The sequence below is a fragment of the Luteimonas soli genome, from assembly GCF_042648865.1.
Taxonomy (GTDB): domain Bacteria; phylum Pseudomonadota; class Gammaproteobacteria; order Xanthomonadales; family Xanthomonadaceae; genus Luteimonas; species Luteimonas soli.
This window is the reverse complement of sequence record NZ_JBHRYA010000001.1, coordinates 212,261-327,603: the sequence shown is the minus strand read 5'-3', so window position 1 is coordinate 327,603 and position 115,343 is coordinate 212,261. Positions and strand designations below refer to the sequence as shown.

Annotated in this window: 102 protein-coding genes, 1 tRNA gene and 1 pseudogene (1 of these 104 cut by a window edge); 26 read left to right on the top strand and 78 right to left on the bottom strand. The window is 66.0% G+C overall.

Features of this window, described 5'->3' with window-relative positions; translation table 11 throughout:
- On the top strand, positions 1-798 hold the 3' end of the coding sequence (locus ACFONC_RS01540) for an amidohydrolase (protein WP_386741803.1). Its footprint begins 819 nt before the window's first position; 798 of the gene's 1,617 nt are visible here — the last part of the coding sequence; its start codon lies beyond the left edge, outside the window; the stop codon is at positions 796-798.
- Here ACFONC_RS01540 and rimI read toward each other — a convergent pair.
- The 3 genes from rimI to pssA all read right to left on the bottom strand — a co-directional run bounded on the left by rimI (position 795) and on the right by pssA (position 2,347).
- Positions 795-1,226 (bottom strand): ribosomal protein S18-alanine N-acetyltransferase, encoded by a 432-nt coding sequence (gene rimI, locus ACFONC_RS01535; RefSeq protein WP_386742206.1) that lies wholly within the window; start codon positions 1,224-1,226, stop codon positions 795-797. The two genes, ACFONC_RS01540 and rimI, sit on opposite strands and share 4 nt — an antisense overlap.
- 81 nt (positions 1,227-1,307) lie before the next feature.
- Positions 1,308-1,571 (bottom strand): hypothetical protein, encoded by a 264-nt coding sequence (locus tag ACFONC_RS01530; protein WP_386741801.1) that lies wholly within the window; start codon positions 1,569-1,571, stop codon positions 1,308-1,310.
- Entirely contained in the window at positions 1,568-2,347 is a 780-nt protein-coding gene (gene pssA, locus ACFONC_RS01525) for a CDP-diacylglycerol--serine O-phosphatidyltransferase (protein ID WP_386741799.1), read from the bottom strand. Before pssA ends, ACFONC_RS01530 begins: the two co-directional genes overlap by 4 nt.
- A 133-nt stretch (positions 2,348-2,480) precedes the next feature.
- Between pssA and ACFONC_RS01520 the strand changes: the two genes are divergently transcribed.
- From ACFONC_RS01520 to ACFONC_RS01505, 4 genes and pseudogenes are all read left to right on the top strand, one after another.
- A complete protein-coding gene (locus ACFONC_RS01520; RefSeq protein ID WP_386741798.1) occupies positions 2,481-2,885 on the top strand; it encodes a DUF4124 domain-containing protein in 405 nt (134 codons plus the stop codon).
- Positions 2,886-2,909: 24 nt separating this feature from the next.
- The gene (locus tag ACFONC_RS01515; protein WP_386741797.1) at positions 2,910-3,197 is read left to right on the top strand and encodes a DUF4124 domain-containing protein; all 288 of its coding nucleotides are present in this window, start codon (positions 2,910-2,912) and stop codon (positions 3,195-3,197) included.
- Positions 3,198-3,299: 102 nt separating this feature from the next.
- Entirely contained in the window at positions 3,300-5,018 is a 1,719-nt protein-coding gene (locus ACFONC_RS01510) for a proline--tRNA ligase (RefSeq protein WP_386742205.1), read from the top strand.
- Between the two features lie 300 nt (positions 5,019-5,318).
- A pseudogene (locus tag ACFONC_RS01505) lies at positions 5,319-5,678 on the top strand (H-NS histone family protein); the annotation flags it as partial.
- A 191-nt stretch (positions 5,679-5,869) separates the two neighbouring features.
- On the opposite strand, the gene ACFONC_RS01500 reads toward ACFONC_RS01505, so the two are convergent.
- On the bottom strand, positions 5,870-7,114 hold the full coding sequence (locus ACFONC_RS01500; protein ID WP_386741796.1) for a threonine/serine exporter family protein: 1,245 nt from the start codon (positions 7,112-7,114) through the stop codon (positions 5,870-5,872).
- Between the two features lie 147 nt (positions 7,115-7,261).
- Between ACFONC_RS01500 and ACFONC_RS01495 the strand changes: the two genes are divergently transcribed.
- The 5 genes from ACFONC_RS01495 (at position 7,262) to ACFONC_RS01475 (ending at position 12,584) form a co-directional block, all read left to right on the top strand.
- Positions 7,262-8,380: an ABC transporter permease gene (locus ACFONC_RS01495; RefSeq protein ID WP_386741795.1), complete on the top strand. Its 1,119-nt coding sequence runs from the start codon at positions 7,262-7,264 to the stop codon at positions 8,378-8,380.
- Positions 8,380-9,183: an ABC transporter ATP-binding protein gene (locus tag ACFONC_RS01490; RefSeq protein ID WP_386741793.1), complete on the top strand. Its 804-nt coding sequence runs from the start codon at positions 8,380-8,382 to the stop codon at positions 9,181-9,183. The genes ACFONC_RS01495 and ACFONC_RS01490 overlap by 1 nt, the downstream gene beginning before the upstream one ends.
- 3 nt (positions 9,184-9,186) lie before the next feature.
- Entirely contained in the window at positions 9,187-10,113 is a 927-nt protein-coding gene (locus tag ACFONC_RS01485) for an MlaD family protein (RefSeq protein WP_386741792.1), read from the top strand.
- The gene (locus tag ACFONC_RS01480) at positions 10,110-10,808 is read left to right on the top strand and encodes an ABC-type transport auxiliary lipoprotein family protein (protein WP_386741791.1); all 699 of its coding nucleotides are present in this window, start codon (positions 10,110-10,112) and stop codon (positions 10,806-10,808) included. Before ACFONC_RS01485 ends, ACFONC_RS01480 begins: the two co-directional genes overlap by 4 nt.
- Before the next feature lie 126 nt (positions 10,809-10,934).
- Positions 10,935-12,584: an electron transfer flavoprotein-ubiquinone oxidoreductase gene (locus ACFONC_RS01475; protein WP_386741790.1), complete on the top strand. Its 1,650-nt coding sequence runs from the start codon at positions 10,935-10,937 to the stop codon at positions 12,582-12,584.
- A gap of 129 nt (positions 12,585-12,713) precedes the next feature.
- On the opposite strand, the gene ACFONC_RS01470 is transcribed toward ACFONC_RS01475, so the two are convergent.
- The 5 genes from ACFONC_RS01470 to cysD form a co-directional block, all read right to left on the bottom strand.
- A complete protein-coding gene (locus tag ACFONC_RS01470; protein ID WP_386741789.1) occupies positions 12,714-15,032 on the bottom strand; it encodes an FG-GAP-like repeat-containing protein in 2,319 nt (772 codons plus the stop codon).
- Positions 15,033-15,158: 126 nt separating this feature from the next.
- A complete protein-coding gene (locus ACFONC_RS01465; RefSeq protein WP_386741788.1) occupies positions 15,159-15,791 on the bottom strand; it encodes a CoA transferase subunit B in 633 nt (210 codons plus the stop codon).
- A complete protein-coding gene (locus tag ACFONC_RS01460) occupies positions 15,791-16,528 on the bottom strand; it encodes a CoA transferase subunit A (protein WP_386741786.1) in 738 nt (245 codons plus the stop codon). The genes ACFONC_RS01465 and ACFONC_RS01460 overlap by 1 nt, the downstream gene beginning before the upstream one ends.
- A 163-nt stretch (positions 16,529-16,691) precedes the next feature.
- Positions 16,692-18,596: a sulfate adenylyltransferase subunit CysN gene (gene cysN / locus ACFONC_RS01455; RefSeq protein WP_386741784.1), complete on the bottom strand. Its 1,905-nt coding sequence runs from the start codon at positions 18,594-18,596 to the stop codon at positions 16,692-16,694.
- Positions 18,596-19,507 carry a sulfate adenylyltransferase subunit CysD gene (gene cysD / locus ACFONC_RS01450; RefSeq protein WP_386741783.1) on the bottom strand — a complete coding sequence of 304 codons (912 nt, stop codon included), beginning with the start codon at positions 19,505-19,507 and terminating at the stop codon, positions 18,596-18,598. The genes cysN and cysD overlap by 1 nt, the downstream gene beginning before the upstream one ends.
- A gap of 150 nt (positions 19,508-19,657) precedes the next feature.
- Between cysD and ACFONC_RS01445 the strand changes: the two genes are divergently transcribed.
- On the top strand, positions 19,658-20,404 hold the full coding sequence (locus ACFONC_RS01445) for an electron transfer flavoprotein subunit beta/FixA family protein (RefSeq protein ID WP_386741782.1): 747 nt from the start codon (positions 19,658-19,660) through the stop codon (positions 20,402-20,404).
- A gap of 77 nt (positions 20,405-20,481) precedes the next feature.
- Positions 20,482-21,420 (top strand): electron transfer flavoprotein subunit alpha/FixB family protein, encoded by a 939-nt coding sequence (locus ACFONC_RS01440; RefSeq protein ID WP_386741781.1) that lies wholly within the window; start codon positions 20,482-20,484, stop codon positions 21,418-21,420.
- 76 nt (positions 21,421-21,496) lie between these two features.
- On the opposite strand, the gene ACFONC_RS01435 is transcribed toward ACFONC_RS01440, so the two are convergent.
- From ACFONC_RS01435 to ACFONC_RS01275, 33 genes are all read right to left on the bottom strand, one after another.
- Positions 21,497-22,462, bottom strand: a complete 966-nt coding sequence (locus ACFONC_RS01435; protein ID WP_386741780.1) for a GSCFA domain-containing protein — start codon at positions 22,460-22,462, stop codon at positions 21,497-21,499.
- A 10-nt stretch (positions 22,463-22,472) separates the two neighbouring features.
- Positions 22,473-22,988 carry a hypothetical protein gene (locus ACFONC_RS01430; RefSeq protein WP_386741779.1) on the bottom strand — a complete coding sequence of 172 codons (516 nt, stop codon included), beginning with the start codon at positions 22,986-22,988 and terminating at the stop codon, positions 22,473-22,475.
- Between the two features lie 38 nt (positions 22,989-23,026).
- Positions 23,027-23,671: a hypothetical protein gene (locus ACFONC_RS01425; RefSeq protein ID WP_386741777.1), complete on the bottom strand. Its 645-nt coding sequence runs from the start codon at positions 23,669-23,671 to the stop codon at positions 23,027-23,029.
- Complete coding sequence (gene fcl / locus ACFONC_RS01420) at positions 23,668-24,642, bottom strand: GDP-L-fucose synthase (protein ID WP_386741776.1); 975 nt, start codon at positions 24,640-24,642, stop codon at positions 23,668-23,670. Before fcl ends, ACFONC_RS01425 begins: the two co-directional genes overlap by 4 nt.
- A gap of 2 nt (positions 24,643-24,644) precedes the next feature.
- Complete coding sequence (gene gmd / locus ACFONC_RS01415; protein WP_386741774.1) at positions 24,645-25,769, bottom strand: GDP-mannose 4,6-dehydratase; 1,125 nt, start codon at positions 25,767-25,769, stop codon at positions 24,645-24,647.
- Complete coding sequence (locus ACFONC_RS01410) at positions 25,766-30,559, bottom strand: FkbM family methyltransferase (protein ID WP_386741773.1); 4,794 nt, start codon at positions 30,557-30,559, stop codon at positions 25,766-25,768. Before ACFONC_RS01410 ends, gmd begins: the two co-directional genes overlap by 4 nt.
- Positions 30,559-31,269 carry a class I SAM-dependent methyltransferase gene (locus ACFONC_RS01405; protein WP_386741772.1) on the bottom strand — a complete coding sequence of 237 codons (711 nt, stop codon included), beginning with the start codon at positions 31,267-31,269 and terminating at the stop codon, positions 30,559-30,561. The genes ACFONC_RS01410 and ACFONC_RS01405 overlap by 1 nt, the downstream gene beginning before the upstream one ends.
- 30 nt (positions 31,270-31,299) lie before the next feature.
- Entirely contained in the window at positions 31,300-31,923 is a 624-nt protein-coding gene (locus tag ACFONC_RS01400) for a class I SAM-dependent methyltransferase (protein WP_386741771.1), read from the bottom strand.
- 682 nt (positions 31,924-32,605) lie between these two features.
- Positions 32,606-33,970, bottom strand: a complete 1,365-nt coding sequence (locus ACFONC_RS01395; RefSeq protein WP_386741770.1) for a hypothetical protein — start codon at positions 33,968-33,970, stop codon at positions 32,606-32,608.
- A gap of 195 nt (positions 33,971-34,165) precedes the next feature.
- Positions 34,166-34,699 carry a hypothetical protein gene (locus tag ACFONC_RS01390; protein WP_386741769.1) on the bottom strand — a complete coding sequence of 178 codons (534 nt, stop codon included), beginning with the start codon at positions 34,697-34,699 and terminating at the stop codon, positions 34,166-34,168.
- Between the two features lie 197 nt (positions 34,700-34,896).
- Positions 34,897-35,916, bottom strand: a complete 1,020-nt coding sequence (galE, locus tag ACFONC_RS01385; RefSeq protein WP_386741768.1) for a UDP-glucose 4-epimerase GalE — start codon at positions 35,914-35,916, stop codon at positions 34,897-34,899.
- Between the two features lie 104 nt (positions 35,917-36,020).
- The gene (locus ACFONC_RS01380; protein ID WP_386741766.1) at positions 36,021-36,692 is read right to left on the bottom strand and encodes a class I SAM-dependent methyltransferase; all 672 of its coding nucleotides are present in this window, start codon (positions 36,690-36,692) and stop codon (positions 36,021-36,023) included.
- A 70-nt stretch (positions 36,693-36,762) separates the two neighbouring features.
- Positions 36,763-39,738 (bottom strand): hypothetical protein, encoded by a 2,976-nt coding sequence (locus ACFONC_RS01375; protein ID WP_386741765.1) that lies wholly within the window; start codon positions 39,736-39,738, stop codon positions 36,763-36,765.
- A gap of 13 nt (positions 39,739-39,751) precedes the next feature.
- Positions 39,752-40,471, bottom strand: a complete 720-nt coding sequence (locus tag ACFONC_RS01370; protein ID WP_386741763.1) for a 6-hydroxymethylpterin diphosphokinase MptE-like protein — start codon at positions 40,469-40,471, stop codon at positions 39,752-39,754.
- A gap of 30 nt (positions 40,472-40,501) precedes the next feature.
- A complete protein-coding gene (locus ACFONC_RS01365) occupies positions 40,502-41,245 on the bottom strand; it encodes an SDR family NAD(P)-dependent oxidoreductase (RefSeq protein WP_386741761.1) in 744 nt (247 codons plus the stop codon).
- Positions 41,242-42,174 (bottom strand): phosphoglycerate dehydrogenase, encoded by a 933-nt coding sequence (locus ACFONC_RS01360; protein WP_386741760.1) that lies wholly within the window; start codon positions 42,172-42,174, stop codon positions 41,242-41,244. Before ACFONC_RS01360 ends, ACFONC_RS01365 begins: the two co-directional genes overlap by 4 nt.
- On the bottom strand, positions 42,171-42,878 hold the full coding sequence (locus ACFONC_RS01355; protein ID WP_386741758.1) for an acylneuraminate cytidylyltransferase family protein: 708 nt from the start codon (positions 42,876-42,878) through the stop codon (positions 42,171-42,173). Before ACFONC_RS01355 ends, ACFONC_RS01360 begins: the two co-directional genes overlap by 4 nt.
- A gap of 8 nt (positions 42,879-42,886) precedes the next feature.
- The gene (locus tag ACFONC_RS01350; protein WP_386741757.1) at positions 42,887-43,768 is read right to left on the bottom strand and encodes a glycosyltransferase; all 882 of its coding nucleotides are present in this window, start codon (positions 43,766-43,768) and stop codon (positions 42,887-42,889) included.
- A gap of 10 nt (positions 43,769-43,778) precedes the next feature.
- Positions 43,779-44,567: an MBL fold metallo-hydrolase gene (locus ACFONC_RS01345; RefSeq protein ID WP_386741756.1), complete on the bottom strand. Its 789-nt coding sequence runs from the start codon at positions 44,565-44,567 to the stop codon at positions 43,779-43,781.
- Complete coding sequence (locus ACFONC_RS01340; protein ID WP_386741755.1) at positions 44,564-45,247, bottom strand: 6-hydroxymethylpterin diphosphokinase MptE-like protein; 684 nt, start codon at positions 45,245-45,247, stop codon at positions 44,564-44,566. Before ACFONC_RS01340 ends, ACFONC_RS01345 begins: the two co-directional genes overlap by 4 nt.
- Positions 45,244-46,731: a hypothetical protein gene (locus tag ACFONC_RS01335; RefSeq protein ID WP_386741754.1), complete on the bottom strand. Its 1,488-nt coding sequence runs from the start codon at positions 46,729-46,731 to the stop codon at positions 45,244-45,246. The genes ACFONC_RS01340 and ACFONC_RS01335 overlap by 4 nt, the downstream gene beginning before the upstream one ends.
- 49 nt (positions 46,732-46,780) lie before the next feature.
- Entirely contained in the window at positions 46,781-48,334 is a 1,554-nt protein-coding gene (locus tag ACFONC_RS01330; protein WP_386741753.1) for a hypothetical protein, read from the bottom strand.
- A 60-nt stretch (positions 48,335-48,394) separates the two neighbouring features.
- Entirely contained in the window at positions 48,395-51,247 is a 2,853-nt protein-coding gene (locus ACFONC_RS01325; protein WP_386741752.1) for a glycosyltransferase, read from the bottom strand.
- A 4-nt stretch (positions 51,248-51,251) separates the two neighbouring features.
- Positions 51,252-53,786 (bottom strand): glycosyltransferase, encoded by a 2,535-nt coding sequence (locus ACFONC_RS01320; protein WP_386741751.1) that lies wholly within the window; start codon positions 53,784-53,786, stop codon positions 51,252-51,254.
- The gene (locus tag ACFONC_RS01315) at positions 53,787-56,624 is read right to left on the bottom strand and encodes a glycosyltransferase family 2 protein (RefSeq protein ID WP_386741750.1); all 2,838 of its coding nucleotides are present in this window, start codon (positions 56,622-56,624) and stop codon (positions 53,787-53,789) included.
- Between the two features lie 72 nt (positions 56,625-56,696).
- Positions 56,697-58,085, bottom strand: a complete 1,389-nt coding sequence (locus ACFONC_RS01310; RefSeq protein WP_386741748.1) for a methyltransferase domain-containing protein — start codon at positions 58,083-58,085, stop codon at positions 56,697-56,699.
- Positions 58,086-58,127: 42 nt separating this feature from the next.
- Positions 58,128-59,276 (bottom strand): ABC transporter ATP-binding protein, encoded by a 1,149-nt coding sequence (locus ACFONC_RS01305; RefSeq protein WP_386741747.1) that lies wholly within the window; start codon positions 59,274-59,276, stop codon positions 58,128-58,130.
- 4 nt (positions 59,277-59,280) lie between these two features.
- Complete coding sequence (locus ACFONC_RS01300; protein ID WP_386741746.1) at positions 59,281-60,129, bottom strand: ABC transporter permease; 849 nt, start codon at positions 60,127-60,129, stop codon at positions 59,281-59,283.
- A complete protein-coding gene (locus tag ACFONC_RS01295; RefSeq protein ID WP_386741745.1) occupies positions 60,126-61,310 on the bottom strand; it encodes a cystathionine gamma-synthase in 1,185 nt (394 codons plus the stop codon). Before ACFONC_RS01295 ends, ACFONC_RS01300 begins: the two co-directional genes overlap by 4 nt.
- A gap of 86 nt (positions 61,311-61,396) precedes the next feature.
- A complete protein-coding gene (locus ACFONC_RS01290) occupies positions 61,397-62,773 on the bottom strand; it encodes a pyridoxal-phosphate dependent enzyme (RefSeq protein WP_386741744.1) in 1,377 nt (458 codons plus the stop codon).
- A 141-nt stretch (positions 62,774-62,914) separates the two neighbouring features.
- Positions 62,915-63,133: a YdcH family protein gene (locus ACFONC_RS01285; protein WP_386741743.1), complete on the bottom strand. Its 219-nt coding sequence runs from the start codon at positions 63,131-63,133 to the stop codon at positions 62,915-62,917.
- Between the two features lie 395 nt (positions 63,134-63,528).
- Positions 63,529-64,128, bottom strand: a complete 600-nt coding sequence (locus ACFONC_RS01280) for a hypothetical protein (RefSeq protein WP_386741742.1) — start codon at positions 64,126-64,128, stop codon at positions 63,529-63,531.
- Positions 64,125-64,511, bottom strand: a complete 387-nt coding sequence (locus ACFONC_RS01275) for a DUF4398 domain-containing protein (RefSeq protein ID WP_386741741.1) — start codon at positions 64,509-64,511, stop codon at positions 64,125-64,127. Before ACFONC_RS01275 ends, ACFONC_RS01280 begins: the two co-directional genes overlap by 4 nt.
- A gap of 91 nt (positions 64,512-64,602) precedes the next feature.
- On the opposite strand from ACFONC_RS01275, the gene ACFONC_RS01270 reads away from it, so the two are divergent.
- Positions 64,603-65,718 carry a PilT/PilU family type 4a pilus ATPase gene (locus ACFONC_RS01270; RefSeq protein WP_386742204.1) on the top strand — a complete coding sequence of 372 codons (1,116 nt, stop codon included), beginning with the start codon at positions 64,603-64,605 and terminating at the stop codon, positions 65,716-65,718.
- A gap of 220 nt (positions 65,719-65,938) precedes the next feature.
- Here the strand turns inward: ACFONC_RS01270 and maiA are convergent, their stop codons facing one another.
- The 6 genes from maiA to rplM all read right to left on the bottom strand — a co-directional run bounded on the left by maiA (position 65,939) and on the right by rplM (position 69,727).
- Positions 65,939-66,610 carry a maleylacetoacetate isomerase gene (maiA, locus tag ACFONC_RS01265; RefSeq protein WP_386741740.1) on the bottom strand — a complete coding sequence of 224 codons (672 nt, stop codon included), beginning with the start codon at positions 66,608-66,610 and terminating at the stop codon, positions 65,939-65,941.
- Between the two features lie 119 nt (positions 66,611-66,729).
- Positions 66,730-67,725, bottom strand: a complete 996-nt coding sequence (locus ACFONC_RS01260; protein WP_386741739.1) for a fumarylacetoacetate hydrolase family protein — start codon at positions 67,723-67,725, stop codon at positions 66,730-66,732.
- Positions 67,726-67,840: 115 nt separating this feature from the next.
- The gene (locus ACFONC_RS01255) at positions 67,841-68,581 is read right to left on the bottom strand and encodes a 2OG-Fe dioxygenase family protein (RefSeq protein ID WP_386741737.1); all 741 of its coding nucleotides are present in this window, start codon (positions 68,579-68,581) and stop codon (positions 67,841-67,843) included.
- Positions 68,582-68,716: 135 nt separating this feature from the next.
- Positions 68,717-68,791 (bottom strand) — tRNA-Gln (locus ACFONC_RS01250).
- A gap of 111 nt (positions 68,792-68,902) precedes the next feature.
- Entirely contained in the window at positions 68,903-69,295 is a 393-nt protein-coding gene (gene rpsI / locus ACFONC_RS01245; protein WP_386741735.1) for a 30S ribosomal protein S9, read from the bottom strand.
- 3 nt (positions 69,296-69,298) lie between these two features.
- On the bottom strand, positions 69,299-69,727 hold the full coding sequence (gene rplM, locus ACFONC_RS01240) for a 50S ribosomal protein L13 (RefSeq protein WP_386741733.1): 429 nt from the start codon (positions 69,725-69,727) through the stop codon (positions 69,299-69,301).
- Positions 69,728-70,002: 275 nt separating this feature from the next.
- On the opposite strand from rplM, the gene coq7 reads away from it, so the two are divergent.
- Complete coding sequence (coq7, locus tag ACFONC_RS01235; protein WP_386741732.1) at positions 70,003-70,647, top strand: 2-polyprenyl-3-methyl-6-methoxy-1,4-benzoquinone monooxygenase; 645 nt, start codon at positions 70,003-70,005, stop codon at positions 70,645-70,647.
- A 120-nt stretch (positions 70,648-70,767) separates the two neighbouring features.
- Here coq7 and sugE read toward each other — a convergent pair whose 3' ends face one another.
- Together sugE and speD are read right to left on the bottom strand one after the other, a co-directional pair.
- Complete coding sequence (gene sugE, locus ACFONC_RS01230) at positions 70,768-71,085, bottom strand: quaternary ammonium compound efflux SMR transporter SugE (protein WP_386741731.1); 318 nt, start codon at positions 71,083-71,085, stop codon at positions 70,768-70,770.
- Between the two features lie 161 nt (positions 71,086-71,246).
- Positions 71,247-72,038, bottom strand: a complete 792-nt coding sequence (gene speD / locus ACFONC_RS01225) for an adenosylmethionine decarboxylase (RefSeq protein ID WP_386742203.1) — start codon at positions 72,036-72,038, stop codon at positions 71,247-71,249.
- Positions 72,039-72,171: 133 nt separating this feature from the next.
- On the opposite strand from speD, the gene crp reads away from it, so the two are divergent.
- Both crp and ACFONC_RS01215 read left to right on the top strand, forming a co-directional pair.
- A complete protein-coding gene (crp, locus tag ACFONC_RS01220; RefSeq protein WP_386741729.1) occupies positions 72,172-72,864 on the top strand; it encodes a cAMP-activated global transcriptional regulator CRP in 693 nt (230 codons plus the stop codon).
- 25 nt (positions 72,865-72,889) lie between these two features.
- Positions 72,890-73,360, top strand: a complete 471-nt coding sequence (locus tag ACFONC_RS01215) for a GNAT family N-acetyltransferase (protein WP_386741728.1) — start codon at positions 72,890-72,892, stop codon at positions 73,358-73,360.
- A gap of 134 nt (positions 73,361-73,494) precedes the next feature.
- Here ACFONC_RS01215 and ACFONC_RS01210 read toward each other — a convergent pair whose 3' ends face one another.
- The 13 genes from ACFONC_RS01210 to ACFONC_RS01150 all read right to left on the bottom strand — a co-directional run bounded on the left by ACFONC_RS01210 (position 73,495) and on the right by ACFONC_RS01150 (position 87,836).
- Positions 73,495-74,259 carry a haloacid dehalogenase-like hydrolase gene (locus ACFONC_RS01210; RefSeq protein ID WP_386741727.1) on the bottom strand — a complete coding sequence of 255 codons (765 nt, stop codon included), beginning with the start codon at positions 74,257-74,259 and terminating at the stop codon, positions 73,495-73,497.
- Positions 74,256-75,083 carry an indole-3-glycerol phosphate synthase TrpC gene (gene trpC / locus ACFONC_RS01205; RefSeq protein ID WP_386741726.1) on the bottom strand — a complete coding sequence of 276 codons (828 nt, stop codon included), beginning with the start codon at positions 75,081-75,083 and terminating at the stop codon, positions 74,256-74,258. Before trpC ends, ACFONC_RS01210 begins: the two co-directional genes overlap by 4 nt.
- Complete coding sequence (locus tag ACFONC_RS01200) at positions 75,080-77,047, bottom strand: Mur ligase family protein (RefSeq protein ID WP_386741724.1); 1,968 nt, start codon at positions 77,045-77,047, stop codon at positions 75,080-75,082. The genes trpC and ACFONC_RS01200 overlap by 4 nt, the downstream gene beginning before the upstream one ends.
- 9 nt (positions 77,048-77,056) lie before the next feature.
- A complete protein-coding gene (gene cphA / locus ACFONC_RS01195; protein WP_386741723.1) occupies positions 77,057-79,846 on the bottom strand; it encodes a cyanophycin synthetase in 2,790 nt (929 codons plus the stop codon).
- A gap of 20 nt (positions 79,847-79,866) precedes the next feature.
- Positions 79,867-80,709, bottom strand: a complete 843-nt coding sequence (locus ACFONC_RS01190; protein ID WP_386741721.1) for a cyanophycinase — start codon at positions 80,707-80,709, stop codon at positions 79,867-79,869.
- Positions 80,710-80,820: 111 nt separating this feature from the next.
- The gene (locus ACFONC_RS01185) at positions 80,821-81,177 is read right to left on the bottom strand and encodes an antibiotic biosynthesis monooxygenase family protein (protein WP_386741720.1); all 357 of its coding nucleotides are present in this window, start codon (positions 81,175-81,177) and stop codon (positions 80,821-80,823) included.
- Positions 81,178-81,245: 68 nt separating this feature from the next.
- Positions 81,246-82,271: an anthranilate phosphoribosyltransferase gene (gene trpD, locus ACFONC_RS01180; RefSeq protein WP_386741719.1), complete on the bottom strand. Its 1,026-nt coding sequence runs from the start codon at positions 82,269-82,271 to the stop codon at positions 81,246-81,248.
- 190 nt (positions 82,272-82,461) lie between these two features.
- Positions 82,462-83,073 (bottom strand): anthranilate synthase component II, encoded by a 612-nt coding sequence (locus ACFONC_RS01175; RefSeq protein ID WP_386741718.1) that lies wholly within the window; start codon positions 83,071-83,073, stop codon positions 82,462-82,464.
- Positions 83,070-83,846: a hypothetical protein gene (locus ACFONC_RS01170; RefSeq protein ID WP_386741717.1), complete on the bottom strand. Its 777-nt coding sequence runs from the start codon at positions 83,844-83,846 to the stop codon at positions 83,070-83,072. Before ACFONC_RS01170 ends, ACFONC_RS01175 begins: the two co-directional genes overlap by 4 nt.
- Before the next feature lie 22 nt (positions 83,847-83,868).
- Positions 83,869-85,308 (bottom strand): anthranilate synthase component I, encoded by a 1,440-nt coding sequence (trpE, locus tag ACFONC_RS01165; protein WP_386742201.1) that lies wholly within the window; start codon positions 85,306-85,308, stop codon positions 83,869-83,871.
- A gap of 237 nt (positions 85,309-85,545) precedes the next feature.
- Positions 85,546-86,478: a lipid kinase YegS gene (gene yegS, locus ACFONC_RS01160; RefSeq protein WP_386741715.1), complete on the bottom strand. Its 933-nt coding sequence runs from the start codon at positions 86,476-86,478 to the stop codon at positions 85,546-85,548.
- A 287-nt stretch (positions 86,479-86,765) separates the two neighbouring features.
- Positions 86,766-87,437 (bottom strand): ribulose-phosphate 3-epimerase, encoded by a 672-nt coding sequence (gene rpe, locus ACFONC_RS01155; RefSeq protein WP_386741714.1) that lies wholly within the window; start codon positions 87,435-87,437, stop codon positions 86,766-86,768.
- A 69-nt stretch (positions 87,438-87,506) separates the two neighbouring features.
- Positions 87,507-87,836: a J domain-containing protein gene (locus ACFONC_RS01150; RefSeq protein WP_386741713.1), complete on the bottom strand. Its 330-nt coding sequence runs from the start codon at positions 87,834-87,836 to the stop codon at positions 87,507-87,509.
- A gap of 195 nt (positions 87,837-88,031) precedes the next feature.
- Here ACFONC_RS01150 and ACFONC_RS01145 point away from each other — a divergent pair, with 195 nt between their 5' ends.
- Together ACFONC_RS01145 and ACFONC_RS01140 are read left to right on the top strand one after the other, a co-directional pair.
- Positions 88,032-88,934, top strand: a complete 903-nt coding sequence (locus ACFONC_RS01145) for a phosphoribosylaminoimidazolesuccinocarboxamide synthase (RefSeq protein ID WP_386741712.1) — start codon at positions 88,032-88,034, stop codon at positions 88,932-88,934.
- A gap of 142 nt (positions 88,935-89,076) precedes the next feature.
- On the top strand, positions 89,077-89,571 hold the full coding sequence (locus ACFONC_RS01140) for an Mpo1 family 2-hydroxy fatty acid dioxygenase (protein WP_386741711.1): 495 nt from the start codon (positions 89,077-89,079) through the stop codon (positions 89,569-89,571).
- A 413-nt stretch (positions 89,572-89,984) separates the two neighbouring features.
- Here the strand turns inward: ACFONC_RS01140 and ACFONC_RS01135 are convergent, their stop codons facing one another.
- From ACFONC_RS01135 to hppD, 7 genes are all read right to left on the bottom strand, one after another.
- A complete protein-coding gene (locus ACFONC_RS01135; protein WP_386741709.1) occupies positions 89,985-90,851 on the bottom strand; it encodes an NAD-dependent epimerase/dehydratase family protein in 867 nt (288 codons plus the stop codon).
- 1 nt (position 90,852) lies between these two features.
- The gene (gene nhaA / locus ACFONC_RS01130; protein ID WP_386741708.1) at positions 90,853-92,073 is read right to left on the bottom strand and encodes a Na+/H+ antiporter NhaA; all 1,221 of its coding nucleotides are present in this window, start codon (positions 92,071-92,073) and stop codon (positions 90,853-90,855) included.
- Between the two features lie 5 nt (positions 92,074-92,078).
- Positions 92,079-93,035 (bottom strand): calcium/sodium antiporter, encoded by a 957-nt coding sequence (locus ACFONC_RS01125; protein WP_386741707.1) that lies wholly within the window; start codon positions 93,033-93,035, stop codon positions 92,079-92,081.
- 203 nt (positions 93,036-93,238) lie between these two features.
- Positions 93,239-93,898 carry a lectin gene (locus ACFONC_RS01120; RefSeq protein ID WP_386741706.1) on the bottom strand — a complete coding sequence of 220 codons (660 nt, stop codon included), beginning with the start codon at positions 93,896-93,898 and terminating at the stop codon, positions 93,239-93,241.
- A gap of 103 nt (positions 93,899-94,001) precedes the next feature.
- Positions 94,002-95,303, bottom strand: coding sequence for a homogentisate 1,2-dioxygenase (gene hmgA / locus ACFONC_RS01115; protein ID WP_386741705.1), 1,302 nt, complete (start codon positions 95,301-95,303; stop codon positions 94,002-94,004).
- Positions 95,304-95,319: 16 nt separating this feature from the next.
- Positions 95,320-95,712, bottom strand: coding sequence for an endonuclease domain-containing protein (locus ACFONC_RS01110; RefSeq protein WP_386741704.1), 393 nt, complete (start codon positions 95,710-95,712; stop codon positions 95,320-95,322).
- Positions 95,713-95,785: 73 nt separating this feature from the next.
- Positions 95,786-96,895, bottom strand: a complete 1,110-nt coding sequence (gene hppD / locus ACFONC_RS01105; RefSeq protein WP_386741703.1) for a 4-hydroxyphenylpyruvate dioxygenase — start codon at positions 96,893-96,895, stop codon at positions 95,786-95,788.
- 112 nt (positions 96,896-97,007) lie between these two features.
- Between hppD and ACFONC_RS01100 the strand changes: the two genes are divergently transcribed.
- Complete coding sequence (locus ACFONC_RS01100) at positions 97,008-97,508, top strand: MarR family winged helix-turn-helix transcriptional regulator (protein WP_386741702.1); 501 nt, start codon at positions 97,008-97,010, stop codon at positions 97,506-97,508.
- Between the two features lie 64 nt (positions 97,509-97,572).
- Here the strand turns inward: ACFONC_RS01100 and ACFONC_RS01095 are convergent, their stop codons facing one another.
- Positions 97,573-98,037 carry a DUF6265 family protein gene (locus ACFONC_RS01095; protein WP_386741700.1) on the bottom strand — a complete coding sequence of 155 codons (465 nt, stop codon included), beginning with the start codon at positions 98,035-98,037 and terminating at the stop codon, positions 97,573-97,575.
- A gap of 93 nt (positions 98,038-98,130) precedes the next feature.
- Between ACFONC_RS01095 and ACFONC_RS01090 the strand changes: the two genes are divergently transcribed.
- Positions 98,131-99,009: a helix-turn-helix domain-containing protein gene (locus ACFONC_RS01090; RefSeq protein WP_386741699.1), complete on the top strand. Its 879-nt coding sequence runs from the start codon at positions 98,131-98,133 to the stop codon at positions 99,007-99,009.
- A 25-nt stretch (positions 99,010-99,034) separates the two neighbouring features.
- Here the strand turns inward: ACFONC_RS01090 and ACFONC_RS01085 are convergent, their stop codons facing one another.
- Positions 99,035-100,636 (bottom strand): peptide MFS transporter, encoded by a 1,602-nt coding sequence (locus ACFONC_RS01085; protein ID WP_386741698.1) that lies wholly within the window; start codon positions 100,634-100,636, stop codon positions 99,035-99,037.
- A 482-nt stretch (positions 100,637-101,118) separates the two neighbouring features.
- Positions 101,119-101,979, bottom strand: a complete 861-nt coding sequence (locus tag ACFONC_RS01080) for a tryptophan 2,3-dioxygenase (protein WP_386741697.1) — start codon at positions 101,977-101,979, stop codon at positions 101,119-101,121.
- 135 nt (positions 101,980-102,114) lie between these two features.
- On the opposite strand from ACFONC_RS01080, the gene ACFONC_RS01075 reads away from it, so the two are divergent.
- From ACFONC_RS01075 to ACFONC_RS01055, 5 genes are all read left to right on the top strand, one after another.
- The gene (locus ACFONC_RS01075) at positions 102,115-105,675 is read left to right on the top strand and encodes a lamin tail domain-containing protein (protein WP_386741696.1); all 3,561 of its coding nucleotides are present in this window, start codon (positions 102,115-102,117) and stop codon (positions 105,673-105,675) included.
- 811 nt (positions 105,676-106,486) lie between these two features.
- Positions 106,487-107,560, top strand: a complete 1,074-nt coding sequence (pdhA, locus tag ACFONC_RS01070; RefSeq protein WP_386741695.1) for a pyruvate dehydrogenase (acetyl-transferring) E1 component subunit alpha — start codon at positions 106,487-106,489, stop codon at positions 107,558-107,560.
- Positions 107,557-108,582, top strand: a complete 1,026-nt coding sequence (locus tag ACFONC_RS01065) for an alpha-ketoacid dehydrogenase subunit beta (RefSeq protein ID WP_386741694.1) — start codon at positions 107,557-107,559, stop codon at positions 108,580-108,582. Before pdhA ends, ACFONC_RS01065 begins: the two co-directional genes overlap by 4 nt.
- Positions 108,583-108,680: 98 nt before the next feature.
- Positions 108,681-110,069 (top strand): dihydrolipoamide acetyltransferase family protein, encoded by a 1,389-nt coding sequence (locus ACFONC_RS01060; RefSeq protein WP_386741693.1) that lies wholly within the window; start codon positions 108,681-108,683, stop codon positions 110,067-110,069.
- A 94-nt stretch (positions 110,070-110,163) separates the two neighbouring features.
- Positions 110,164-110,547, top strand: coding sequence for a VOC family protein (locus ACFONC_RS01055; RefSeq protein ID WP_386741692.1), 384 nt, complete (start codon positions 110,164-110,166; stop codon positions 110,545-110,547).
- A gap of 15 nt (positions 110,548-110,562) precedes the next feature.
- Here ACFONC_RS01055 and ACFONC_RS01050 read toward each other — a convergent pair whose 3' ends face one another.
- The 3 genes from ACFONC_RS01050 to ACFONC_RS01040 form a co-directional block, all read right to left on the bottom strand.
- Positions 110,563-111,498 (bottom strand): MBL fold metallo-hydrolase, encoded by a 936-nt coding sequence (locus ACFONC_RS01050; protein ID WP_386742199.1) that lies wholly within the window; start codon positions 111,496-111,498, stop codon positions 110,563-110,565.
- A gap of 83 nt (positions 111,499-111,581) precedes the next feature.
- On the bottom strand, positions 111,582-111,902 hold the full coding sequence (locus tag ACFONC_RS01045; protein ID WP_386741690.1) for a hypothetical protein: 321 nt from the start codon (positions 111,900-111,902) through the stop codon (positions 111,582-111,584).
- Positions 111,899-113,251, bottom strand: a complete 1,353-nt coding sequence (locus ACFONC_RS01040) for a tryptophan--tRNA ligase (protein WP_386741689.1) — start codon at positions 113,249-113,251, stop codon at positions 111,899-111,901. Before ACFONC_RS01040 ends, ACFONC_RS01045 begins: the two co-directional genes overlap by 4 nt.
- A 132-nt stretch (positions 113,252-113,383) precedes the next feature.
- Here ACFONC_RS01040 and ACFONC_RS01035 point away from each other — a divergent pair, with 132 nt between their 5' ends.
- Positions 113,384-114,211 (top strand): hypothetical protein, encoded by an 828-nt coding sequence (locus ACFONC_RS01035; protein WP_386741688.1) that lies wholly within the window; start codon positions 113,384-113,386, stop codon positions 114,209-114,211.
- A 65-nt stretch (positions 114,212-114,276) separates the two neighbouring features.
- Here ACFONC_RS01035 and ACFONC_RS01030 read toward each other — a convergent pair whose 3' ends face one another.
- Both ACFONC_RS01030 and ACFONC_RS01025 read right to left on the bottom strand, forming a co-directional pair.
- Entirely contained in the window at positions 114,277-114,477 is a 201-nt protein-coding gene (locus tag ACFONC_RS01030; RefSeq protein ID WP_386741687.1) for a CsbD family protein, read from the bottom strand.
- A gap of 476 nt (positions 114,478-114,953) precedes the next feature.
- Entirely contained in the window at positions 114,954-115,109 is a 156-nt protein-coding gene (locus ACFONC_RS01025) for an entericidin A/B family lipoprotein (protein ID WP_386741686.1), read from the bottom strand.
- Positions 115,110-115,343: the final 234 nt, after the last annotated feature.

The window sequence follows — 115,343 nt, the reverse complement described above, 5'->3', positions numbered from 1 at the left end:
GATGGCGCCGGACTGCCGCGCGAAGTCGCCGGATCGCCGCGCATCCGCGTGTCCGGCACCAAGTGGATCCTCGACGGCACGCCGCTGGAACACGGCGCCGCGCTGCGCAGCCCCTATCCGGGCACCAACACGAGCGGGCACCTGAACTTCGACGAGCCCCAGATCGAACAACTGCTGCGCGAGATCATCGCCCGGGACGACCAGCCCCTGCTGCACGTCAGCGGCGACGCCACGGCCGCGGCCGTGCTGGACGCGATGGCCGCGGTCGCGCCGGCAGAAGCGTGGCGCAAGCGCCGCCTGCGCATGGAGCATGGCGACGGCCTGCGCGGCGACCTGGTGGCGCGTGCGCGCGACTACGGCGTGGTGGTCGTGCAGAACCCGTCGCATTTCGCGTTGGCACCGAACGCATTCATCGCCGGCAACCTGCTTTCCGGTTTCCTGGACGCCGGCATCCCGCTGGCGCTGGGCAGCGACGGCCCGCCCAATCCCTGGCTCAACATGATGTGGGCCGTGCAGGTCCCGTACGGCTCGCCCCGGCAGGCACTGGACCGGGAACAGGTTCTGCGCGCCTACACGGCCGGCAGCGCCTATGCCGAATTCGCCGAAGACACGAAGGGCAGGCTCGCGCCAGGCTACGTGGCCGACCTGGCGGTGCTGTCGCAGGACGTTCTCGACGACGCGGTTCCCGTCGAAGCACTGCCGGCCACGACCAGCCTGCTGACGGTGATCGACGGCGAGATCGCCTGGCGCGACCCCGCGTTTGGAACGGAAACGGCGGAAACCGCGGCCGCCCGCTAGGGACCCAGCAGCTCGATCGCCATCACGATCGCATCCTCGCGCCCGACGTGCGCGGGGTAGTAGCGCGGGCGGCGGCCGATCTCGTTGAAGCCCTCGTCGTGGTACAGCGCGATCGCGTGCGGGTTCGACGGCCGCACTTCGAGGAACACGCGCCGGGCGCCGTGCCCGCCGGCCAGCTTGAGCAGCGCGCGCAGCAGGCGCCGGCCGAGCCCTTGGCCCTGCACTTGCGGATCGATGCAGATGTTGAGCACGTGTGATTCATCGGCGGCGATGCTGAGCACGCCGTAGCCGAGGATCCGATCATCCTCGTGCAGGATCCATGCCGGATAGTCGGCGCGCAGGCAGTCGCGGAAGATGCCGTGGGTCCACGGGAACGGATACGCGCGGCGCTCGATCTCCATCACCGCTTCGAGGTCGTCTTCGCGCATCGGCCGCAGCCGGCCTTTTTCCCTGTCGGCCCCGTTGGCCCGGTCGGTGGCGATCGCGCTCACGGCCCTCGCGCCTCCTGCTCAGCGCGGCCGCGCGGAGGCACGCAGTGCGCGCAGCCGCGGCCACAGCGCCCGCTTGGCGGCCGGGTCGCGCAGGCGCGCGGTCGGGATCCAGTCGCGGCACAGCGCCGCGGCGTCCGCGGCATCGGCATCGCGTCCGGCCGCGCGCAGCAGCGCGTGCAGCAGGGGGTCGTCGGGCAGCGCCGCCGGCTCGGGCCCGACGGCCCGGTAGACCGTGTGGCCGAGCGCCTCCAGGACTTCCTGCTGCAGCGGATCCCAGCTCACGCGGGAGGCCCCGCCTCGCCCTCGGCCGGCAGCTTGCGGCGCTTGAACCACAGCACCGGCCCGGACAGCGCGTACAGCGTGCCAGCGATGAGCAGCGTCTCGGCCGGGGCGATCACCAGCGCGATGATCACCGCAACCGCGATCAGCAGGGCGAAGAACGGCACCCGGTCGCCCTTCGGCCCGCGCCCGCCCTTGAAGCTGTTGTAGCGCAGGCCGCTGACCATCAGCAGGCCGGTGACCACGGTGACCGCCAGTGCGGCGTAGCGCAGGTCGTCGCCGCTCAGGTCCAGCCCGTGGCAGGTCCAGACGAAGCTGGCCATCAGCCCTGCCGCCGCCGGACTGGCCAGGCCGATGAACCAGCGCTTGTCGACCTTGGCCACCTGGCTGTTGAAGCGCGCCAGCCGCAACGCGGCGCATGCGGCGTAAAGGAACGCCGCCAGCCAGCCGATCTTGCCCAGCGTGCCGCCATCGAGCTTCAGCGCCACCAGCGACCAGTGGTACATCACCAGCGCCGGCGCCATGCCGAAGCTGATCAGGTCGGCCAGCGAGTCGTACTGCACGCCGAATTCGCTCTGCGTATTGGTCAGCCGCGCCACGCGCCCGTCGAGGCCGTCGAGGATGGCGGCGATGAAGATCGCCACGCAGGCGGCCTCGAACCGTCCCTGCGAAGCGGCGATGATCGCGAAAAAGCCGCCGAACAGGCCGCCGGTGGTGAACAGGTTGGGCAGCAGGTAGATGCCGCGGCCGCGCGGGCGTTGCTGGGGCTGGTCGTCCATGGGCGCGAGTGTATCCGCCCCGGCGGCCTCGCGGCAGGGCGTCGGGCGGTCACGATTCGACGCACCGCGGCTTGCGCAAGCGCGCCGGCGGTGCTGCAATCGCCGGGCTGACCGCTTCCCGCAGGATCCCGCCATGCCCCGCCACGCGCTGCCCACCCTGATCGGCCTGTCCCTGCTGCTCGCCACCGGCGCCGCCTGCGCGCAGGATCTCTACCAGTGGAAGGATTCCAACGGCGTCACCCATTATTCGCAAACACCACCCGCCAGCGGCAGCTACACCGAACGCACCGAAAGCGGTCGCAGCCCGGCCAGGCCGGTCGAAACGGCGTCCACCGAACCCGCCGAGTCGTCGCAGTGCGCCACCTCGCGCGCGAACATCGCCCTGCTCGAAAGCGAAAGCCCGGTCCAGCAGGACACCGACGGCGACGGCAAGCCCGACAAGACCCTCGATGACACCGAGCGCGCCAACCAGCTCAACCTCGCGCGCGCACTGCTCAAGGCGAACTGCCCCGGCGACGACGCGCCCGCCGGCAAGTAGCGCCACGGCACCCCGGGGCGGCCGATGCAACTGCGCTGGGCACTGCTGCTGGGACTCGTCGCCGGCGTGGCGGCGGCCTGGTGGCTGTCGCGCGACACCCCGGAACAGGCACGCGAAAAGCAGGCCCGCGCCGAACAGGCCGCCGCCGCCGACTACGAAGACTCGCGCCCGGTCCTGTATCGCTGGCGCGACGACAGCGGCTCCCTGCACGTGACCGACACCGCGCCCAAGGGGCGCAAGTACGAGCGCATCCCGATCGAACCCGACCCCGCGATCGAAGTGCACGGCGATCGCCCGCCGGGCCCGCGCTGAGCCACGGCCGAGCGGGCCCGCGCCCGGCCAGGTCCTCGCATTGGCAGGGAAACCGGAAGGCCGCATGGCAGAATGTCCAACCCTTCGCCAACCGCCGCCCACATGCGCCTGTCGCAATTCCACCTGCACACCGAAAAGGAAACGCCCGCCGAAGCCGAGATCGCCAGCCACCGGCTGATGCTCAAGGCCGGCATGCTGCGCCGGCTCGCCGCCGGCCTGTACACCTGGTCGCCGCTGGGACTGCGGGTGCTGCGCAAGGTCGAGGCGATCGTGCGCGAGGAAATGGACCGCGCCGGCGCGCTCGAGCTGCTGATGCCGACCATCCAGCCGAAGGAATTGTGGGAAGAGACCGGACGCTGGCAGAAGTTCGGCGGCCAGCTGCTGAAGATCCGCGACCGCAAGGACGCCGAATACTGCTACGCACCGACCGCCGAGGAAGTCATCACCGACTTCGCCCGCAACGAGCTGGCCAGCTACAAGCAGCTGCCGCTGAACTTCTACCAGGTGCAGACCAAGTTCCGCGACGAGATCCGCCCGCGCTTCGGGGTGATGCGCGCGCGCGAGTTCCTGATGAAGGACGCCTATTCGTTCGACATCGACGCGGCCGGCATGCAGCGCTCCTACGAGGCGATGCACGCGGCCTACGTGCGCATCTTCACCCGCCTCGGGCTGCGCTTCCGCGCTGTGCAGGCCGACAGCGGCGCGATCGGCGGCGATGCCTCGCAGGAGTTCCACGTGCTGGCCGATTCGGGCGAGGACGCGATCGCGTTTTCCACCGGCTCCGACTACGCCGCCAACATCGAGGCCGCGCAGGCCGCCCAGCCCGGCCCGCGCCCGGCCGCGGCCGAAGAACTGCGCAAGGTCGACACGCCGACGCAGAAGACCTGCGCAGACGTGGCCGCGCTGATGGGCATCGACCTTTCGCGCACGGCCAAGTCGATCGCGCTGGTCGGCGCCGACGCGGACGGCAACGACCAGTTCGTGCTCGCGCTGGTGCGCGGCGACCACGACGCCAACGAGATCAAGCTCGCCAAGGTCGAAGGCCTGGCCGGCTACCGCATGGCCACCGAGGCGGAGATCCTCGCGCATCTTGGCAGCGAGCCCGGGTTCCTGGGCCCCGTCGCACCGAAGCAGCCGATCCGCGTGCTCGCCGACCGCGAGGTCGCGGCGATGGCCGACTTCGTGGTCGGCGCCAACGAGCCCGGCTTCCACCTGGCCGGCGTCAACTGGGGCCGCGACCTGCCCGAACCCGACCACGTCGCCGACATCCGCGACGTGGTCGAAGGCGACCGCGCAGCCGACGGCGGTGAACTGCGCATCGTGCGCGGCATCGAGGTCGGCCACGTGTTCCAGCTCGGCAGCAAGTACGCCGAAGCGATGGGCTGCACGGTGCTCGACGAACAGGGCAAGCCGCGCGTGCTGCAGATGGGCTGCTACGGCATCGGCATCTCGCGCATCGTTGCAGCGGCGATCGAGCAGAACTTCGATGCCAACGGCATCCTCTGGCCCGACGCGATGGCGCCGTGGCGCGTCGCGGTGTGCGTGATCAACCCCAAGCGCGACGACGCCGTGTCCGCCGCGGCCGAAGCGCTGTATCGCGAACTGTCCGACGCCGGCATCGAAACCGTGCTCGACGACCGCGGCCTGCGCCCCGGCCAGATGTTCGCCGACATCGAACTGATCGGCATCCCGCATCGCGTTGTGGTTTCGGGGCGCGGCCTGGAAGCGGGCACGTTCGAATACCGTGCGCGCAACGCGGAAGAATCGGAAAACCTCGATCGCGAAACGCTGCTCGCGCGCCTGCGCCAACCCAAATCCTGAGAACCCTCCCGCCGTAGGTCGGGGCTACGCCCCCGACGGCTTTCCGGCCACGCGGGTGTCGGGCACGCGGGTGTCGGGCACGTAGGCCCGACCTACGGTGCATGTCGTGCGTTGGCCAGGGCTGCGCCGCCGACGATGCGAAGAACCTGAAGACGTCATGACCTCGGCGGATTACGCAGAATCACGTGATATTCCCCGCCCGCGCGCCGACCTGAATTTTGGATAGCCACGCAATTACGATTACCATCGCGAAACTGCCACGGAATGGCTTCATCCCCCCGAGATAATCCGGAGATATTGATGGCAATCGATCTGAACGGCCTGTCGGCCAAAGAGCTGGATACGCTGATCACCAAGGCCAAGGCCCGCAAGACCACGCTCAAGAAGCGCAAGCCCGTCGCCACGGTGCGCAGCAAGCTGCGCCAGCTGGCCGAGGCCGAGGGTTACACCATCGCCGAACTGTTCGGTGGCCGCGCCACGAAGTCGGCGGCGGCGCCGCGCAAGGCGGCCAAGAAGGGCCGCAAGCTGGGCAAGGTCGCGCCGAAGTACCGCAACCCGGCCAACCCCAAGGAAACCTGGACCGGCCGCGGCAAGCAGCCGCGCTGGATGGCCGCACTGACGAAGAAGGGCAAGAAGGTCGAGGATTTCCTGATCAAGAAGTGATCGGGAGCGACATCAGGGAAAACGCCGGCTCACGCCGGCGTTTTTCTTTCCAGGAACCAAGCGCTGTTGTGGGAGCGGCTTCAGCCGCGAGCCGTTGATCTCTCGACGGATGCCGGAAAAGCCCGCGGCTCCCGCCGCTCCTGCGAAAACCCCTGCTTTTCCGAATCCCGAATCCCCAATCCCGGCCTTCAAAGATTCCGCCGCGTCGGCATCAGCAGGTTGCCGAACAGCAGCCCGGCGATCAGCGCGAGCAGGATGTTGACCACCGCCAGCGCCGCCTGCTGGCCTGCGGCGAGATCCTGCTGCTGGATCAGCGTCAGCACGCTGCGCACGCTGGCGCTGCCGGGCACCATCAGGATGATGCCGGGCACGCGCACCAGGGCGCCGGGCCGCTGCGCCCAGCGCGCGTAGGCATTGCCGGCAGCGGTCAGCACCAGCGCCGAAATGAAGATGCCGGCGGTGCTGCCCCAGGAGTCCCCGACCAGCCGCGGGATGAGATACCCGACCATCGCCGCCGCCATCACCAGGGGATAATCGCGGCGGGCCGCGCGGAACAGCACCGCGAACGCCAGCACGCCGGTCAGCAGCGCGCCCCACTCCACCCAGTCCGGCTGCGGCCGCAGCGCGCGCACCTGCGGGTCGACGCCCAGCACCTGCGCCGCGGTCAGCGCGATCATGGTGCCGACGGTGAGCTTGAGCATCGTGCTGATCGCGCCGGCGAAGCGCGCGGTGCCCGAGATCAGGTTCTGGCTGGTCAGCTCGTTGACCGCGTTGGTCAGCGACATGCCCGGCATCAGCACGATCAGCGCCGCGATCACCACCGTGTTGAGGTTGAGCGGGCCGACGAACTTCGCCACCAGGATCGCGACGGTCGCCGCCAGCATCGCCGAGATCGCCTCGCTGGCCTCGCGCAGGCGCGGGCGTGATGCGGACACCCAGTCGACCACGCCGACCAGCAGGCCGATCAGGCCGGCGGTGCCGATGTCCAGCCAGGGCAGGCGCAGCAGCCCGGCCACGCTCGCCGAGGCCAGCCCGAACGCCAGCGCCAGCATGATCTTCTCGCGCGGCAGCGGCGGGCGGTCGAGCGCGCGAAGCGCGGCGTAGCCTTCGGCCAACCCGACCCGTCCGGCGACGACGTCCTCCGCGATGCGGTCGGCCTCGCAGAGCTTGGCCAGGTCGTTGTCGCCCGGCGGCACCCGGATCACGCGGGTGGTGTCGCTGTCGCCCGGCGGCCGCGCAGGATCGCTGAACGAGAGCACCATGCCGGTCGGGTTGGCGATCGGCTCGCAGTCCAGCCCCAGCTTCTGCGATACCAGGATCAGCGCGCCCTCCAGGCGCTGCGCGGTGGTGCCGTAGGTGTGCAGGCGCTCGGCCAGCTCCACCACGAAGGCGATGCGGGCGGCGTAGCCGATGGTCTGGAAGCCTTCTGACATCGGCGAAGCATCGCATGCGCACGCGACCGCTGTAACCTGCCGCCGATCGCCGTTCTCGTCGCCGATCGCCGGGCTTGGTAGCCTGTATGCTCGCCGCCATCGCCTTACCGCGGGGCGGCCCGCCGGACACGGAGAACCCGACAGCGCATGGGCGCCACCCGCGGCAACGTACCGTCCATCGACACCGACCCCGCGAACAGCGGCCGGCTGCGCCTGCGCGGCCAGTGGACGCTGGACCACGCGCTCGCGGTGGGCAAGATGCTGCGCGGCGACCACGGACGCGTGCGGTCGGTCGATGTCACCGGCGTCGAACGGCTGGATTCGGCGGGCGTGCTGCAGCTGCTGCGCTTTGCGCGTCGCCAGGGCATCGACTACGACGTGTTCTCGTTCCGCGAGGACCACCTGGCGCTGGTGGCGGCGATCGAGGACGTAGCCGACGAGCGCCCGAAGAAGAAACGCGACTACGGCTTCCAGGCAGCGCTCGCGCGCCTGGGCTACGCGGTGCAGGACAACTGGAACGAAGTCGTCGCGCTGATGAGTTTCCTCGGCGAGAACCTGGTCAAGCTCGGCCGCACCGTCGTCCAGCCGCGCCGCCTGCGCATCACCGCCACCGTGCACCACATGGAACAGGTGGGCCTGGACGCGGTGCCGCTGGTGACGCTGCTGTCGTTCCTGGTCGGCGCGGTGATCGCATTCCTCGGTTCCACGATCCTGGCCGACTTCGGCGCCACGATCCTCGTGGTGGAACTGGTCAACATCGCCTTCCTGCGCGAGTTCGGCGTGCTGCTGACCGCGATCCTGCTGGCCGGCCGCACCGCCAGCGCGTTCACCGCGCAGATCGGTGCGATGGTCAGCCGCGAGGAGGTCGACGCGATCCGCACGCTCGGCCTGGACCCGATCGACCTGCTGGTGATCCCGCGCGTGCTGGCGCTGCTGGTGATGCTGCCGCTGCTGACCTTCATCGCCATGATCGCCGGCCTGCTCGGCGGCATGTCGGTGGGCGCGTTCAGCCTCGACATCCCGCCACAGGCCTACTACGCGCGCATGCACGACACCATCGAGCTGCGGCATTTCCTGGTGGGCATGTCGAAGGCGCCGCTGTTCGCGATCGTGATCGGCCTGATCGGCTGCCTGGAGGGCCTGCAGGTGAAGGGCACCGCGCAGTCGGTGGGCGAACGCACCACCTCGAGCGTGGTGCAGACGATCTCGCTGGTGATCATCATCGACGCGCTGGCGGCGATCTGGTTCATGCACGTGGGGTGGTGATGGCGGATTCCGACGATCACGACGCAATCATCTCCGTGCGCGGGCTGGTCAACCGCTTCGGCGAACAGGTCGTGCACGAAGGCCTCGACCTGGACGTGCGCCGCGGCGAGATCCTGGGCGTGGTCGGCGGTTCGGGCACCGGCAAGTCGGTGCTGATGCGCTCGATCCTCGGCCTGCGCAGGCCGAACGCGGGCAGCATCGAGGTGCTCGGCGTGGACGCACGCGCGGACGACGCCGACAGCCGCCTGCACATCGAACGCAACACCGGCGTGCTGTTCCAGGACGGCGCCCTGTTTTCCTCGCTCACGGTCGGCGAGAACGTGCAGGTGCCGCTGAAGGAGCACAGCCCGGAGCTGCCCGACAGCTGGCGCTACGAACTGGCGCTGCTGAAGGTCAAGCTCGCCGGCCTGCCGGCCGAGGCGATCGACAAGCTGCCCTCGCAGCTGTCTGGCGGGATGCGCAAGCGCGCCGGCCTGGCGCGCGCGCTGGCGCTGGATCCGCCGCTGCTGTTCCTCGACGAACCCACCGCCGGCCTGGACCCGATCGGCGCCAGCGCCTTCGACCACCTGATCCGCACGCTGCAGCAGGCGCTGGGCCTGACCGTGTTCCTCATCACCCACGACCTCGACACCCTGTACGCTATCTGCGACCGCGTGGCGGTGCTGGCCGACAGGAAGGTGGTGGCGGTCGGCCCGCTGGCCGAAATCGAGCGGCTCGACCACCCCTGGGTCCACGAGTATTTCAACGGACCGCGCGGACGGGCCGCCCGTGATGCCAAGGCCGGCACCGCAGAGGAAACCTGATCGATGGAAACAAAAGCCAACTACGTCCTGATCGGCGCGTTCACCATCCTGGTGTCGCTGTTCCTGCTCGGCTTCGGCCTGTGGGCGGCGAAATACTCCTCGGACAAGAGCTGGCGCGAGTACGACGTGGTTTTCCGCGAACCGGTCACCGGCCTGACCAACGGCAGCAGCGTGCAGTACAACGGCATCGCGATCGGCACCATCGAGAGCCTGAAGCTGGCGCCCAACGACCCGCGCGCGGTGATCGCGCGGCTCAAGCTGCAGGCCGATGCGCCGGTCAGGACGGACACCCGCGCCAAGCTGTCGATGACCAGCCTGACCGGCAGCCCGATCATCCAGCTCACCGGCGGCGACCCGGCCAGCCCGCGCCTGACCGAGACGCCGGGCAACGAGGTCCCGATCATCCTCACCGAACCTTCTGCGCTGCAGAACATCGCCGACACCGCCAACCGGCTGGTCGAGCGCCTGGACAAGGTGCTGAGCCAGGAGAACGTCGAACGCATCGCCGGCACGCTCGAGAACATCGAATCGCTGACCGGCTCGATCGCCGACCAGCGCGAGGACCTGTCGGCGCTGATCGCCAACGCGCGCAAGGCCAGCGAGCAGCTCAACACCACGCTCGACAGCACCAACCGCGCGATCAGCGACGTCGACCGCGAGTTCGTGCAGAAGCTGCCCGGGCTGGTCGACCGCCTCGACACCACCCTGGCCAAGCTGGACTCGGCCGCGGGCGGCGCCGACCAGATCCTCAACGAGAACCGCGGCGCGATCCGCAGCTTCGCCAACGACGGCCTGTCGCAGCTGGGTCCGACCCTGGGCGAGCTGCGCACGCTGATCCGCGACCTGCGCCGCATCAGCGACCGCCTCGAAGGCAATCCCACGCGGTTCCTGCTCGGCCGCGATGCGCCCAAGGAGTTCGAACCCGAATGAAACCGATGACGATCGCCGTGACCCGCCACTCCGCTGCGAGTCCGCGCCTGCGGATCGATTGCCGGCGCCGCCTGTCGCTGGCCGGGCTGGCCATCGCGTGCGCGCTGCTCGCGGGCTGCTCGCTGCTCGGCAGCGGCGGTACGCGCGAACGCGGCACGATCTACGCGCCGGATCCCCGCGTCGCCGCGGATCCGTCGTGGCCGACGGTGCAGTGGCAGCTGGCGATCAGCCCGGCCACGGCCGCGCGCATGACCGACAGCCTGCGCATCGCGGTCCGGCCGACGCCGGACGAGCTCCAGGTCTACAAGGGCGCCAGCTGGTCCCGGCCGCCGACGCAGATGCTGGAGGACGCCGTGCTGCGCGCGCTGGAAGATTCGGGCAGGATCGGCGCGGTCGCCCGCCAGGGCAGCGGCATCAACGGCAACTACAAGCTGGTGATGGACCTGCGCAGGTTCGAGGCCGACTATGCCGGCGCGGCAGTCCCGTCGGCGACGATCGAGGTCAATGCCAAGCTATTGCATTTGGCGGACCAGCAGGTGGCCGCCTCGCGCACGTTCCTGGCCGCGCGACCGGCGGCGGATACCGCGGTGCCGGCCGTCGTCGCGTCGTTCGACGCCGCGCTGGCCGACGTCACGCGCCAGATTGCCGGATGGGTGCTGGTGGCGGGCCAGCAGCACGAGCAGCAGCCGCACTGATCCGTTCGCGCCTCCGCCCCTGACGGCAAGACGGCCGCGCCGCGGCTCGCCGCGCCACGGGCGCCGCGATTTGGCGCTCTTGGCGCAAACCCGCGACAATCACGGCACGCAATCCAGGCCGCCGACATGAGCGAACCCAACGAACAGCCGCGCGACGGCGCTCCCGAGATCGAGCGCGACGTCATGGAATACGACATCGTCACCGTGGGCGCCGGCCCTGCGGGGCTGTCGCTGGCGATCCGTCTCAAGCAGCTCAACCCCGAGCTGTCGGTGTGCGTGATCGAGAAATCGAGCACCATCGGCGCGCACATCCTGTCCGGCGCGGTGATCGAGCCCGAACCGCTCGACGCACTGCTGCCGGGCTGGCGCGACAACCCGCCGCCGATCTGCGTGCCGGTGACCGGCGACGAGTTCTGGTTCCTCACCAAAACCGGCGGCTACAAGTCGCCGATCGTACCGCCGGGCATGCACAACAAGGGCAACTTCATCGTCAGCCTCGGCGCGATGTGCGCGTGGCTGGCGCCGCAGGCCGAAGCCCTGGGCGTCGAGATCTATCCCGGCTTCGCCGCCTCGGAGACCCTGCACGATGACAGCGGCAGGGTCATCGGCGTGCGCATCGGCGACATGGGCGTGGCGAAGGACGGCTCGCACAAGCCCGGCTACACCGCCGGCATCGACATCCACGCCAAGGTCACCGTGCTGGCCGAGGGCGCGCGCGGGCATCTGACCAAGCGCCTGGTCAAGCGCTTCGACCTTCACCGTGACAGCGACCCGCAGGCCTACTCGATCGGCATCAAGGAGCTGTGGCAGGTGCCGGCCGGACGCGTGGAGCCGGGCAAGGTGGTGCACTCGCTCGGCTGGCCCGCTGACACGGGCACCTACGGCGGCAGCTTCCTGTACCACCTGGACGGCGACCGGATCGCGCTGGGCTACGTCAGCGGACTCGACTACAGCGATCCGGACTACAAGCCCTGGGAAGCCTTCCAGCAGTGGAAGAACCACCCGACGGTCGCGCCGCTGCTCGAAGGCGGCAACATCCTCTCGGCCGGCGCGCGTGCGATCGTGACGGGTGGCTGGCAGTCGCTGCCGAAGGTCGAGATGCCCGGCGCCCTGCTGATCGGCGACACCGCCGGCCTGCTCAACGTGCCCAAGATCAAGGGCACCCACCAGGCGATCCGCAGCGGCATGCTGGCTGCCGAACACCTGGCTTCGTCGCTTTCGGCGGAAGGCTTCGACGCGAAGCTGCGCGCATCCGACGCGATGGCCGAGCTGCGCAAGGTCCGCAACATCAAGCCCGGCTTCAAGAAGGGACTGTGGTTCGGCCTGCTCAATGCCGGCTGGGAAACCGTCACCGGCGGCCTGTCGCCGTGGACGCTGAAGGTGAAACCCGACTGGTCGTCACTGCACAAGCTCGGCGAACAGGAAGAGCCCAGGCGCGACTACGTGCAGCGCACCCTGCCCCCGCGCGACCGCCTGGCCGGTGTCTATTTCGCCGCCACCGAGCACGACGAGGACCAACCGGTGCACCTGAAGGTGGCCGACACCGACATCTGCGTCACCCGCTGCGTCGAGGAATACGGCAACCCCTGTACCCGCTTCTGCCCGGCCGCCGTCTACGAAATCGTCGAGGACGCCGCGTCAGAGCACGGCAAGCGCCTGCAGATCAACGCCGCCAACTGCGTCCACTGCAAGACCTGCGACATCAAGGATCCCTACGAGATCATCGACTGGGTGGCGCCGGAGGGTGGCGCGGGGCCGAATTACCAGAGCCTGTAGGAGATGCGACGAAGGAGGACGACCGACCGGCCGCCATCCGTATTCCCGGCCTGAAAACACCACGGGGGCGGATTTCTCCACCCCCGTGACGATCCCGCGATCCAGCAGATCAGCAATGCCTGGCCGGCGTCACTTGAACCCCACAATCTGCCAATCCTGGCCACCCACGCCAGTAACGGCTTGGCCCGTGCTTGAGTTGGCCGACAGCCAGATCGTGTTGTATCCGTTGTTCGAATTGCGCCACAGGATGTCGGCCTTGTTGTCGCCATTGAAATCCGCAACACCAGCAACGCCCCACACCGCTCCGTAGAGCCGTGTCACCGCTTGGAGCGAATCGGAGTCCGCAGACTGCCAGATGACGTTGGTGCCGCTACTGGTGCTCCGCCAAAGAATGTCGGCCTTGGCATCGCCATTGAAGTCTCCTACGCCAGCAATCTTCCAGTCCTGCCCGCCCACACCCGTTACTGCCTGGCCGGTAGTCGAGTTCCCCGAACGCCAGATTGTGTTGTACCCGGTGACCGTGTTGCGCCACAGGATGTCGGCCTTGCCATCGCCATCGAAGTCGGCGATCCCGGCAACGATCCATCCGGCTCCGGACACCGTCGTAACCGACTGCGTTTTGGTGGAATCCGCGCCTAGCCAGATCACATTGGCGCCGTTCGTGGGATTGCGCCACAGGATATCTGCCTTGCCATCACCGTTGAAATCGCCGGTACCGGCAACCTGCCATGGCGCTGCCAGTGCCGTCATTGCCAAACCGGTCGTGGAACTCGCTGACCGCCAAATTGTGTTGTAACCGCTGGCGGAATTTCGCCACAGGATGTCCGCCCGGCCGTCGCCATCGAAATCACCGGTGCCAGCAACCGCCCACACCGAACCGTACAGTCGCGTAACCGCTTGCGTCGTGCTGGAGCCGGCGGACCGCCAGATCACATTGGAGCCACTACTGAGGCTCCTCCAGAGAAGATCCGATTTCCCGTCACCATTGAAGTCATCCCTTGCTGACTGCGCAACCGGAACGACCGTCGCCCGGAACGTCGCAATAATCGGCATCACTTGGTTCAGGCTGCGCACGTTGTCCGACTGGTTCGCCACGCCGGTTGCACGATTCAGGTACTTGACGTTCGGATTGGCGAAGTAGCGGATCGAGAACTGGTTGCCGTCCGCCTGCGGATAGGCCATCACGGTGTAGAAGCCGCTCGAGGAAGCCTCCCGGTAACCATACGAATACGCGTGCACGCCCGTCGTTGAGCTGTCTTCGTCGTTGTGCGCCTGGCCCATGTTGTGGCCAAGCTCGTGCGCCAGCGTTTCTTCACGGCAGAAGTAGGTGTTGTCGTCCTCTTCGTCGAGGTCGGTGCCATCGGAAACAACCGAGTATCCGAAGGGCTCGTCCGCCTGGACGATTCCGCTCTCGCTACCGCCGATCAGCCAGGCAATGCCACACCCCGCGTTTTCCGGCGTACGGAACGCACGGACCAGCGACACCAGGTCGGCGCCGCTTTCGTCACGTGCTTCGCGCAGTGCCGTGAAAGCGGGGTCGACGTCAATGGGGCCGCCATCCTCACCCGCCCGGTAACCGGTCAGGCTCTCCAGCGCATCGCCGTTGTCGGTGTTGTCGGGGTAGTTCACCTGCAGCGTCTTGACCAGGCGCACGCGCATGTTGACGCCGCTGTTGGCATACGCCTCGTTGGTGATCGAGGTCATGTTGACCAGGCGCGTATTCGCCTGCGATTGGCCACCGAGCTGCGCGGCGTAGCCATTGGTGTACCCAAGCAGTATGTCGACCACCGCAGCCGCCGCGCTGGCGCCCGCAGTCGCGGGCTCCGCCCGCATCGAAGACACCGAAACCGAACCGCTCCCAGCCAGCTTCGGCGGAACCAGCTGGTCCCCGCCCTCGCGGACCGTGGCGCCATCGCGCCCGGCCAGCTTGCTGCGATCGGTCTGCACCAGCCAGGACTGGCCGGCGTTCATGGTCAGGCGCAGGGTTTCGGCGGTGCCCTGCGGGATCACGCCGAACACCGCCTTCTCGCCGAAGGTGATGACCGCGCTGGCGCCATCGGCATTACGGCCGATCCAGGTCCAGTTCCCGTCCGGGCTCTCCTCGTGCCGCTCATACTTGAGGCGGATCGGCTCGCCGTTGGGCGCATTGACCACCATTTCACCGGTATGCATCGCACGCAGCGCATGGGCTTCGCTGATCGCCACCGGGTAGGCGGTATAGGCGCCCTTGTGCTTGACCTGCCGGACCCGCTCATAGGCCAGAAGTTCGCCACGGTCCGGCAGCGATGCAAAGCTCGACATGGGCGAACGGAAGGCAGGCGACGACTGCATCGCCCCGGCCAGGCCTTCACCTGCGGCCATCGTGGCCTTGCCGGCCATCGGCGCCTGGTCGGAAGAGCAGCCTGCCAGCATGCCGATCAGGACACCGGCGGTGAGGTAGATGCGCATCAAGGATTCCTCAGATGGAAATGTGGGATTCAAACCCAAGTTTGCCTGAAGAATACTGGAAAGCGGAAGAATCCATCGCATTTCGAGCGTCCCGGCCTGTTACCGGAACGCTCGCGGGCCAGGATTTCACGCTTCTGTGAACGGCACCCCGGTTTTCTGCCGCACCTCGTCCAGGCCGACTCCCGGCGCCAATTCAGCAAGCACTAGGCCATCGGGGGTCACGTCGAACACCCCCAGGTCGGTGATGATCCGGCTCACCACCCCCAGGCCGGTCAACGGCAGGGTGCATTCAGGCAGGATCTTGGGCTCGCCCTTCCTGGTGCAATGCTCCATCAGGGCCACCACCCGCTTGACCCCGGCCACGAGGTCCATCGCCCCACCCATGCCCTTGACCATCTTGCCGGGGACCATCCAGTTGGCGAGGTCGCCCTTGTCGGTGACTTCCATCGCGCCAAGGATCGCCAGGTCGATGTGGCCGCCGCGGATCATGGCGAACGAGTCGTGGCTGCCGAAATAGCTTGCACCTGCGCGGGCGGTGACCGTCTGCTTGCCGGCGTTGATCAGGTCGGCGTCGAGTTCGGCCTCGGTCGGGAACGGGCCGATGCCGAGCAGACCGTTCTCCGACTGCAGCCAGACATCCACGCCGTCGGGGATGTAGTTGGCCACCAGGGTCGGCAGGCCGATGCCGAGGTTGACGTACATGCCATCGGCGAGCTCACGGGCGGCGCGCTGCGCCATTTCTTCGCGGGTCCAGGCCATTACTGCGCTCCTGCCGCACGCACGGTGCGCTGCTCGATGCGTTTCTCGGGCGTCGGGTTGTGCACGATGCGGTCGACGTAGATGCCGGGCAGGTGCACGTGGTCGGGGTCGATGGCGCCGATCTCGACGACCTCCTCCACCTCGACGATGCAGGTCTTGCCCGCCATTGCGCAGGCCGGGTTGAAGTTGCGCGCGGTCTTGCGGAACAGCAGGTTGCCGGCCTTGTCGGCCTTGTACGCCTTGACCAGCGACACGTCGGCGACCAGCGCGGTCTCGAGCACGTAGTACCGCCCGTCGATCTCGCGTGTCTCCTTACCCTCTGCAACGACGGTGCCGTAGCCGGTGGCCGTGAAGAACGCCGGGATCCCCGCGCCGCCGGCGCGCAGGCGCTCGGCCAGGGTGCCTTGGGGGTTGAACTCGAGTTCGAGCTCGCCGGCCAGGAACTGGCGCTCGAACTCCTTGTTCTCGCCCACGTAGGACGAAATCATCTTCTTGATCTGCCGCGTGCCCAGCAGTTGCCCGAGGCCGAAGCCGTCGACGCCTGCGTTGTTCGAGATCACGGTCAGGCCCTTGACGCCCGAGTCGCGCAGCGCCGCGATCAGCGCCTCCGGGATACCGCACAGGCCGAAGCCGCCGACGGCGAGCGTCTGGTTGTCGGCGGCGACGCCGCGCAGGGCGGTGGCCGCATCCGGGTAAACCTTTCCGATCACTGCCGGGAGATCTTGGGTTCCAGCCATTTCCTGATCCTGTGTTGCCGAACGGGCAGTTTAGCGCGGAGCTGAAGCCCCAGCCCTTGTCCCTTCGGACAGGCCCCGCGCGCGGGGCCATTGCAGGCACTGACACTTCGACCACACAACGAGCTGAAGTTCTACCGATCGGCCGGGATCGCGCCAGCGGCGGCTAGCGAAGCTCCTCGAGCAGTCGGTCGACCAGGTCCTCCACGCGCGTCCCGACCGTGGACAGGGTGACGTCCGGGTTCTTCGGAACCTCGTAGGGCGAGTCGATTCCGGTGAAGTTGCGCAGCTTCCCCTCACGCGCCTTGGCATATAGCCCTTTCGCGTCGCGCTGCTCCGCTACATCCAGCGGCGTGTCGACGAATACCTCCAGGAATTCGCCCTCGGCGAACATGCTGCGCGCCATCTGTCGTTCCGCGCGGAACGGCGAGATGAAGCTCACCAGCACGACCAGGCCGGCATCGACCATCAGCTTGGCAACCTCGGCGACGCGGCGAATATTCTCCACCCGGTCTTCGTCGGTGAACCCCAGGTCCTTGTTCAGGCCATGGCGGACGTTGTCGCCGTCGAGCAGGTAGGTGTGCTGGCCCATCGCCAGCAGCTTTTTCTCGGCCAGGTTGGCGATGGTCGACTTGCCGGCCCCTGACAGGCCGGTAAACCATACGCAGCGCGGCTGCTGGTGCTTGATCCGGGCACGGGCGGTCTTGTCGACGTCGACGTGCTGCCAGTGGATGTTGCCGGCGCGGCGCAGGGCAAAATCCAGCGTGCCGGCGGCGACGGTGGCGTTGCTCTGGCGGTCGATCAGGATGAAGGCGCCCAGCGCGTGGTTGTCAACGTAGGACTCGAACGGGATCGGCTGGTCCAGGTGCAGGTTGCAGTACGCCACCTCGTTCAACTCCAGGTGCTTGGCCGCGAGGTCTTCCTGCGTATTGACGTCTACCTTGTGCTTGATCTCGGTGACCGAGGCGCCGACGGTGCGCGCACCGATCTTGAGCCAGTACGGTCGCCCGGGCAGCAGCCGCTGTTCGCCCAGCCACAGCAGGTGTGCGGCGAACTGGTCGGAGACCTCCGGCGGACTGGCGGCGGCGGCGATGACGTCGCCTCGGCTGACGTCGATCTCGTCGGCCAGGGTCAGGGTGACGGCCTGGCCGGTAGTGGCGCGGGCGAAGTCGCCGCCGGCGGTGACGATGCGTGCGACGTTGGAGCGTTGGCCAGAGGGCAGCACGACGATCGCATCGCCTGGCGCAAGCTCGCCGGCGGCCACCGTGCCGGCAAAGCCGCGGAAAGTGTGGTCCGGACGGCAGACCCACTGCACCGGCATGCGGAAGCCGGTGTCATGGCCGGCCTCGTCGACCTGCACGGTTTCCAGGTGTTGCAGCAGGCTTTCACCCTCGTACCACGGCGTTGCCGCTGAACTCTGGAGCATGTTGTCGCCCTTGAGCGCCGACAAGGGGATGCAGGTGACATTCGGGATGCCAAGTTGCGCGGCCAGCTCGCGATAGCCGTTGGCAATCTCGTCGAAGATGTCCTGGCGGTAATCGACCAGGTCCATCTTGTTCACCGCCAGCACCACGTGGCGGATGCCCAGCAGCGAGACGATGTAGCTGTGGCGTCGCGTTTGCGTCAGCAGCCCCTTGCGTGCGTCGACCAGCACCACGGCGAGATCGGCGGTGGAGGCGCCGGTCGCCATGTTGCGGGTGTATTGCTCGTGGCCCGGGCAGTCTGCCACGATGAACTTGCGCTTTTCGGTACCGAAGAACCGGTAGGCGACGTCGATGGTGATGCCCTGTTCGCGCTCGGCGGCGAGGCCGTCGACCAGCAATGCGAAATCGACGTCATCGCCCTGGGTGCCGTGGCGGCGGCTGTCGGCTTCGAGCGCGGCGACCTGGTCGTCCAGCAGCAGGTGGGTGTCGTGCAGCAGCCGACCGATCAACGTGCTCTTGCCGTCGTCGACGCTGCCGCAGGTGATGAAGCGCAGCAGGCTCCTGGTCTCGTGCTGCTGCAGATAAGCGGCCGCCCCGGTATCAGCCCTGGCGGTTCCCGGTTCCCGATTCCCGATTCCCGGCCCCATCAGAAGTAGCCCTCCTGCTTCTTCTTCTCCATCGATGCCGAGGGATCCTGGTCGATCACCCGCCCCTGGCGCTCGGACGTCGTGGACACCAGCATCTCGGCGATGATTTTCTCCACGGTGTCGGCTTCGGACTCGATGGCGCCGGTGAGCGGGTAGCAGCCCAGGGTGCGAAAGCGGACCCGCTTGATCATCGGCGTCTCGCCGGCGCGCAGTGGCAGGCGCTCGTCGTCGACCATGATCAGGGCGCCGTCGCGCTCGACAACCGGGCGCTCCCTTGCGAAGTACAGCGAAGGCACCGGGATGTTCTCGCGGAAGATGTAGAGCCACACGTCCAGCTCGGTCCAGTTCGAGATCGGGAACACGCGTACCGATTCGCCCTTGTGGATACGGGTGTTGTAGAGGTTCCACAGTTCGGGGCGCTGGCTTTTCGGATCCCAGCGGTGCGCGCTGCTGCGGAACGAGAAGATGCGCTCCTTGGCGCGCGACTTCTCCTCGTCGCGGCGCGCGCCGCCGATCGCGGCATCGAACCCCCATTTGTCCAGCGCCTGCTTGAGCCCCTGGGTCTTCATCACGTCGGTATGCACGGTGGCGCCGTGGCTGATCGGGCCGACCCCCTGGGCCAGGCCGTCGGGATTGGTCCAGGTACGCAGCTCCACGCCGGCTTCCTGCGCGCGGCGGTCCCGGAACGCGATCATCTCGCCGAACTTCCAGCCGGTATCGACGTGCAGCATCGGGATCGGAGGCTTTGCCGGATGGAACGCCTTGACCAGCAGGTGCAGCAACACCGAGCTGTCCTTGCCGACGGAGTACATCATCACCGGATTCTGGAACCCGGCGGCGACCTCGCGCAGGATGTGGATGCTCTCGGCCTCAAGGCGGTCGAGATGGGAAAGCGCCGGGCTTCGCGTCATCGGCGGATTCTAGCCCGCAGCGGTGGGGCCCGCAGGCGGGACTCGCAGGCGCGGCCGATGGCCACCATGGCCTCCAGAATGCCATCGCGGCCATGGACCGCGCCTACGGGGTAAAATCCGGGATTGTTTGCACCTGCGGAACCCTCAGGCATGAAGATTCTTGTTGGATACAAGCGTGTGGTGGACTACAACGTCCGCATCCAGGTCAAGCCGGACGGCTCCGGCGTGGTCACCGACGGCGTCAAGCTGTCGGCCAACCCCTTCGACGAGATCGCGCTGGAAGAGGCCCTGCGCCTGCGCGACAAGGGCATCGCCACCGAGGTGGTGGTCGCCACCATCGCCCCCACCGACGCCCAGGCCCACCTGCGCAACGGCTTGGCCATGGGCGCCAACCGCGCCATCCACGTGGTCAGCGACCAGCCGATCCAGCCCCTGACCGCGGCCCGCACCCTGCTCAAGCTGGTCGAGAAGGAGCAGCCGGACCTGGTGATCCTCGGCAAGCAGGCGATCGACGACGACGCCAACCAGACCGGGCAGATGCTGGCCACGCTGTGGGGCCGGCCGCAGGCGACCTTCGCCTCGAAGCTGGACGTGGCCGACGGCAAGGCGACCGTTACCCGCGAGGTCGATGCCGGCCTGGAGACGCTGGAAGTCGACCTGCCGGCCGTCGTCACCACCGACCTGCGCCTGAACGAGCCGCGCTTCATCAAGCTCCCGGACATCATGAAGGCCAAGTCCAAGCCGCTCGAATCGATTCCGTTCGCCGACCTCGGCGTGGATTCGGGCGACATGCTCAAGACCACCCACTACGACCCGCCGCCCAAGCGCAGCCGCGGGGTGATGGTCAAGGACGCGGCCGAGTTGGTCGCCGCCCTGAAGCAGAAAGGGTTGCTGTAGGTCGGGGTCACGCCCCCGACGCCCCTACCCACTCATTCGCGCGTCGGGCCGGTAGGCCCGACCTACGGAGATTTCCCATGTCCAGAGTCCTGATCGTCGCCGAACACCTCGACGGCAAGCTCAACGCCTCCACCGCCAAGTGCGTGTCGGCCGCGCAGGCGCTGTCGCCGGAAGCCATCGACATCGTCGTGCTGGCCGCCGACCCGACCGCCGTCGCCGCCGAGGCCGCGCAGATCGCGGGTGTGTCGAAAGTGCTCACTGCCACCAACGGCGCCAACGCCAACGCGATCGCACACGTGCTCGCACCGCAGATCGCGAAGCTTGCCGAGGGCTACAGCCACGTGTTCGGCCCCAGCACCACCTTCGGCAAGGACCTGATGCCGTGCGTCGCCGCCCTGCTCGGCACCGCGCAGGTTTCGGACGTGATGGCCGTAGAGAGCAGCCATACATTCAAGCGGCCGATCTACGCCGGCAACGCGATCATTACCGTCGAAGCGCCGGCCGAACACGTCGTCGTCGCCACGGTGCGCACCGCTTCCTGGCCGGAGGCGGCGAAGGGCGGCAGCGCGCCGGTGGAAGCCGCCAGCGTCGAAGCCACCCTGCCCTCGCACACCCGCTACATCGGCTTGGCCGCCGGCAAGTCCGACCGCCCAGACCTGCAGAGCGCCAAGCGCGTGGTTTCCGGCGGCCGCGGGGTCGGCTCGGAGGAGAACTTCAAGATCATCTTCGACTTCGCCGACAAGCTCGGCGCCGCCGTAGGCGCCTCACGCGCCGCGGTCGACGCCGGTTACGTCCCCAACGAACTGCAGGTCGGCCAGACCGGCAAGATCATCGCCCCCGACCTGTACGTCGCCATCGGCATCAGCGGCGCGATCCAGCACCTGACCGGCATCAAGGACGCCGGCACGATCGTGGCAATCAACAAGGATGCCGACGCGCCGATCTTCGAGATCGCGGACATCGGGCTGGTGGGGGATTTGTTCAAGGTGCTGCCTGAGCTGGAGCGCACGCTCTGAGCTAACCATGACCGCAAGGCTCGGCGTTGGCCGGAAGAAGCCGGTAGGTATTTGCGGTCTTGGCAGGCTTGACTGTCTAAACATCGATGTATCGCGAGGCGAACGCGGAAATCACCTGTTCAACGACTGGCGGAGCAACGTGCACCTGATCATCGGCCCAAGTCATTGCTCGGGGCGAGTTCATCACCATCTCATAGCTTGGGAAGTAGTCAACGAACGGAAAGCGTGCCGTCAGCATCTGGGCAGCCACCCGTAGCACGGCCTTCGAGTAGGTGTTTGCGGTGAATACATCCAGGTTGGTGAACGTCTGCGCCATCGGCACAGGTGAAACCGTCACCACGACCTTGACCTCGGGATTGCGACCAATGAGTTTCTCCAGCGCGTCGGCAAGGACTTCGAAGACCTGCGCAACCGTGGCATTGAAGAAGGCGGTAGTTGCTCTACGATGTTTGATTGCAACAACGTTGAGCCCGTTGAAGGCAACCTTGCTGCTTGTGTCAAACCACGTCTCCGTCAAACCGAGCGTCATCACCACCAAGTCACTGTTGGCAACGTTGCGAGCGAGTTCGTCCAGCTTGTTGCGTAGCGCGGACACCTCCTCGAGCGCCATCAATCTCGTATAGGACGTTTGCGGGTCATACCACTGCCCGGGGTCGACCTCCACCAAACCCGGATCAGGCGACGCCTCGAGCCCACGGAGGATCTCGGTCGCCATCGAGTGCGCGTTGTACTTGTTGAGCACTGTGTTATGAAACACCGTATGGCCGATGTAGATGTCCTTGTCGATCTCGATCTCGGCTGTCGGCACCCTGAATCCTTGGCGCTTCAATGACCGCTCGACATTGCGGGCAAAACACGAACCAATGGTATAGATCGTCGCACCCTTGTGTATCTTGAACCGCGGCTGGTTCTCGACGATCACAACGTCACCCAACGCGATGCGATGACGTGCCGAGCCCGGATCATCACCGGCCACGCCATGACTGGAGTAGTTGCACCAGTATCGGTGAAGATTTTCCTTGCGGAACTTCACCACATCCATATATGTATGTTCAGGGTGCACTCGAGGCATCCCCGCCATCGGTGCCCCAGCTCAGCCAGATGCTGCCTTTGACGTCGGTGCCGGTAGGGTTGCTCCCGGCCTCCCCATCCACTTTGGCAAAGATGCTCGGCGCCCCACCCTTCTTGAATGTTCCCCGATACGGCTCATCTTCCACGCCTTGGGCCTGCTCGAAGCCTGCGGCAGCCATGGAGGCGACAACGGCGTCCCAGATCCCGTCCGCGCTGCCTTCAAGATACTCAAGGGAAAGGCCTCGGCGAGGCTTGCCATTGTCTGACTCATAAACCCTGTCGCGGGCGACGCGGAAGGGGAACTGGAAGCGGATTTCTGGGTCGGGTAGCGGCGAGTAGAACTCGTCCTGCACGCAGGGTTCGGCCTCGATAGCAGCCGTCGCGGCAATGGCCGTATCCGCTCCCTGCGCAGGCGATGGCGCTGTCGCGACATCTTCCTTGGCACAACCTGCAACTATCAGGGCCAGCACGCCTGCTACCAGGATTGTCTTGCTCATCGATATTCTCCTCGATCTTGGTCCCGGGGTCGGGAAATTCAGGTCGGCAAGGGGGGGCGCCCTTCCTTCGACCCATGCTCAATAAAATGCCATAGCGGGCTGATGCCGGCGGCAGCAACGTCAGGATTGGCATGCAGATACCAAGCCGTATCGAAACGGGGCCCGGGGTTACGGGCCTCCTTCCATCCGAATTCGTGGTAATGCTCGACAGGATCCATTCCTGCTTCGCGAACATCAGCATACGTGGCAAGGTACCAAGATGCATCGAACCACTCTGATGCACGGACGGCGGCGAGCTGGGCTGTCAGTTCGCGCTGCTGTTCAGCGGCCCTGCCATGCCGCCTAAATCCACTCGGCATCAAACGTGACAGAACACGCCTTGTGAAGGAACGTGCATTGCCGCTCGCGCCCGCTTCCACGAGCTCGCGTTGCAGATACTGCAACTGCATCCGGAGAGCCTGAATCTCCCGCTTCGCGTCGTCACCAGCCAAGCGTACCACCTGAAGTTCGGAGTCGAGGTCCAAGCACTTGAGATAGTATTGCTCCAATTCCTCCTGCACCTGGTGCAACTGTTGCAACAGAATGCGGGGTGAAGCGGCCCTAACGGGATCGGACTCCGCCACTTCTCTGCAGTCCCCTTCCACACCCGCACGCTCGTTCACGTGCTCATTTTCGGCACTCATGCAACCCCCCTGCCGCGAAAGTGCGACTGGTGCTCCAGAAACCACGCGTAGGTCTCTTGCAATCCCTTCTCCAAGCTGATCCCTGAACGCCAACCAAGGCCTTCGAGACGGGAAACATCCAGCAGTTTCCTGGGGGTTCCATCCGGTTTGCTCGAGTCAAAGGCCAGATTCCCGCCAAAACCAGTCACCTTGGCGATGGTTTCGGCTAGCTCGCGAATCGTGCAATCGATTCCCGTGCCGACGTTGATATGCGAGAGCATCGGCTCGGTATGCGCTTGCCACACATCCGGCGGAAGATCCATCACGTGCACACTCGCCGCAGCCATGTCGTCCACGTGCAGGAACTCGCGCATGGGCTTGCCGCTTCCCCAGATCACGACCTCTGCTGCATCCTCTCTCGCAGCCTCGTGAAAACGCCGCAGCAATGCTGGTATCACATGGCTGTTCTCGGGATGGAAATTATCGTTCGGGCCGTAAAGATTCGTCGGCATGACGCTACGGTAGTCGCGCCCGTGTTCCCGGTTGTAGCTCTCGCAAAGCTTGATTCCCGCGATTTTTGCAATCGCATAAGGCTCATTGGTGGCCTCCAGCGGACCGGTCAGCAACGCGCTTTCGCGCATCGGCTGAGACGCCAGCCTCGGGTAGATGCACGAGGACCCCAGCAACAGAATCTTCTGTATGCCTGCCTGATGTGCGGCGTGCACCAAGTTGCACTGGATAGCGAGGTTTTCGTATATGAACTGAGCCGGATAGACACTGTTAGCCTGGATCCCGCCAACCTTCGCCGCCGCCAGATAAACTTGGTCGATCGCCTCTTTGCGAAAGAAAGCATCGACCTCGGCCTGCCGCAACAGATCCAGCTCCGAACGGCTGCGTGTCACGAGTTCCGTGTCGTTACGGGCACGCAGATGGCGTACCAGGGCAGAGCCGACCATCCCCTGGTGACCAGCCACGAAGATACGAGTCGGCATGCTCAGTTCTCCCTTGCCACGTTGACGCTGTAACCATGCCGTTGCAGCAAGGCATGGCGCTGAGACTCGATCAAGTCGGCGGCGACCATTTCGGCGCACATTTCCCGCGCCGTTATCTCCGGCATCCAACCCAGCTCGCGCTTGGCTTTAGATGGATCGCCCAGCAATGTCTCCACTTCCGCTGGACGGAAGTAACGCGGATCGACCGAAACCACGACGTCTCCCGGCTTCAATCCCGGCGCCTTGTCGCCATCCACCCGCTCGACGACTCCTTTCTCCTCCACGCCCTGACCTTCGAATCTCAGCATCACTCCGAGCTCCTCAGCACTCCAGCGGATGAACTCGCGGACAGAGAACTGCTGGCCGGTGGCGATGACATAGTCCTGCGCGCTGTCCTGTTGCAGCATCATCCACTGCATCCGGACGTAATCCTTCGCGTGCCCCCAATCTCGAAGCGCATCCAGATTTCCCATGAACAAACAGCTCTCCAGGCCCTGCGCGATGTTCGCAAGCCCACGCGTGATCTTGCGAGTCACGAAGGTTTCACCTCTGCGCGGACTCTCATGGTTGAACAATATGCCGTTGCAGGCATACATCCCGTAGGCCTCGCGATAATTCACCGTGATCCAGTATGCGTACAGCTTTGCCACCGCGTACGGGCTGCGAGGATAGAACGGAGTTGTCTCGCGCTGCGGCACTTCCTGTACCAAGCCATACAGCTCCGACGTACTGGCCTGATAGAACCTCGTCCTGTCGCACAAGCCCAGCAACCGGATTGCCTCGAGCAGTCGCAACGTGCCCATCGCATCGACATCCGCCGTGTACTCCGGTGACTCGAAGCTCACCGCCACGTGGCTCTGCGCTCCCAAGTTGTACACCTCGTCCGGCTGTACCTGTTGCAGGATCCGCGTCAGGTTCGAGCTGTCCGTCAGGTCGCCATAATGGAGTATGAACCTCGCGTGCAGTTCGTGCGGATCCTGGTAGATATGATCCACGCGTTGCGTATTGAACAACGATGCCCGGCGCTTGATGCCATGCACCTCATACCCCTTCTCCAGCAGGAATTCCGCCAGGTACGAACCGTCTTGGCCGGTAACTCCCGTGATCAGTGCCCTCTTCGTGCTCATTCCTCTAACGCTTCCTTGATGCGATCGTCTTCAAACTCAGGAGAGTCCGCATCGCGGTGCACCTCGGCAGTTCTGGCGTTATCACGATAGATCCGCAGCGGATTCTGTCCGAAAAGAAACTCGTACACAGCTGTAGCCTTGGCATATTTTCCTTCCCGGAACAAGCGGTTGGCGGCGCGAAGATCCAGCTTTCCATCGCTGAAATCACCCGCAAGCTCTTCCGGGATCTCCGCGACACAGACTGAATCCACAAGCATGTCCCCTTCACGGAAAGGCGCCATTCCTTCGACATAGACCTGCAGCTTCAGCGCCGTATGGGCCGCGCGGAAACCGGTCGTGAATCGCACATGCCGGGGCTGCCGAGCCTCAAGCTGGACACGCACGCTGGTACCCTCGTACTCCGCGCTCCCCAAGCGCCCCAGGCTTACCATGATCGCCATGGGCACGCTCGCACGCAGCCTTATGCCTGCACCGAATGTCCTTCCCGCCGTCTCGCCGGGCGCATCCACGATAGCCATCCAGTGCTGCCTCGGGCCTCCGGGTTCATGGTGATAGCGCCAGATCTTGGAGGACAGCCGCCTGAACGCAGGATCGGCGACCAGCCGATAGCGACGATCGGATGCAAGCACGAGCGAGTCCCGTTCCGGCCCGGTCGCAGGTTCGGCGACCTTGATCAGTTTGCCGATCGTGTTCGCCAGTAGCGACTCGTCAACCGGATCCCGGAACGCGAGCAGGTTGCCCCACGCACCCTGGTCGGACAGCTCGCATGGGTAGGGCATCAGACGATGCCAATCATGCCGTATTCCGTATCGGATGATTGGATGCCATTCGCTTACGTAGACGCAATAGCCCTGCTCCAGCAGGAAGCCAGCCATGTCGTGAAAGGTGTAGCCGAGCGGAACGGTTTTCGCATCCTCGAACTCGCACTCGATCACCGCTGGCTTGAACCGGTGCCACGGGAATCCCTTCAGGACGAACAGATCATGCCCTTCCGTATCCACCTTCAGGAAATCGACACCCGGAATGTCCTCCTCGGCAAGTGCCTCGGAAAGCGTCGTGGTATCGACTGTCTGTTTCGACACATGACTTGGATGGAACGCGGACAGCCCGCTGATCCCGCTGCTCTGATCAGATCGGTAGTAGGCAAGTCCGGCGCTGACGTGATCACTGACCGCACGCTTGTCCAAACGCACCAAGGACTTCGCGCGTTCATCCTTTTCGAGCCTCTTTTCGAGAATGGCCCTGTTGCCGTCGTCGGGCTCGAACGCGAAGACTTGCCATCCCTTCTGCAGGAAGGGAAACAGTGCGTGCCCATGATGGGCACCGACGTCAATCATCACCGTCCCGGACAAGGTGTGGTCGAACAGTTCGGAAACACAGTCTGTCTCGTCGTAGTGCGCGGCCGTCGCCCGGGCGAACGGACCGAGCGCCCAGGCTTCGCGCATGGTCTTCCGGAATCGCTCCTGGACCCGGGACCGAGACAAATATTCGTCGACGTGCCTACGTGCAGCGCGCGCGAGGGCATGGCCCCGCTCTGGATCGACCACGAGTTGCTCGATGGCGCCTGAAAGGATCGATCGGTCCTTTTCGGTTACCGTTACGGCAACACCAGCGGCTTCCAGATAGTCGATGGTGGCCACGCCACGCGGCCCATAGGCGATCAGGGGCACCCCCGATGCCAGGCATTCGGGCATCTTGTTGGCCAATGAATATCCAATATAGCCGATGCTCGCCGGATCGAAATTATAGGCAATGAGCAACGCGTCAGCCTCCGACAGCGTCCGCTCGTACTCGTCCTGGGCGACCAGGCCCTGTACTCGGACGCCACGCAGGGACGCCAAGTCGCGCTCCGCCTTCTCCCGGCACCAGTGCATGGTGTGGATTTCCAGGCGAACCGGGTATCTCTCGGCAAGTTCCGCCACCGCATGCGCAACGTCGCAAACACTCGCGTAAGTCATGTCGTCGGCGAGCGCCCCCATGTAGCGGATGACGAAGGGCTCATCCCGAGCACGGGCGCCCGCCTTCCTCGCTGGAAATCTCGACGGATCGGAACCGTTTGCCAGTGGCAACCACTCGCCACCGTATCGCTCGCGATAGGCTACCGACATGGCACCGGAAATGCTCAGGAGTCGCTGCGATCGGCCGACAAGCGCTCGCAGGGCACCGTCAATCTGCGCGAAGCGCTCCGGATCGGACGCCTCCAATCGCGCAGGCCAGTCATCCATCATGTGGATGACCAACGGGCGCTGGATGCGTTCCAGCAAACTCTCCACGACAGAGAACAACCGACTGGAGTCAATGGGTCGGAAGTAGACCACATCCGGTTGGAACTTGATGCATCGCCGTACGATCTCATCGACATCGTAGGAAACCCCGCGACTCCTGCCGATGTCCTGTCGTGCATGCAGGAGGTGCAGCGATTCGCCATCAAGCCAGACTTGGAGGAACGCCGCGTCCGGCCAACCCTCCAGAAAGGTCTTCTTGAGCTGTCCGGTCGCAGAGATGTGGCCCAGTGGCGTGCTGTCGACCATCAACAGCCGAGGCAGCCCCTGTGTGCGGCTGTCGAACAGCGGCACTAGGCTACCGGCCGGCGCCCGCTTGCGAAAGCTGTTGAACAGGTCACCCAGCTCGGCGGAGCCTCGGCTCGTTGACACGCCACTGCTGGCCTCGTCAACCGCCGCATCCGCGACCTCACCCATCATCTGCAAAACGGCAGGGCCGGCACGCAGTGGAGCTACAAACAGCCGAACCTGTCGATAGTCGTCCTTACAATCCAGGGAAAGGCGAAGCGAAGACACCAAGCCCGGTTGAAGTTCGATCTCGGAGGACTCCTCGACGAAGGCGCCCTCCCCCTGCCGTGCAAATTTGACCACTACCCGTTGGGCAGTCGAGGAACGCAACGAAACCCGACACGCCAACTGCCTTCCAGCCGTGGGCTCGTAGACCGCGAAGACCATGAACACACCCCGATCCTGCGCAGCTGGTGGCTCGACGCCCTCCTCCAGATTCAGCCTGACGCGGCCGCGCGCACGATCGAAGCGCTCCACGCTGCAACCCTGAAGGTTGCTATAGCAATGGAACGCATGAATAGTCCCTGCGGAAATCTTGAGAAATGTATCGACGAACCGCCTCGACAGGACGCCGCTGCGCTGGAACTCCGGATCGTCGGGCGCCCTGGCACAGGCAGTACCGAGCAACGTCGCCAATCGTTTTGAATGGATCAGGACGCTCCCGCCTTCCAGAAGAGCCAGCAATTCCCATTCATCGAGTGCATCATCACCGTGGCTGATGTTCTGAAACGCAGCAGTGGGTCTGAACTTGTCCAGATTTCGCTGGATCGTTGTGGCATGCTGCTTCAGCACGTCATCAGCCAACCCTTTGACGGTTGCGCTTTCGACCCAGAGCTTCGAGATCAGACAATCGTAGGCCAGGTCATTGTCGCCACGCTCAATGATCAAGTAGCGCAGCGCCGGGATGAAGGTCTTCTCCATGAATTCCTGGAAAGCCGGGTCACCGGTTGCATACAGCGCGTTGCCATTGATGTGAGCCGCAAAGCTGGCATTCACGGATCCGAGTTCCTGCAAGAACGCGCCTGCAATCCAGAACGGTTCCCTGCGACAGATGGCATCCAGATCGGTCAGCCAATCTGCCTTTGCAGGAACGCAATCGGTCTCCATGAGCTGGGTGAAACGGTAGCCTCGACATTCCCGCATGGTCGCCAGGAAGTGGAGGTTCGGCCCCATTTTTCTGGGCACATCTCGGCGCTTCGGATCGCGCACGTACTGGTTAAGATCGTCCGGAATGCCGAGAAACGTGATTTCGAGGCGCCGGAAGCATTCTCGCAGCTCGTGCAGCCCGGCCCAGGCGGCCTCAACTTCCTCCACGATCTCGTCGGAAGGACCGGTATCAAAGAACAACCGCAAGTCGATCTTTCCGCACAGGGTGGAATCCGGACGCAACGGCCGGAACGCGGGCAGGGCCCACAATGCCAAGTTGGCTAACAGCAGCGGCAGCTCCCTAGTCGTAAGTGGTATGGCAAGCGCCTGCAGTGCCGGCACCCCCAAGGCCTCACGCAGCGGTACGTACTCGAATACGCCGAAGCGGTGCAGTCTTGAGTGCAGCGCAGTATTCCTGATCCTGACGTCCAAACCGAGCTTGGCAATATCGACGCACAGCGCTTCGAACGATTGCAGGTGCAGGTTGCCGAAATGCCGCGCCGGATTGGGTACCTGGTAGGTATCGCCCTGCTTCTGGTAATCGTCGAAGAAGTAGTTTGGGTTCTCATTGACCTCGGAACCGATCTTCAGCTCCAGCCCGACCCCGGTCCTCTCCGCCTGGCTGATCACCTCGACATAGTTGCAGTCGATCCCACCGAGCGTAATGTCACGGTAGCCGAGATAGATCGCAAAGCGCACCGCCCACGACCCCGTCGTCTTCTTGTCGGAGAACGCGGTCTTGAATATCTCCGTGCCGGGCGCATCGGAGGCCACCAGGTCCTCGAGAAAGAAGACCCTATCGTCCTGCGGGAAATCCGGGAGCGCCTCCAGAACGTCCTTCACGAGGAAGAAGCGCTGCACCTTCCCTTCGGCATGCAACCTGAGGATCTGCTCGGCGTGAGACTTGACCACCACTTTGTCAAGGCAGCAGTAAAGCGTCGGGTATACATCGATCCTGTCCCAGTGCCGGTAGGCGGCGTTCATTCCCAGCCAATCTGTATCCTGCAGCCAGGAGAAGTCGAGCTCCTTGAGTGACGGACCATTCCCGGCGATGAAGATGCTGCGAGAACCCATCATGCCTTCCTCAACACCATGCCGAGGCTGACCGACTGGCAGGCTGCCCGGGTGTCCCTCAGGGCGGGCACGTTCTTGTTCCAGCGCCACATACCCCAGTCGCTGTTGCTCGCCATGTCGCACTCGAAGGCGATCCGTTCCCCGATGGCTGGGACATCGACGGGGACCAGGCCGTAGCGCGCAGGCATTTCCTTGTAGAACTTCAACCGCCCCGCGACCCCGGAGTCCGGCTCGTCGCCGAGATAAAGGTCGATCGTGTGGACCGCAAGCCCGCCAGGGGCGAGGATGCGGGCGTGATCCCGCCAGAAATCATCAAGCGCCTTGTGCGGAATGTGCTCGATCACCGAGATGCTGAACGCCAGGTCGAAATAGGCATCCTCGAGCTCCTGGGCGAAGCTACCCATCGTCTTGCGCAAGAGGCGGATGCCCGGCATGTCAGGGGCTTCGAGAACGCCATTTCCCGCACCGAGGAACTCATCGAGGTTCCATCGCTCGTTACTTTCGTCCATCGCCGGCAACACGCGGCTAAGCCCGCCGCCGATCTCGAGGACGCGCGCGTTCTTGACGTGGTGGACACGATTGAGCGTCCACGCGTCCTGGATATGCTTCAGGCCATCGAGGGCCTTGAGCGTGAACCCGCCCAGCTTCCTGAAAACCGCTGGATTGTCGAGCGCATCCCAATACTCGGTTTTTCGAATGACGTTGAACAAGCTTGAATCTCCGTTCGTGCGCTGGATTTCTCAGAAATCCGCAATGATGCCTTCCCACAGGCCGGCGGCAAGAAAATGGGTACCCTTGGCGCCGTACTCGACGAGGCACCGCTCCAAGCCAGTCCGGGAGAAATGCGTAACGTGGACGTCGTTGTCGAAGAATGGTGTCCCTGGGATCGTTGGATCCGGATTCAGCAAATAGTGCCATTTGTCTCGATTGACAAATGGCACGCTGATGAACGCCCTGGTCCCGAACTTGGAGCAGTAGCGCGCGATCTCAGCAATCAATGGACGCGGCTCTGCAATATGCTCTAGCACGCTGATGCATAGCGTCAGATCGCTCCGCTCGTCGAGCGTCCGACTACTCCAGTGTTCGCAACGCAGATCGGCCCCGAAGGTCGATCGTCCGTATTCGACGGCATGCTGGTTGGTGTCGAATCCGACACTTTTCTTGCCAGCCATCGAGGCTTCGTCGAGGAGTGTGCCGATGCCACAGCCAATCTCAAGGATCGTTGTCGGGTCGGCTCCTTGCGCCTTCAAGGCCGCAAACAGCCTACGCCCAGCTTCTCTGTTCCTCGTCTCAACCGAGATATTCCATTGAAGATCGCGCTTCAGCTGCTCCTCGTCTTCCACGTAGCCGTTGGCATTGCTCATCGACCCGCAATCAAGGCAGGCGCAAAGCGCAACCATCTTGCGCGTTCTCCTGGTAGGAACGTCCATGATCCTGAACATGAACTCGGATGCACAGACCGGGCAATTCCTACGGTTGTTCGCTCCCATCAGCCAACCCCATGGTGTTGTGCATGGCGAACAAGGGTAGCGATGATTGTTCGAGCTTGCCGTGTATCCATCCCACCGAGCAAACGAACGCCCGGCGAATCATTTGTCTCATCGCAAACTGCGAACAACCGCCGCCATGGGTGCGCGACCAACGCCACTTTCGACGTCAGAATTCGAAGGTGTCCTCTCGCTAAAGGGTGCCCAGTTCGATCTGCAGTCCTCGACGCATATCTTCGCTCCCAAACGCTGAGAGTCATTCGACGCCTTTCGCAACTCGCCCCGGGCATTACGGTCGACAATCAAAACTCCAGCCTCTCTCCGGGCTGCTCAGGCCCACCAAGCAAAAGCTTATCCCGCGGTGCAATACTAAGTGGAGGGATCGCATCGATCTCGTGCCCGTCTCAATTCGGGTACTAGGAAGAGTTCCTGAATACCCGGGGATCTGCAAGAACTGCGTCCATAACGCCCCGGCAGAAAGTTGCATCCCACTGCGCGCCGCGGAGCGGAGCCAAGCGCCTATTCAGAAACCACGTCACTCCTGCAAACGAGAGTACAACTATTCTGATGAGGGCGCCGGTTTCCTACCCTCGTTGGCGCCGTGGCGGATGAAGTGGAGCAACGGGTCCTCCCCGATCCTCTGCACATCCGGGTTCGCATCGAGGTAGTAGGCGGAGTCGAATCCGGGTCCGGGATTACGCCCCTCCCTCCAGCCGTGCACATGGTAGTGCTCGACTGGATCCACACCTGCTTCCTTGACATCTCGATAAGATGCGAGATACCAATTCGCATCGAACCATCCGCTATTCCGTATCTGCACCAGGGTCCGATCCAGCTCTCGCCTAGCCGTGATGCCAGCGCGGTGACGCATGATCGGCCCCGGCACTAATTTGCGCAAAAACCTCAGCCCAATGACAGAAAACAGCTTGCGCGTGGCGACGAGCGACAAGTCGGGCTCGCGCGAAGCAAGGTGCTGCAATTCACCCGCCGCTTCTTCGAGCTGGAGCCGCAAGATCGAGGCCTGCTGCCGCTCCTCTCCCAGTGATCTGGCGCTCTCGGCTTTTTCGCGCTCGACCTCCCGCAGACAAGAGAAATTATTCTCCAGCTCTGTTTGCACCTTTTGCAACTGGGCCAGAAGAAGTCTCTTCTCCCGCCCAATGCTTTCCAACTGTCCGCGTTGTGTCGCTACCGCACGCGCCATAGCCTCCAACTCATCGACCCGGGCCGCCCCTTCTCGTTCGACATCTTTCAGATGTAGCGCATACTGCTGCAGTTCTTCCTGCGCAAGATGCAACTGGGACAGGAGCACTTCTGCCTCCTCCTTGTCAGTGAGCCTCATGCCCCGGCCTGCCAGCCGCACAGCGTCGATCACGTCGATCAGCTGATTCCAGCCAGGGATGGAATCGATCGCGTTCCACACAACGCTCCCGCCGAACCGTGAAGCCGCGTTCAATGCATCGTAGACCTCGGCATAACGAGCATCGCATTGTCCAAGCAGCTGCAGGAGCACGGCTCGCAAATCCGCGTCGTTTCCTCTCTCCGGCTCCGCTTCTGTTTCCTGCCGCACTCCGTGCTCCAGCATGTGGCAAAGCGCGCCGACGGTGACAACACTCCCGTTCGCAAAAGACAGCCGGGGACCCAACTGCCGCTTGAGATTCAATGCGGAGCGGTTTTGCTCAAGCCAAGATACGAGCGCCGCCTCGACCGAGGCGGACGAGTCCACTCCGACTGCCATGGCGGCATCGATGGGAGAGCAGAACAACCAGACAACACAAGCGTCCGAAGGAACCTCCTCCGGATTTGAAAGGGCAAGAAGTTCTTTTGCTTCCAGCCAAGCTACGGCGCGCCCCCGCTCGTGCTCCTCGGAGACCGCCATACGCCATCTATCGCTTTGCAGCCCGGAAAAAATGATCTTCATGTTCACGCAAGTCCGAACAACCATGAACAACATCCGCAGGCTTCCGCTCGCGGAACGGTACGAGTTGCCTGCCTGCTTCAGTCTGTTCCCGGCAAGCCAGTGACCAGCAAGCCCGTATCCTCGCACAACTCGAGCTCGACGATCGCTTGCACCGTCGATGCTCCAGCCATGCCCAAGGCAACGCTGCGGTCAGCGACCGGATCAATCCTCAGATACAGTGGCAGCGACCGGTGCGGTCGCATCCTTGGGGAGAGGCCAGCCCAGCCAGATGATGCCGACGCCCTTCGCGACCTGCGCTTCCGATCTCGGCGCCACGGACACGGTGATCGATTCCGTTCCGGCGCGGTCGTATGTGCGGCTCTGACTGCCATTAGGTTGGGGCGATATCGGACCATGCGGCACATACCCAGCTGTCGTGAATCCTGCGTCCACTCGCTGCCATAGCGCTTCCCCCTGGACGCCGGAATACTCGATCGACAGGCCACGTCGCTTTGCCCCGTTCTTCTCCACGACTTGGTCCGCCTTGAACTGGAACCCGAAATCGAAGCGCAGGGAGGGGTCCGGGAGACGCGAGTACAGCTCCTGTTCCGCGCCTTGTTCCTGCACCGGCTCCTGGGCCGATGTCGTCTCTGCTTTTTGCTGCGCAGCGAGATCCGCCTCCGGCGACGGCTCCCGGCCACCGGAACAACCTGCCGCGATGAGAGCCAGCAGCAACGGTGCAAACACCTTTTTCATACAATTTTCCTCAATAGAATCAATAATGGAACATTCAGTATCGCGACCTATCGCTCCACGCCCCACCCAAACACCCCGATGGGGCAGGACAGGACTCGGGCTCCGGCACAGCGTCAGCATAAACTTCGAATACAGCAGAACGAAACGGTTTCCCAAACACCCCTCATCCATGGGTTCTGCCACGAGTCCGATTGACGTCAATCCACGTAGCCCATCGGGTTCTGCGACTGCCAGTTCCACGCGTCGCGGCACATGTCCTCCACGCCCAGCTCAGCGCTCCAGCCGAACAAGCACTGCGCCAGCGAAGGATCAGCGAAGCAGGTCGCTACGTCGCCCGGCCGGCGATCCACGATTTCGTAGGGAACGGCTACGCCGTTAGCCTTTTCGAAAGCCCGGACCAGTTCCAGCACAGATATTCCGCGCCCGGTTCCCAGGTTCACGGCTGAGACGCCCGTCGTACCCGGGCCGGCCAAGTAGTCGAGCGCAGCCAAGTGTCCGCGCGCCAGGTCCTGGACGTGGATATAGTCGCGGACTCCTGTGCCATCGATGGTCGGATAATCCCCCCCGAAAACCGAAAGCCGATCGCGGCGGCCGCAGGCAACCTGGGTAATGAAGGGCATGAGGTTGTTGGGGATGCCCGCGGGGTCCTCGCCGATCGTCCCGGAAGGATGCGCGCCGACGGGATTGAAATAGCGCAAGCTGACAATGCCCCATTGCGGATCGGCAGCTTGCACGTCCTCGAGCATCTCCTCGATCATCAACTTGCTGCGGCCATATGGATTGACCGCCAGACGCCGAGCAGGCTCCTGGATCGGTACGACATCCGGAACACCATATACCGTCGCCGAAGACGAGAACACCAACTTCTTCACGCTCGCTGCCGACATGGCCTCAAGCAAGTTCAGCGTGCCCGCAACGTTGTTCCGGAAGTATCTCAACGGCTCGGCCACCGATTCGCCCACCGCCTTCAGTCCAGCGAAGTGGACGACCGCATCCACCTCTCTGGAACCGAAAACAGAACCGACAACAACCGGATCGCAAATATCTCCATGGATAAAATCGACCTGCACGCCGGTCAATTCAGCCACTCGCCGGATTGCCACCAGCGAGCCGTTGGCTAAGTTGTCCAGCACGGTAACCGTAGCGCCGCGCTCGAGTAGTTGCACCACGGTGTGCGAACCGATATAGCCCGCCCCACCAGTGACCAGGATATTCATGCCATTTCCCAACCAACGGCTCGATCGGCCATGCGCCGGATCAAGATCAAATTTCATACCACAAGACTCGAGGCAGCCCGCCCCTCAAGTCATTCGCGAATCAATCATTTCGTGAGCTTCACCGCAATCCTGCTCCCATCGAAAAGCGGCTCAAACCCCCGAAACCCGGCGACTTCCTGAAACAGGTAACGCAACCCTTCCATGTTTATCCAAGTCGAACCCGAGTGGGTAATCTTAGGCCTTGGGAACTGCACTATCCCTTCCGTGACAGCTCGCAGATGCGGCGACACACCAACAGTCTCAAGGACGCACAAACTCCTAGCCACCTTTCTTATGAGCTTTGCCGTTCCGACTGGATCTTCCAAGTGATACAAAACTCCGACAAAAATAACCACGTCGAATGGTTCCGAAGCCGAAAGAAAGTCATCGACACGTGCTACCGAATACTCAATCTCAAGATCGAGAACCTCAGCGCAGAACTTGGCTTGGTCGATAAACTTTTGGCTGTAGTCGAATCCCACTACTCTAGCAGCCCCCCGCTTCTTGGCCTCAATGGAAAACGCGCCTGCATTACACCCAATATCCAAGACAGTCTTACCACTTAGATCGTTCGGCAGCGCCGTCAACAGCTTGCCCCAATTCACTCCTCTGGCTGGGGTGCCATGCTCAGGAGCCGTGGTGATCCCGAACGGGAGGTCGATGTTGTGGTAGAACGGCCCCAATTCAGCGATCTTCGCCGTTATGGACTCTGCATTGTGCCGCGTGAGCATTTTCATGACGCACCTCGATTCTTACCCACCGTCTGGACGGGCCGGAGATTACATCGCCTGTAGGTAATGGCCAAGATTAGTTGGCCCCAACCAGCGCTTTGACGAATACGATGTCTTCTTGTTCGCAAGATTGACCTAATTCCATTGCGCGCAAATAGGCATCAACTGCCTGCCGCCTATAGAGCCACAATTGAGGGTCCGCCTTCCCAAGCCGAACATAAGCAGAAAGGGCAGAAGCATAGTCCCACTCCCTGTACAACCTATTCGCATCCCGGAATTCTGCGATCGCATGTTCGTTTGTCGAGCAATCACGGCCTTGAGTCATGGTCCGTTCGGGATTGGCAACGCCCGCAAACGCTCCCTCCCCCTTCGATAGCAATTGGCTGTTCGATGCCGCAGGGGCCGGCGCCGGCGCATTGACGGGATGCTCAGACGGGTCCACGCAAGAATCCATGAGCTCCAGAACTGGCAGCCCAATCGCCGCCATAACCTCACTATAGATATAGTCGCTCCCAGCCTTCGTGACATGGATGTTATCGCACGTATAGTGCTTGACCTGATCATCGGACCACTTCCGGAGATCGATGATCTTTGCGCTGTTGGCAAGGCCGTCACTGAAAACATCAGAATACGCGTGCGTGAGATCGATGTTAGTCGGACGACCCTTTTTGAAGTCCCCTTCCCACCCAGAAACGAATCGATTGGCGTTGATAAAGATCAGGTTCCTGATGCCGGCAAGCCGCGGAATCAGGGATTGCCTGGCCATCTCAAGACCATACATATTCATCGTTCTCTCGTTCGCATACATCGTCTCGAATGGCAATGCGAAATGCGCATTCATATGCTCCGAGCCGAACACGCCGTCAAACGCACCCTTCTTGTTGTTGACCACCTTCCTCGAATAGTCACTCGTGTTGAGCCCGGTGTTCTCGAGATTGATTGCGCTTGCGTTGTTGTACAACTCGTTGATGGCGCTACTGACAGGACGAGGGGACCAATCGACGATACCTGTCCACAACACGATTGCATCGTAGGATGCAAGCTTCGCGTCGTCGAACATCTCGAGGAAGTCGAGTGTCGTGGTCCATTTCATCGGGCAAAGAAACAGGTCGACCTCGAGGCGAGCGTCGCCCTGCAATCTCTCGCCAAAGATCAGGTGCTTTTGACCAACTGGTTTATGCTGACCGCGACTATCGGTGAATACCAGAACTCTTTTCTTGCGGGGTGGCACGGGGATGGCCGGTGAACTCACGGCCGGAATAGAACTTTTGCCCGGTGCAGGCTGGACAGGGGTGGCAGCCAGGGACAACGCCGATGGCGTTGCGCCCGAAAGATAAACGACAATCGAATCAACCAGCCATGAGAAGGCACCACCTCTAGATCTGATGCCTCTGGCCGCTCGATCCAGCTCCGGAAACCATTCTTTCGACTTATCAAAGCTCGGCGGCGGGTAGATATTCTCTACCGAGAATGATCCAAAATCGTAGATGTTCCTGGTGCAGTCAAGCACCTCCAGCGCGGGTGGCGCCCTGAACCCGGAACTCATCGGCCCGGCAAAATCTACTACGACCTTTGCGGAAAGCGTGTCGGCATTGGCTTGCAGGTTCACGCGCAGCTCGAACTGATGCTCGGCTTTTTCTTCGAGAACCAAATAAGCATCGAAATAGCGACTGGTGATGAGTGCCGAACCGGCGGCAGCTTCTTCCAAGTGGCAGTTCATGGCGACTACCGAAAGAATGCGGCGTCGCTCAGCCCCCTCGGTGACCTTGATCGCCAGGTCCAATGCCCGGAATCGCGTGCCACGACCGAGTTCCAGCGTCGCGTCTTTTAGGTCGCAGCCGGAAAACCCGGCCGGCAGTAGGCGATCAAACAGATGATCCCCACATGGACTCCCGTCAGCGCCCGGGATCCCGAACATTCCGTAGAGAAAATTGAGTACATAGCTGGCGAAGAACTTGGCGGCGGAAGCCACAGCATCGGCTTGGGGAATTTCCCCGTTGGCAATGGAATCCCGCACTTGAGCGTTGTGGCTCGGCCAGCAAAAGAACAACGATTGACCCAGAGCATAGGCCCGTCGGGGATCATTGGCCGGAAGATCGGCAATCTCGATGGCCCGCAGGCGCGCAATCGTCGCGTGCGAGTACAGGTCCCGATTGCTGATTCCCATGAATGGGTCATGGACCGCCAGCACGCTGCACAACAGGTAATTGTTCAGGCCCAGTTGCGTGGTGCGGAAACCAAACTCGGAATCCTCATAGCCGAACGGATTGAACTTGTCGTTGTACTGCCCACTCTCTGCAATGACGTCTTTGTGGAAGGCCGTAATGCCACCGGCGACTGTAAATACCGGAGCGGGATCCCCTGCCGCCATGAGCTTCGCAAGCAATGGAGAAGAGCGCAGAGTTGGCTCGAGCGAGCCATACCGCGCTTCATGGCCGTTGTCCCAAGGCAAATGAGATGCGTCCTCAGGCCTGCTGCCGGAAAAATGGGCAGCCCAGGCATTGTTGACGCCGGCGTGATAGATGGTTTTGACAGCCCTTTCGGACCCGAGCGCTGTGACAAACCATGACCAAGGCTCGCAGAGTACGCTCTGCGCCAAAGATTCGCCGTTGCCGAATTCTTGCCAATCCCGCACATTCGCCAGGCCCAAAGCACCTTTGAGACCACGGCCGTCGAGCAACACCGGTTGTACCAAGCCAACCCGGGGATCCACCCTGCGGAGACGCTCATAACTGAGCTCAATCTTGGCGAAATAATCTTCTCCGAACAGAATGTCATTGTCACATGAAATGAAAAAATCGAATCCGGATTCGAGACCGTACCGGATTAAGGCGTTCCGTCCTCCCGCGACACCGAGATTGCCCTCACCACCGAGCACATGGATGAAGGGGCTCAATTGGCGGCACTTGTCCGCGAACCCATCCATGCCCTCCTCATTGACCATGATCAGTAGTTGCCTTGCTTCGCTGAGACTCGGCAGGCACTGACGAACAAAGAAGCTGGCTCGGACAAATTCTTTTGCCTGGTACAACGAATAGATTGCAGTCTTCATGAATCCGTGCCAATCAGAACAGAGATGAGAACGAAACTCGGTCGAAAAGCTCCAGCCTTCCACCCTCCGTCCCATTGACCATCGACCTCCCTTCGGACTCGAAGGCGAACTTGGCACGATGGTAGCTTCTCAAGACTCGACCCAACCTTGGGTCCTTCCATGTCTTCCCCTTGCCGAAGTAATCCTTGTGGAAGTGATTCGGGTCATCCCCCTGCGAGTGGATGTGATTACCACTTTGCGAATGGTCGCCTGGAATGGAGTATGAGAAATCCATGCCCAGCAGTACTACCTGATCGAAGCCCATGTAATACGCCAACTGCATGTTGATGTAGGTTACGGACTGGCCACAGTAGAACCTGGGTTCCGGCGATGCATTGAACTGCGGGACTGCAAAGAACCGACTATTCTTGTTGTAGAACGACTGTTCCATCTCAAAAACGTAGCAATCGTCCTTACATTTCAGTTGCTCGGCGTATTGGATTGGGAGGATCTTCGTGACTCCGCTATAGGCGTCGATCTCCTCCATGTTCTCCTTGAAAACAAGGTTGTCCTCTACCACGAAATACGTCGGGTGGAATCCATTGCTCCTCGTCATCAAGAAGAAGGAATTGACTCCGAAAGTAACCTCATCTCGGAGTTTCGAGAAATCGACTTTATTCAGCGACGGCCCATTCCCGAGAATGAAGCAACGACGCCCCTTGTGTATGTTGTGGAGTCCCTGTGCACTTTTCATGCTAATCCTTTTCACTAACGAGCCGCGACACTAGCATCCGGGGTCGTGCAATTGGTTGCCGATTCCGCCATCTAACGGAATGATGCTGCCGTTCGTAAAAATGTCTTCCGACCGGACAATAGAAACAGCCAATCGAGCCAAGCCTTCTGCGCTGCCGATGGATCGAGAAGGGTGGAAATTCTTAAGCAGATCGAATCCGGAAGGATTTCCGGCGAAACCCGCCCGCAGCATGGGGGTGTCGATGGCCGCAGGCTCAATGGCGTTGATCCGCACGCGTGCGCCAAGTTCCACTGCCATCGCGCGTGTCATGCCGGTCAGCGCCGCCTTGCTGGTCGCGTAGGCAATGAAGGATGGCTTCGTGAGGCGAGCATGGATGCTGCTCATGTTCAGCACGACGCCGCGCGCGGCTTCCAGTTCCGGCAGGAAGGCCTGGGCCCAAAGGAATGGCGCAAGCAGGTTGACGTCGAGGGTCGCCCGCCAATCCTCGCGCGAGAGGGTATCCGCCGGACCCAAAAGCTGGATTGCGGCGTTGTTGATCAGGGCCGCAAGCGGGCGTCCATCCAGGACCTTTCGCATGCCGGAGAACACTTCGCTTGCGAAAGATTCGTCTTCGACCGTCCTGCGCAGGTCGCACGCAAAATAGTGCTCGCATGGCAGGTCAGCAGGGCGGGCTGCCAAGTCTGTCGCGATGACCCCGTAGCCAGCATCGGAGAATACGCGGACCAGGGCACTGCCGATGCCCCCTGCAGCTCCTGTTATCAGTACGGCTTTCATGGTGTACTGAGGAAGGCGAACAACTTGTCCATGGCTTCACGACTGGCGCGACGCACCGCGTCCTTCGTATTCGATCCGTTGTGCGAGCCGAAGACGCAGGCAGGCATACCCCGCAAGGGGGATGTCGCCGGCAGGGGCTCCTCCTCGAACACATCCAGGGCGGCTGCCGACACTTGGCCGGCGCGCAACGCGGAGATCAGCGCCTGCTCGTCGATCAGGGGGCCGCGGGCCACATTGACGACCAGCACGCCCGGTTTTGACTGCGCCAGCACCTGCGCGTCCAGCATATGCCGGTTGTGGGCATTCAGGGAGCAGGTGAAAACGATGAAATCCGCCTCCTCGATGCGCTCGGGCCATGCCGCGCGCTCGACCCCTTGGATTCCGCCCGTGTCATCGTTACCTGGATCGTAGGCGACGATCGGCATGTCGAACGCGGCAAGCCGCTTTGCGGCGCTGCGCCCGATGTCACCGAACCCAACCAGCGCCACGTGCTTGCCGGCCAGGCTCATGCCGGCAGGCTTGGGCCATTCGCCCGTGCGGATGCCGCGGTCGATCAGGAACAACTGCCGTGCCAGGCCGATCACGTACCCCACGGCCACGTCCGCGACTTCCCCGCCGAACATGTTGGGGGTATTGACGATCGGAATACCGAGGTCCTTGCAGGCCGCGAAATCGACATTGTCGACGCCGATGCCCCACTTCACCGCAGCCTTGAGCCTTCCCGCCTTGCCGGCCTCGAACACCCGCCGGGTAGCAGGATCGTCGCCGATGATCCAGCCGTCGTACTGCGGCAGCAACTCGACGAGTTCGTCCTGCGACAGGACCTGGGTCACCTTGGCGGGGACCAGTTCGAATCCGCGCGCAGCCGCAGCGGGAATGAACTCGTCGATCATGCCGAGCATCGGGGGACAGGTGACAAGGACTTTCATCGACCGGCTTCCTTCGCTTCCTCGAGGAAGCGCGCCGCGACCACCGCGAAATCCCAGTCCTGGGGGGTATCGATGTCGATCGACTCGAACGAGGGACCTTCATGCATCATCGGCCGCCTGCCGATGCGCGCGTTGGTTGCGGAGAAGCTGTCCCGGGTGAAGATGTAGAGATTCGAGTTCTCTTCGAACCACGGCTCGAGGTCCTGGGTGCGCACCAGGTTGTCCGGATCATGGTTCACCGGAGTGCAGTCAGCGCGATAGAAGCGCGTCTGCACCTTGTCGACGGTGAACAGGGAATCGGCGCGACCAGCTTCCTGCGCCTCGTGGAATGCTGCCAGCGCCGCCCGGATAGTATCTGCACTCACCAACGGGTTGGTGGTGTGGGTCATCAGGTAGATGTCGGATTCGACATTCTCGACGTCGTCCGCCAGAACCAGATTCATCGACACCATGTCGCCGCAGATCTCGGGCTTCCGGTCGCGGATAACGATACGATCAGTCTCGGACAGGCCATTCTCCGCAAGGATGTGCCTGGCATCGGTATTGATGACGACCTGGTCGATCTCGTCGACTTCGATTAGCGTGTCGAGGATCCAGCGGAACAACGGTTTGCCGCAGAACTCCCGGAAGTTCTTGCCCTTGACCCGCTCGCTGTTGGCCTTCATGGGCAGCAGGGCGACGACGCGTGGTTTGCTTTGGCTCATGGGTGTTATCAGCTCGGATAGAAGTACTTGTCCTTCTCCGCATGGGAGAGGACGCGATGATCATGATTTCCCTTGAACGAGCCGGTGTATTGGCATATGCGGTACTGGACGATCTCCCACGCGTGGGCCATGAATACCTTGTCGCTCCACGCTCGGCGCCAGTCGTGCCAGATACTGGTGACGATGTAACGAAGCAGGTCACGACGGCGCACATGAATCTGCGGCATGATCTTCTGCAGTGCCAGCGCCTCGCGCTCGAAACGACGCCTGACCTGCTTCCACGACTCGGAGTGGTAATGGTAGACACAGGCGTCGGCAACATAGCCGATACGGCCACCGTCGCGGTGGAGCCGCTGGGCCAGCTCCATGTCTTCCAAGCCCGTCACTGCTTCGTCGAAGCGATAGCGGTCCCATGCCTGGCGGGAGATGGCCGAATTGGCGTTGTTGCAGAAAAAGCCATCCTGGGGGACGCTCGACTGGTCGGGGTAGTACTTGCCGAAGATGCGGCATTCACTGAAATGGCTTTCCGGCCCGCCGACCTGCTTGCCATAGCTGTAGTCGACTTTGCCATCCGCGATCGGCAGGCAGAGGTTCCGTAACCAATGCCGGTCGGTCGGCACGCAGTGGCCGCTGATCAGCACCAAGATAGCCCCCTGCGCGACCTCGCAACCCATGTTGAGCGAACGACCGAACGAGAATTGCTCGCGCGTGATATGGGTGATCGTGCAGCCGTGCTTTTCCGCGATCTCCAGGGTCCCGTCGGTGGAACCTGAGTCGATCACGACGACTTCGACCTGGAATGGCCCCGTCTCCTGCTGGCCGATGGCCTCGAGCAGTTCCCCCAGATAACGTGCCTCGTCCAGGGTGCGGATGACGATACTTGTCAGCATACGATCGGAATCAAATCAAGTCGGGCTGCATGAGCAGCTGGAAACGCGGGCGCATGTGCTCGTAGACCGCACGGATCTCGCCGGCCCCTACGGCATTGGCGGCGAACATGTCCCAATGCACGGGTACCAAGGCCCCGATGTCCAGCTCTTCGGCCATCTGGAAGGCTTCACGTACCGACATATTGCCGATAATGCCGCGGCGATCCCTGAAGAAGTTGCGCTCGTTGACTGGTAACACCGCAGCGGCGATGGGCCGGAGCCGGGCCAGTGCGTCGAGCAGCGGCTGCCTGAGGCTGGTGTCGCCGGCAAGGTAGATGCGCCTGCCGGCATGTTCGATCACATAGCCGACGCATGCAAGCCTGCCAGCGGCATCGCGCTCGATCTCCGGGTGGGCTGCCGGCACGGCCAGGACGGCAAGTCCCGGGGTGAGTTCGGACCAATCCTCCACGGCGGGCTTCAGCCGCGCCGCGGAAATGCCCCATTCCGCCAGCAGGCGAAGCACCGACGGCGGTCCGACGAAACGTGCGGCCGGCGACGCGCTGGCCAGTGCAGGAAGCGTATGCGGGTCGCAGTGATCGATGTGGTCGTGCGTGATCAGCACCCAGTCGGCATCATCGACTTGCGCGGGCTGCAGCGGAATGGGCGTCAACCTCACGAGATCCGGCGCATCGAGTTCCTGGACGGAGTTCGAGAGGTATGGGTCGACGTAGATCGTGCAGTCGGAAAACTCAAGGCGACAGCCGGCCTGCCCGAGCAGGCGTACCGGAATGCTGGGGGACGATGCTTGGTCCGAACTCATTGCCCAAAAATTTCCTTGTAATCCGCTTTCTCGAAAATGGTGCAAGCCCCATCGACCGTGGCGTCGAGGATCCTGCGCCCATCGCTCTCGAACTCGGCGCGGGCAATGCGGTAGGACTCCTCGGAATGCACCAGGTCGGGATTGTCCCAGTGCTGGCCATTCCCGAAGTAGTCGGGACTGAAGTGGTTGGGGTCTGGCCCGTCCAGCCGCTGCGTCTGGTTAGGCGCACCATTGTATTCGTAGCGGTGGTCCATGCCAATCAGCACCACTTCGGAAAAGCCCAGGTAACGAGCCACCTGGAGCGCCGCGTAAGTGACAGTCCAGCCCTCGTGGACCCCTTGGCTGATGTCGCGACAGAAGCGCGCAGGGGCCCTGGTGGTGTTGATGTGGTAGGTGAGCCCGTCTTCGGGAATGAAGTCCGCGCAACGGTCGCTGAGGAACTTGACACAGTTCAGCCCGCTGATGTAGGCGGTCGACTGCTGCAGGACCTTCGGGTTCACCGAAACGTAGTACTTCGGATAGAAGCCGAACTTCTGGAACCCGAGGTAGATCTTGTTGGTGCCGAAGACCACTTCCCGGCGCAGGAAGGACAGGTCCATCGCGTTGAGCGAGGGGCCGTTGGCGACGAGGACACAGCGATCCCCCTCATGTCGGCCACGCAGGATCGAGAAACGATTCACCCGTAACCGCCCCCCTGCTCATAGCCGTACCGTTGTAACCAGGCAGCATGATCCCTGTTGATCTTGGTCACTTCGCTCTCGGCGAGGCTGTCCTTGAAGGACAACAGCCGCTCCGGGTCGGTGATGTGCGTCGCGCTCAGCAAACTCGTCTGGTACTGGTCGACGGGCAAGGTGGATACCTCCGCATGGACGGCGGCGGCATCAAGGCCGTCGAGACCCATGAACCGGAACAATTTCGCCATCTCCGCCAGCGGCGCGGCCATGTATGCCTCGTAGACGAACTCGTAGTCGCTGTACCGGTGCCAGATGTCGTGGAGCGTGCGGTTGTACTTGGCATACTCCACGGCCCCATTGAGCCGCTCGTAGGTCGGGAACTTCCTTCTCTTGGCGGACGCGACCGTGTCCCTTAAGTCCCGCCGGGTCGTGATCACCATGCTGGCGCGGGATGCGACGTCGTCGCGGAACTCATGAGTTTTGATCAGAAGCAGCGGGCAATCCGGATCATGCAGGCGCTCACTCTGGGTGCCTTCCGAATAGAACGACACGAAGTCGGCCCCGCATTGCTTTAGGGCCAACCTCACGATATTGAAGAGCGCCGTGGAACCTGAATGGCGCATACCCGCAATGACGATCGCCCCGCGAGATACGGACGTTCGCGTCACGGCCCGGCTGCTTGCGGCTTCCGCTTGATGCCGCCGATCACTGGGCATGTCCAGCAAGTGATCGCGCAATTGCCCCGCCCGCGAAGGATCCGGCCGATCCTGTTCGCCACCGAAATCGATCACAGGGGCCGCATCATGCCGCGGGCGTTCCTGCATCTTGATCATGCGCACGGCCTGGTCGACAAGATTCAGACGCGCGATCTCGCTGATCGACCGCGCCTGGCATGCCAACCGTTCATCCCCGTCGACACCGTCCACGGCTGCCCTGAAATGAGTCAGCGCGGCCGCTTCCTGCTGACGGACAGCGGCAATCCTTCCCAAGGTATTGTGCGCACCCGCCACCAGGACCCGGGCGACGGTGCGCATGTCGCAACCCCACTCGCGGGCTGCAGCCACGAAGTATCTGGCGTTGGCATGATCATCGATCTGCTGGTGCGCGGCACCGACCAACAAGGCCAGCATGGCGCGCTGCGGATGCGCCTCCAGGGTCTTCCGGTCCAGTGCCGCGAGATTCTCCCAATCTCCGAACTGCCATTGCATGCGGGCGCGATCAAGCAGCGTCCCGTCGTCGGCAATCGAGGTAGCAGCCATCTGGCTGCCACCTCGGGATGCCACGGGAAGTGCGCGCCCGGTTGCGTCCATATTAGCCTTCGACGGCTTGCGCACTGGCGCTTTCCTGTTCCGCTTGGCCGGTGGCCCTGACCGTTTCATCACCCGGGCTCCGGACGGTGTCAGTGATCCTTTATCGACGGCATCGGCCTTCAAAGACTTCGGCCCTGTCGCTTTCCCTTTTCGCTTGGTCGGCGTGGTCGGCTGTTTCATCACTTGGTTCCCGGATGCCGTCAATGAACGCATCGGACATGCCGCGAGATCACGTGGCCTTGTCGCGAAGAAGAATGTCCTTGATCAGTTCGACCTGGGCTTCGGCCTTGATGACCTCCTGGTCCAGCCAGGCCTGATGCCGGTCGAGCCTGGCCTGCTCCCGCTCCAATTCGATGATACGTGCGCCCCGCTCCTGATTCTGGCTGCTGGCCTTGTCGAGGAGCACCTGCCGCTCCGCCACGAGCTTGGCCTGCCCGTCGCGCTCCTGCATCAGCTTCTGAACCTGCTCGGCGGCCAACTTGGCCTGCGCATCGCGCTCCTCGACCAGCTTCTGCACCTGCTCATCACGGCTCGCTACCAGCTTCTGCCGCTCGGCGGCCAGCTGGGTGGCTTTCTCGAGTTCCGCACCACGCTCGGCAGCCAGCTTGGCCTGCGCATCGCGCTCCTCGACCAGCTTCTGCACCTGCTCATCACGGCTCGCCACCAGCTTCTGCCGCTCGGCGGCCAGCTGGGCGGCTTTCTCGACTTCCGCACCACGCTCGGCAGCCAGCTTGGCCTGCGCATCGCGCTCCTCGACCAGCTTCTGCACCTGCTCATCACGGCTCGCTACCAGCTTCTGCCGCTCGGCGGCCAGCTGGGTGGCTTTCTCGAGTTCCGCACCACGCTCGGCAGCCAACTTGGCCTGCGCATCGCGCTCCTCGACCAGCTTCTGCACCTGCTCATCACGGCTCGCCACCAGCTTCTGCCGCTCGGCGGCCAGCTGGGTGGCTTTCTCGAGTTCCGCACCGCGTTCGGCGGCCAGCCGGCTGGCTTGGTCCAGATCGGCCTTGTGTTCCTGCGCCAGCGCTGCAGCGCGGTCGCGATCGACGATCAGGTGCTCGATTTCCTTCGTATGCCGGCTCGCAAGCTGCATTTGTGCATCGCAATCGGCTTTCACCTGCGCCAGCAGGGCTTCCAACTGCAGCTTCTCGGCGTGCGATTCACTGCGTGCGAACACGATGGCGGTCTGCGGGTAGATTGCCTCTGAATCCCTGTTGCCGGGATCGAACCCGATCTTTCGCAGCGTTGCCAGCACCTCCTCGACCGCCTCGTCGCCTTCGTACAGCGGCTCGAGGCTGCAACGCACGATCACCGTGGCAAAGGCCCGCAGGGCCTGCGGTGGAGTCGCGCCCAACAACTCGAATGCCTGCCCTGGCGCATCAAGGACCAGCAGATGCTCAGCGCCAGCGTCCAGCGCGAGGGTTTCGATTGCGGCGGCAAGCGAGCGAGTCGGCACGGCGTCCTGCCGGACCTCGCGCAGGTTTGGAAAGTATTCAAGAAGACCGGTGGGCGCCTTCAGGCTGCTGAAGGCCAGATTGTTGACGACGTGCAGGCTTGCCTGCTCGAGTGGCTCGGCGCTGATCGCCAAGGGCCAGACCTCCTCGCCGCGCGCCGGGTCGACCCGCCCGGACAGCGCCTCGGCCTGCTCAGGGTGCGCCTCTGCGAGGACCAACCGACGCGGGCCAAGGCGGCGCAGCAGTGGCAGGTCCACGCCGCTACCCGCGCCCACGATCAACACCGTCGCCTGTTCGCAGCCTCCCCGATCCACCAGTTGCTGGATCAATGGCCTCATTGTTCGAACTCGGAAAAGCACAGGGTCATGTGACGTCCGGAATCCACTGAATCAGGCAAGTTTCGCCGACGAAGCCCGTCCATGCCAGCCCGCCGGCAAGATGGCGCGATGACGCTGAAGCACGACCTGATAGATCTGCCTGTAGCGCCGGGCCATGGCAGCGACGTTGTTATCATGGCCCTCGCCTTGCTGCCACTGCCGGGCCTCGGCAGCTTTTGCCCGGCGTTCGGCTGGATCAGCCCGTAGCCTGAGCAGCATTGCATGGATCGAGGCGGGATCGTCTTCAACCAGCCAGCCACCGCCGTGCTCGCGTATCCGGTCCGCAACGGCGCCACGGTCGATTGCGAGCACAGGGATGCCGGCAGCCCAGCATTCGGTCAGCGTGTGGCACCAGGTCTCTGGTGCAATCGAGAGCAATGCGGCAAGGTGTGGCCGGACGGCCTCGACCCGTTCGACGAACTGTTCACGGCGATACACGCCATGGTCGATCACGCGCTCCGTGAGTTCCTCCCCGGCAGTACCGACCAGGTGGAGCTGCAGCGCATCGCGAGGCTCAAGCTGGCTGATCGCGACCAAGAGCCCTGCACCTTTGTGCAGCCCGATATTGCCCGGCAACAGCACGCGCAGCGCCCCATCCGGAGGTACGTCCGCCATATCGGCGCAGGAGGCGAAACGGTTGAAGTCGCGACCATGCGGAACGATGTGGAAATCTTCCTTGCGCTCCGCCAGTGTTGGAAGGGCATCCATCAACAGGCGCCTGGCGCTGGCCGAACTGGCCACGAAGGCATCGCATGGAGCCAGCGCCCGCTGCGTGCGCCGCTGCCAATGCGCGAGCAGCGCTGGCGTCATTGCTGGCGCCAGCAAATCATCCGGCCACAATGCATTTTCCGCGTCGTCGGCCACGCCACGCGGGTGGTAGCGTCCCTTGCGGTCAATCAGGTTCACGGTCGGGCAGACGGTGTAGTAGTCGTGGAACGAATGCACCACCGGGATGCCGAGACCGCGGGCGACGTCCGGCAGGTTGAGGCTGTGCCACGCGAGATGGCGGACGTGCACGAGGTCGATGGAATGGCGTACCAATAGCGCCCGCACGATCGCCTCGTATTCACCACTCACGTGCGTGGCGAAGTCGATCGGTGCGTGCAGCAGATAGCGATCCAGCGTTTCGTACCCTTCCGGGCCAAGCCGCAGTACCTCTACCTCCCGACGGTCGCAACGCAGCGCCAGACTGTCGTAGAAGCTTTCAAGGCCGCGCATGAGATCTGCATTGGTCTGCGGAACTCCTCCGATTCTGGTCGAGATCACGAAGAGTATCCGCGGCTTTGGCGGCGATTCTCCACCCTCTATCGCGCGAAACCTTCGCGCGATTCGATATCGCGCCAGGACGAATTCTGGTAGTTGCGGTATCGCACCGGCGGCTGCCGGATACGTAGGGTGCCTGGACTCGAGCTGCTCTGCCCCGGCCCTGGCCAGTTCCTCGCGTCGCGAGCCGAAGGAGGCCGAGCGCGCATGCTGGACAAAGACGGCTGGATCCACCATGTGGTGCCACCCGGCTTCGACCGCCCGCATGCAGAGGTCGTTCTCTTCGCCATAACCGACCGGAAATGCCTGCTCGTCGAACAAACCGACGTCCTCCAGCATGGCGCGTCGAATGTACATACAGAATCCGTTGCCGGTTGGAACCTCGAACGCCGGCGCACCAACATCAGCCACTGCCCTCGCCCAATCGTCGACGCCAATAGATCCGGGAACCCTGCTCTCGCCCGACCATGGAACTGAGAACGCACCCGCGTTGTCGGAGACTGCCGTGACCGTACCCGTCCGCTCGCCTGCATAAGCGCTGGTCTTCAGGTTGCGCAGCCAGTGTGGTCCGACGACAGTGTCGCTATTGAGCAGTACAACGTCCTCGGAGGCTGCAATCCCGCAACCGAGGTTGATCGTCCGCGTGTAGCCCATGTTCTCCGCGTTGCGGACAACGCGCACTCCGGGCATCCCGGTCAATGATTCGAGCAGCGAGCCGATGTCCGGCCCGGTGCTGGCATCGTCGATCACGAGCAGGCTGTCGGCGCCGCCGAGTTCGGTGTTGCGCAGCACACTGTCCAGACAGGCGACCACGTGCTCATGGGCGTCGTGCACGGCCATCAAGATGGTCGTGCGCACGGTCCGGCAATCCATGATCCGCGGCAAGCGGTCGTGCAGGCCAGACCCGGGCGCTCCTTTTCGCCCCTGGTCTACGCCGTGCACAAGGAAATGTTCCAGAGGCGTTGTGCCAGATTCGCCTGCGTCCGCATGGCGAGCAAGGTAAAAGTCCCCGTCGAACCTGTCCGAAGTCCACGACGGGGCATCGCGACCTTGAATGGCGTAGTGCGCCAATGGATTCATGGCGTCCGCGCGATCCTGGTAGCGGGCCGCATAACCACGGCCATCGAACCAGGGGTTCGGCCACCGCCCTTCGAATGCTCCGTGGCGCACGTAATGCACAAGGGGATCCACGCCGGCTGCGCGGACGTCGGAATTGCCGTCAAGATAGAAATCCGAATCGAACAACCGGCAGCGACGCAAGACTTCCAGGTCACTCACGTACTGCGATGCGCCTGGCAAATCCGGCTCCTCGACTATGCGCCCCTCCTCGACAGGAGTGCGCTGCCGGCCTTCTTCGCGACCATGGCGCAGGTAGTGCAGCAACGGATTCATGCCAGCGGCCGCAACATCCGGATTCGCGTCCAGGTAACGCCGCATGCTGAAACCGGGCCCGGGATCATGTCCCGGATCCAACGCATGTTCGAGAAAATGGCCGGCGGCCGCCGACGGTGCCGCCGGCACTCCGGGGTGACGCTGCCGGTACCACTGCACATCGAACAGTCCCGACGCGAGTACGGCCTTGATGTCCTGTCGCGGGCCCATCGTCCTATCGCACCTGATCGAAGCCAAGCATGTCGACATGGTGCTCCAGGCGCGCGCGCCACCCGTTCGCTGCCACATGATCACGGAATCGCCCTGGATTCGGTGGCGGCGCAGCCAGCGTCGTCTCAACCTGATGGAGGAAAGCCCCATGGCTGACCGCCATGCGCACCAGCTCGCCGTCGGCGTCCACGTTTGCAACCGCCGTGGAAACCACTGGCACGCCCCAGCTGAGGTAGACGTGAGCCTTGAGAGGATTCATATGGCGCGTAAGTTCCATGTCCAGATGTGGGATCAACCCCACGTCGAAACGCGAGAGCCAAGCCCCCAGCTGATCGTAAGGCACTACGCCCGGCAGGCGCACGTTCGGGTGGCGCAGCAACGTGCGCACACGCGGATTCGCATGCGTGGAGCCCACGAGCACCAGCAGATGCTCCGGGAATCGCCGTGCGACGCTTTCCAGCAATCCGATGTCGATCTTCGCCTCGAGGTTTCCGACGAAACCGATGACCTTCCCGACATGCGCTTCGATCTCCGCCAAGCCTTCATGTGCTTCGACGCCATGGGAAGGCGGCCGAGCCTCGTCGCACCCATTGGGTACCAGCTGGATGTCTTCATGGAACTGCTTCATCGATGAGCGCACCGCCTCGCAGTTGGCCAGAGCGAGATCGGCCCCAGCCAGCAAGTCGCGATAGTTGTCGCCAAGCCGCTGCTTGTCCGCAACGGAAACACCCGGCCAGGTCCGATGGTCGTCCACTACGTCCACGACGGTGTACGCCGGTGCAAATCGCTGCAGAAGCGCCGGCATGCTGTAATCCCGCGGATAGATCCAGAACACCGACCGGCCTGGATCGATCCCTTCAAGTTCGAACTCGTTGGCCAGGAATTCGGCATAGGCCTCGACGAAATCCGGCGTCGCCCATTCATGTGAATCCGGGGCGAAGAGCACAGAGGGGTAGACGAGCACCCTATGCATGACACCATCGATGTCGTATGAACCCCGCAGCTTCTCCAGTGTTCGTTCGTATATCCAACGCTGCTGGTCGATGCTGTCACCAGAAGCAAGCTCCGCAAGCCGGGCTTCGGATATCGGGGCATCGACCACCATGACCCGGCGCACGTCCCGCCTCGACGCGAGATAACGGGCCACCATGTCGCTGCGGCGACCGTAAAGCGTGGAGTCGTTCTGCTTCCAGAACAGGACCACGTCAATACCACCCTCGTTCTCCATGAGCGGACGGGCCATACGCCTGGCGGCCTGCCCTCGCGCCTCGCGGATATCGGCTTCCACCTGTCCGCCAGCCTCGACCACGCCCAGCTGCGATGCAGGGCGGAGCGTGGGCACGGCGAGGGGGCGCGCTCGAACCCATTCATCGAACGGCGCAAAGATCGTCTCGAAGTATCCCGGGGTCACCGCGCCTTTGTCTCGACGTGCGAACCTCGGCAGCGGTGGCCGATCCGACGGAATTCTGGGTGTCCCGAGGCGGCGGGCTTCGCGATCCAGCCAGCTTCCGGCCGGCACACGTACGGGCAGGCCATGCCATGCGGCCAGCCACAACAGACCCGAGGTCTTGTGGGAGTACGCGCGGGCGTCGTAGTCAAGACACAAGGCGCTCGCCATGGAGAGCCATTCGTGAAGCTGTTCGTCACGCCAGTAGCCATCGTGCAAGTCGATCCTGGGGTCGACTACTGCCACGGCGTGCAGCTTGCCAAGGATCTCGCGAGCTGTCGGTGTCCGGGCTTCGGTGACCTGAACCACGAAGCGCTGGTCCCGACACTCGCTATCGCGCAGCATCGCGGCAAGGCGCTCAGGGAGATCGATAAAGCCCTTTTCCTGCTTGATCTCGCCGACATAGGCCAGGACCAATCCAGTGGATCGTTCAGCGCGCGCAGGCCTCTGGCGCCAATCACCGAGAAAGCATGGGTGCACCTGCAGCGGTTCCGCCTTGTCCAGCAACCTGGCGTAGGCCGCCGCATACTCGCTGCAGGCGGCGTACAGGGAAACATTGGGCATTCTCGCCAACGCCGAGAATGCCAACCTGAAATTCAGGCGCCTGGATGAATCCAGCAACCTGCCGTCGGCCGTCACGCCGGGCGAGTACATCAGCAGGGCCAGGTGATCGAGTTGGGTTCCGGCATCACCCAGCAACTGGATCGCGATCGACAACGCCGAGGCGTGCTCCCACGACAACGTGTGATGGAGCACGCGAACCGGTTGTCCGGGCCAGCGCTCAACGACCTGGCGCAGTGCACCCTGGTAGTCCAGTGCAAGACGATAGATCCAGTCCCAATGCTCAGCGATGCCGCCCGGCTCGTGCACCAGACGATAGAAATCAAGGTTGAATACCGGTACCGCGTTGACCCCGCGCACCGCCAGTGCCTGCCGATACGCGTCGGAAATGTCAGTGCTGCACCAGAAGCACAATGGCCCACTGGCGCGGGCGGCCATCATTTCTGCGAATCCCCTGTTATGCGCGCCAGTACGTCCCAGCGCGGGATCGAGGACGGCAAGCGGGATCACATCCAGGGCGTCGACGGGCATCTAACCTCCGACCCAGCGGCTTTGGCGCGGCGGGAAAGCGAGTTGCGAGGCCGTATCTGCGATGTCAATCGACAGGTTGGGATTGTAGGCGGGATCGTTGTCGAGAATGGTGCTCCAGCGTTCACGCATCAGCGCTACTTCGCGCCGGAAACGCGCTACCTTCTCCAATGTATCGTCTGCTCCGCGCGATGCGGACTCATGGTGATACAGGGTCGCGAATGGCGTCCATGCATTGCGGTATCCCGCTTCGCGCACGCGCAGGCAAAAATCGATATCGTTGAAGGTGATCCGCAGGCGCTCGTCGAGTCCTCCGACCTGCTCAAAGACCTCCCGACGCACCAGCAGGCAGGCTCCAGTCACCGCCGACAGGTTCTGCGCGACCAGGGCACGTGCGCCGTGTCCCGGGAAATCCGCCGGCTGATGGCAGTAAGCGTGATTGGCGACCCCTCCCAACCCAAGAATGACGCCCGCGTGCTGGATGCTGTCATCCGGGTAGTAGAGCATCGCACCAACCGCACCGATATCGGGCCTGCATGCGAAGCCGGCCATCTCGTCGAGCCAGTCTCCATTGATGGCTTCGATGTCATTGTTGAGCATGCAGAGCAACTCGCCATCGCAGTGTGCTGCCGCCCAGTTGTTGATCGCCGAGTAGTTGAAGGGCGCGTCGTACTTGAGCACTTTCACACGCTCGCGCGAGCGCAGCTCGTCCAGATAGGCCAACGCATCGAGTTCGTATGATTGGTTGTCGACCACCACCAATTCGAAGTTCGGATATCCGGTTTTGGCCAGCAAGCTTTCCACACAGGTTCGCAGCAGGCCAACGCGGTCCCGGGTAGGGATGATCAGGCTGACCTTCGGTGCAGGCTGCGGTACCGGCCAGCGAACGCGATAGTGGCCATGGGGCAGTTCATCGACGCTCGCGTGTGGAGCGATCCCACGCACGTACTCCCTGACAGCGCACACTCCAGCCGATGATGCATAGTCCTTCGATTTCCTTTCGAGAGCGGTCGATCCGGCGATCGCACGCCAGTGATATAGCACCCTGGGGACATGATGGATCTGCCACGGTTGGATTTCCCGACTGCAGCGCAGAATCAGGTCGTGGTCCTGGCTGCCTTCGAACCCCTTCCGGAAACCACCCACGTTCCGTGCAAGCAGTGTCCGGATCACTGTGAAGTGACAAACGTAGTTCTGAGACAGGAGAAGGTCGGGATTCCACTCCGGCTTGAAGTAGGGCTGGAAGCGGCGACCAGCCTCGTCAATCTTGTCCTCGTCGGAGTAAATCAATTCTAAGCCTGGCCGCGCGACGATGGCCTCGACCACCTCCAACAGCGCATGCGGACGCAACTCGTCGTCGTGGTCGAGCAAACCGACGTAATCACCGCACGCCATGTCCAATGCAGTGTTGGAAGCTTCGGAGATATGCCCGTTGTCCTTGCGCAAGCGAACGCGGATCCGTGCATCCCGTCGCTGGTATTCTTCCAGCACTTCGCGCACGTGCGGTGAGGGCGAGGCATCGTCTGCGATGCACAACTCCCAGTTCGGATAAGCCTGCGCCAACACGCTGTCCAAGCAGGATCGCAACCAGCGCTCAGGCGTCTGGTAGACAGGCACAAGGAGCGAGATCTTTGGCCCATCCACCGCCAGCGCCTGGCCGCGGGAGGTCATCGCTTCACGATCCGCGACGGACAACGTGTCGTACTTGCGCACCCATGCGGCGTAGCTGCCTGCATGACGCTGGCTGGTCTCGATGTATCGTTCGGCCAGCAGTTCTCCGGCGGAACGCAATCGGCCCTGTGCGGCAAGACGAGACATATCTGTCGCGCTGGCAACGATGGCGGGCCAGTCGCGACGGCCATCTTCGTCGCAAAGTCCGGCCAACAAGCGCGACATCCATTCTGGCCGCCCCATCCTCCGAAGCTGGAAGCCGCCGATGGTGAAGCGAGCAGGTCCCGTGGAGGGGTCGAAGCGCAATGCACTGACGTCATGCGTGAACCGGATCGACATATCGACCCGACCATCAACTCCTGGCTCGTGCACCCGGATCTGGACCGGCAACGGCTGCGCCTTGCCGGTAGCGTAGTTCAGGTAAAAGCATGGCGCGACGATCCTCCCCGTACTCGCCGTGAGCCTCCCCGTCAATCGATACCAGCCTGCTTTCAGGATCGGCGCGGAACCATCCATGCGGGTGATCCCGAACCGCGGCTTGCCTGTAGTGGCCTCCCAGGTCACCCCTCCCAAGGGTGAGGCTTTGGCGACAAGTTGCGCGATCGGCGTCAATAGCAACCGATCCGATCTTGGCCACCAAGCCCTGCGCCTCAGTCGCCACACTTGCGCCGGATGCAACTCGACGGGTGCGCCTTCGCCGATCACCATCCGGTAGCATGCATGCAATCCTTCGGCGCCTGCAGAAACGCCATACACGATCGCGGTGCGGATGAAATCGCCTGCTGCCCCCAAGGCAGCGCGGACGCCTCCGGCAGCATGCACGCCGATCATCTCCAGCATGACCGCGAATGCCCGGACGCGACCAATCCTGCGGAACTTCAAACCAGACCTGGCCGCAACACCTTCGCCACTGACGACACGTAGTTGGACCCACGCTGCCTCATGGGTAAACAGAACGATCGATCTCGACCTGCTCGCAAGGGAAGACAGTCGAACCGGCTGTACCTTGCCATCGGCGGAACGAATGCGATCGGCGACCCATTCCCCGCCCCCAACGTTGGTGATCGATTGCAACTGGTACCAACCCGCCAGCGGACCTGTTCCCTCGGGCCGCATCACGTCAACCCAGCAATTATCAGTGTCGTTGGTGGCCTGAAGTGATTCCATCATTGGCTCATTATCCCGCGGGATTCTGGCATTCGCCTCCGAACCCGACATCGCCCGAGGGCACGGCAGTCCAAATCACTCGCGTCCAGCCAACATCTGTGTCAATGGGCGGGCAAACGCGAACGACGCAGCGGATGGAATGAATACCTCGAAATCCGCACCCAGATCGGCAACGTGGCGGAGCCCTGGCGCATCTACGGTGAACCGGTAACCAACCAGCGCATGCGGCAACCCCAGGTGACGTTGCACGTCGGGGCGCGACTGCTTGTCGAACACATCGACAATGGTCGTCTTGCGGCCGATGCGTATGCCCAGTTTCGGAGGCATCGCCCCGGTGGAATCGATCGCCCACCCGCGTACCGCCAGCTGTCCATCCTGCAGCGATAGATCGTCTACGAAACCCAGACCATCGTCGCCGCATCCGCCGGTTGTCGCGTCCGGGCTGGTCGAGGCTGCATCGACCAGCGACAGGTAAAAGGCATCTGCGCGTTCGCCCAGAGTCTCCGCGGGCAGTAGTCGGGGGCCGACCCGGTCCCAATGCAACTGCACCGGCAGGTATCCAAGCGCAACGAAGGCCTTCTCCACCGATGCGTGCTCTTCCGGCGGCACGTAGGCATCCAAGGTAAAATCCCCATCTCCCCCTTGCGCAGCCCACAGATCCACCAAGTCACCACCAAGACCCCGCTCGAATATCTGCCTGATCATCTCGTCGATCCGGAACGGCGAGTAGTCATTCTTGATGATCGCGCCCAGCCGCTCGCTTGCCGCGAGCTTGCCTTCGGCAACCTGGCTGAGTTGTTGGTCGCCAGAGATCACCGGCACACCGGCGGGAACGAACAAGCGCGAAGCAATGCTGCTCTTGCCATAGCCTGGCGGCTGCATCAACAAATAGGCGACGGGTCTGCGACGACTGATGTGGATCACATGGCGCCCAATAGGATCTCCGTCCTGGGAAATACTGCGACCCATCCACTTCCATGCGTAATCGACGAGCACCTCGCGCAGCTTCGGCATCGACGGAAAGTAGCGCTCATCGATGCCACGCTTGATCCGGATCCATTCGCTTTTCTCGGAAGAGGCGATGCCCAGCTCAAGTACCAGCAGCCCGTCGGGGCCGAGGCGCTCAACCAGTCGATGCAACAACTCAGCTTGATCATCGGCGTAATGCAGGGCTGATGCCAGCAGGATCACGTCGAACGGGCCAGCCGGCAGCTCCTCCCAGCTCTGCTGGTGGAACTCGCATTCCGGAAACCGGCGGCTGGCACGCTGGATAAAGGGCCGCGAGCTGTCGATGCCAACGGAACGCGCCGCGCCTTGATAACTGGCGAAGCCGCAGAAAAAACCTTCGTTGCACCCTATGTCCAGGAAGCTCTTGCCCTTCAGGTCGGGAAGCTTGAGCGCCTTGAGCTTGTCCAGCGTGCGTGAGTCACCCGCAGCGTCTGGAAAGGATTGATATTGAGCCATGCTTCTCTCGAACCAGTGTTCCGGGGTATGCCGACGATACGGCTAATGGGCGCCTTTCAATGCAGTGGTCACGGCCGGGGCAACACGTAGCGGAGTACTCGGGCGTTCCACGCTCATACCGCCCAGCACTCGAACTTTCTCCCCGAGCTCTGATAGCGCGGTGATCCCTTCCATCTCGAAGCGAGCGATGAATCCGCATTGTGGATCGCCCAGCCCAAAATGCCGCATCACGTCGGGTCGCTTGTTGCGCTCGAGCCCAACCGACTGGTAACGCTCGCCGCCAACTTCCAGTGCCAAGCCCTGCGGTGGCTCGCCGTTCGTGCTCGTGATCCATCCGCGCACCAGGACAAGCCCATCCTCGAACGAGATGGCCTCCGCACAACCGTATACAAGCTGTCCTCCCGCACTGCTCGTCTCCTGGCCTTCCGGATCCTGCATCCGCAGCATCGACATCAGACCATGGTAGTGCTGGAGCGCAGGCAGGATATCGCCTGCATACACCAGCTTCCCCTGCTCCAGTACGATCCCCTTGTTGCAGATGTCCCGCAGCAGGCCAACACTATGGCTGGCCAGCACCACGATCTTGCTGCCACCCATGCGATCCTGCATTCGCGCGGTCGCCTTCGCCATGAAATCCGAATCGCCTGAACCGACCCACTCGTCCATCAGGATGATGTCGTGCTGGACGCTCGTCGAAATCGCGAAACCCAGGCGCATCTTCTGGCCGGACGAAAGGGTACGAAGGCGGTGGCTGGACTTCTCTTGAAGTCCCGCGAACTCCAGGATCGACTCGATCTTGTCCCGCATATCGGCTGCCTTCAGTCTCATAGCCGTTCCGCGAAGGAAGATGTTCTCGCGGACGGTTGCCTCGCCGCTGAAGCCCAGCGACATGTTCAACAGCGCTTGGCAACTGCCATTCACGCGCATCGCGCCGGCAGTTGGCGGATAGACACCATTGAGCACTCGAAGCAGCGTCGATTTGCCGGCGCCATTACGACCGAGAATCGCAACGCGATCACCCTCGCCGGCCTGGAAGCTGATGTCGTCGAGAATGCGGGCTTGCACACGCCTCGGCGGATCGAACGCCGCACCCGTCAGCATCGCAATCCAGCTGCGTGCGCGTCGCTCAGGTTGTACGTACAAGGGCACCGATAGCGATATCCCTTCAAGCACGATGCCAGCTGTCGTCATGGTCTTACACCCAAAGCGGCACGTAGCGTGCATAGCGGCGGTACGCGACAACAGCGATGATCCAGCCGCCGATCGTCATCACTGCGAGATACATGGGTGTCGATGCGTCGATCGACTGCCCCAGGATCGGCGCCCGCACCAGCTCTACGAGGTGGTAGAAGGGGTTGAACCTCATCAGCGTGCCGCGGAGGCTGCCCGGCGGCATGTTGTCCGCATGCCAGATGATCGGCGTAAGCAGAAAGGCAAACATGAAAATGTTGCTGACCAAGTGTCGCAGATCAGGGAATCGGGCACCGATCAGCGCGAACACGACGCCTACCCATAGTGCATTGAGAATGACGATCGGCAACGACACCAAGCTGAACAACAACCCAAGCCAATGCAGGTCGGGGTAGATCGCCAAGGCCAGCACGGCGACCGGAAGCGAAATCAGAAAGTGGAACGAGGATGTCGCGATTACCTTCAGTACGAAATCGGTAAGCCTGACGTGTCCATCGAGGATAAAGGGTGCCGATGCAGCCAAAGTCCCTGTGGACTCGACCATGGCGCTGTTGACTACCCGGAAAACAAGGTATCCCACCGCCACGTAGGCCGCAAAACCGGACAGAGGCATATGCATCATGCTGGCGAAAAAACTACCCATGCCCCATATGTAAACGATCGCAGGCGACATCAACCAGAAAATGCCGAGTCGCGACTGCCGATTACGCACTACGATATCCAGCCAGCTCGACAGTGCCCAGAACTCCGGGTTGCGCAGGCTTGCCGCCAGATCGCGAAACAGCGAGTGCATGGACAACCCGCGCTCTGGCGCCCGCAACACCCCTTCCGTACTCTGGTCATGTACGCTCACGACAGCGCGTCTTCCAGATCCGAGCGCAGGTCTGCGACCGACTCCACCCCCACGCTCAACCGCACCAGCTCATCCCCGATCCCAAGCCGCTTCCGGCTCTCCACCGGCACGCTCGCATGCGTCATTACGGCTGGGTGGTTGACCAGGCTTTCGACGCCGCCCAGCGATTCGGCCAAGGTAAACAGCTGCGTGCGTTCGCAGAACCGCTTCGCCGCTTCGAAGGCGCCTTTGAGGCGGATCGAGAGCATGCCACCGAAGCCATCCATCTGGCGCTTCGCGAGCTCGTGGTGCGGATGCGACTCCAGGCCGGGGTAGATCACTTCGGCGACCGCAGGGTGGGACTGGAGGAATTCCGCCAGCGCCTGCGCGTTCTCGCAGTGCGCCTTCATCCGCAGGTGCAGGGTCTTGAGGCCGCGCAGGGCGAGGAAGCTGTCGAACGGGCCCTGCACCGCGCCGGCGGAGTTCTGCAGGAAGGCGAGCTTGTCGGCCAACTCGGCGTTGTCGCCGACCACCAGCATGCCGCCGACGATGTCGGAGTGGCCGTTGAGATACTTGGTGGCCGAGTGCATGACGATGTCGGCGCCGTGCTCGAGCGGGCGCTGCAGCATCGGCGAGGCGAAGGTGTTGTCGGCCACCATCAGCACGCCGTGCTTCTTCGCGATGGCGGAGATGGCCTTGAGGTCGACGACCTTGAGCATCGGGTTGGTCGGCGTCTCCACCCAGACCAGCTTGGTCTTCGGGCCGATCGCGGCTTCGAAGGCGGCGGGGTCAGTGAGGTCGACGAAGCTGAAGTCCAGCCCGGCGCTGCGTCGGCGCACCCGCTCGAACAGGCGGTAGGTGCCGCCGTACAGGTCGTCCATGGCGATCACGTGGTCGCCGCTGTCGAGCAGCTCCAGCACGGTCGCCGTCGCCGCCATGCCCGAGGCGAAGGCGAAGCCGCGGCTGCCGCCTTCGAGCCCGGCCACGCAGCGCTCGTAGGCGAAGCGGGTGGGGTTGTGGGTGCGCGAGTACTCGAAGCCCTGGTGCACGCCCGGGCTGGCCTGGGCGTAGGTCGAGGTGGCGTAGATCGGCGGCATCACCGCGCCGGTGCTGGGGTCCGGGGCCTGTCCGGCATGGATGGCCTTGGTGCCCAGGCCCCAATCGGGGGAGCCGGCCGGAGCCGCGCCGTTGTCGTTGTTCATGAAACCCGTCGAATCAGCGGATGCAACCGTGAATTCTACCACCGCGCCGGTAGCCGCCCGCCTTCACGACGGGGGCGACGGGCCGGTTACTGAACCCGCCGGCGCAGGTAGTTCAGCAGGTCGATCCGGGTGATCAGGCCGAGGAAATGGTCGCCATCGGTCACGATCGCCACCTGGCCGCGGTCGAAGACCGGCAGCAGGGCCTCGATCGGCGATTTGACGTCCATGACCTCCAGCTTGCTGACCATCGCGGTCGAGACCGGGTCGCGGAAGCGGGCCTCGTCGCCGTAGACGTGCAGCAACACGTCGGACTCGTCGAGGATGCCGACGATGCGGTCGCCGTCCATCACAGGCAGCTGCGAGATCTCGTACAGCTTCATCCGCTGGTAGGCGGTGACCAGCAGGTCGGTTGGCGCGACCACCACGGTGTCCTTCTGCGAGTACGGGCGCAGGATCAGGTCGCGCAGGTCGCCGTGCTGTTCGCGTTCGAGGAAGCCGTTGTCCAGCATCCAGTAGTCGTTGTAGAGCTTGGACAGGTACTTGTTGCCGGTGTCGCAGACGAACAGCAGCACCTTCTTCGGCGTGGCCTGCTCGCGGCAGTACTTGAGCGCGGCCGCCAGCAGGGTGCCGGTGGACGAGCCGCCGAGGATGCCCTCCTTCTCCAGCAGCTCGCGCGCGGCGAGGAAGCTTTCCTTGTCGCTGATTGCGTAGGCCTTCTTCACCCGGCTGAAATCGGAGATGGTCGGCAGGAAGTCCTCGCCGATGCCCTCGACCATCCAGCTGGCCGACTTGTCGCTCAGCGTGCCCTCGTTGATGTACTCGGCGAGGATCGAGCCGACCGGGTCGGCGAGGATCATCTCGACGTCCGGCGCATGCTTTTCGAAGCAGCGCGACAACCCGCTCATCGTGCCGGAGCTCCCGCAGCCGAACACCACCGCATCCACGCCGCCTACCTCGGCCATCTGGCGCAGGATCTCCGGCCCCGTGCCGTGCTCGTGCGCGGCCGGGTTGTCCGGGTTGCCGAACTGGTTGATGAAGTAGGCGCCGGGCGTTTCGCGGGCAATGCGTTCGGCCAGGTCCTGGTAATAGTCAGGGTGGCCCTTGGCCACGTCCGAACGGGTGAGCACGACTTCCGCGCCCATCGCCTTGAGGTTGAAGATCTTCTCCCGGCTCATCTTGTCCGGGACCACCAGGACGAGCTTGTAGCCCTTCTGCTGCGCGACCAGCGCCAGGCCGATGCCGGTATTGCCGGCCGTGCCCTCGACCAGGGTGTCGCCGGGCTTGATGTCGCCGCGCTTCTCGGCGGCCTCGATCATGCTCATGCCGATGCGGTCCTTGATCGAACCGCCGGGGTTGTGGTTCTCGAGCTTCAGGTACAGCTCGCAGGCGCCGGCATCCAGGCGCCGGGCCTTGACGATGGGCGTATCGGCGATGAGTTCGAGGACGGACGAATGGATCGGCATGCTGCGCTCGCGGGTGGGCACGGAGCGCGATTATCGCATCGTCACGGGGCCTGCCAGGCACGACCCGGCAGGCCCGGGAGATCGCGGACGACGACGACCGACGAGGATGGCCGCCGCCGCCCGCGAATGAGGCGGTGTGGACTAGTTCTGCAGGGTCTCGAACAGGCGCGAAAGGCGATCCTTGGCGGCCAGCTTCTCCCGCTTCATCTGCAGCAGGGTGCTGTCGTCCATTGGCAGCACGCCGAGTTCGGCGTCGAGGACCTTCTTGTCCAGTTCCTTGTGGTGGTGGTAGAGCTGGCGGAACTCCGGGTTCGCCTTGAACAGAGCGTCGAGTTCGGACTGCGGTTGCCCTTCAAACATGGAAGCCTCCTTCAGCACAAAAACGAACGCCCCGGGCATGGGCACGGGGCGTTCCGGGATCATCGAGCAGGGCGATCGGCACCAGCACCTTCGGGGCACCGGGCCGGAAACCACTTCCGGCGGCGCGCTCCCGAGGCTTGTGCAGCTGAATCATGTCGTCGCGGCTCTGGGTCAGCCAAGCGACCCTGATCGGAATGATCGGTCGCTTGGGTATCCGACCCTACTCCCCCGATCCGGGGGCGGCAAGCGTATGGCGCAAGGTGCTGATTCGCCTGGGGTCAACCCTTGGTCCGGCGGCCCGGACTGCGCGCCAGGCGGCTACGCGGCCTGACTTTTTCAATCCGCAAGCAATTGAAATTTAACGGAAATTTACGGAAATCGAACATTCCCCGGGATCAGGGCTTGTCGTCGGCCTCTTCCGGTGCGGGCGGCACGTCGCGCATCAGCTCGGCCTCCTGCCGGGCCAGCTCGGCGGCACGCTGGCGGGCGGCGCGCAGCCGGGCGGCCTGGCCGCTGGCGACGCTGTCCAGCGCGCCCTCCGCCTCGGCCTGCGCGGTCGTTGCCGCGTCGGCCTGCTCGCGCAGGCGCGCGGCTTCCTCGGCCTGGATCTGGGCCTGGATGCGCAGGCGCTCGGCCTCCCGGCGCGCGCGGTCCGCGTCGCGGCGGCTGGCTTCGACCAGCAGCTCGCTGCGCTCGCGATCAAGCCGGTCGATCTCACGCTGGGTGACGGCGGTTTGCGCGGCGACTTCGGCCGTCTCCACCCGCGCCTGCGCCACCTTCAGCGCGGCCGGGCGGTCGGAGCTGCGTGCCTGTTCAAGCGCCTGCAGCGCCTGCCTGGCCTGCAGCCGCTCGTAGGCGGCAACGTGGGTCGTGCCGGGGTCCGCGTCCAGCGCCTGCAGGCGCTGCGACAGGCGCAGCACGTCCGGATTGTCGGCTGCCTGCGCCAGGGGCGCGGCCAGCAGCAGCGCGGCCAGGCCGATCGACAGGTACTTCATTGTCCGCCCTCCATCCCGAGGCGGGACCTGAGCTGGCTGATCTCGGCGCGGCGCTGCGCCAGTTCTGTGTCGGCCACGGCCCTGCGGCTGTAGGCATGCGCGAGGTCGGCGACCGCCGCGGCCTGGACCGCCAGTGAGCGCGCCTCGTCCTCGCGGCCCTGGGCCATCGCCGCCTGCGCCAGTTCCAGCGCGCGTCGGGCCTGGGAGACTTCGTCGGCCGCGTACTGGTCGGCGTCGGCGTCCCCGGCGCGGGCCACGGCCTGCTGCGCGGTCGCCAGTTCCGCCGTGGGCGGCGGCAGGCTCGCGCAAGCCGTGAGCGCCAGCACGGTTGCGAACGCAAGGACCTGCAGGCCCGATCTGATTTGTGCGAAGCTTGTGGCCATTGGGGGGTCGCGCTCCCGGGGATCCGCGGCCATTGTCATCAGCATCCGGCGGAATCGCAACGATTCCATGCCTGGCAGTAGGGGTTCGCTCATGGACATCGGCTATTTCCTGAAGCTGATGACGGAAAAGAACGCGTCGGACATGTTCCTGACGACCGGCGCGCCCGTGTACATCAAGGTCGAGGGCAAGCTCTATCCGCTCGGCAACACCGGCCTGCCGCAGGGCATGGTCAAGAAGATCGCCTACTCGCTGATGGACGAGGGCCAGGTGCCGCAGTTCGAACGCGACCTGGAACTGAACATGGCGCTGTCGCTGCAGGACTCGGGACGCTTCCGCGTCAACGTGTTCAAGCAGCGCGGCGAAGTGGGCATGGTGATCCGCGCGATCCGCAGCACCATCCCCAGCATCGAGGAGCTGCAGCTGCCGCAGGTGCTCAAGGAAATCATCATGGCCCCGCGCGGGCTGGTGCTGATCGTCGGCTCCACCGGTTCGGGCAAGTCGACCACGCTGGCGTCGATGATCGACTACCGCAATTCCAGCACCGCCGGCCACATCCTCACCATCGAGGATCCGATCGAATACCTGCACCGGCACAAGAAATCCATCGTCAACCAGCGCGAGGTCGGCCTGGACACCCACGCCTTCCACAACGCGCTGAAGAACGCGATGCGCGAGGCGCCGGACGTGATCCTGATCGGCGAGATCCTCGACGCGACCACGATGGAGGCCGCGATCGCGTTCGCCGAGACCGGCCACATCTGCCTGGCCACCCTGCACTCCAACAACGCCGACCAGACCATCGAACGCATCCTCAACTTCTTCCCCGAGGCCGCGCACAAGAACGTGCTGATGAACCTGGCGCTGAACCTGAAGGCGGTGGTGTCGCAGCGACTGGTGGTGGGCACCGACGGCCGCCGCATGCCGGCGACCGAGGTGATGATCAATACCCCGGTGATCCGCGACCTGCTGCGCCGCGGCCACGTGCACGAGGTCAAGCAGGCGATGGAAGAGTCGCTGGAGGAAGGCATGGAGTCGTTCGACCAGTGCCTGTTCCGGCTCTACAAGGAAGGCAGGATCGAGCGCGAAACCGCGCTGCGCGCCGCCGACTCGCGCGACGGACTGGCGCTGAAGTTCCGCTTCTCCGAGGGCGGCAGCGGCGAGCATGATCCCTACGCGGACGTGTTCGAAGGCGGCGGTTCGGCGTAGGAATCACGGAACCCCGACTTCGGGGATGACGCGTGGGGCGGGTCTGACCGCGAGGCGGTCAAGCGGCGGGGCAAGACCCGCCCTGCCCGGCTGCTTCGGAAACATCGCGATTGCCAGGACTCCCCCACCCATCCTCCCCCGCAAGCGGGGAGGCGAGTTCGTGCCGTGCGGGAGTCGCTTCGGAAAGTTCCGTCGCGATCCGTCGCGACACTGCTTCTTTTCAGGGCGTTTGCCCGGGCGCGTCCGGCTGCCGCTCCGGGCGCGCCGCGTCGAACGCGGGCAGCGCCAGGCAGGCCTTTTCGATGCCCACGATGGTCGGGTACGGCGTCAGGTCGACGCCGAACCGGCGCGCGTTGTACACCTGCGGGATCAGGCAGCAGTCGGCGATGCCCGGCGCGACGCCGTCGCAGAATTCGCCGGTGGACGGATGGTGCTGCAGCAACGCCTCGAACGCGGCGAAGCCCTCGGCCATCCAGTGCCGCGACCAGACCTCGCGCTCGGGCTGCGGCACGCCCCAGTCGCGCTCCAGGTACTGCATCACGCGCAGGTTGTTGAGCGGGTGCACGTCGCAGGCGATCAGCTGCGCCAGCGCGCGCACCCGCGCGCGGTCGCGCGCGGTCGCCGGCAGTAGCGGCGGTTGCGGCCACATCTCGTCCAGGTATTCGAGGATCGCCAGCGACTGGCGCAGCAGGCGTTGGCCGTGCTGCAGCACCGGCACCAGCTGCTGCGGGTTGATCTGCGCGTACTCGGGCAGGTGCTGCTCGCCACCGTCCCGCACCAGGTGCACCGGCACGATGTCGTACGGCAGGCCCTTGAGGTTCAGGCCGATGCGCACGCGATAGGCGGCGCTCGAGCGCCAGTACGAATGCAGGCACAGCCGGTCCGCCGTCATCGCCCCGCTCCCCCCATGCGACCGCGCCTGCGCGCGGAAACGATCACCTTAACGTGCACGCCGTGCCGCCGGGATACCGCCCGTCGCGGCAGGCGACCATTCGGCCGCCCGATCCAGCGTCACGCCTCCGGCACCGGCTGACGCTCGATGCGCTGCTCGATGGCGCCGAAGATCGAGCGCCCCTGTCCGTCGAGCATCTCGATGCGCACGGTATCGCCGAACGACATGAAGGGCGTCACCGGCTTGCCCTGCTCCAGGGTTTCGACGGTGCGCTTCTCGGCGAAGCACGACGCGCCCAGGCTGGTGTCCTCGTTGGCGATGGTGCCCGAGCCGACGATGGTGCCGGCGACGAGCGGCCGCGTCTTCGCCACGTGCGCGACCAGCTGCGAGAAGTCGAACTGCATGTCCACGCCCGCCTCCGGCGCGCCGAACCACTCGCCGTTGACGTGGGTCAGCATCGGCAGGTGCAGCTTGTTGTCACGCCACGCCTCGCCCAGTTCGTCGGGCGTGACGAACACCGGCGACAGCGTCGAGCGCGGCTTGGACTGCAGGAAGCCGAAGCCCTTGGCCAGCTCGCCCGGGATCAGGTTGCGCAAGCTGACGTCGTTGACCAGCCCGACCAGCTGGATGTGCGCGGCGGCCTGCTCCGGCGTGACCGCCATCGGCACGTCGTCGGTGACCACCACGATCTCGGCTTCCAGGTCGATGCCGTAGCCCTCGTCGACGACCTTGACGTTGTCGCGCGGGCCGTTGAAACCAGCGCTGGTGGCCTGGTACATCAGCGGGTCGGTGTAGAAACTCTCCGGCACCTGCGCGCCGCGCGCGCGGCGCACGCGCTCGACGTGTGGCAGGTAGGCGCTGCCGTCGACGAACTCGTAGGCGCGCGGCAGCGGCGCGGCCAGCGCGGCGACGTCGAGGTCGAAGGCGCCGTCGGCGGTGCCGTCGTTGAGCGCGTCGGACAACGCCACCAGCCGCGGCGCGATGTTCGACCAGTCCTCCAGCGCCTGCTGCAGGGTCGACGCGATGCCGGTGGCGCGCACCGCCTGCGACAGGTCGCGCGAGACGACGACGAGCGTGCCGTCGCGGCCACCTTCCTTCAGGGAACCAAGTTTCATCGGGACTCCGGATCGGATTCTGGAATTCGTTTCAATTGTAACTTTTTGCTGGCATCACGCCGTAGGTCGGGGCTACGCCCCCGACGCCCCGCGACCCGTGATCCGCGACCCGCGCTCAATCGTCGCCCTGGAACCCGCCCGCGCGCCACGTCAGCACCAGCGTGTCGCGATGGCCGCCGTCCTCGCCGGCCGGCTGGATCGGCGTGGACTCATGGATCACGCGCGCATCGTCGAGCAGCAGCAGCGACCATGGCTGCTCCAGCGTGAAGCGCTGCCCGTCCGGGCCGTTGGCGTCGAACACGCGCGTCTCGGCGCCGCGGATGCCGCTGCGATCGACGAGCAGCACGGCGACGAAATCGACGCCGTCGCGATGCGCACCCTCGGGCGTGGGGCGGCCGATGCCGTCGCTGGTGTCGATGCGGAACTGGTGCGCCTCGACATGCCAGGGCCGCGCATCCTGCAGCCGCGAGACCTGCGCCGACAGCCCCAGCAACAGCCGCGACCACGCAGCACTGCCGGCGACCGCATCGTCGACCGGCTCGAACCAGCGCCGCAGCCCGCCATGCAGGGCGTTGTAGTCCTTCGACTGCCAGTGCGCGCGATGCGGCGCGCGCTCCAGGCGCCCGTCGTCGACCACGAAGCAGGCGTGGCGCCGACGGCGGTAGCTGCCGCCGTCGAGCAGGTACCGGTCGGGTGGCAGCGCCTCCCAGCTGGGCTTCAGGGCATCGAGGTCGGCGACCGCCACGTCGCACAGCGCGGCCACGGCATCCGGCGCGAGCACGGCGTAGCCGTGGCCGCGCATCGCCGGCAGCAGCGCGTCGGCGGGCGTGAACGGGGCGGAGAAGATGGCGACCATGGACAGCCTCCGGGGACCGGGATGTCGCAGCCGGGCGAGAACCGGCCTGCCTGAAATGCGCAAGCCCGCTCGAGGCGGGCTTGCGTGTCCTGCTTTGTCCGGTGCCGCGCGCTTGCAGCGCAGGACCGGGTGGAGTGGCAGCCCCGGAAGGATTCGAACCTCCGAATGCCTGAGTCAGAGTCAGGTGCCTTACCGCTTGGCGACGGGGCTATGAACCGGATTCTAACCGGAAGCCCGTGAATCACGCTGCACGGGCTTCTGGTTGGAAACCCGCGCATCGCGGCGCGGGCTCGTGCGGACGGATCCGCTTGACGCTTCGAATTAACGCTTCGAGAACTGGGTGGCGCGGCGTGCCTTGTGCAGGCCGACCTTCTTGCGCTCGACCTCGCGCGCGTCGCGGGTCATGAAGCCCGCCTTGCGCAGCTCGCCCTTGAGCGATTCGTCGTACTCGACCAGCGCGCGGGCGATGCCCAGGCGGATCGCACCGGCCTGGCCGGTGGTGCCGCCGCCGCTGGCGGTGACGAAGATGTCGAACGACTCGGTGTTCTTGGTCAGCTCGAGCGGCTGGCGCACGATCATGCGCGCGGTCTCGCGGCCGAAGAACTCGTCCAGCGGACGCTCGTTGACGGTGATCTTGCCGGTGCCGCGACGCAGGAACACGCGGGCGGTGGAGGACTTGCGACGGCCGGTGCCGTAATTCTGGGTGATTGCCATGACTTAGATATCCAGGACTTGCGGCTGCTGGGCGGCGTGCGGGTGCTCGGCACCCTTGTAGACCTTGAGCTTCTTGTACATCGCGCGGCCGAGGGGATTCTTCGGCAGCATGCCCTTGACGGCGGTCTCGATGACGCGCTCCGGGTGGCGCTCCAGCGCCTGGCCGAGGGTTTCGCTCTTGAGGTTGCCGATGTACCCGGTGAAGCGGTGGTACATCTTGTCGGCCAGCTTGTTGCCGGTGACGTGGATCTTCTCGGCGTTGATCACGACGATGTAGTCGCCGGTGTCGACGTGCGGGGTGTAGACCGGCTTGTGCTTGCCGCGCAGGCGGTGCGCGAGTTCGGCGCTGAGGCGGCCGAGGGTCTTGCCGGTGGCGTCGACGACGTACCAGTCACGCTGGACGGTCTCGTTCTTGGCAGTGAAGGTTTTCATGGCGACTTTGATGTTCTCGGTCGTTGGTCGGGCTGATTCCGGCGCGCCGTGGCGGCGGAATTTTGCCTCGCGATGTGATTGCGGGACGAAAGAGGCGGAATGATACCGGCCCCGCGCGGGCGCCGCAAGTCGCCGGATCACTCGCGGCGGAGGCCGGCCGGCCCTCGCTGGCGTCCCGGCGGGCCGGCGGCGAGAATGGGCCGTCGGCTGCATCCGCCAGGCTTTCCCCGCCGTGCAGCGCCCGGACGCCCCCTCCACGCCGACCGAACCCCGCCATGCCCACGACCCGCCTGCAGCACCCCCTCGACCGACTCCTGGACGAAACCCAGCGCGCGCTGGAAACCGTCTTCGGCAACCCGCCGGCCGCCCGCGACAACCCGGCCGGGGACACGCCGGAGGTCGCCCTGGACGACGCCGAGCGCCGCCACGCCGCCGGCCTGATGCGGATCAACCACGTCGGCGAGGTCTGCGCCCAGGCGCTGTACGTGGGCCAGGCCGCGGTCGCCCGCGACCCAGCCACGCGCGAGCACCTGATGGAAGCCGCGCAGGAGGAGACCGACCACCTGGCCTGGTGCGCCGACCGCCTGCGCGAGCTCGACAGCCGTCCCAGCCTGCTCAACCCGGTCTGGTACGCGGGCAGCTACGCCATCGGCGTGCTGGCCGGCCTGCGCGGCGACGGCTGGAACCTGGGCTTCGTGGTCGAGACCGAGCGCCAGGTCGAGGCGCACCTGGACGAACACCTGCAGACCCTGCCCGGCGCCGACCTGCGCAGCCGCGCCATCCTGACCACGATGAAGGCCGACGAAGCCCGCCACGCCGACAACGCCGAACAGGCCGGCGCCCGGATCCTGCCCCAACCCATCCCCACGGTCATGGCCGCCGCCTCCAAGCTGATGAAGACCGTGGCCTACCGGCTGTAGGTCGGGGCTACGCCCCCGACGCGCTTTTGATCTTCGGCTGCGGACATCGGAGGCGTAGCCCCGACCTACGGCCGTCCCGCAAGGAGGGTGATCAGCGACGCAGGCGGGTCAAGACCCGCCCTATGGGGAGACGGCCTTCAACCCCACCACGCCGGCAACGATCAGCGCGATGCACGCCAGCCGCGCCGGGGAAGCGCTTTCGGCGAACACCAGGATCCCGACCGTGGCCACGCCGACCGCGCCGATACCGGTCCAGATCGCATAGGCCGTGCCCACCGGGATCGTGCGCAGCGCCTGGGTCAGCAGCCACAGGCTGACCGCCGCCGCGACCGCGGTCGCCACGCTCGGCCACAGGCGGGTGAAGCCCTCGGTGTACTTCAGGCCGATCGCGAATCCGATCTCGAAGACGCCGGCCAGCAACAGGTAAAGCCATGCCATGGAAAACTCCTTGCCCGGGAACGCAAAACGGCCCGGGCTTGCGCGCCGGACCGTCGTCGGTCCCGATGGGTCGCGGCGCCACCGGCGCCACGCGCGGGCCGTCCCGCGTCGGTGATGGCATACAGCCTGCCACTGCATGCCCGAACCGGATGTAACCCGCCCTACGCCACCAGGTTGCGGCCGTGGAACAGCTCCTCGATCTCGCGCTTGAGCAGCGCCTCGATCTTCATCCGCTCCTTGAACGACAGGTTGCGCGCCTTTTCCTCGAACAGGTAGCGGTCCAGGTCGAAGTCCTTCAGGTGCATCTTGGTGTGGTAGATGTTTTCCTGGTAGACGTTGACGTCGAACATCTCGAAGCGGGTCTTGATGTTCTTGGCCAGGAAGTCCTGGATCGAATTGATCTTGTGGTCGATGTAGTGCTTCTTGCCCTTGATGTCGCGGGTGAAGCCGCGCACGCGGTAGTCGGCGATGACGATGTCCGACTCGAAGCTCTCGATCAGGTAGTTCAGGGCCTTCAGCGGCGAGATCACGCCGCAGGTGGCCACGTCGATGTCGGCGCGGAAGGTCGCGATGCCCTCCTGCGGGTGGGTCTCGGGATAGGTGTGGACGGTGATGTGGCTCTTGTCCAGGTGCGCGACCACCGCGTCGGAGATCACGCCCTTCGCGTCCGCCTTGTCGATCACCGGCTCTTCCGAGATCAGGATCGTCACCGACGCGCCCTGCGGATCGTAGTCCTGGCGGGCGATGTTGAGGATGTTGGCGCCGATGATCTCGGCCACGTCCGTGAGGATCTGCGTGAGCCGATCGGCGTTGTATTCCTCGTCGATGTACTCGATGTAGCGCTGGCGCTCGTCCTTGGAGACGGCGTAGCACACGTCGTAGATGTTGAAGCTCAGCGCCTTGGTGAGGTTGTTGAAACCCTGGAGCTTCAAGCGTGGCAGCGGCTTGACCACGGCGGTCATTCCTCTCGGTTTCGGTGGACGAAAGGCGAATTATGCGCTCAACCGGCCGGCCGCCGTAAGGCCCCGCGTTTGCCGGATGAACAGAGACCGCCTACTCTTGGTCATTCCCCCGTTGACGCCGCCCATGAATCCGACATCCGTGGCTCTCATCAACCCCTACTACCGAAGCAGCTCGAATCCGCTGGCCCCCTCGCCGGCGACGATCGAGCGCCTGTTGGCCCACTGCCATCGCCGCCGCTACCCGACGCGGACCGACGTGTTCCGTCCCGGCGACCCTGCCGGCACGCTGTATTACGTGATCAGCGGCTCGGTCAGCATCATCACCGAGGAAGACGACGGCCGCGAACTGGTGCTGGGGTATTTCGGCCCCGGCGAGTTCGTCGGCGAGATGGGCCTGTTCATCCAGTCCGACGTGCGCGAGGTGATCCTGCGCACGCGCGTGCAGTGCGAACTGGCCGAGATCAGCTACGAGCGGCTGTACCAGCTGTTCGAGGGCTCGCTGATTGGCGACGCGACGCAGATCGTCTACGCGATCGGCGCGCAGCTCTCGCGCCGGCTGCTCGACACCAGCCGCAAGGCCGGGCGCCTGGCCTTCCTCGACGTCACCGACCGCATCACCCGCACCCTGCACGACCTGACCCGCGAGCCCGAGGCGATGAGCCATCCCGACGGCACCCAGCTGCGGGTCTCGCGCCAGGAGCTGGCGCGGCTGGTCGGCTGCTCGCGCGAGATGGCCGGGCGGGTGCTGAAGAAGCTGCAGGCCGACGGCAAGCTGCACGCGCGCGGCAAGACCGTCGTGGTCTACGGGACCCGCTGACGGGCCACCGCCCGCACGCCGCACGATGTCGAGCCACTTCGCACCGCGCGGCCCGCTACCCGACGCCGACCTGCGCAGCGCCTCGCTGATCGACGCCGACGACGTCGCCGAACTGCTCGGCGAGATGGGCTATCCCTGCGAGATCGAGGAAGCGGCCGAACGCATCGCCGCCATCGCCGGCAACGACCGCCAGGCGCTGGTGGTCGCGCGCTGCGAAGGCCGCGTGTGCGGCCTGGTGGCGCTGGACTTCATGTACTACCTGCCGCTGGGCACGACCACCTGCCGGATCACCGCGCTGGTGGTCACCTCGCACGCGCAGGGCCGCGGCCTGGGGCGGCAGCTGCTGCGCGAGGCCGAACTGCGCGCCCGCGCCGCCGGCGCCGCGCGGCTGGAGCTGAGCAGCGGCTCGCAGCGCACCGAGGCGCACGCCTTCTACCGCGCCTGCGGCTACGGCGACGGCACGGTGCGGTTCATCAAGCGACTGGGCGACGCGTAGGGTTGCGGGCAGGCAGATGGGCCTGCCGTGGTGTTCCGCAGGAGCGGCGGAAGCCGCGAAATCGCCTTCCCGGGGACAGGTCGCGGCTTCCGCCGCTCCTACGACGATTCCACGACGCAGCGGTGGCCGACGCCCTACGGCGAACCCGCCACCCCTGCCGGCCCGACCGGAATCCGCTCCCCCGCGTCCGGCGTCCCTGCGCGCCCCTTGCAGCCCCAGTTGAGGACCGGCGTGCCCGGCGGCAGCTCCTGGCGGAACGTACCCACCGCACCCTCCTTCGGATTGACCACCACCGGCGTTTCGGCCGCGCGCAGCAGCGGCAGGTCGGCGCGGCTGTCGCTGTAGGCGATCGCGATGCGGTCGTAGCCGGCATCCCAGATCATCCGCATCTTGTTCTTCGCGTGGCAGTGCTGGTCGGTGATGAATCCGCCCAGGAACGGCTTGCCGAGGCTGCCGATCACCGGCAGGCCTTCGTGGGCGACGAAATCGAGGATCGCGCGCGCCAGTTCCGGCGGCGCACCGGTGGCGACCAGCACGCGGTCGCCGCGGCTGCGGTGGCGGTGCAGCACCTTCAGCGCCGCGGGCAGCAGGCGCTGGCGGATGCCATCGGTGTTCTCGGCCACGTAACGGTCGATCAGCGCATCCATCTCCGCGCGGCCGTGGGTGCCGAAGGTGGCGATCCACAGGAACCCGGAAATCCCCCGCCGACGCGTCGGCAGCCACGCGACCATCGGCAGCAGCACGGGCGCGGCCAGCAGCGCGGCCAGCTTGCGCCACCAGTGGCGGCGGACGAGCCACAGCACCAGGTGGCTGCCCGAATCGCCGTCGTAGAGCGTGTGGTCGAAGTCGAACACGACCAGCGGCCGGTACGGCACCGGGGTTTCCTGGAAATCGCTCATGGCGCCGCGCCCGTGTCGAAAAACAACCGCCGCAGCGCAGCGCCGGGGTCGGCTTCGCGCATGAAGGCTTCGCCGACCAGGAACGCATCGACGCCGGCCGCGCGCATGCGCTGCACGTCGGCGGGCGCGAGGATGCCGCTCTCGGTGACCAGGCGGCGGTCGCCGGGTACCGCGTCCTTCAGCACCAGCGTGGTGTCGAGCGAGACCTCGAACGTGCGCAGGTTGCGGTTGTTGATGCCCAGCAGCGGCGCAGGCACCTGCAGCGCGCGCTCGAGTTCGGCCAGGTCGTGCACTTCGACCAGCACGTCCATGCCCAGGTCCAGCGCCTGCTCCGACAGCGCGGCCAGGCGCTCGTCGTCGAGTGCGGCGGCGATCAGCAGGATGCAGTCGGCGCCGATCGCACGCGCTTCGATGACCTGGTACGGGTCGACGACGAAGTCCTTGCGCAGCACCGGCAGCGCGCAGGCGTCGCGCGCCTGGCGAAGGTAGTCGTCGGCGCCCTGGAAGAAGTCGACGTCGGTGAGCACCGACAGGCAGGCCGCGCCGCCGGCTGCGTAGCTGCGGGCGATGGCGGCCGGGTCGAAGTCGGCCCGGATCACGCCTTTCGACGGGCTGGCCTTCTTCACTTCGGCGATCACGGCCGGCGCACCGGCGGCGATCTTCGCCTCGATGGCCGCCGCGAAGGCGCGCACCGGCGGCGCATCCGCGGCGCGCGCGGACAGTTCGCGCAGCGGTGTGCGCGCGGCGCGTTCGGCGACTTCCTCGTGCTTGCGCCGCAGGATGTCCTGCAGCACGTCCGGGCGCGAGCCCGCTGGCTGTGTCATTCCTCGGTTTCCTGGTCCTTCGGCAGCGGCATGCCCGGCCGCCAATCGGAGGCGCGCAGTGTATCGAGCAACGCGACGACTTTGGCGCGCGCGCCGAGTTCGTGCACCGGCAGCACCACGAGGTCGCCGTCGCGCGCCCACTCCAGCGGGCGCCGCGCGGCTTCGACTTCGTCGAGCCGGGTCTCGATCGCGTCGTCGCCGACGCCGGCTTCGCCCAGCGCCTCGCGCATGATCCGCGCAATGTCGCCGGACTCGCGACCGCGCTCGTAGCCGCCGATGTCCTTGAGCACCACCAGCTCGGGGTCGAACTCCGCCGCGGTGACCGCGACCGCGCGCAGGTCGGCGTCCTCGCGGTTGCCGGCATGGCCGAGGATCACCGCCAGCCGGCCGTCGCGCCGGTCGGCGCCGACCGCGTGCAGCAGGCCCTGCAGCCCGTCGGGGTTGTGGGCGTAGTCGACGTACACGTCGAGCGTGCCGAAGCGCCAGTGCTGCAGGCGGCCCGGGTTGTCGCCGTGGCCGCTGCCGAAGCGGGCCAGCGTCGCGGCGATCGCATCGGCGGGAGTACCCATCGCATGCGCCGCCAGCGCAGCGGCCGCGGCGTTGGCGACGTTGTAGGCGGCCCGGCCGCCGAGGGTGAGCGGCATGGCCTCGATCGCGCCGAGGTCGTGCTCGCTGCCCGCGTGCGACAGCCGCAGGCGGCCCTCGCGCACGCCGCAGGTCGCGCCGCCGCCGGCACGATGCGCGGCCGGCAGCGGTGCGTCGAAATCCTGCGCGAACCAGCCCTTCGGGCACGTCAGTGCTTCGGCCTGCCTGCGCAGCACGGCGTCGTCGCCGTTGAGCACCAGCAGCCCGCCGTCGCCGATCGCGCGGGCGACGGTGAGCTTGGCCGCGGCCAGGTCGTCGAGGTCGTGGATGCCGTACTCGCCGAAGTGGTCGGCGCTGACGTTGGTCACCACCGCGACGTCCGCATGGCACAGCGCCAGCCCGCGCCGCAGCATGCCGCCGCGCGCGGTTTCCAGCACCGCCGCCTGCGCCTCCGGCTGCCGCAGCGCCGTGCGCGCGCCGGTAGGGCCGGAGTAGTCGCCCGACTCCAGCGGCCGGCCGTCGAAGAACACGCCGTCGGTACAGCTGTGCGCGGTGTGCCAGCCGTGCGCGCGCGCCATCGCCGCCAGCAGGCGCACGGTGGTGGTCTTGCCGTTGGAGCCGGTGACCAGGGCGGTGGGGATGGCGTGCAGCGCGGGCCAGTCGATGGTGGCCGGATCGGGCAGTGCGCCGGCGGGCCAGGTCCGGCTGCCGGTGCCGGCGCCGATGGAGACTTCGTCGTCGTCGGGGAGGCATGGCAGGTCGCGTTCGGTCGCAGCGGCTTGCAGGGCGAGCAGCGCCGGGTTGGTCTCTGCCGCGGCTAGCGCACGGAGCGTGCGCATGGCTGAATCGGCGTCCCAGACGGCGGCGTGGCCAGGGGCGTGCAGCAACGCCCCGAAGCCCCCACCTGCTTTGAAGCCCTCCCCTTCAAGGGGAGGGTTTGGGAGGGGATGGGTTTCCCCACGGGCGGTAAGTAGTTCGACACCACTCTGGCCGACAGGAAGCCCATCCCCACCCCGGCCCTCCCCTTGAAGGGGAGGGGGAAGAGCGGCCCTGCGCGACTCTTCAGTGCGAGGGAGGACGGCGGCCCACCACGCCCACTCATTGACCTCGGTCGCGGCATACAGGCAATCCAGCGGCGCGGCGAACGCCAGCGAAACACCGCTGCGGTGCCGGCGCACGACCATCTCGCCATCCGTCCAGCCCAGCGCCCTGCGCGCGGTGGCGATGTTGTCGCGCCAGCGTGCCAGCGTCGCGTCGTCGAACACCAGGCCCGGCGCCGCTTCCAGCACCGCGCCGGTGCCGGAAAAGTAGAAGTTGCAGCCGGTCAGCCGTCGCGAATCCTCGTACGGCTCGGACGCGGAATCGAGTGCGTGCGTCATCCCGGCCGCCTAGTCGCTTTCCTCGCGCTCGAACACCAATCCGCGCTCCTCGCGGACCACGCCGCCCATCGCCGCGACCGCGCGCTCGTCGAGCGTCTGCTCCAGCGACGGCAGTTCGACCTTGACCGTGGTCTTGGGCATCTCGCCATCCGGCGTGAACTTGATGATCTGCTTCCACGAGCGCACCAGCGCGTCGGCGAACACGAGGACCAGGTCACCCGGCTGGCCCATGCGCAGCGCCGCGTCCACGGCCTGCTGCTCGTCGGGGATGATCGAGATCGCGTCCTCGGCCACGCCCAGCCCGCGCAGGGCATCGGCGATGATCCGCGGCACCTCGTCGCCGTCGCGGCCGCGCAGGGAGTCGTCGCGGCGGGCGATGTAGTGGTCGAACTTGCCGGCCACGGCTGCGGCGATTGCCAGCAGGTCCTCGTCGCGGCGATCGCCGGGGCCGGCCAGCACCACGATGCGGCGCCCGGTGGCGTCGAGCCGCTGCGCGAGGTCGGCCATCATCCCCACCGCGTGCGCGTTGTGGCCGTAGTCCATCAGCACCTTGAACGGATGTTCGTCGAACACGTTCATCCGCCCCGGCGCCTGGAAGAACGTGGTGTCGAAGGTGCGCAGGCCCTGGCGGATCGCCTCGAGCTTGATCCCCAGCGAATACGCCATCGCAGCGGCGAACATCGCGTTCTGCACGTTGTGCAGGGCGCGGCCTTCAAGGGTCGCCGGGATCAGGTGCGTCCACATCAGCGGGATGTGGCTGCCCTTGTCGTAGAGCGTGATCATGTGGCCGTTGACGCCGGCCTCGAGCGCGCAGGCGCGCCCGCCGGCACGGATGTGCTCGCGCACCAGCGAGTGCGACGGGTTCATGGTCACGTAGCAGATGGTCTTCGCATCCGTGTAGCCGGACATGCGCAGCACGTTGGGGTCGTCGGCGTTGAGCACGGCGCACTCGCGCGCGACTTCGACCACCACGCGCTTGATCTCGGCCAGCTGTTCCAGCGTGTCGATACCCTTGAGGCCGAGATGGTCGGAGGCGACGTTGAGCACCGCGCCCACGTCGACGTGGCGCACGCCCATGCCGGCGCGCAGCAGGCCGCCGCGCGCGGTTTCCAGCACCGCCATGTCGACGTGCGGGTCCGACAGCACCATCCGCGCCGACACCGGCCCGGTCATGTCGCCTTCCACCGTGCGCTGGCCGTCGATGTAGACGCCGTCGGTGGTGGTCAGGCCGGGCGTGTAGCCGGCCATCTTGGTCACGTGCGCGAGCATGCGCGCGGTGGTGGTCTTGCCGTTGGTGCCGGTGACCGCGGCGATCGGCACCCGCGCCGGCGTGCCCGGCGGGAACAGCATGTCGATCACCGGCCCGGCGGCGTCACGCGGCGTGCCTTCGCTGGGCGCGACGTGCATGCGGAAGCCCGGCGCGGCGTTGACCTCGCAGATCGCGCCGCCGATCGACTTGTAGCTCTCGGCGATGTTGGGCGTGATGAAGTCCACGCCGCCCACGTCCAGGCCGATCGCGCGCACCGCGCGCACCGCCATGTCGCGGTTGTCGGGGTGGATGACGTCGGTGACGTCGGTGGCGGTGCCACCGGTGGACAGGTTGGCGGTGGAGCGCAGGTAGACGGTTTCGCCTTCCTTCGGCACCGAGTCGGCCGAGTGGCCGGCGCGCTCCATCATCAGCTGCGCCTGCGCGTCGAGTTCCAGGCGCGTGAGCACCTTCTCGTGGCCGACGCCGCGGCGCGGGTCCTGGTTCACGACCTCGACCAGCTCGGTGATGGTGTGCGTGCCGTCGCCGACCACGTGGCCCGGCGTGCGCTTCGTGGCCGCGACCAGCTCGCCATTGATGACCAGCAGGCGGTGGTCGTCGCCGGGCTGGAAGGTCTCGACGATCACCGAGCGCGAATGCTCGCGCGCGGCGTTGAAGGCCTCGCGGATCTCGTCGTCGCCGCTGATGTCGATGGTGATGCCGCGCCCGTGGTTGCCGTTGTACGGCTTGAGCACCACCGACCCGCCGAGCCGGCGCGCGGCCTTGAGCGCGTCGGTCTGGCTGGTGACCAGGATCTGGCGCGGCACCGGCAACCCGAGCGAGGCGAGGATCTTGTTGGTTTCCTCCTTGTCGCCGGCCAGCTCAACCGCGATGTGCGGCGTGCGCCCGGTCACCGTGGCCTGGATGCGCTGCTGGTACTTGCCGTGGCCGAACTGCACCAGCGACTGCTGGTTCAGGCGCAACCACGGGATGTCGCGCTCCTCGGCCGCGCGCACCAACGAGGCGGTCGACGGGCCCAGCGCACGGCGCTGCGCGTAGCGGATGAAGTCGTCGCGCGCGGTGTCCCATTCCCAGTCTTCGGGCAGGTTGCCCGGCGTGCGCAGGTCTTCGGGCAGCAGCGATTCGAGCAACCGCAGCGCCAGCTCGCCCGCGCCGATGCCGACTTCCTTCTGCTCGTATTCGTAGACCACCGAATACACGCCCGGACGGTCGTCGGAGATGCTGCGGGTCTTGCCGAAGGTGACGTCCTCGCCGGCCATGTTCTGCAGCTCGATCGCGACGTGTTCGAGCACGTGGCCCAGCCAGGTGCCCTCGCCTTCGCGCATGCGGCGGATGAAGCCGCCCGGCTCGCGGTACGAGCAGCCGTGCTCGGCCAGGCCCGGCAGCGCCTCGACCAGGGCGTCGACGAAGGACGGGCCCAGCTTCGCGGTCGGCCAGGCTTCGAGCGCGCCCAGGTCGAGCTCGAGCCGGATGACCGGGAAGTGCGCGTACAGCGACGGACCGACGTAGACGGAACGGTTCAGGACACGCATCGGCACTCCCCTCTCTACTTTCAGCTCTTGTCGTCCACCAATGTACCCGGCGACGCGTGGCGCGTGTGCAGGTCGAACGTGGCGCCCGCGACCAGGATGTGCACCTTCAGGCCCAGCAGGCACACCGGCTGGTTCTGGCCGACCTCGGCCATGGAGGAAAACTGCAGGTCGCCGGCGTCGACCACGGTGATCGCGCCGCTGCCCTCCACTTCCAGCACGTTGTCCGGGCTGATGAAGGCGGCGGTGTCCTCGTCCAGGCCGATGCCGATCGCGAACGGGTTGAACGCCAGGGCCGCGACCAGGCGGCCGAGGCGGTCGCGCTGGCGGAAGTGCTGGTCGATGATGAAGCGGTTGGTCAGGCCAAGCCCCGGCGCCAGCCGCACGCTGCCCGCGCGCGGGGACGAGCCTTCCTTGCCGAAGGCGATCATGTGGTCGCTGAGGATGCTGGCGCCGGCGCTGGTGCCGCCGACGTGCACGCCGCGCGCGTTGCGCTCGCGGATCAGCTTCGCCGCCGGGGTGCCGCCGATGATGGTGGAGATGCGCAGCTGGTTGCCGCCGGTGAAGAACACGCCCGTGGCGGTCTCGAGCTGGCGCAGGTAGTCGTCGCGCTGGCCGTCCTCGCGGCTGGCGAAGCCGATCGAGCGCGCGCGGCCGGCTTCGAGCCGGTCGAACAGTTCCTCGTAGCGCTGGCCGGTGTCCGGCAGCTTGCTGGCGGTGGGGATGATGGCGATGTCGGCGTCGCGCCCGCCGCACAGCTGCACGAAGCGCTTGAGGATGCGGCGCCGCATCTCCTTGTCCTCGGCCCCGCCGATCGGGACGATCCAGCCACGTTCTTCGCCCTCGGCGACCCTGCTTGGACACATTGCGGTGCTGACTCCTCGTACCGCTCTCCGGCGGCCAGTTCCCCTGGAACCGGCGCCACGCAGGCGCCGCGGCGACGCGCCCGGACGGCCGTCACCGTGGCCAAAATAACATCATTCGCCGTGCTGGCCGCCGCCGGCGTCCCAGCCGTAGGCGCGTTCGACTTTCGCCACCCTGATCTCGAAGTGCGCATACCAGCGTGCGCGTCCCTGTTCGCGGGTGGCGGCGTGCTCCGCGTGCCGGCGCCAGGCGCGGATGGCCTCCTCGCTCTCCCAGTACGACACGGTGATGCCGAATCCGTCCGCGCCGCGCGTCGACTCCACGCCCAGGAATCCCGGCTGTTCGCGCGCGAGTTCCACCATGCGTTCGGCCGCGGCGCCATAGCCGTCGTCGTCGCCGTCGCGGCGCCGGGAGCTGAAGATCACCGCGTAATACGGCGGCGCAGGGAGGTTGGCAAATGGCGTGGTCATGGCGGTTCGTAGGTCGGGGCTACGCCCCCGACTTCGGGTATCCAGGGCGTCGGGGGCGTAGCCCCGACCTACGGCTTTCTCGTCACGGCGACGAATTCCTCCAGCTTCGCCATCGCCGCGCCGGAGGCGACCGCCTCGCGCGCCCGGGCGATGCCGTCGTTGATCGAATCGGCCACACCGGCGACATACAGCGCCGCGCCGGCATTGAGCGCGACGATCTCCAGCGGCAATCCGGCCTTGTTGCCGAGCGCGTCCAGCAGCATCGCCTTCGACTCGGCAGGGCCGGACACGCGCAGGTTGCGGCTGGCGGCCATGGCGATGCCGAAATCCTCCGGATGCACGTCGTACTCGCGCACCACGCCGTCACGCAGCTCGCCGACCAGCGTCGCCGATCCCAGCGACAGTTCGTCCATGCCGTCGCGCCCCCACACCACCAGCGCGCGCTCCGCGCCCAGCGCCTGCAGCACGCGCACCTGGATGCCCACCAGGTCCGGATGGAACACGCCCATCAGGATGTTCGGTGCGCCTGCGGGATTGGTCAGCGGCCCGAGGATGTTGAACAGCGTGCGCACGCCCATCTCGCGGCGCACCGGTGCGACCACCTTCATCGCCGGGTGGTGGATGGGCGCGAACATGAAGCCGATGCCGCACTCGTCCAGGCAGCGCCCGACCTGCTCCGGCTGCAGTTCGATCTTCGCGCCGAGGGCCTCGAGCGCGTCGGCGCTGCCCGACTTCGACGACACGCTGCGGTTGCCGTGCTTGGCAACGCGCGCGCCTGCCGCCGCGACCACGAAGATCGAGGCAGTGGAGATGTTGAACGTATGCGCGCCGTCGCCGCCGGTGCCGACGATGTCGACCAGGTTCGACTTGTCCGCAACCGGCACCGGCAACGCGAACTCGCGCAGCACCTTCGCCGCACCAGCGATCTCGTCGATCGTCTCCTTCTTCACCCGCAGGCCGGTGAGGATCGCCGCGGTCATCACCGGCGACACTTCGCCGCGCATGACCTGGCGCATCAGGTCGACCATTTCGTCGTGGAAGATCTCGCGGTGCTCGATGGTGCGCTGGAGGGCTTCCTGGGGGGTAATCGGCATGGCTTGAACCGGGACTGGGGACTGGGGACTGGGGACTGGGGACTGGGGACTGGGGACTGGGGACTGGGGAATGGGGAATGGGGAATGGGGAATGGGGAATGGATTTTGACTTTGCCCCCTTTGAAAAAGGGGGTATGGGGGATTTGCTGTTGCCTTTTCCGGCAGCAACAACTGCAGAAGCAAATCCCCCTCAATCCCCCTTTTTCGAAGGGGGAAGCAACACCTGCCGCTCCAGGAAATTCTTCAGCAACGCATGTCCATGCTCGGTCAGGATCGACTCGGGGTGGAACTGCACGCCTTCCACCGGATGTTCGCGGTGACGCAGGCCCATGATCTCTTCGACCGAGCCGTCGTCGTTCTCGGTCCACGCCGTCACCTCAAGGCAATCTGGCAGCGAGTCCTTGTCGACCACCAGCGAGTGGTAGCGCGTGGCATCAAAGCCGTCCGGCAATCCGGCGAACACACCCTGCCCGCGATGCCGGATCGGCGAGGTCTTGCCGTGCATGATCCTGCCGGCGCGCACCACGCACCCGCCATACGCCTGGCCGATCGCCTGGTGGCCCAGGCACACGCCGAGGATCGGCACGCGCGCGCCGAGTGTGGCAATCAGGTCCAGCGACACACCCGCCTCGTTCGGCGTGCACGGCCCCGGGGAGATCACGATCTTCTCCGGCGCCAGTCTGGCGATCGCGTCCATGTCGAGCGCATCGTTGCGCTCCACCCGTACCTCTGCGCCCAGCGCCTGCAGGTACTGCACGAGGTTGAAGGTGAAGCTGTCGTAGTTGTCGATCATCAGGATCATGCCGTTTCCCTGCGATCGGCACCGGTGAACTTGCGCACCAGGAACAGCACGATGATGGCGACGCTGCACGGCACCGCGCCCATCAGCACCACGAACGGCAGCAGGCCCAGCGAGCCGGGGTCGAACACGGCGGTGAGCAGCAGGAAGACGACGAACAGGCCCATGCCCACCATCGGGATCGCCGCGGCGATCCGCCAGCCCCCGTGCCAGCGCCGGAAGCACCAGGCCGGCGCAACCAGCCCGAACAGCGCCAGGCCGAAAACCACGACCATGAACACGCTCATTCCGATCTTGTCGCCCTGCGTCATCGGCTGTTGCGGCCCGCCCGTGGCCGCCACCACGCCGTCCTTCAGCGTCGCCACCCATGCAGGCGCCGGCGGTGGCGCATCCGCCGCCGGAACGCTGGCGATGGACACCGGGTAGACCAGCGCCGGCTTCTTCAGCCCGCTGCTGTTGCCGATGAAGACGCGCACCTCGTCCGCGCTGTCGCCGATGCCCTTGAAAGAGAACCAGGCGGAGGTCTCGCCCTCGCCGCGGTAAGCGGGCGAAGGGCTGCCATCGGAAAAAATCTCCCTGCCGTCCAGGTACGGCCGCACGAAGATCCGGGCAACCGGGTCGGTCGAGTAGGCGATGCGCAGGTGGAATTCCTGACCCGGACCAAGTTCTACGCGATCGCCCGGCGGATACGTCTCGAGCACTTCGACCTCGTGCCCGTGCGCCACCATCGACAGGATCGCCAGCCACGGCAGCAAGGCCCACAGGATCTTTTTCATCGCAACACCTCCCCCTGGAAGTTCACAGTCCCCTCGCCGCCTCGGCGACGGCGCGGAACAGCGCGCGGCCCTTGTTCATCGTCTCCTCCCATTCCTTTTCCGGGTCGGAGTCGTGGACGATGCCGGCGCCGGCCTGCACGTGCAGGCGACCGCCCTGGATCACCGCGGTGCGGATCGCGATCGCCATGTCGGCGTCGCCGTGCCAGCCGAGGTAACCGACCGCGCCCGAGTACACGTTGCGCTTGACCGGCTCCAGTTCGCGGATGATCTCCAGCGCACGGATCTTGGGCGCGCCGCTGACCGTGCCGGCCGGGAACGCCGCACGCAGCACGTCGACGTAGCCCAGCCCTTCGCGCAGCGTGCCGGTGACCTCGCTCACGATGTGCATGACATGGCTGTAGCGCTCGACCACGAACTGCTCGCCCACCTGCACCGTGCCCGGCTCGGCGACGCGACCGACGTCGTTGCGGCCCAGGTCGATCAGCATCAGGTGCTCGGCGCGCTCCTTGGGGTCGGCGAGCAGTTCGGCTTCCAGCGCGGCGTCCTCGTCCGGCGTCTTCCCACGCGGACGGGTGCCGGCCAGCGGGCGCACGGTGACGGTGCCGCGGCCGGCGTCGTCATGCTGCAGCCGCGCGAGGATCTCCGGCGAGGCGCCAACGACCTGGATGTCGCCTACGTCGAGGAAGTACATGTACGGCGACGGGTTGAGCGCGCGCAGCGCGCGGTACACGTCGACCGGGCGCGCGTGGAACGGCACGCTCAGCCGCTGCGACGGCACCACCTGGAACACGTCGCCGGCGCGGATGTACTCCTTGCACTTCTCCACCGCGGCGATGAAGCCCTCGCGGGTGAAGCCGGACTCGAAGTCGGCCTCGTCCAGCGCCGCGGGTTGCAGCATTTCCGGATAGCCGGCGCCGGCGTGGCGCAGCCGGTGGCCGAGTTCGTCGAGGCGCCGGTTGGCGCGCGCCATCGCCTGCGGCTCGCCAGGGTCGGCGTGCACGACCAGGTACAGACGGCCCTTGAGGTTGTCGAACACCGCGACCTCCTCGCTGAGCATCAGCAGGATGTCGGGCGTGCCCAGCTCGTCGCGGGCGTGGCCAGTGGAGAAGCGCGGTTCGACGTACTGGATGGCCTCGAACCCGAACCAGCCGACCAGGCCGCCGGTGAAGCCGGGCAGGCCTTCGACCTTCGACACCGGATGCATGGCGCGCAGGCGCTCGACTTCCGCCAGCGGATCGGCCACCTCGCGCGTCCCGACTGTCTCCCCGTACTCACTGACGGACAACATGTTGCCGTGGAAGGCGAACACGCGCCGCGCCGGCAGGCCGATGATCGAGTAACGCCCGAAGCGCTCGCCGCCCTCGACCGATTCGAACAGGTAGGTGTGCGGGCCGTCGGCCAGCTTGAGGTAGACCGACAGCGGCGTGTCGAGGTCGGACAGCACCTCGCGCACCACGGGCACGCGGGCGCGTGCGCCGGGGGTGCGGGGATCAGATGCTTGCGGGGACTGCGGCGATGGCGATGCGGACGTGGTCACGCGGCGTTTCCTTGGCGGACGGATGGGCGGGGTCGACGGCGGCTGCAAGCCACCATCGCCAACCCAGGTCGGCGGGAACGCGGTGCGGAAGGGCCCGGGAGTCCATGCGCCAACTGTAGCGGCTTTGCGCGGTTCGCGCGACGGTTGCGCGGCGCGGTGGAGCTATGCCGATCCCAGCAGCGGGCAGCCCTGCGGCAGGTGCATGCGCAGGCGGCCGGGCACGCACTCGATCCGGAAGCGCGAGGACTCGACCGGCTCGCCGTCGAGGTTGAGCACCAGCGGCGCCGGCGCCTCGATCTCCAGCCACGGCAGGCGCGCGCGGACCGCGACCTCGTCGAGTGCCGCCTCCTTGCCGGCCTTGAGCAGGGTCGCCAGGGTGCCGCCGACCTCGCCCGACAGTTCCGGCACCAAGGTCACGTCGAGCAGGCCGTCGTCGACCAGCGCATCGGGACACAGCGCCTGCCCGCCGCCGGCCTGGCGACCGTTGCCGACGCCCAGGGCGATGAAGCTCCCTTCCCAGGCGAAATCCGGCCCGCGCATGCGCGCCGCGATCGGCTCGATGCGCGCGACCTTCGCCATGCCCGTGACCATGTAGGCCAGGCCGCCGAGGATCTTCTTCAGGCCGTCATGCGTTTCGACCGTGACCTGGGTGCCGAAGCCGCCGCTGGCGAGGTTGGCCGCCCAATGCACGCGGCCGTCGGCGTCCAGCCGCAGCAGGTCGATCGCGCGCGGCGACGTGTCGCTGACAAGCTCAAGCGCCGCCAGCGGGTCGTCGGGAATGCCCGCCGCGCTGGCGAAATCGTTCGCCGTTCCCAGCGGCAGCAGGCCCAATGCGGGCAAGGTATCGGCATCGCCATCGGCGTGTGCCAGCGTCTCCGCCACTTCGCTGAGGCTGCCGTCGCCGCCGCCGGCGATCACACGATCCGCGCCACGTTCCAGTGCCTCGACCACGTATCGCTCCGCGTCGCCGTCCTCCCAGGTCACGCGCACTTCCAGCGCGATGTCCAGCGCGCGCATCGCCTGCACGGCCTCGCGCACGGCATCGTCGCCGGCGGATTTGCCGTTGAGGATGAGGAACCAGTTCAGTCCGGGCATCGGGAAGAAGTGTCGGCGGGTGGAGCCGGCACGCTACCAGCGTGCCATCGACGGCGCGTGAACCGGGCGATGCCGCCATCGGCGCATCTTCACCTTGTGGAAGCGGCTTCAGCCACGAGCTGTTGCTGTTGCCCCTCCCCCTGCGACGGCAGGGGGAGGTTGGGAGGGGGTGGTCACGGTTCGTGATGATCCCAAAGACACCCCTCCCCAGCCCTCCCCTGCCTCCGCAGGGGAGGGAGCTAGAGCCCGCGGCTGAAGCCGCTCCCACAAGAGCATGCCCCCGGCGGTCAGCGCACCGAGTCTACGGCCGCCCGCATCCGGCCGATCACCTGCGCATAGTCTGCGTGGCCGAAGATCGCCGAGCCGGCGACGAAGGTGTCGGCGCCGGCCTTGGCGATGTCGGCGATGTTGCCCGGCTTGACGCCGCCGTCGACCTCCAGCCGGATGGCCTTGCCGCTGGCGGCGATGCGCTCGCGCACGCGCTCGATCTTGCGCAGCGTCGAGGGGATGAAGCTCTGCCCGCCGAAGCCGGGGTTGACCGACATCAGCAGCACCATGTCCAGGTCCTCGAGCACGTAGTCGAGCACGTCCAGCGGCGTGGCCGGGTTGAGCACCAGCCCCGCGCGGCAGCCTTCGCCCTTGATCAGCTGGATCGTGCGATGCACGTGGCGGCTGGCCTCGGGGTGGAAGCTGATGTCGGTGGCGCCGGCTTTCGCGAAGTCCGGAATGAGCCGGTCGACCGGTTCGACCATCAGGTGCACGTCGATCGGCGCGGTCACGCCGTGCTTGCGCAGCGCCTCGCAGACCATCGGGCCGATGGTGAGGTTGGGCACGTAGTGGTTGTCCATCACGTCGAAGTGCACCCAGTCGGCGCCGGCCGCGAGGACGTTGTCGACTTCCTCGCCGAGGCGGGCGAAGTCGGCGGACAGGATGGACGGGGCGATGACGGTCGGTTGCATGGTGGCTCTCGTGCTGGATTCTTCGGGCGTGCGGCGCCGGTGGGAGCGGCCATGGCCGCGATCGGCGGACTACTTGCGTCCGCGCAGCGTCTTGATGCGGTCGTAGGCGGCGTTGATCTCGCGGGCGCGGGCATCGGCCTGGCGGCGCAGTTCGTCGGCTGCGCCGGCGAGCTTGTCCGGGTGGTATTGGGTGATCAGGCGGCGGTATGCGAGGTCGACTTCGGCATCGCTGGCCTCGTCGGTCAGGCCGAGCACGCGCCAGGGATTCTCGCGCGGGCCGCGGAACCAGTCGGAGTCGAAGGCGTGGCCGATGACCAGGCCGATGAGGCCGCCGGCCGGGTGGCGCAGCAGCAGCCAGCCGGCGATGAAGCCGAGGACTTTTCCGTACCAGCGATTCATGGGGGAGATTCTAAGCCCTCCCCTTCAAGGGGAGGGTTGGGTGGGGATGGGTTTCGGTGCGGACAGGTTTCAACTAACGACGCCACTGACTGGAAACCCACCCCAACCCTTCCCCTGAGGGCGAGGGAGACAAGCCCGCCGCGCCCGCCGCCGCGCATGGCTACAATGCCCGCCCGTAGGCTTCAACCCGACCCAATGGCAACGACCCTGCTCGAGGCCAGCCTCCCCGGCCTCCACCTGCGCCACCGCGGCAAGGTCCGCGACGTGTTCGACCTGCCGGGCGGCGACGCCGACCCGAAACTGCTGATGGTCGCCACCGACCGCCTCAGCGCCTTCGACGTGGTGCTGCCCGACCCCATCCCCGGCAAGGGCGAGATGCTGTGCCAGATCAGCAATTTCTGGTTCGGCAAGACCGCGCACATCGTGCGCAACCACCTCACCGGCATCGACGTGGCGTCGGTGCTTCCGGCGGGCGTGGACGCGGCGCTGTACGCGCGGCGCTCGGTGGTCACGCGCCGGCTCAAGCCGGTGCCGGTGGAGGCGATCGCCCGCGGCTACCTGATCGGCAGCGGCTGGCGCGACTACCAGAAGACCGGCCGCGTTAGCGGCATCACCCTGCCCGACGGCCTGCGTCAGGCGCAGCAGCTGCCGCAGCCGGTGTTCACGCCGTCGACCAAGGCCGCGGTCGGCGACCACGACGAGAACATCGACTTCGACACCATGGTCCGCGGCATCGGCGCGGAACTCGCCGAGCAGGTACGCGACGCGACGCTGCGGTTGTACGCGTTCGCCGCCGACTACGCGGCAGAGCGCGGGATCATCCTGGCCGACACCAAGTTCGAGTTCGGCACCGACGCCGACGGCCGCCTGTACGTGATGGACGAGATGCTCACGCCCGACTCCTCGCGCTACTGGCCGGCGGACGAATACGAGGTCGGCACCAGCCCGCCGAGCTACGACAAGCAGTTCGTGCGCGATTACCTGGAAACGCTGGACTGGGGGAAAACCGCGCCCGGCCCGCGCCTGCCCGCCGAGGTGATCGAACGCACCCGCGCGAAGTACGCCGAGGCGCTGCAGAAGCTGGCGGGGATTTCGTAGGTCGGGGCCACGCCCCCGACAGCTTTTTTCGCGGCTTCCAGCTCGATGTCATGGATCAAGGGCGAAGATCAAAGGCCGTCGGGGGCGTAGCCCCGGCCTGCGACGCGCTATGCTTGGCGCAGGTTCTCCCGGAGCCCCGCCCATGAACGCGCAGGCCGAATCGGCGCAACGCCCCATCGACCGCTGGTTCGCCAGTTACTCCGGCGACCACCGCAACGACACCAACCAGTGGATCCACGTGTTCGCGGTGCCGGCGATCCTGTGGAGCGTGATCGCGCTGCTGTGGTGCATCCCGGTGCCGATCACCTGGTTCAAGGCCGGCCTGTGGGCGGCGCTGGCGATGTTCGCGGCGTGGATGTTCTACTGGCGCGCATCGCGCCCGCTGGGATTCGGCATGCTGGTCGTGTTCGTGGCCATGGCGTGGTTCACGCGCTGGGTGTACGACACCCATGGGGTGTGGAACCTGCTGTACGCGGCCATCGCGGTGTTCGTGGTGGCATGGATCGCGCAGTTCGTCGGGCACAGCAAGCTGTTCGAGGGGCGCAAGCCGAGCTTCTTCACCGATCTGCGGTATTTGCTGATCGGGCCGGCATGGGTGTTGGCGAAGGCATACCGCAAGATCGGCTGGAAGTACTAGACCGATCGCAGGTCGGGGCTACGCCCCCGACGCGCTTTTCGCGCCGCAGCCGTGTGATCCATCGTAGGGCGGGTCTTGACCCGCCTGCTGTTTGGTGGAGACCAAAGACAAAAGCTTTCGCGCCGTGACGGCGCGAGCCACCTTTCTTTGCTTGTGCAAAGAAACCTGGCGCAAAGAAAACACACCCCGCCTTCGCGCCCGGTGCGTTGCACCGGGTTCGCGGAGCCGGCGGGATTTTTCGAAGGGGCATCCCGCCCCTGCGAAAACCGCCGCACATCCATGTGCGGCGCCCTGCGGGTCTGATCCGCCGACTCCGCCGCTACGGAGGGGCCGGAAGGTCAAGGTCAAGGTCAAGGTCAAAAGCAAGGGCAAGGACAAGGGCAAGGGCAATCGTCGGGTTGTTGTGTGCCTGGCTAATCTCGTTTGGCGATGAACATTTCCGCAGTCGGCTCGAACGGACGAGGCGTGTAGCCGAAGTCGCTTCTTGCAGGTTCGATGTCGAAGGCCAGGTCGTCGCGCATGCGGGCCAGTGCAGCGTTGCCGAAGTCGCGGGCGACGCCGGCCGCGTGCGCCAGCGACAGCAGTGCACGAAACGCCACGGGCGGCAGCAGGTGCAATTTCGCCGGCGGCTGCAGCGTCGACAGCACGCGGGCGACCATGTCGCTGTAGGCCAGCGTTTCGCCGCCCGGCAGCGCGTAGGTGCGGCCGTGCGTCGCCGGCGCATCGAGCGTGGCGAACGCGGCCGTCGCGAGGTCCTCGACGTGCACCGGCTGGCGCAGGCCGGTGGCGTCGCTCGGCAGGGCGAAGCGGTGCCAGCGCGCCGCGACCGCGGCGATCCGGGTCAGGGTGCGGTCGCCGGCGGCGCCGTAGACCAGGGTTGGACGCAGCAGCGTGGCCGCAGCGTCGCGCGCCGAGGCGGCGGCCAGCACGCCGGCCTCGCCTTCGCGCAGGCGTGCGGCCAGGTTTCGCTCGGCGGCGTCCGCGGAGTCGCGCTTGACTTCGACGCTGGTCGAGCCGAATGCGACCACGCGCGGGCATTCGACGGGAGACCGCGCGTACCAGAGTGCGAAATGATCGAGCGGCCCGCAGCTGAAGATTGCGTCGACGCGCGAAGGCAGGCCCTCGACGGTTTCCAGGTCCCCGCGCAACCAGCGCACGCCCGGCGTCGGCGGCTGTTCGCGGCGCGACACCGCGAGCACCTGCCATCCGCGCCGGCGCAGGCGCACCAGCAACGGCCTGCCGATCTGGCCGCTGCCCCCGAAGACCAGCGCGTGGCGCATCTCAGTCGCCGTCGGGTCGCGGCTTGAGCACCACGCGCAGCCACATGTAGCCCATCACCGCCGACACCGTTGACGCCACCAGCACGCCGATCACGCTTTCGGTGTACAGCAGCGGCTCACGCGAGAACGCCAGCGAGCCGATGAACAGGCTCATGGTGAAACCGATGCCGCACAGCATGCCCATTCCCAGCAGCCCCTTGAAGTCCATGCCCTGCGGAAAACGCACGAAGCCGGCCGCGCGCATCAGCACCGCCGCCGACACGATGCCGACCGGCTTGCCCAGCACCAGTCCCAGCGCGATGCCCAGCGGCAGCGGCGACAGCAGGTCGTCCATGCCCAGGCCGCCGAGTACCAGCCCCGCGTTGACGAAGGCGAACAGCGGCAGGATGCCGTAGGCCACCCAGGGATGCAGCGCGTGCTCGAGCGTTTCCACCGGCGAGTGTTCGGTTGCGTCGTCGAGTTCGTTGCGCCGGCTCACATGCGGGATCAGCAGTCCGGTCACCACGCCTGCGAGGGTCGCATGCACCCCTGACTTCAGCACGCAGACCCACAGCACGACGCCGAACAGCAGGTAAGGCGTCAGCGCGGTAACGCCACGCCGGTTGAGGATCGCCATGGCCGCGATGGCGGCCGCCGCCCATCCCAGGGCCACGAACGACATGCCATGCGTGTAGAACACCGCGATGATCACGATCGCGATCAGGTCGTCGACCACCGCGATCGTCGACAGCAGCAGCTTCATGCCCAGCGGCACGCGCGACCCGAGCAGCGCGAGGATGCCCAGTGCGAATGCAATGTCGGTGGCGGTGGGAACAGCCCAGCCGCGCAGCGCGATGGAATCGCCGCGATTCAACCACCAGTAGATGATCGCCGGCACGGCCACGCCTGCCGCAGCGCAGACCAGCGGCAACATCAGCTGGTCGGTGCTCGAAAGCTGTCCACCCAGCGTCTCGCGCTTGATCTCCAGCGCGACGAGCAGGAAGAACAGCGCCATCAGGCCGTCGTTGATCCACAGCAGCAGCGGCTTGTCGATGCCGAACGCACCGATGCGCAGCTGCACCGGCAGTTCGCGGAAGCCCTGGTAGAGGTCATGCAGCGACGTGTTGGCGCAGACCAGCGCGATCAACGCCGCGACGATCAGCAGGATGCCGCTGGCGGCCTCCAGTTTGAAAAAGTCGGCAAAAAGCTGCGCCGCACCGGCGCGGAGTGTCCTGACCCGCATAAACCTCAACCTGCTCGAATCAGGAACGATTCGAACACGACCCAGGCCACGAACGCCACCAGCAGGATCCCGCCTTCGGTCCGGCTCACGCGCAGGTCGCCGCGCAGCATCGGGTACAGCATCAGCGCGAACACCAGCGCCGCGGGCAGTTCGAAGCGCACGAACGACGTCGGCACCGGCACGTCACGCACCACGGCCATGCCGCCAAGCACGACCAGCAGGTTGAACACGCTCGAACCGATCACGTGGCCGGCGACCATGTCGCCCTGCCCGCGCCGCGCGGCTGCGACCGCGGCGGCCATCTCCGGCAGCGCGGTGCCAATCGCGACCACCAGCAGGCCGGTCAGCAGCGGCGCCATGCCCAGCGCCTGGCCGATCACCGGCGCCGACTGCACCACCCAGCGCGCGCCGAAGTACAGCAGCACCACGGCGATCGCGAAACGCAGCAGGTTCTGCCAGAGGTTGGTGCTGGTGCGCGCGAACGCGGCGATCGCGTCCTGCAGCTCCGGCTTCTCTTTGCGGGTGCGGCCGATGCAGGCGGCCAGCACGCCGACGAAGGCGACCAGCAGCAGCGCGCCCTCGAACCGCGACAGCGTCCCGTCCCAGCCGGCAGCGATCACCGCCACCGTGCCGAGCATCAGGCACAGCAGCAGCGGCGCCAGCGCGCGCCAGCGCACCAGCAGCGGCGCTGCCAGCGCGGCCGCGCCCAGGGTCAGGCCAACGTTGGCGATGTTGCTGCCCACCGCGTTGCCCAGCGCCAGCGCCGGGTTGCCGGTGAACACCGCGCGCGCATTGACCGCCAGTTCCGGCAGCGAGGTGCCGAAGGCCACCAGCAGCAGCCCCGCGACGAACGGCGACACGCCCATGCGCTGCGCAAGCCCGGAGGTGCCCTTGACGATGGAGTCGCCTCCCAGCGCCAGGAACCCCAGCCCGAGCACGAAGAACCCGATTGCCTCGAACATGGCGCGATCTCCTACCTTGGCGTGACGGGGATTCTAGCGGCACGGCGATCGCGAGACAGAACGCGACGCCTCGAGGCCCTCCGGGGCCCAAGGTCGTCATTCCCGCGAAAGCGGGAACCCAGTGCCTTCCAGCCAAGGGGCGGTTGAACGAACCGGCGGCAAGTCGCCGGGCTCCCGCTCCGGCGACCGGCCGCCCGCGACCGTCAGCTGCACCCCTCCACGTAATCCACCTGCGGCGGCACGCCCACCCGCCACGAGGTGACCTTGCCATCCCCGTCGGTGGCGAACACCAGCTTGCCCTCGCCGCCGCTGATGTCCTTCACGCCGAGATACTTGCCGCCTTCGACGTACTTGTGCGGCGTTTCCTCGACCCGGCCGGCATACAGGCCGCGGATCTCGTCGGCATCCATGCCCACCTTGCCGCCGCCGGGCGCGATCTCGCGGCCGGTGCCGACGTCGTAGCGGACGAACTTGCCGTTCTCGAACATGAAGGCGAAATCGGAGGGAATGTCGACCCACTTCGGCGTGAGGTAGTAGCAGGTCGCTGCCTCGTCCCCCGCACCCTTGAGCTCGCCGCCCCAGGCCTGCCGGGCTTCGTCGGCGGTCATGCCGAAGCGCATGTCGCCGTAGCCGTCCATGCGCACGAGGCCGAGGTCCGGGAACTGGTTGACGCCGGCGGGCGCGGTGGCGGGCGGCACGTCTTCGACCGGCTGGTCGAGCGGCGGCGGCGCGGCCGGGTCGTTGGCCATCGCGTCGACACCGTCCGCAGGCGCGGCGCCATCGGCGGCGTCCGGCGCGCGGTCGGCCTGGCAGGCGGCGAGCGCGAGCGCCAGCAGCGCAATCGCGGGAATCGTCGGTTTCATGCCCCTTGCTCCGTGAAAAACAGGGCACAGGCTTGGCGATTCGGCGTTAACGCCTTGCGAACATCGCCCCGCCACGTGCCGGAACTGCGACCCCGGTCGTTGTTCAGCGCGGCGGCGCGAAGTGCTTCTGCAGCCCGGCCCAGCACTGCTGGTAGTCGCGCTGCCGGTGCGCGGCGTCGAGCGCCTGCCGGGTCGGCGCGATCACCGCGCGGGTTTCGAACATGAAGGCCATGGTGTCGGTGATCACGTCCGGCTTCGACAGGTCGGCGGCGGAGGCCTTGTCGAACGTCGCCGCGTCCGGCCCGTGCCCGGTCATGCAGTTGTGCAGCGAACAGCCGCCGGGCGCGAAGCCTTCCGCCTTGGCGTCGTAGGCGCCGTGCACCAGGCCCATGAACTCGCTGGCCACGTTGCGGTGGAACCACGGCGGCCGGAACGTGTCCTGCGCCACCAGCCAGCGCGGCGGGAAGATCGCGAAGTCCATGTTCGCCGTGCCAGGGATTTCGCTGGGCGAGGTGAGCACGGTGAAGATCGACGGGTCGGGATGGTCGAAGCTGATCGAGCCGATGGTGTTGAAGCGACGCAGGTCGTACTTGTACGGCGCGTAGTTGCCGTGCCATGCGACCACGTCCAGCGGCGAATGCCCGATCGGCGCGCGCCACAGGTGGCCCTGGAACTTGGCGACGAGCTCGAAGTCACCGTCGACGTCCTCGTAGGCCGCGTTCGGCGTCAGGAAGTCGCGCGGGTTGGCCAGGCCGTTGGAGCCGATCGGCCCCAGGTCGGGCAGGCGCAGCAGGCCGCCGAAGTTCTCGCACACGTAGCCGCGCGAGGGGCCGTCGGGCAGTTCGACGCGGAAGCGCACGCCGCGCGGGATCACCGCGATCTCCTGCGGCTCGACTTCCAGCACGCCCAGCTCGGTGGCGATCACCAATCGTCCCTGTTGCGGCACGATCAGCAGTTCGCCGTCGGCGGTGTAGAAGAACCGGCCCTGCATCGACGTGTTCGCGGCGTACAGGTGGATCGCCACGCCGCTGTGCGCGGCCGGATAGCCGTTGCCGGCCATGGTGTACAGGCCGTCGACGAAGTCGGTCGGCGCGTCGGGCAGCGGCAGCGGGTTCCAGCGCAGCTGGTCCGGCGTGACCGGCTCATGGCCGAACAGGTTGTTGAAGCGCGGCTGCTCGAACGGTTCAAACGTGCCGTGCATCGCCGCTGGACGGATGCGGTACAGCCAGCTGCGCCGGTTCTGGCCGCGCGGCGCGGTGAACGCGGTGCCCGACAGCTGCTCGGCGTAGAGCCCGAACGCGACCTTCTGCGGCGAGTTGCGCCCTTCCGGCAGCGCACCGGGCACGGCCTCGGTGGCGAACTCGTTGCCGAAGCCGGACTGGTAACCGTTGCTTGCGATGCTCATGGCAGTTGCTCTTCGCTTAAGCCCCTCTCCCGTGAGAGGGGTTGGGGTGAGGGTCCGGTTTCCCGGCACTGTTCCAGATCGCTTCGATCACGGCTTTTGTCTGTTGCAGCACGCCGTGGTCCCAGAAGCGCAGGATTCGCCAGCCCTGCGATTCCAGGCGGTGGGTTCTGGCGGCATCGACATCTTCATTGTGCTGCGAACCATCCAGCTCCACGATCAATTTCTCGGCCACGCAGCAGAAGTCGGCAATGTACGGTGGAACCGGATGCTGGCGGCGGAACTTCAAGCCATCCAGCTGCCCGCCGCGCAATCGTTGCCAGGGTTTCTGCTCCGCATCGGTCATGTCGCGCCGCAAACGGCGCGAGTTCTCGAGCGTGGTGGTTGGCAGCGGTGGTTTGACTGTCGTCACTTCGCCGGACCCTCACCCCAACCCTCTCCCGGAGGGAGAGGGGGCCAGAAGCAACAGCGGGCTCGCCCGCGTCTTACAGCACGCCGCGCTTGATCTGGTCGCGCTCGATGCTCTCGAACAGGGCCTGGAAGTTGCCCTCGCCGAAGCCTTCGTTGCCCTTGCGCTGGATGATCTCGAAGAAGATCGGGCCGAACGCGTTCTGGGTGAAGATCTGCAGCAGCTTGCGCTGGTGGGTTTCCGGGTCGGCGTCGATCAGGATCTTGTTCTTCGCCAGCCTGGCCACGTCCTCGCCGTGGTCCGGCACGCGCTGGTCGATCACCTCGAAGTAGGTGTCGGGCGTGTCGAGGAACTCGACGCCCTCGGCGCGCATCTTCTCGACCGTCTCGTAGATGTCGTCGGTGAAGAGCGCGATGTGCTGGATGCCCTCGCCCTTGTAGGCGTCGAGGTATTCGTTGATCTGGCTCTTGGGGTCGTTGGACTCGTTGAGCGGGATGCGCACGATGCCGTCCGGGGCGGTCATCGCCTTCGACACCAGGCCGGTCTTGGCGCCCTTGATGTCGAAGTAGCGGATCTCGCGGAAGTTGAACAGCTTCTCGTAGTAGTCCGACCACTTCTGCATGTTGCCGAAGTACAGGTTGTGGGTCAGGTGGTCGATGAAGGTCAAGCCGAAGCCCTTCGGGTCCTGGTCGGCGCCCTGGATCGGCAGGTAGTCGTCGTACATGTTGCCCTTGTCGCCGTAGCGATCGACCAGGTACAGCATGCAGTCGCCGATGCCCTTGACCACCGGCGCGTCGACGGCCTTCGTGTCGGGCTTGTCGGTCACCATCTCGCCGCCGTTGGCCAGCACCTTGTCGCAGACCTCGGCAGCAGGCTTGTTGAAGCGGATCGCGAAGCCGCAGGCCGACGGGCCGTGCTGCTTCGCGAAGTCGGCCGCGAACGAATCCGGGTCCTCGTTGAGCAGGAAGTTCACCCCGCCCTGGCGATACACCGTGATCGGCTGGGTCTTGTGGCGCAGCACGGCGGTGAAGCCCATGCGCGCGAAGTAGTCGTGCATGGCCTCGCCCTGGCCTTCGGGCGCGGCGAACTCGACGAATTCGAAACCGTCGATGCCCATCGGGTTCTCGAACGTGGTGACGGTCATGCCCAGGTTCGGGCCCTGGCTGGTCTGCGGCTGCGCGCTCATGGAGGACTCCTCGGTGACGTGGCGACGCGGCGCCTGATGCGGCGGCGCGGCTTGCATTGGATGGTGAGCCGTTATAGTTTCAGATGAAACCATTTGCAAGGCGCAGCGCAGCATGCCCGATGACCCGTCCACCGCCGGAAACGCGCAGTCGCACGCCGTACTCGACCTCGAACGCTTCCTCCCCTATCGCCTGAGCGTGCTCTCCAACCGCGTCAGCCAGACCATCGCCGACTTCTACGTCGAGCGCTTCGGCCTGGCGGTGACCGAGTGGCGGGTGATCGCGGTGCTCGGGCGCTTCGCCGGCCTGTCGGCGAACGGCGTGGCCGTGCGCACGGCGATGGACAAGGTCGCGGTCAGCCGCGCGGTGGCCCGGCTGCTGGAACGCGGGCTGCTGGAGCGCGAAGTGCACGGCGACGACCGTCGCCGTTCGGTGCTGGCGCTGAGCGAGGCCGGTTATGGCATCTACGACGAGGTCGCGCCGCTGGCGCTGGATTTCGAGCAACGGTTGCTCGCCGGCATGGAAGCGCCGGAGCGCGACCTGCTGTTCCGGCTGCTCGATCGCCTCGACGAGCTGGAGCTGCAGGCCGAGGTGGGCGCGGAACCGCGCGACTGAGCGCCAGCACGGCGGACTTGCGCAGGCCGGGGCCACGCCTGCGTGCCAAGCCGGCTGCCGGCGGCTAGCCGCCGCAGGCGCGGTATTCGAACGCAATCCGCATCCGTGCGCCGTCCGGGCCCGGCCCGGCGATCCAGGCGCCGAGCCGGTCGCCTTCGCGCCGGTACTCGACCTGGTCCGGGAAATCGTGCGCGGGATTCGCGAACCGGACCCAGCCTTCGCCGCTCGCGACCATGGTGAACACCGTCGGCGGCGCGCCGTTGGGCTGGGCGTGGAAGCTCACTGAACGCCCGTCGGACACGATGCGCATGAACTCGAACGACTGCACTTCCGTGCCGCGCACCGTGCGCGCCATCCCGAGCAGCATTCCCCCGGCCTCCGGCAGCCAGACCTCGTCGATCCGGCGTCCGTCCTCTTCGCTGCACCAGTGCCCGGCCATCCAGGCCAGCCCGATCGCCGGCTGGTCCGCCCCCGCAGGACCCATCGCCAGCGCAAGAGCCACCCCCAGCAAGGTTTTCGCGTTCCCCATGCCCCACTCCTCCGGATGAAAAACGGGGACAGGCTACCGCTGGCCGGGGCGGGCGGCTTGTAAAAACACGCGACCCGGTGTCAAGTCGTGCCGATGGAATATGTCGAGCACGCCCCGCCCCAGGATCTGCGCAGGCATCTCCAATGCCTGTGGGAGTTGCAAGACGACGCGCCCGGCGACGGCGTGCATGCCATCTATCCCGATGGCCATTGCGAGCTGCTGGCCGAGCTGGGCGTGCCGCTGCGCTTCCATGGTCCCGATGGCGAAGTGCGCGCTGACCAGGCTTTGTGCTTCGCGGCGCAGCAACGGGGTCCCATCCGACTACAGGCCGCGGGCCCGGTGCATTGCATCGGCATCCGCCTGGCCCCGGCGTGCAGCGCGCTGGTGGCCGGCGCCGCGCTGCCGCGGCTCCGCGACCATGCACCCGACCTGCGGACCCTCGATCCGGCGTTTGCAGCGGATTTCCATGCGGCGGCGCAGGCCAGCGCCGCATCCCGCTCCCCGGAACCACTGTGGCAATTGATGCGCGGGCGCTGCGGCACCTTCGTGCCCGACGCACTGGTGGAGCGCGCGGTGGCCAGGCTCGACGAGCGCGCCGGCGACTTGCGCATCGGCACGCTCGCCACGCAGCTGGCCATCTCGTTGCGCACCTTGCAGGCGCGCTTCCTCGCGGCCGTCGGCATGACGCCGAAGGAGTACGCACGAGTGCGTCGCCTGCAGGCGCTGCTACGCACGCTGGACGACGGCATCGCGGGCATCGCCGAAGCCGCTGCCGCCCATGGCTACACCGACCAGGCCCACGCCACGCACGACCTGGCACATTGGACCGGCATTACGCCGGCACGGCTGGTGCGCGCGCTGCGCTCGGATCGCGGGGGCGACGAGGCGTTGCGGTTGGCCACGGCTTTCATTCGCGGGCAGCACACACTCGAACTGCGCGCCGAAGGCGCCAGCCCGGTCGCCGCGGGCTGAACCCGCGGCGGCCGGTCAAGCGGTGTTACCGCTTGCGTTCGCCGTCGGTCCGCATGCCCGCGGCGGCCGGCTCGGCCAGTTCGGACTCACCAGCCAGCATGTGGTCGTCGTCGTCCTTCATGGTGCCCAGGTGCATCAGCTTCTTGATCAGCGGCGAGATGACCAGGAAGCCCACGCCCACCGCGATCGCGATCCAGCCGATCTTCGAGTAGACGCCGAGCACCACGTCCTGGGCGGCATCGCTGCCCGAAGCCGCTTCCGAGCCGGTGGCGCGGGCAATCATGCCGGCCGCGAAGTTGCCGGTGGCGGAGGCGAAGAACCAGCAACCCATGATCAGGCTGGCCATGTGCGTAGGCGCCAGCCGGTTCATTGCCGACAGGCCGACCGGCGACAGGCACAGCTCACCCATCGTATGCAGCAGGTAGATCAGGAAGATGAAAAGCACCGGCGTGGCGTTGCCGGAGGCCACCGCCGCAGCGCCGGCCACCAGCACCAGGAAGCCCGCGCCCAGCTGGATCATGCCGAGGCCGAACTTGGCCGGCGCCGACGGCTCCAGGCCACGGCGGCCCAGCGTGGTCCAAAGCCATGCGAACAGCGGCGCCAACAGGATGATGTAGATCGCGTTGATCGACTGGAACATCGACGCGGGGACTTCCCAGCCGAAGAACATGCGGTCGACATAGCGGTCGGTGTACAGGTTCAGCGATGACCCGGCCTGCTCGAACAGCGCCCAGAACAACACCGAACCGATCATCAGGATGACCGCGGCGAAGATCCGGTCACGGGCATGCGCATCCAGCTTGGTGATGGCGACCCAGCCTACGTAGCCCAGCAGCGCCGCGCCGGTCACGCCCAGGCCCCAGCCGACCACTTCCTGGTTCTGCACCATCCACCAGCACACCACGACCAGCACGATGCCCAGCAGGTACAGCAGCCACTCGAACGGCACCCCGGCGACGCGCTCCCGGAGCCTTGCCGGATTGCTCGACTCGCCATTGCCCTTGAGCAGCGGCTTGCCGATCACGAACACGATCAGGCCCAGCAGCATGCCGACGCCGGCGGCGCCGAAGCCGTACTTCCAGCCGTAGACCTCGCCCAGGTAGCCGCACAGCAGCGAGCCCAGCGCGGCACCCAGGTTGATGCCCATGTAGAAGATCGTGTACGCGCCGTCGCGGCGCACGTCGGTCCGCGGGTACAGCTGGCCGACCATCACCGAGATATTGGCTTTCAGGAAGCCGGTACCGACGATGATGAACGCCAGCGCCAGCCAGAAGGCGTTCATGGCCGGGCTGTCGCCGCCGCCGCTGCCTTCGATGCCCATCATGAAGTGGCCGATGCATAGCAGGATGGCGCCGAAGGCCACCGCCTTGCGCTGGCCCAGGTATTTGTCGGCGATATAGCCGCCGATCACCGGCGTAATGTAGACCAGCGCCGTGTAGGCGCCGTAGACCATCGAGGCGTCGCCGTCGGAAAACAGCCAGTGCTTGGTCAGGTACAGCACCAGCAGCGCGCGCATGCCGTAGTAGGAGAAGCGCTCCCACATCTCGGCGAAGAACAGCATGTAAAGGCCACGCGGATGGCCGAGGAACGTCTTTTCGTTTCCGGCCGGAGCTGGTGTGGTTACCACGGGTCGGATCTCCCCTGATCAGGTGCTTGGAAAAAGTGACCGCCCCGTGACGGCGCGGACGAAAGGGGAGAGGTTTACCTGCTGGGTCGCAAGCGCGTCAAATGAACAGGGGTATGTTGCGGTGCAACAAGCCGGTTCTTCACCCAACCAGGAGGCGGCGACCCAGGCAGACCGTCTGAAGCGCGGGCTTCGGAAGGAGCGGCGCCCCGACCGGGGCATGCTCCCCGGCTCGGCAGGCATCCATGCCTGACTCGCCGCCGCAGGCCATCCATGGCCTGCTTTCCGCATGCCCCGGTCGGGACGCCGCACTGGCAGTTCGTTGTCGATGCTTCTTTCAACAACCAAAGATCAAGAGCCGTCGGGGACTTAACCCCGACCTACGCGGCTTCGGCAGAAGCACCGATGATCACGTCAAGGCGTCCCACCGGAGCACGCATCGTCGACTTGTCGTGCATCCCCACTGATAGGCGAAGAACCAAAAACTATCTGGCAGGCCCAACCACCGTCCGGACTTCGAACAATTCGGGGAAGAACGTCAGGTCCAGCGCCTGCTTCAGGAAACCCACGCCGCTGGAGCCGCCGGTACCGGAGCGGAAGCCGATGATCCGCATCACCGTGCGCATGTGGCGGAAGCGCCAGGTCTGGAACTGGGTCTCCAGGTCCACCAGGTCCTCGCACAACGCGTACTCGCGCCAGTGGGTGGCGGTGTCCTCGTAGATGCGCTCGAACACCTGCACCAGCGCCGGGTCGGACACGTGCGGCTTCGACCAGTCGCGCTCCAGGTGCGCGGCCGGCACCGCGTGGCCCCAGCGCGCCAGATATCGCAGGAATTCGTCGTACAGCGTCGGCGCCTCGAGCACCGCGCGCAGCCCGGCGGCGCCCTCCGGATCGTGCGCGAATACCTTGAGCATCCCCGCGTTCTTGTTGCCCATCAGGAACTCGACCGTGCGGTACTGCAGCGACTGGAAGCCCGACGACGGGCCCAGTATTTCGCGGAATTCCATGTACTCCGAGGGCGTCAGCGTCTCCAGCACCGACCACTGCGCGGTGAGCTGGTCGAGCACCCGCTTGCAGCGCGCGACCACCTTGCCGAACTGCCACACGCGGTCGCCGCGCAGGTGGGCCACCGCCGCCGTGAGCTCGTGGATCAGCAGCTTCAGCCACAGCTCCGAAGTCTGGTGCTGGATGATGAACAGCATCTCGTCGTGGTGCGGCGGCTTCGACAGCGGGGTCTGCGCGGACAGCAGGCGGTCCAGCCGGAGGTAGCCCGCATAGGTCATGCGCCCCGCCAGGTCGGTGTGGATGCCGTCCTCGAGCGCGCGCTCGTTGTTGTCGATGGCCATGCGTTCATTTTAGCGACAAACCCGATCACGCCGCGCTGCGTCATGCACCTGCCATCGGGCTGCGGCAGAATCGGGCGTTCGCGGTGGGGGGCCGCCTGCAAGACAGGATCTCATTCGCACAAGGGGAGTGGCTCCATGAACAGGTTCGCGCGCCGGCTGGCGCTGGCTTTGCTGTTGTCCTGCGGCGTGAGCGCCGCGCACGCGCAAGTGGTGATCAGCCAGGTGTACGGCGGCGGAGGCAACTCCGGCGCGACCTGGAAGAGCGACTTCATCGAGCTGCACAACAACGGCACCGAGGCGGTCAGCGTCGACGGCTGGTCGGTGCAGTACGCCTCGTCGTCCGGCTCCAGCTGGCAGGTCACGCCGCTGGCCGGCAGCATCGGCCCCGGCGGCTACTACCTGGTCAAGCAGGCCGACGGCAACGGCGGCACCGTGGACCTGCCCACGCCGGACGCCACCGGCGGCATCGCCATGAGCGGCAGCAACGGCAAGGTCGCGCTGAGCGAAAGCACCACCGCGCTCGGCGGCACCTGCCCGACCGGCAACGTCGACTTCGTCGGCTACGGCAGCGCCAACTGCTCCGAAGGCTCGGACGCCGCGCCCGGGCTGAGCAACACCACCGCCGCGCTGCGCAACGGCGGCGGCTGCACCGACACCAACGTCAATGGCGCCGACTTCACGTCCGGCACGCCGGACCCGCGCAACAGTGCCTCGCCGCCGAACCTGTGCGCAGGCGGCGGCCAGCCGGTGCTGACGGTCGCCAATGTCGGCCTCGCCGAGGGCAACAGCGGCAACACGGCGTTCGACTTCGTCCTGAGCCTGAGCGAACCGGCCGGCGCCGGCGGCGTCTCGTTCGACGTCTCCACCAGCGACGGCACGGCGACCGCCGGCAGCGACTACGTCGCGATCGCCACGACCGCAATGACCATCGCCGAAGGCGACGACAGCGCCAGCGTCACCGTGCAGGTCATCGGCGACACCGACAACGAGGCCGACGAGACCTTCTTCGTCGACGTCTCCAACGTCACAGGCGCGCTGCCGGCCTCGCTGCAGGCCACAGGCACGATCCTGAGCGATGACTTCAACATCGTCCCGGTGCATGCCATCCAGGGCGCGGGTGCGAGTTCGCCGCTGCTGGGGCAGACCGTGATCACCAGCGCCATCGTCACCGCGGTGCGCAACAACGGCTTCTTCATCCAGATGCCCGACGCCGAGGCCGACGCCAACCCGCTGACCTCCGAGGGCGTGTTCGTGTTCACCAGTGCCGCGCCGTCGGCCGACGTCGTGGTCGGTAACCGCGTGCAGGTGCGCGGCGAGGTGCAGGAGTACGTGCCTTCGCAGGACCCGACCCAGCCGCCGCTGACCGAACTGGGCGGCTCCCCGGTCGTCACCCTGGTGTCCACCGGCAATCCGCTGCCGGCGCCGATCGAACTCACCGCCACGTTCCCGGACCCGGCGGGCGACTTCGACCAGCTCGAACGCCTCGAAGGCATGCGCGTCACCGCGGCCAGCCTGACGGTCAACACGCCCACCCTGGGCAGCGTCAGCGAGACCAACGCCACCGCGACCAGCAACGGCGTCTTCCACGCCGTGGTCACTGGCGTCGCCCGCGCGTACCGCCAGCCCGGCGTGCAGCAGCCCGACCCGCTGCCCGCCGGCAGCCCGGCCGGCGTGCCGCGCTGGAACACCAATCCGGAAGTCGTTGCGGTCAGCAGCCGCGCGCTCGGCGGCGACACCGCCGACGTGATGTCCGGCTGCCTGGTCACCGGCGCGACCGGCCCGCTCGACTACACCTTCCGCCGCTACACGATCTACCCGGAGACCTCGGTGCAGGTCGACTGCAGCACCGTCGCCCTGCCCGCGCCCGCACTGGCGCCGGGCGCGGACGACGTCGCCATCGCCAGCTTCAACATGGAGCGCTTCTTCGACGACACCAACGACCCGGCGGTCGGCGAACCGGTGCTCACCCCGCTCGCCTACCAGACCCGCCTGGACAAGGCCTCGATGGCGATCCGCGACTACCTGCACGCACCCGACATCGTCGCCCTGCAGGAGATCGAGAACCTCACCGTGCTGCAGGCCATCGCCGCGCGGATCAGCGAGGACGCGGTCGCCAGCGGCCAGCCCGACCCGCAGTACGCGGCCTACCTGGAGGAAGGCAACGACGTCGGCGGCATCGACGTGGGCTACCTCGTCAGTACCGCGGAAGTCGGCGCCGGCATCCCGCGCGTGCAGGTGCTGGGCGTGACCCAGGAAGGCAAGGCGACGACCTGGATCGAGCCCGACGGCGACACCAGCCTGCTCAACGACCGCCCACCGCTGCTGCTGCAGGCGCAGGTCAACTTCGCCGACGGCCGCAGCCTGCCGCTGGCGGCGATCGTGGTCCACCAGCGCTCGCTCAACAGCGCCGAGGAAGACAGCACCAGCGGCGTGCGCGTGCGCGCCAAGCGCCAGGAGCAGGCGAAGTTCCTTGCCAACCTGGTCCAGGGCCGGCAGGCCGCCAATCCGTCCGAGCGCCTGGTGGTGCTGGGCGACTTCAACGCCTTCGAGTTCAACGATGGCTACGGCGACTCGATGGGCACGGTCACCGGCCTGCCCAGCGCGGACGACACGACCGTGGTGCCGGGCGACGGCGCCGACCTGGTCGATCCGGACCTGTACGACCTGACGTTCCTCAACACCCCGGACGTCAGCTACTCGTACGCGTTCGACGGCAACATCCAGTCGCTCGATCACGTACTGGCCAACGCCGCGCTGATGAACGCGGCCGATGTCGACACGCTGTCGGTCAGCCACGCACGCATCAACGCCGACTTCCCGGCCGTGGCGCGCAACGCCACCGACTCGCCCACGCGCCTGTCCGACCACGACCCGACCCTGCTGCTGCTGCGGCTCAAGGCGGCGCAGTCGGCCGACCTGCACGTGGCCGCGGGCGTGTCGCCGGGCAGCGTGCTGCCGGGCGAGACGGCGACGTTCACGGTGGACGTGGGCAATGCCGGGCCGGATGCGGCGGCGTTCGCGGCGGTCGCGTTCGTGTTCGACCAGGCGGTGGAACCGGTGGTCACGCCGGCCGCCGGCTGGGCGTGCAGCCCGCCGGACACCACGACCACCACCACGGTCACCTGCACCATCGACACGCTGGCCGCGGGCGCGACCCAGCAGTTCTCGCTGGCCGTGACCGCCGCCGCGGCGCAGGCCGGCACCACGCTGGGCCTGGCGGCGGCGGTGCAGTCGCAGACGCCGGATCCGGTCGAAGGCAACGACAACGCGCAGGCGGCGCTGCAGGTGCTCCTGCCGCCGCAGGTCGACCTGTCGCTGTCGATCGACGGCCCGGCCACGCTGCCGCGCAACGCATTCCGTGCGGAATACGCGTTCACCCTGGCCAACAACGGCGGCATTGCCGCCGCGCAGCCGGTGCTGGTGATCGAGGGCAACACGATGACCGCGACTGCCTCGGTGGCCGCGCCTGCCGGCTGGCACTGCAGCAAGCAGTACAACGGCGGCCCGCGCTCGGCCTCGTTCACCTGTACCGCCACGTCGCTGGCGGCCGGTGCGAGCGTGGACTTCGCGGTCAAGGTCAACGCCCGGCCCACGCCCGCCGGGCGCGTGATCACGGTGCAGGGCTCCGCCACGTCGCCGACGCCGGACGCCAATCCCGGTGACAACCAGGCCTCGTTCGGTACCAGCGTGCTCTGACCAGCGCGCAGCCAGTCCAGGGAAAGCGCGGCTCCGGCCGCGCTTTCTCTTGCTCTTTCCACCGCCTTGAATGCGCGCATGCCGGGGCGCAGGATGCGAATGCCATTGGTGCGAATGTCCCCCGGCATCGGCCTGCGGCCGACGCCTCCTCCTTGATTTCGCACCAATGGCATTCGCACCCTGCGTTCCTTTTTTCTCGCCGCTTCAAGGCACAAACGAAACGTCTAAACAACCGGCATCACCCCGCGAAAGCGAAGATCCAGTGACTTCAAGCATGGAAACGCCAAGGCTTTGGGGTCCCCGCTCTCGGGAATGACGATCAAAGGCGAATTGATGGGAGTTTTCCCAGGCAAGGGCTTGGCTTTCCGGCAAAGCCTGCAATCCACAGCCCGGCGCGAGCCGCAGGCCTTCGGGGCGAAATAAAGGAGGAGGCAGCCGCCGCAGGCGGATGCCGGGGGACATTCGCCCCGAAGGCCTGCGGCTCGCGCCGGGCCCGTCAGGTCGCGGGCCAAGTCGGATCACCCGCTTCGCCCTGCAATGTCATCGCATCACCAAAGCTCGCGGCTGAAGCCGCTCCTACAAGAGCGGGACGGGGCTGGCATCCATACGCCACCGTCTCCCTGTCGCAGCGCGCAACGGGAGTTTTCGCGCCAGCGGGTATCATCGGCGGACTGTCACGGGGCCACGCGCCCCGCGACGCGGGCCAGGACCGGCATGCCGGCTCCGGCCCGCCCGTCCGGACCTCCACCGCGCACCCGCGGGCGCGCGCGGCCCGGACCCGCCCCGACACCACCCAGGACACAGGATTGCGATGACCATCGCCGCGAAGTTCGAAATCGAATACCTCCAGTACCTCGGCCCCGACGGCAAGCTGTCGGGCAAGCTGCCGCCGGCGGTGAAGGACGCCAAGGCGCTGCTGCCGCTGTTCAAGCAGATGCTTTACGTGCGCACCTTCGACACCAAGGCCATCGCCCTGCAGCGCACCGGCAAGCTCGGCACCTACGCCGCCAGCCTCGGCCACGAGGCCACGCATGTCGGCATCGGCGCTTCCATGCGCCCCGAAGACGTGTTCGCCCCCAGCTACCGCGAGTACGGCGCCCAGTTCATGCGCGGCGTGCAGCCGCGCGAAGTGCTGATGTACTGGGGCGGCGACGAGCGCGGCAACGATTTCCAGGGCCCGAAGAACGATTACCCGTGGTGCGTGCCGATCGCCACCCAGTGCCTGATGGCCTCCGGCGCGGCGCTGTCGTTCAAGCTGCGCAAGCAGGACCGGATCGCGGTGGCGTGCTGCGGCGACGGCGGTTCGTCGAAGACCGACTTCTACGCAGCGCTCAATTCCGCCGGCGCCTACACGCTGCCGCTGGTGCTGTGCGTGATCAACAACGGCTGGGCGATCTCGGTGCCGCGCTCGGCGCAGACCGGCGCCAAGACGCTGGCGCAGAAGGGCCTGGCCGGCGGGCTGCACTGCCTGCAGGTCGATGGCAACGACCTGGTCGCCGTGCTTGAGGCCATGCGCCGCGCCACCGAGCGCGCGCGCAAGGGCGAAGGCGGCAGCGTGGTCGAATTCATGACCTACCGCCTGCACGACCACACCACCGCCGACGATGCCCGCCGCTACCGCGGCGAGGACGAGGTCAAGGACGCATGGACGCGCGAACCGATGCTGCGTCTGCGCAAGTACCTGGTCGCGCAGAAGCTGTGGGACGAAGAGCAGGAAAAGGCCTGGCTCGAGGAATGCGGGCGCCTGGTCGACATCGAGATCAACGCCTACCTGGAACTTCCGGTGCAGCCGGTCGAGGCGATGTTCGACTACCTGTATGGCGATCCGCCGCAGGAGTTGCTCGAACAGCGCGAAGCCGCCATTGCCCTGGAGAAGCGCGCATGAGCGCCGCGAAGAAGCAGGCCGCCGCGGCCGACACCGCCGCCCCGGCCGCCATCACCCTGATCGAGGCGATCACCCAGGCGCTCGCCTACGAGATGCGCAACGACGACTCGGTGATCGTTCTGGGCGAGGACGTCGGCGTCAACGGCGGCGTGTTCCGCGCCACCGCCGGCCTGTCGCAGACCTTCGGCACCGAGCGCGTCCTCGATACGCCGCTCGACGAAACCACCATCGCCGGCCTCACCGTCGGCATGGCCTCACAGGGCATGAAGCCCGTCGCCGAGGCGCAGTTCGACGGCTTCATGTATCCGATGGTCGACTTCATCGTCTGCCACGCCGCGCGCATGCGCTACCGCACCCGCGGCCGCCTGACCTGCCCGATGGTGCTGCGCGTGCCGTGGGGTGGCGGCATCCGCGCGCCCGAGCACCACTCCGAGGCCAACGAGTCGATCTTCACCAACGTCCCCGGCCTGCGCGTGGTTCTGCCGTCGTCGCCGCAGCGCGCCTACGGCCTGCTGCTCGCCGCGATCCGCGACCCGGACCCGGTGATCTTCATGGAGCCCAAGCGCATCTACCGCCAGTACAAGGAAGTGGTCGCCGACGACGGCGAAGCGCTGCCGCTGGATGTCTGCTACGTGCTGCGCGACGGCACCGACATCACACTGGTCACCTGGGGCGCGCAGGTCAAGGAAACGCTGGAAGCCGCGGACAAGCTCGCCGGCGAAGGCATCAGCGCCGAGGTCATCGACGTCGCCACGCTCAAGCCGCTGGACTTCGACACCATCGCCGAATCGGTCGCCAGGACCGGGCGCTGCGTGATCGTGCACGAGGCAGCGAAGACCGCCGGCTTCGGCGCCGAGATCGCCGCGCGCCTGTCCGAGGAATCGATGTACGACCTGGTCGCCCCGGTCGAGCGCGTCACCGGCTACGACACCCACATCCCGCTGTTCCGGCTGGAGATGAAGTTCCTGCCGAGCGTGGACAAGATCGTCGCCGCCGCGAAACGCGCCATGGCGAATTCGTAGGGCGGGTCCCGACCCGCCGCTTTCGGGTCACGGGCCGCGCCACGGCGAAAACCAATTCATCACGGCGGGCCGAGACCCGCCCTACGGAAGAACGGAACATGACCAACAAGAAATTCCTGCTCCCCGACCTTGGCGAAGGCCTGCCGGACGCGACCATCGTCGAGTGGTACGTCAAGGAAGGCGACACCATCCGCCTCGACGACAACCTGGTGTCGATGGAAACCGCCAAGGCCGTGGTCGACGTGCCCTCGCCGGTCTCGGGCAAGGTGCTCAAGCTCGCCGGCGGCGCCGGCGACGTGATCGTGACCGGCACGATGCTGGCCGAGTTCGAGCTCGACCCCAACGCGCCGCAGCGCGCGGAGGGCCAGGACACCGGCCACCACCACGGCGGCGCGGGCAGCGATGCGCCCGGCGACGGCGACAAGGTCATCGCCTCCGACGATGGCGGCCAGATCAGCGAAACCGGCAAGCCCGCGCCGAAGGCCGAAGGCAGCGGCGAACGCGAGGACAGCGGCACCGTGGTCGGCGCGATGGAATCCTCCGATGCGGTCCGCAGCGAGCAGGCGTCCGCGGCCGGCGGCGTCAAGGCGATGCCGGCGGTGCGCGCGATGGCGCGCAAGCTCAAGGTCGACCTGTCACGGGTGAAGGCCACCGGCGCCGACGGCGTGATCACCATGGCTGACGTCAAGCAGGCCGCGGCCGATGGCTCGGCGAAAGCCGGTGCGGCGCCTGCGGCTTCGGCCGCGAAGCCCGCCGCCGCCCCGGCGCCGGCGCGCGACGCCGCACAGCGCACCCAGCTGTCCGCGTCCGGCAAGCCGATGCGCACCCAGCCGCCGTCGGTCTCCGCCACCGGCCAGCCCGAGCAGCTCAAGGGCGTGCGCCGCAACATGGCACGGGTCATGGCCGACGCGCACGCCCAGGTCGTCGCCACCACGCTCAGCGACGACGCCGACATCCACGCCTGGGCGCCAGGCAACGACGTCACCGTGCGCCTGATCCGCGCGATCTGCGCCGCGGCGAAGGCGGTGCCGGCGCTCAACGCCTGGTTCGACGGCGACAAGCTGGTGCGCACCCTGCACCCGCACGTGGACATCGGCATCGCGGTCGACACCGACGACGGCCTGTTCGTGCCCGCGCTGCGCAACGCCGACGTGCTCGACGCGAGCGGCGTGCGCGAGGGCGTCAACCGCCTGCGAGCGCAGGTGATGGACCGCAGCATCCCGGCCTCGGAGCTTTCCGGCTACACGATCTCGCTGTCGAACTTCGGCATGTTCGCCGGCCGCTACGCGACGCCCGTGGTGGTGCCGCCGTGCGTGGCGATCGTCGCCGCCGGCCGCGGCCGCCACCAGATCACCCCGGTGATCGGCGGCTTCGAATCGCACAAGGTGATCCCGCTGTCGCTGACCTTCGACCACCGCGCCTGCACCGGCGGCGAGGCCGCGCGCTTCCTCAAGGCGATGCTGGACGACCTGGCGCTGGCACAGTGACGCACGCGCGGGGCGGCGATCCAGCCTTGGACCCCCGCCCCGCGCGCTCCGTCCGGCGCGCCCTGCCGGACGCTTTCCGAACCGAGGATTCCCCATGCCCCACCGCAGCCGATTGACGGGTTTCGTCCTGGACTGCCAGGTCGACGACCTCGCCCCCCACGCCGAGTTCTGGAGCAAGGCGCTGGGCAAGCGCCTGGAAACCGTCGACGAGGACGGCGACGGCAAGTACGCGCGCCTGGCCACCGACGACGACGAGCCGATCCTGCTGCTGCAGAAAGTGGACCACGCCTCGCGCATCCACCTGGACATCGAATCCGACGACGTCGACGCCGAGGCCGAGCGCCTCGTGGCGCTGGGCGCGAAGAAGATCGGCAAGATCCAGACTTGGTGGGTGATGGAAGCCCCCAGCGGCCACCGCTTCTGCGTGGTCCGCCAGCAGCGCAAGCCGTTCGGGCCGCACACCAACACCTGGGACTAGCGGCGCGCCGGCGGCTCAGCTCCTTGCGCGGTCCAGCCACACCTCCAGTCCCTGCGCGTTGAGTTCGATGTCCAGCGCCAGCAACCGCGGCACGACCGCCGCCGCATCGACCACACCGTGGCGGCGCGCGCGTTCGACGTAGAACGCAGTCAGCGCGTCCACCAGCCGCGCGTGGCGATCGGACCCGCCATCGCACCCGCGCGCCAGCGCGACCATCGCGTCGACCTGTTCGATCAGGTCGGCACCCAATCGCGCCACCTCGTCCACGCGCCCGTAGTGGGTCAGGTAGACGGCGAGCGGCTGCTCGGCGAGCAGCCGCCGCACCGACGCACGCATTTCATCCGGATCGAACTGCACCGGCGAGGTCGTCGGCACGACGAACGCACCCTGCGCGGTCGCGAGCTCCGGATACGCCAGCCCGAAAATGTCGCCGCTGAACCAGCTGCGGCTGGTCGCGTCCCACACCGCGATGTGGTGGCGCGCGTGCCCCGGCGTGTCGGCGCACAGCAGCGGCCGGCCGGCGAGATCGACGACGTGGCCATCGGGCGCTTCCACGACCCGCGACGCGGGCACCGGCAGCAGCGTGCCGTAATGGCGCGCGAACTCGGCCTCGCCGTAGACCGCGGCCGCGCCGGCGGCGAGCTTCGACGGATCGATCATGTGCCGCGCGCCGCGCGGATGCACCACCAGCCGCGCATTGGGCAGTTCGCGCATCAGCGTGCCGGCGCCACCGGCGTGGTCGAGGTGGACGTGGGTCAGGACCAGCCAGTCGACCGCCTCGCGCGCCAGCCCGCGCGCTTCGAGCGCGGCCAGCAGCCGCGGCACGCTGTCGTTGCTGCCGCAGTCGATGAACGCCGCACGCCCCGCATGCTCGACCAGGTAGGCGGCGCAGAACCGCGGCCGCTCGCCGTAGCCGGTGTCGATGGTGGTGATGCCCGCATCCCGGGCGATGTCCGGAGCCATGTCGTTCCCGTTGTTTCGCGCCGCGCCAGTCGCGGCACGGAGGGAGTCCACTCGCAGCCCCGCGCGCAGGCCTACGCCCGCGGCGGACGCCTGCGCCACAGCCACCAGCGCACGATGACGGCGAGCGTGAGCACGCCGAGGAAGACGCCGTAGCCGATCGAGGTGGCCAGCACCTGCCGCCACATCTGCCCGTGCGCGGGATCGGCATAACCCTGCGCCCAGTACAGCGAGATCATGAACGCAGCGACCGCCAGCGCCAGGCTGGCCAGGTCGAACAGCCGTCGCAGCCAGTGCCGCGGTTGGCGCGGGAACAGCCAGAACAGCACGCCCAGGATCAGGAACCAGGGCAGGAACAGGATCAGGCCGAGGTTGAGTTCGACCTGCGGATTCATGCCGCGTCCTCCGCGGAAAACTGCGCCAGGGCGGCGACGACATCCTCCAGCGCCACGTCGTCGCCGAGCTCGCCGACGACGACGTCCTCCAGCCGCACCGTGCCCGCGTCGGCGCGCAGCCCCGCGCCGCCCGCCTGCCTGAGCCGCGCGACCAGCTGCCCGGTTTCGCGCGCGGATTCGTGGCCCGTGCCCTGCAGCAGCAGCGCGCCATCGGCATCGACCAGCTTGAAGTGGAAGCGGCCGTCGGCCTCGCGGTACTGCTTGAACTGCGGCAACGCGGCCTTCGCGGCCGCCTTCCTGCGCGCGCCGCCGGTCCCCTGCGACAGGTCGCGCAGGCCGACCGCCGCGCGCAGTTCGCGCAGCAGCGGTTGCGCATGGGCCTCACGCAGGCGCTGGGCGCCATCGCGCAACAGGCGCTCGATCTTCTGCGGCTCGGCCATCAGCGTCTCGTAGCGCTCGCGCAGCGGCGCGACCTCGGAATCGATGCGCTCGAACAACCGCTGCTTGGCATCGCCCCAGCCGATGCCCTGCTCGAACTCGCGCCGCATTGCCGCCGTTTCGTCCGCACTGGCGAAGGCCTGGTAGAGCTGGAACACGTTGGAGTCGTCCGCGTCCTTGGGTTCCCCCGGTGCGCGCGAGTCGGTGACGATCGACGCGATCAGCTTGCGCAGCGTCGCCCGCGGCGCGAACAGCGGGATCGTGTTGTCGTAGCTCTTCGACATCTTGCGGCCGTCGAGCCCGGGCAGCGTGGCCACGTTCTCTTCGATTGCCGCCTCGGGCAAACGGAAATACTGCTTTCCAGCCGGCTCGCCATACAGGTGGTTGAAGCGCTGCCCGAAGTCGCGCGCCATCTCGATGTGCTGGACCTGGTCGCGGCCCACCGGCACCTTGTCGGCGTTGAACAGCAGGATGTCGGCCGACATCAGCACCGGGTACATGAACAATCCGGCGTTGATGCCGGCGTCGTCGTCCTCGCCGTCGGCGCGGTTGCGGTCCACCGCCGCCTTGTAGGCGTGGGCACGGTTGAGGATGCCCTTGCCGGCCACGCAGGTCAGCATCCAGGTCAGCTCGGTGATTTCCGGCACGTCGGACTGGCGGTAGAACCACACCTGGCCCGGATCCAGCCCGCAGGCCAGCCATGTCGCCGCGATCTCCAGCGTGGAGCGCTGCACGCGCGCCGGGTCCTGCACCTTGATCAGCGCGTGCAGGTCGGCGAGGAAGTAGAAGCTTTCGACGTCCGGCGCCTTCGACGCGGCCACTGCCGGGCGGACCGCACCGACGTAGTTGCCCAGGTGCGGAGTGCCGGAAGTGGTGATGCCGGTAAGGATGCGGGTCTTGCGCGGGGTCATGGCGGGGCCGGAGCTTGCGTTGCGGCCATTTTAGCCCGCGGCCGCCGCCGGGCCGCGCGCACGGTCGGCCGGCCGCAACCCCGGTGGCCGCACCGGCACGTTTTCGTCAGTCCCCAAGCCCGGAGACCGGCCATGTCGAGAATCCTCACGTCCTGCTGCGCGGCGCTGCTCGCCGCCCTCGCCTGCTTCCCGTCCGCAGCGCGCGCACAGGTGGAACTTGCCGTCGTCGACCGCGACGACGGCCGCTGGCTGCCGCAGTACCGCCATCGCGGCGATCGCTGGCTGGCCGGCGTACCCGGCCATCGCTACGCCGTGCGCCTGACCAACACCAGCGGCGAGCGCGTGCTGGTGGTGCTGTCGGTGGACGGCGTCAACGCGGTCACCGGCGAGGACGCCGATCCGTCGCAGGCCGGCTACGTGCTGGCGCCGTGGCAAAGCACGGAGATCGACGGCTGGCGCAAGTCGCTCGACGAGGTCGCGCGGTTCCGCTTCACCGACCTGCCCGACAGCTACGCCGCGCGTACCGGCAGGCCTGGCAACGTCGGCGTGATCGGGATCGCCGTGTTCCACGAACGGCGTGCGCCCCGCGCCTGGTCACCGCCGCCGCGCCCGCTTCCGTATCCGTATCCGGCCGACACGCAGGCGCAGGCCGAGACCCGCAAGGCCTCCGGTGCCGCGTCTGCGATGGCGGCCGAGGCACCTGCCGCAGCACCGCCACCGACGGCCGACGCGGCGCGCCAGCAGATCGGCACCGGCCACGGCGCGCGCGAATGGGCGCCGGTGTCGCGCACCACTTTCGTACGCGCCAGCCGGCGACCGGCCCAGGTCACCGAACTGCGCTACGACACGCCGCGGCGCCTGGCCGCGCTCGGCATCCTTCCTCGCGAGCGATGGCCACGTCGGCCGTTCGCGCAGGCGCCGCGCGCGTTCCCGGGCGGTTTCGTGCCGGATCCGCCATAGCCGCTCCGCCCGGGCAGAAAAACGGGCCGGCGATTGCCGGCCCGTCGTCGTTTCCAGGGCGCGAATCAGTTCAGCGTGTTGCCGAACTCGTCGACTTCGCGCTCGGCGCGCTCGCGATCCCAGCCATAGCGCTCCTGCAGCTTGCCGGCCAGGTACTTGCTGTCGCCGGCGGCGATGTCGAACACGTCGTCGGTCAGCTCGCCCCACTTGGCCTGCGCCTTGCCCTTGAGCTGCGTCCACTTGCCGGCAATGATGTCGTTGTTCACTCACGTTCTCCTTGGCTTCGTTGAAGACGGCACCAGCTTCGCAACCAGCGGCTTCATGGGGCGTGGGCAAGGCGTTACGAACGGCTTCAAGTCATTGAACGCTTCAGTTTCGGTTGCCCATCCCGGCGCAGCGCGCCGGCGATTCGCTGTCATGGCTTCTTCATCGGCAACCGAAGATCAAAAGCCGTCGGGGACGTAACCCCGACCTACGCGGCTTCAACCGAAGCGATGAAGGTCACATCAAGGTGAGCCGTGTCCTGTCGGCCGGGGGCCGCGACAAGCGCGCCATGGATGGCGCGCGCCCGAATCGGGACAGGATGTCCCGCTGAGGGAAAAGCGGCTCCCGGCCGACAGGACACGGCGACTCACCGGAGCCCGCATGAGCGACCGGTCGTCGTGCCTCCCCTCAGATGGGTGAAGAACAAAAAAAAACGGGCCGGCTGAGCCGGCCCGTCTCTGGTTCGGTCGATTTGCGATCAGCGCGGATCGGTTCCGCCAGTGTCGTCTGCGGCCTGCTGGACCTTCTCGCCAACCTTCTCCACGTCCTTGCCGGCACCTTCCACGGTGTTGCAGGCGACGAGGAAGTTGGCAGAAAACAGGGCAAGCAATGCCAAGGGAATGAGGCGCTTCATGGAACTCTCCTTCACGAATGGGGTGGACCGCGGGGCAAGTCTGCGGCCCGCGCCGTGAATGAAACCCCATCCGGGTGTGAATGCCGCGTGCAATCGGGCGCATTGTCCGCGCGAGGGCGCGCTTCCGGTCAGCCAGGCATCATGTTCGCGCGCTTTCCCCCTGTGGGTCCCCGCTTTCGCGGGGACGACCCTGATGCGCTAGTCGCGCGCTTTCCCCCTGTGGGTCCCCGCCTT

Coding starts and splice junctions, on each gene's coding strand:
- ACFONC_RS01470 (WP_386741789.1), bottom strand. CDS start 15,032: ATGCGCATCTACCTCACCGCCGGTGTCCTGATCGGCATGCTGGCAGGC.
- ACFONC_RS01460 (WP_386741786.1), bottom strand. CDS start 16,528: ATGGCTGGAACCCAAGATCTCCCGGCAGTGATCGGAAAGGTTTACCCG.
- ACFONC_RS01360 (WP_386741760.1), bottom strand. CDS start 42,174: ATGAAAGTCCTTGTCACCTGTCCCCCGATGCTCGGCATGATCGACGAG.
- cphA (WP_386741723.1), bottom strand. CDS start 79,846: ATGCGTGTCCTGAACCGTTCCGTCTACGTCGGTCCGTCGCTGTACGCG.
- ACFONC_RS01100 (WP_386741702.1), top strand. CDS start 97,008: ATGCCCGATGACCCGTCCACCGCCGGAAACGCGCAGTCGCACGCCGTA.
- ACFONC_RS01135 (WP_386741709.1), bottom strand. CDS start 90,851: ATGCGCCACGCGCTGGTCTTCGGGGGCAGCGGCCAGATCGGCAGGCCG.
- ACFONC_RS01410 (WP_386741773.1), bottom strand. CDS start 30,559: ATGGGTTCTCGCAGCATCTTCATCGCCGGGAATGGTCCGTCACTCAAG.
- rimI (WP_386742206.1), bottom strand. CDS start 1,226: ATGCGCGAAGACGACCTCGAAGCGGTGATGGAGATCGAGCGCCGCGCG.
- cysD (WP_386741783.1), bottom strand. CDS start 19,507: ATGACGCGAAGCCCGGCGCTTTCCCATCTCGACCGCCTTGAGGCCGAG.
- ACFONC_RS01260 (WP_386741739.1), bottom strand. CDS start 67,725: ATGAAACTTGGTTCCCTGAAGGAAGGTGGCCGCGACGGCACGCTCGTC.
- ACFONC_RS01290 (WP_386741744.1), bottom strand. CDS start 62,773: ATGCCGATCCATTCGTCCGTCCTCGAACTCATCGCCGATACGCCCATC.
- ACFONC_RS01040 (WP_386741689.1), bottom strand. CDS start 113,251: ATGACCCCGCGCAAGACCCGCATCCTTACCGGCATCACCACTTCCGGC.
- gmd (WP_386741774.1), bottom strand. CDS start 25,769: ATGAGCACGAAGAGGGCACTGATCACGGGAGTTACCGGCCAAGACGGT.
- ACFONC_RS01490 (WP_386741793.1), top strand. CDS start 8,380: ATGGCGGATTCCGACGATCACGACGCAATCATCTCCGTGCGCGGGCTG.
- ACFONC_RS01295 (WP_386741745.1), bottom strand. CDS start 61,310: ATGAACAACGACAACGGCGCGGCTCCGGCCGGCTCCCCCGATTGGGGC.
- hppD (WP_386741703.1), bottom strand. CDS start 96,895: ATGAGCGCGCAGCCGCAGACCAGCCAGGGCCCGAACCTGGGCATGACC.
- ACFONC_RS01280 (WP_386741742.1), bottom strand. CDS start 64,128: ATGAAGTACCTGTCGATCGGCCTGGCCGCGCTGCTGCTGGCCGCGCCC.
- ACFONC_RS01435 (WP_386741780.1), bottom strand. CDS start 22,462: ATGGATGTGGTGAAGTTCCGCAAGGAAAATCTTCACCGATACTGGTGC.
- ACFONC_RS01335 (WP_386741754.1), bottom strand. CDS start 46,731: ATGAAACAGCCGACCACGCCGACCAAGCGAAAAGGGAAAGCGACAGGG.
- ACFONC_RS01095 (WP_386741700.1), bottom strand. CDS start 98,037: ATGGGGAACGCGAAAACCTTGCTGGGGGTGGCTCTTGCGCTGGCGATG.
- ACFONC_RS01475 (WP_386741790.1), top strand. CDS start 10,935: ATGAGCGAACCCAACGAACAGCCGCGCGACGGCGCTCCCGAGATCGAG.
- fcl (WP_386741776.1), bottom strand. CDS start 24,642: ATGCCGACTCGTATCTTCGTGGCTGGTCACCAGGGGATGGTCGGCTCT.
- ACFONC_RS01380 (WP_386741766.1), bottom strand. CDS start 36,692: ATGAAAATGCTCACGCGGCACAATGCAGAGTCCATAACGGCGAAGATC.
- ACFONC_RS01025 (WP_386741686.1), bottom strand. CDS start 115,109: ATGAAGCGCCTCATTCCCTTGGCATTGCTTGCCCTGTTTTCTGCCAAC.
- trpC (WP_386741726.1), bottom strand. CDS start 75,083: ATGACACAGCCAGCGGGCTCGCGCCCGGACGTGCTGCAGGACATCCTG.
- yegS (WP_386741715.1), bottom strand. CDS start 86,478: ATGCCCGGACTGAACTGGTTCCTCATCCTCAACGGCAAATCCGCCGGC.
- ACFONC_RS01055 (WP_386741692.1), top strand. CDS start 110,164: ATGCCCCACCGCAGCCGATTGACGGGTTTCGTCCTGGACTGCCAGGTC.
- trpD (WP_386741719.1), bottom strand. CDS start 82,271: ATGCCGATTACCCCCCAGGAAGCCCTCCAGCGCACCATCGAGCACCGC.
- ACFONC_RS01430 (WP_386741779.1), bottom strand. CDS start 22,988: ATGAGCAAGACAATCCTGGTAGCAGGCGTGCTGGCCCTGATAGTTGCA.
- ACFONC_RS01175 (WP_386741718.1), bottom strand. CDS start 83,073: ATGATCCTGATGATCGACAACTACGACAGCTTCACCTTCAACCTCGTG.
- ACFONC_RS01310 (WP_386741748.1), bottom strand. CDS start 58,085: ATGGCTCAATATCAATCCTTTCCAGACGCTGCGGGTGACTCACGCACG.
- ACFONC_RS01150 (WP_386741713.1), bottom strand. CDS start 87,836: ATGAATCGCTGGTACGGAAAAGTCCTCGGCTTCATCGCCGGCTGGCTG.
- ACFONC_RS01305 (WP_386741747.1), bottom strand. CDS start 59,276: ATGACGACAGCTGGCATCGTGCTTGAAGGGATATCGCTATCGGTGCCC.
- ACFONC_RS01465 (WP_386741788.1), bottom strand. CDS start 15,791: ATGGCCTGGACCCGCGAAGAAATGGCGCAGCGCGCCGCCCGTGAGCTC.
- rpe (WP_386741714.1), bottom strand. CDS start 87,437: ATGCAACCGACCGTCATCGCCCCGTCCATCCTGTCCGCCGACTTCGCC.
- ACFONC_RS01520 (WP_386741798.1), top strand. CDS start 2,481: ATGCCCCGCCACGCGCTGCCCACCCTGATCGGCCTGTCCCTGCTGCTC.
- ACFONC_RS01125 (WP_386741707.1), bottom strand. CDS start 93,035: ATGTTCGAGGCAATCGGGTTCTTCGTGCTCGGGCTGGGGTTCCTGGCG.
- ACFONC_RS01320 (WP_386741751.1), bottom strand. CDS start 53,786: ATGCCCGTCGACGCCCTGGATGTGATCCCGCTTGCCGTCCTCGATCCC.
- ACFONC_RS01510 (WP_386742205.1), top strand. CDS start 3,300: ATGCGCCTGTCGCAATTCCACCTGCACACCGAAAAGGAAACGCCCGCC.
- ACFONC_RS01275 (WP_386741741.1), bottom strand. CDS start 64,511: ATGGCCACAAGCTTCGCACAAATCAGATCGGGCCTGCAGGTCCTTGCG.
- crp (WP_386741729.1), top strand. CDS start 72,172: ATGAATCCGACATCCGTGGCTCTCATCAACCCCTACTACCGAAGCAGC.
- maiA (WP_386741740.1), bottom strand. CDS start 66,610: ATGACGGCGGACCGGCTGTGCCTGCATTCGTACTGGCGCTCGAGCGCC.
- ACFONC_RS01325 (WP_386741752.1), bottom strand. CDS start 51,247: ATGGGCCCGCGACAGGACATCAAGGCCGTACTCGCGTCGGGACTGTTC.
- ACFONC_RS01215 (WP_386741728.1), top strand. CDS start 72,890: ATGTCGAGCCACTTCGCACCGCGCGGCCCGCTACCCGACGCCGACCTG.
- ACFONC_RS01140 (WP_386741711.1), top strand. CDS start 89,077: ATGAACGCGCAGGCCGAATCGGCGCAACGCCCCATCGACCGCTGGTTC.
- ACFONC_RS01145 (WP_386741712.1), top strand. CDS start 88,032: ATGGCAACGACCCTGCTCGAGGCCAGCCTCCCCGGCCTCCACCTGCGC.
- ACFONC_RS01185 (WP_386741720.1), bottom strand. CDS start 81,177: ATGACCACGCCATTTGCCAACCTCCCTGCGCCGCCGTATTACGCGGTG.
- galE (WP_386741768.1), bottom strand. CDS start 35,916: ATGAATATCCTGGTCACTGGTGGGGCGGGCTATATCGGTTCGCACACC.
- rpsI (WP_386741735.1), bottom strand. CDS start 69,295: ATGGCAATCACCCAGAATTACGGCACCGGCCGTCGCAAGTCCTCCACC.
- coq7 (WP_386741732.1), top strand. CDS start 70,003: ATGCCCACGACCCGCCTGCAGCACCCCCTCGACCGACTCCTGGACGAA.
- ACFONC_RS01065 (WP_386741694.1), top strand. CDS start 107,557: ATGAGCGCCGCGAAGAAGCAGGCCGCCGCGGCCGACACCGCCGCCCCG.
- ACFONC_RS01060 (WP_386741693.1), top strand. CDS start 108,681: ATGACCAACAAGAAATTCCTGCTCCCCGACCTTGGCGAAGGCCTGCCG.
- ACFONC_RS01255 (WP_386741737.1), bottom strand. CDS start 68,581: ATGGTCGCCATCTTCTCCGCCCCGTTCACGCCCGCCGACGCGCTGCTG.
- ACFONC_RS01075 (WP_386741696.1), top strand. CDS start 102,115: ATGAACAGGTTCGCGCGCCGGCTGGCGCTGGCTTTGCTGTTGTCCTGC.
- ACFONC_RS01400 (WP_386741771.1), bottom strand. CDS start 31,923: ATGAGCAATGCCAACGGCTACGTGGAAGACGAGGAGCAGCTGAAGCGC.
- ACFONC_RS01425 (WP_386741777.1), bottom strand. CDS start 23,671: ATGAGTGCCGAAAATGAGCACGTGAACGAGCGTGCGGGTGTGGAAGGG.
- ACFONC_RS01080 (WP_386741697.1), bottom strand. CDS start 101,979: ATGGCCATCGACAACAACGAGCGCGCGCTCGAGGACGGCATCCACACC.
- ACFONC_RS01170 (WP_386741717.1), bottom strand. CDS start 83,846: ATGAAAAAGATCCTGTGGGCCTTGCTGCCGTGGCTGGCGATCCTGTCG.
- ACFONC_RS01200 (WP_386741724.1), bottom strand. CDS start 77,047: ATGACGCACGCACTCGATTCCGCGTCCGAGCCGTACGAGGATTCGCGA.
- ACFONC_RS01370 (WP_386741763.1), bottom strand. CDS start 40,471: ATGAAAAGTGCACAGGGACTCCACAACATACACAAGGGGCGTCGTTGC.
- ACFONC_RS01285 (WP_386741743.1), bottom strand. CDS start 63,133: ATGTTTGAAGGGCAACCGCAGTCCGAACTCGACGCTCTGTTCAAGGCG.
- ACFONC_RS01375 (WP_386741765.1), bottom strand. CDS start 39,738: ATGAAGACTGCAATCTATTCGTTGTACCAGGCAAAAGAATTTGTCCGA.
- pssA (WP_386741799.1), bottom strand. CDS start 2,347: ATGGACGACCAGCCCCAGCAACGCCCGCGCGGCCGCGGCATCTACCTG.
- ACFONC_RS01315 (WP_386741750.1), bottom strand. CDS start 56,624: ATGATGGAATCACTTCAGGCCACCAACGACACTGATAATTGCTGGGTT.
- pdhA (WP_386741695.1), top strand. CDS start 106,487: ATGACCATCGCCGCGAAGTTCGAAATCGAATACCTCCAGTACCTCGGC.
- ACFONC_RS01365 (WP_386741761.1), bottom strand. CDS start 41,245: ATGAAAGCCGTACTGATAACAGGAGCTGCAGGGGGCATCGGCAGTGCC.
- sugE (WP_386741731.1), bottom strand. CDS start 71,085: ATGGCATGGCTTTACCTGTTGCTGGCCGGCGTCTTCGAGATCGGATTC.
- ACFONC_RS01090 (WP_386741699.1), top strand. CDS start 98,131: ATGGAATATGTCGAGCACGCCCCGCCCCAGGATCTGCGCAGGCATCTC.
- cysN (WP_386741784.1), bottom strand. CDS start 18,596: ATGGGGCCGGGAATCGGGAATCGGGAACCGGGAACCGCCAGGGCTGAT.
- ACFONC_RS01355 (WP_386741758.1), bottom strand. CDS start 42,878: ATGAGCCAAAGCAAACCACGCGTCGTCGCCCTGCTGCCCATGAAGGCC.
- ACFONC_RS01270 (WP_386742204.1), top strand. CDS start 64,603: ATGGACATCGGCTATTTCCTGAAGCTGATGACGGAAAAGAACGCGTCG.
- ACFONC_RS01350 (WP_386741757.1), bottom strand. CDS start 43,768: ATGCTGACAAGTATCGTCATCCGCACCCTGGACGAGGCACGTTATCTG.
- ACFONC_RS01345 (WP_386741756.1), bottom strand. CDS start 44,567: ATGAGTTCGGACCAAGCATCGTCCCCCAGCATTCCGGTACGCCTGCTC.
- ACFONC_RS01390 (WP_386741769.1), bottom strand. CDS start 34,699: ATGAAAAAGGTGTTTGCACCGTTGCTGCTGGCTCTCATCGCGGCAGGT.
- hmgA (WP_386741705.1), bottom strand. CDS start 95,303: ATGAGCATCGCAAGCAACGGTTACCAGTCCGGCTTCGGCAACGAGTTC.
- ACFONC_RS01480 (WP_386741791.1), top strand. CDS start 10,110: ATGAAACCGATGACGATCGCCGTGACCCGCCACTCCGCTGCGAGTCCG.
- ACFONC_RS01495 (WP_386741795.1), top strand. CDS start 7,262: ATGGGCGCCACCCGCGGCAACGTACCGTCCATCGACACCGACCCCGCG.
- rplM (WP_386741733.1), bottom strand. CDS start 69,727: ATGAAAACCTTCACTGCCAAGAACGAGACCGTCCAGCGTGACTGGTAC.
- ACFONC_RS01500 (WP_386741796.1), bottom strand. CDS start 7,114: ATGTCAGAAGGCTTCCAGACCATCGGCTACGCCGCCCGCATCGCCTTC.
- ACFONC_RS01045 (WP_386741690.1), bottom strand. CDS start 111,902: ATGAATCCGCAGGTCGAACTCAACCTCGGCCTGATCCTGTTCCTGCCC.
- ACFONC_RS01190 (WP_386741721.1), bottom strand. CDS start 80,709: ATGTGTCCAAGCAGGGTCGCCGAGGGCGAAGAACGTGGCTGGATCGTC.
- ACFONC_RS01485 (WP_386741792.1), top strand. CDS start 9,187: ATGGAAACAAAAGCCAACTACGTCCTGATCGGCGCGTTCACCATCCTG.
- ACFONC_RS01120 (WP_386741706.1), bottom strand. CDS start 93,898: ATGAAACCGACGATTCCCGCGATTGCGCTGCTGGCGCTCGCGCTCGCC.
- ACFONC_RS01210 (WP_386741727.1), bottom strand. CDS start 74,259: ATGAGCGATTTCCAGGAAACCCCGGTGCCGTACCGGCCGCTGGTCGTG.
- ACFONC_RS01445 (WP_386741782.1), top strand. CDS start 19,658: ATGAAGATTCTTGTTGGATACAAGCGTGTGGTGGACTACAACGTCCGC.
- nhaA (WP_386741708.1), bottom strand. CDS start 92,073: ATGCGGGTCAGGACACTCCGCGCCGGTGCGGCGCAGCTTTTTGCCGAC.
- ACFONC_RS01515 (WP_386741797.1), top strand. CDS start 2,910: ATGCAACTGCGCTGGGCACTGCTGCTGGGACTCGTCGCCGGCGTGGCG.
- ACFONC_RS01035 (WP_386741688.1), top strand. CDS start 113,384: ATGTCGAGAATCCTCACGTCCTGCTGCGCGGCGCTGCTCGCCGCCCTC.
- ACFONC_RS01440 (WP_386741781.1), top strand. CDS start 20,482: ATGTCCAGAGTCCTGATCGTCGCCGAACACCTCGACGGCAAGCTCAAC.